Annotated in this window: 110 protein-coding genes and 1 riboswitch (1 of these 111 only partly in view); of the genes, 71 read left to right on the top strand and 39 right to left on the bottom strand. The window is 53.8% G+C overall.

Annotated elements, in window-relative coordinates:
• Positions 1-1,093, bottom strand: the 5' portion of a protein-coding gene (locus MKY96_RS14660) for a peptidylprolyl isomerase (RefSeq protein WP_340941279.1). It extends 86 nt beyond the left edge of the window; 1,093 of the gene's 1,179 nt are visible here — the first part of the coding sequence; it begins with the start codon at positions 1,091-1,093; its stop codon lies off the left edge, out of view.
• 254 nt (positions 1,094-1,347) lie between these two features.
• Complete coding sequence (locus tag MKY96_RS14655; RefSeq protein ID WP_173126417.1) at positions 1,348-1,683, bottom strand: LytTR family transcriptional regulator DNA-binding domain-containing protein; 336 nt, start codon at positions 1,681-1,683, stop codon at positions 1,348-1,350.
• Between the two features lie 184 nt (positions 1,684-1,867).
• On the opposite strand from MKY96_RS14655, the gene MKY96_RS14650 reads away from it, so the two are divergent.
• Positions 1,868-2,974 carry a lactonase family protein gene (locus tag MKY96_RS14650; RefSeq protein WP_340941278.1) on the top strand — a complete coding sequence of 369 codons (1,107 nt, stop codon included), beginning with the start codon at positions 1,868-1,870 and terminating at the stop codon, positions 2,972-2,974.
• Between the two features lie 137 nt (positions 2,975-3,111).
• Here the strand turns inward: MKY96_RS14650 and hfq are convergent, their stop codons facing one another.
• Positions 3,112-3,333 (bottom strand): RNA chaperone Hfq, encoded by a 222-nt coding sequence (gene hfq, locus MKY96_RS14645; RefSeq protein WP_173126423.1) that lies wholly within the window; start codon positions 3,331-3,333, stop codon positions 3,112-3,114.
• A gap of 112 nt (positions 3,334-3,445) precedes the next feature.
• On the opposite strand from hfq, the gene MKY96_RS14640 reads away from it, so the two are divergent.
• A complete protein-coding gene (locus MKY96_RS14640; protein ID WP_340941276.1) occupies positions 3,446-4,117 on the top strand; it encodes a phosphatase PAP2 family protein in 672 nt (223 codons plus the stop codon).
• A gap of 91 nt (positions 4,118-4,208) precedes the next feature.
• Here the strand turns inward: MKY96_RS14640 and MKY96_RS14635 are convergent, their stop codons facing one another.
• A complete protein-coding gene (locus tag MKY96_RS14635; RefSeq protein ID WP_340941274.1) occupies positions 4,209-4,709 on the bottom strand; it encodes a hypothetical protein in 501 nt (166 codons plus the stop codon).
• A 193-nt stretch (positions 4,710-4,902) separates the two neighbouring features.
• On the opposite strand from MKY96_RS14635, the gene MKY96_RS14630 reads away from it, so the two are divergent.
• Together MKY96_RS14630 and helD are read left to right on the top strand one after the other, a co-directional pair.
• On the top strand, positions 4,903-5,958 hold the full coding sequence (locus MKY96_RS14630; RefSeq protein ID WP_340941273.1) for an FUSC family protein: 1,056 nt from the start codon (positions 4,903-4,905) through the stop codon (positions 5,956-5,958).
• A gap of 85 nt (positions 5,959-6,043) precedes the next feature.
• Positions 6,044-8,401 (top strand): RNA polymerase recycling motor HelD, encoded by a 2,358-nt coding sequence (gene helD / locus MKY96_RS14625; protein WP_340941272.1) that lies wholly within the window; start codon positions 6,044-6,046, stop codon positions 8,399-8,401.
• 352 nt (positions 8,402-8,753) lie between these two features.
• Here helD and MKY96_RS14620 read toward each other — a convergent pair whose 3' ends face one another.
• From MKY96_RS14620 to fsa, 3 genes are all read right to left on the bottom strand, one after another.
• On the bottom strand, positions 8,754-9,950 hold the full coding sequence (locus MKY96_RS14620) for an MFS transporter (protein ID WP_340941271.1): 1,197 nt from the start codon (positions 9,948-9,950) through the stop codon (positions 8,754-8,756).
• Positions 9,951-9,962: 12 nt separating this feature from the next.
• Positions 9,963-10,406 carry a MarR family winged helix-turn-helix transcriptional regulator gene (locus MKY96_RS14615; RefSeq protein WP_340941270.1) on the bottom strand — a complete coding sequence of 148 codons (444 nt, stop codon included), beginning with the start codon at positions 10,404-10,406 and terminating at the stop codon, positions 9,963-9,965.
• A 154-nt stretch (positions 10,407-10,560) separates the two neighbouring features.
• Entirely contained in the window at positions 10,561-11,208 is a 648-nt protein-coding gene (gene fsa, locus MKY96_RS14610) for a fructose-6-phosphate aldolase (protein ID WP_036694437.1), read from the bottom strand.
• Between the two features lie 230 nt (positions 11,209-11,438).
• On the opposite strand from fsa, the gene MKY96_RS14605 reads away from it, so the two are divergent.
• Together MKY96_RS14605 and MKY96_RS14600 are read left to right on the top strand one after the other, a co-directional pair.
• On the top strand, positions 11,439-11,906 hold the full coding sequence (locus tag MKY96_RS14605) for a hypothetical protein (protein WP_340941269.1): 468 nt from the start codon (positions 11,439-11,441) through the stop codon (positions 11,904-11,906).
• Positions 11,890-12,444 (top strand): macro domain-containing protein, encoded by a 555-nt coding sequence (locus MKY96_RS14600; RefSeq protein ID WP_340941268.1) that lies wholly within the window; start codon positions 11,890-11,892, stop codon positions 12,442-12,444. Before MKY96_RS14605 ends, MKY96_RS14600 begins: the two co-directional genes overlap by 17 nt.
• A gap of 34 nt (positions 12,445-12,478) precedes the next feature.
• Here the strand turns inward: MKY96_RS14600 and MKY96_RS14595 are convergent, their stop codons facing one another.
• Positions 12,479-12,676, bottom strand: coding sequence for a hypothetical protein (locus tag MKY96_RS14595; protein ID WP_340941266.1), 198 nt, complete (start codon positions 12,674-12,676; stop codon positions 12,479-12,481).
• A gap of 125 nt (positions 12,677-12,801) precedes the next feature.
• Between MKY96_RS14595 and rpiA the strand changes: the two genes are divergently transcribed.
• From rpiA to MKY96_RS14565, 6 genes are all read left to right on the top strand, one after another.
• Entirely contained in the window at positions 12,802-13,482 is a 681-nt protein-coding gene (rpiA, locus tag MKY96_RS14590) for a ribose-5-phosphate isomerase RpiA (RefSeq protein ID WP_340944572.1), read from the top strand.
• A complete protein-coding gene (locus MKY96_RS14585) occupies positions 13,451-13,957 on the top strand; it encodes a VanZ family protein (protein ID WP_340941264.1) in 507 nt (168 codons plus the stop codon). The genes rpiA and MKY96_RS14585 overlap by 32 nt, the downstream gene beginning before the upstream one ends.
• Before the next feature lie 60 nt (positions 13,958-14,017).
• Positions 14,018-14,458, top strand: coding sequence for a GNAT family N-acetyltransferase (locus MKY96_RS14580; protein ID WP_340941262.1), 441 nt, complete (start codon positions 14,018-14,020; stop codon positions 14,456-14,458).
• Between the two features lie 222 nt (positions 14,459-14,680).
• Positions 14,681-15,133 carry a MarR family winged helix-turn-helix transcriptional regulator gene (locus MKY96_RS14575; RefSeq protein WP_340941260.1) on the top strand — a complete coding sequence of 151 codons (453 nt, stop codon included), beginning with the start codon at positions 14,681-14,683 and terminating at the stop codon, positions 15,131-15,133.
• The gene (locus MKY96_RS14570) at positions 15,130-18,288 is read left to right on the top strand and encodes an MMPL family transporter (protein ID WP_340941258.1); all 3,159 of its coding nucleotides are present in this window, start codon (positions 15,130-15,132) and stop codon (positions 18,286-18,288) included. Before MKY96_RS14575 ends, MKY96_RS14570 begins: the two co-directional genes overlap by 4 nt.
• 181 nt (positions 18,289-18,469) lie before the next feature.
• Positions 18,470-18,739 (top strand): hypothetical protein, encoded by a 270-nt coding sequence (locus MKY96_RS14565; RefSeq protein ID WP_340941257.1) that lies wholly within the window; start codon positions 18,470-18,472, stop codon positions 18,737-18,739.
• A 65-nt stretch (positions 18,740-18,804) separates the two neighbouring features.
• On the opposite strand, the gene MKY96_RS14560 is transcribed toward MKY96_RS14565, so the two are convergent.
• A complete protein-coding gene (locus tag MKY96_RS14560; RefSeq protein WP_340941256.1) occupies positions 18,805-19,476 on the bottom strand; it encodes a tetratricopeptide repeat protein in 672 nt (223 codons plus the stop codon).
• A gap of 291 nt (positions 19,477-19,767) precedes the next feature.
• On the opposite strand from MKY96_RS14560, the gene MKY96_RS14555 reads away from it, so the two are divergent.
• The 5 genes from MKY96_RS14555 to MKY96_RS14535 all read left to right on the top strand — a co-directional run bounded on the left by MKY96_RS14555 (position 19,768) and on the right by MKY96_RS14535 (position 22,912).
• Positions 19,768-20,769 (top strand): aldo/keto reductase, encoded by a 1,002-nt coding sequence (locus MKY96_RS14555; protein ID WP_340941255.1) that lies wholly within the window; start codon positions 19,768-19,770, stop codon positions 20,767-20,769.
• Positions 20,770-20,795: 26 nt separating this feature from the next.
• Complete coding sequence (locus MKY96_RS14550; RefSeq protein WP_340941253.1) at positions 20,796-21,158, top strand: hypothetical protein; 363 nt, start codon at positions 20,796-20,798, stop codon at positions 21,156-21,158.
• A gap of 75 nt (positions 21,159-21,233) precedes the next feature.
• The gene (locus tag MKY96_RS14545) at positions 21,234-21,872 is read left to right on the top strand and encodes an Hsp33 family molecular chaperone HslO (RefSeq protein ID WP_340941251.1); all 639 of its coding nucleotides are present in this window, start codon (positions 21,234-21,236) and stop codon (positions 21,870-21,872) included.
• Positions 21,873-21,883: 11 nt separating this feature from the next.
• Complete coding sequence (locus MKY96_RS14540) at positions 21,884-22,564, top strand: MerR family transcriptional regulator (protein ID WP_340941250.1); 681 nt, start codon at positions 21,884-21,886, stop codon at positions 22,562-22,564.
• Positions 22,565-22,753: 189 nt separating this feature from the next.
• Positions 22,754-22,912 carry a hypothetical protein gene (locus MKY96_RS14535; protein WP_340941248.1) on the top strand — a complete coding sequence of 53 codons (159 nt, stop codon included), beginning with the start codon at positions 22,754-22,756 and terminating at the stop codon, positions 22,910-22,912.
• Between the two features lie 151 nt (positions 22,913-23,063).
• Here MKY96_RS14535 and MKY96_RS14530 read toward each other — a convergent pair whose 3' ends face one another.
• The 3 genes from MKY96_RS14530 to MKY96_RS14520 form a co-directional block, all read right to left on the bottom strand.
• A complete protein-coding gene (locus MKY96_RS14530; RefSeq protein ID WP_340941247.1) occupies positions 23,064-23,369 on the bottom strand; it encodes an HNH endonuclease in 306 nt (101 codons plus the stop codon).
• A 3-nt stretch (positions 23,370-23,372) separates the two neighbouring features.
• A complete protein-coding gene (locus MKY96_RS14525) occupies positions 23,373-23,585 on the bottom strand; it encodes a hypothetical protein (protein WP_209873220.1) in 213 nt (70 codons plus the stop codon).
• Between the two features lie 88 nt (positions 23,586-23,673).
• Positions 23,674-24,075, bottom strand: coding sequence for a hypothetical protein (locus tag MKY96_RS14520; RefSeq protein WP_340941245.1), 402 nt, complete (start codon positions 24,073-24,075; stop codon positions 23,674-23,676).
• 184 nt (positions 24,076-24,259) lie between these two features.
• Between MKY96_RS14520 and MKY96_RS14515 the strand changes: the two genes are divergently transcribed.
• The 19 genes from MKY96_RS14515 (at position 24,260) to MKY96_RS14425 (ending at position 49,159) form a co-directional block, all read left to right on the top strand.
• Positions 24,260-25,612, top strand: coding sequence for an ABC transporter substrate-binding protein (locus MKY96_RS14515; protein ID WP_340941244.1), 1,353 nt, complete (start codon positions 24,260-24,262; stop codon positions 25,610-25,612).
• Positions 25,613-25,711: 99 nt separating this feature from the next.
• Positions 25,712-26,665 carry a carbohydrate ABC transporter permease gene (locus MKY96_RS14510; RefSeq protein WP_340941242.1) on the top strand — a complete coding sequence of 318 codons (954 nt, stop codon included), beginning with the start codon at positions 25,712-25,714 and terminating at the stop codon, positions 26,663-26,665.
• Positions 26,662-27,525: a carbohydrate ABC transporter permease gene (locus MKY96_RS14505; RefSeq protein WP_340941240.1), complete on the top strand. Its 864-nt coding sequence runs from the start codon at positions 26,662-26,664 to the stop codon at positions 27,523-27,525. Before MKY96_RS14510 ends, MKY96_RS14505 begins: the two co-directional genes overlap by 4 nt.
• A 186-nt stretch (positions 27,526-27,711) precedes the next feature.
• The gene (locus MKY96_RS14500) at positions 27,712-29,439 is read left to right on the top strand and encodes a cache domain-containing sensor histidine kinase (RefSeq protein WP_340941239.1); all 1,728 of its coding nucleotides are present in this window, start codon (positions 27,712-27,714) and stop codon (positions 29,437-29,439) included.
• Positions 29,440-29,453: 14 nt separating this feature from the next.
• Positions 29,454-30,821 (top strand): ABC transporter substrate-binding protein, encoded by a 1,368-nt coding sequence (locus tag MKY96_RS14495; protein ID WP_340941237.1) that lies wholly within the window; start codon positions 29,454-29,456, stop codon positions 30,819-30,821.
• A 17-nt stretch (positions 30,822-30,838) separates the two neighbouring features.
• Positions 30,839-32,434 carry a response regulator gene (locus tag MKY96_RS14490; protein ID WP_340941236.1) on the top strand — a complete coding sequence of 532 codons (1,596 nt, stop codon included), beginning with the start codon at positions 30,839-30,841 and terminating at the stop codon, positions 32,432-32,434.
• A gap of 511 nt (positions 32,435-32,945) precedes the next feature.
• Entirely contained in the window at positions 32,946-34,157 is a 1,212-nt protein-coding gene (locus MKY96_RS14485; protein WP_340941235.1) for an MFS transporter, read from the top strand.
• Between the two features lie 116 nt (positions 34,158-34,273).
• Positions 34,274-35,341, top strand: a complete 1,068-nt coding sequence (locus MKY96_RS14480) for a fatty acid desaturase (RefSeq protein ID WP_340944570.1) — start codon at positions 34,274-34,276, stop codon at positions 35,339-35,341.
• Positions 35,342-35,508: 167 nt separating this feature from the next.
• On the top strand, positions 35,509-36,648 hold the full coding sequence (locus MKY96_RS14475; RefSeq protein ID WP_340753984.1) for a sensor histidine kinase: 1,140 nt from the start codon (positions 35,509-35,511) through the stop codon (positions 36,646-36,648).
• On the top strand, positions 36,645-37,247 hold the full coding sequence (locus tag MKY96_RS14470; RefSeq protein WP_340941233.1) for a response regulator transcription factor: 603 nt from the start codon (positions 36,645-36,647) through the stop codon (positions 37,245-37,247). Before MKY96_RS14475 ends, MKY96_RS14470 begins: the two co-directional genes overlap by 4 nt.
• 401 nt (positions 37,248-37,648) lie before the next feature.
• Positions 37,649-39,094, top strand: coding sequence for an SWIM zinc finger family protein (locus tag MKY96_RS14465; protein ID WP_340941232.1), 1,446 nt, complete (start codon positions 37,649-37,651; stop codon positions 39,092-39,094).
• 49 nt (positions 39,095-39,143) lie between these two features.
• Positions 39,144-41,000: a HEAT repeat domain-containing protein gene (locus tag MKY96_RS14460; RefSeq protein WP_340941231.1), complete on the top strand. Its 1,857-nt coding sequence runs from the start codon at positions 39,144-39,146 to the stop codon at positions 40,998-41,000.
• An 83-nt stretch (positions 41,001-41,083) separates the two neighbouring features.
• Entirely contained in the window at positions 41,084-42,187 is a 1,104-nt protein-coding gene (locus MKY96_RS14455) for an AAA family ATPase (protein WP_076074576.1), read from the top strand.
• Positions 42,184-44,529, top strand: a complete 2,346-nt coding sequence (locus tag MKY96_RS14450; protein WP_340941230.1) for a DUF5682 family protein — start codon at positions 42,184-42,186, stop codon at positions 44,527-44,529. Before MKY96_RS14455 ends, MKY96_RS14450 begins: the two co-directional genes overlap by 4 nt.
• Positions 44,530-45,771 carry a VWA domain-containing protein gene (locus MKY96_RS14445; protein ID WP_340941229.1) on the top strand — a complete coding sequence of 414 codons (1,242 nt, stop codon included), beginning with the start codon at positions 44,530-44,532 and terminating at the stop codon, positions 45,769-45,771.
• Positions 45,772-45,894: 123 nt separating this feature from the next.
• Entirely contained in the window at positions 45,895-46,980 is a 1,086-nt protein-coding gene (gene asd / locus MKY96_RS14440) for an aspartate-semialdehyde dehydrogenase (protein ID WP_076074596.1), read from the top strand.
• A gap of 147 nt (positions 46,981-47,127) precedes the next feature.
• On the top strand, positions 47,128-47,313 hold the full coding sequence (locus tag MKY96_RS14435; protein ID WP_036729188.1) for a DUF3934 family protein: 186 nt from the start codon (positions 47,128-47,130) through the stop codon (positions 47,311-47,313).
• Between the two features lie 116 nt (positions 47,314-47,429).
• A complete protein-coding gene (locus tag MKY96_RS14430) occupies positions 47,430-48,125 on the top strand; it encodes a pseudouridine synthase (RefSeq protein WP_340941228.1) in 696 nt (231 codons plus the stop codon).
• A gap of 95 nt (positions 48,126-48,220) precedes the next feature.
• Positions 48,221-49,159, top strand: coding sequence for a hypothetical protein (locus MKY96_RS14425; protein ID WP_340941227.1), 939 nt, complete (start codon positions 48,221-48,223; stop codon positions 49,157-49,159).
• Positions 49,160-49,352: 193 nt separating this feature from the next.
• Here MKY96_RS14425 and MKY96_RS14420 read toward each other — a convergent pair whose 3' ends face one another.
• Positions 49,353-51,161: an ABC transporter ATP-binding protein gene (locus MKY96_RS14420; RefSeq protein ID WP_340941225.1), complete on the bottom strand. Its 1,809-nt coding sequence runs from the start codon at positions 51,159-51,161 to the stop codon at positions 49,353-49,355.
• 205 nt (positions 51,162-51,366) lie between these two features.
• Here MKY96_RS14420 and MKY96_RS14415 point away from each other — a divergent pair, with 205 nt between their 5' ends.
• Both MKY96_RS14415 and MKY96_RS14410 read left to right on the top strand, forming a co-directional pair.
• Positions 51,367-51,927, top strand: coding sequence for a GNAT family N-acetyltransferase (locus tag MKY96_RS14415; RefSeq protein WP_340941224.1), 561 nt, complete (start codon positions 51,367-51,369; stop codon positions 51,925-51,927).
• Positions 51,887-52,129 (top strand): hypothetical protein, encoded by a 243-nt coding sequence (locus MKY96_RS14410; protein ID WP_340941223.1) that lies wholly within the window; start codon positions 51,887-51,889, stop codon positions 52,127-52,129. The genes MKY96_RS14415 and MKY96_RS14410 overlap by 41 nt, the downstream gene beginning before the upstream one ends.
• A 115-nt stretch (positions 52,130-52,244) precedes the next feature.
• Here MKY96_RS14410 and thiE read toward each other — a convergent pair whose 3' ends face one another.
• From thiE to MKY96_RS14375, 7 genes are all read right to left on the bottom strand, one after another.
• Positions 52,245-52,910, bottom strand: a complete 666-nt coding sequence (gene thiE, locus MKY96_RS14405; protein WP_340941222.1) for a thiamine phosphate synthase — start codon at positions 52,908-52,910, stop codon at positions 52,245-52,247.
• A complete protein-coding gene (thiD, locus tag MKY96_RS14400) occupies positions 52,907-53,734 on the bottom strand; it encodes a bifunctional hydroxymethylpyrimidine kinase/phosphomethylpyrimidine kinase (RefSeq protein ID WP_340941221.1) in 828 nt (275 codons plus the stop codon). The genes thiE and thiD overlap by 4 nt, the downstream gene beginning before the upstream one ends.
• A 26-nt stretch (positions 53,735-53,760) precedes the next feature.
• Positions 53,761-54,582, bottom strand: coding sequence for a hydroxyethylthiazole kinase (gene thiM, locus MKY96_RS14395; RefSeq protein WP_340941220.1), 822 nt, complete (start codon positions 54,580-54,582; stop codon positions 53,761-53,763).
• Between the two features lie 3 nt (positions 54,583-54,585).
• On the bottom strand, positions 54,586-55,665 hold the full coding sequence (locus tag MKY96_RS14390) for an ABC transporter substrate-binding protein (RefSeq protein WP_340941218.1): 1,080 nt from the start codon (positions 55,663-55,665) through the stop codon (positions 54,586-54,588).
• Positions 55,662-56,438: an ABC transporter permease gene (locus tag MKY96_RS14385; protein WP_340941217.1), complete on the bottom strand. Its 777-nt coding sequence runs from the start codon at positions 56,436-56,438 to the stop codon at positions 55,662-55,664. The genes MKY96_RS14390 and MKY96_RS14385 overlap by 4 nt, the downstream gene beginning before the upstream one ends.
• Positions 56,419-57,189: an ABC transporter ATP-binding protein gene (locus MKY96_RS14380; RefSeq protein WP_076074925.1), complete on the bottom strand. Its 771-nt coding sequence runs from the start codon at positions 57,187-57,189 to the stop codon at positions 56,419-56,421. Before MKY96_RS14380 ends, MKY96_RS14385 begins: the two co-directional genes overlap by 20 nt.
• A 130-nt stretch (positions 57,190-57,319) precedes the next feature.
• Positions 57,320-57,422: riboswitch (TPP riboswitch) on the bottom strand.
• A gap of 67 nt (positions 57,423-57,489) precedes the next feature.
• Positions 57,490-58,146, bottom strand: a complete 657-nt coding sequence (locus MKY96_RS14375) for a TetR/AcrR family transcriptional regulator (protein ID WP_340941215.1) — start codon at positions 58,144-58,146, stop codon at positions 57,490-57,492.
• Between the two features lie 150 nt (positions 58,147-58,296).
• On the opposite strand from MKY96_RS14375, the gene MKY96_RS14370 reads away from it, so the two are divergent.
• The 4 genes from MKY96_RS14370 to MKY96_RS14355 all read left to right on the top strand — a co-directional run bounded on the left by MKY96_RS14370 (position 58,297) and on the right by MKY96_RS14355 (position 62,376).
• Positions 58,297-59,817, top strand: a complete 1,521-nt coding sequence (locus MKY96_RS14370) for a DHA2 family efflux MFS transporter permease subunit (protein WP_340941214.1) — start codon at positions 58,297-58,299, stop codon at positions 59,815-59,817.
• A gap of 268 nt (positions 59,818-60,085) precedes the next feature.
• The gene (locus MKY96_RS14365; protein WP_340941212.1) at positions 60,086-60,940 is read left to right on the top strand and encodes an amino acid ABC transporter substrate-binding protein; all 855 of its coding nucleotides are present in this window, start codon (positions 60,086-60,088) and stop codon (positions 60,938-60,940) included.
• On the top strand, positions 60,940-61,608 hold the full coding sequence (locus MKY96_RS14360; protein ID WP_340941211.1) for an amino acid ABC transporter permease: 669 nt from the start codon (positions 60,940-60,942) through the stop codon (positions 61,606-61,608). Before MKY96_RS14365 ends, MKY96_RS14360 begins: the two co-directional genes overlap by 1 nt.
• Positions 61,609-61,626: 18 nt before the next feature.
• Entirely contained in the window at positions 61,627-62,376 is a 750-nt protein-coding gene (locus MKY96_RS14355) for an amino acid ABC transporter ATP-binding protein (protein WP_340941210.1), read from the top strand.
• A 450-nt stretch (positions 62,377-62,826) separates the two neighbouring features.
• Here the strand turns inward: MKY96_RS14355 and MKY96_RS14350 are convergent, their stop codons facing one another.
• Positions 62,827-63,501 (bottom strand): S-layer homology domain-containing protein, encoded by a 675-nt coding sequence (locus MKY96_RS14350; protein WP_340941209.1) that lies wholly within the window; start codon positions 63,499-63,501, stop codon positions 62,827-62,829.
• Positions 63,502-63,615: 114 nt separating this feature from the next.
• A complete protein-coding gene (locus MKY96_RS14345) occupies positions 63,616-64,191 on the bottom strand; it encodes a hypothetical protein (protein WP_340941207.1) in 576 nt (191 codons plus the stop codon).
• A 296-nt stretch (positions 64,192-64,487) separates the two neighbouring features.
• Between MKY96_RS14345 and fur the strand changes: the two genes are divergently transcribed.
• Complete coding sequence (fur, locus tag MKY96_RS14340; protein ID WP_445671440.1) at positions 64,488-64,952, top strand: ferric iron uptake transcriptional regulator; 465 nt, start codon at positions 64,488-64,490, stop codon at positions 64,950-64,952.
• A gap of 94 nt (positions 64,953-65,046) precedes the next feature.
• On the opposite strand, the gene MKY96_RS14335 is transcribed toward fur, so the two are convergent.
• Positions 65,047-65,727: a TIGR00266 family protein gene (locus MKY96_RS14335; RefSeq protein ID WP_036729143.1), complete on the bottom strand. Its 681-nt coding sequence runs from the start codon at positions 65,725-65,727 to the stop codon at positions 65,047-65,049.
• 231 nt (positions 65,728-65,958) lie between these two features.
• Between MKY96_RS14335 and MKY96_RS14330 the strand changes: the two genes are divergently transcribed.
• Positions 65,959-66,174, top strand: a complete 216-nt coding sequence (locus MKY96_RS14330) for a hypothetical protein (protein ID WP_340941204.1) — start codon at positions 65,959-65,961, stop codon at positions 66,172-66,174.
• 3 nt (positions 66,175-66,177) lie between these two features.
• Here MKY96_RS14330 and MKY96_RS14325 read toward each other — a convergent pair whose 3' ends face one another.
• On the bottom strand, positions 66,178-66,996 hold the full coding sequence (locus MKY96_RS14325) for a helix-turn-helix domain-containing protein (protein ID WP_340941202.1): 819 nt from the start codon (positions 66,994-66,996) through the stop codon (positions 66,178-66,180).
• Between the two features lie 312 nt (positions 66,997-67,308).
• On the opposite strand from MKY96_RS14325, the gene MKY96_RS14320 reads away from it, so the two are divergent.
• The 5 genes from MKY96_RS14320 to MKY96_RS14300 are packed head-to-tail and all read left to right on the top strand — an operon-like array spanning position 67,309 to position 72,270.
• The gene (locus tag MKY96_RS14320; RefSeq protein WP_340941200.1) at positions 67,309-68,076 is read left to right on the top strand and encodes a sugar phosphate isomerase/epimerase family protein; all 768 of its coding nucleotides are present in this window, start codon (positions 67,309-67,311) and stop codon (positions 68,074-68,076) included.
• Positions 68,069-69,166, top strand: a complete 1,098-nt coding sequence (locus tag MKY96_RS14315) for a Gfo/Idh/MocA family protein (RefSeq protein ID WP_036729132.1) — start codon at positions 68,069-68,071, stop codon at positions 69,164-69,166. Before MKY96_RS14320 ends, MKY96_RS14315 begins: the two co-directional genes overlap by 8 nt.
• Positions 69,167-69,214: 48 nt before the next feature.
• Positions 69,215-70,285 carry a Gfo/Idh/MocA family protein gene (locus tag MKY96_RS14310; protein WP_340941198.1) on the top strand — a complete coding sequence of 357 codons (1,071 nt, stop codon included), beginning with the start codon at positions 69,215-69,217 and terminating at the stop codon, positions 70,283-70,285.
• 41 nt (positions 70,286-70,326) lie between these two features.
• The gene (locus tag MKY96_RS14305; RefSeq protein ID WP_340941196.1) at positions 70,327-71,295 is read left to right on the top strand and encodes a sugar phosphate isomerase/epimerase family protein; all 969 of its coding nucleotides are present in this window, start codon (positions 70,327-70,329) and stop codon (positions 71,293-71,295) included.
• Between the two features lie 27 nt (positions 71,296-71,322).
• On the top strand, positions 71,323-72,270 hold the full coding sequence (locus tag MKY96_RS14300; RefSeq protein ID WP_340941194.1) for a phosphotransferase family protein: 948 nt from the start codon (positions 71,323-71,325) through the stop codon (positions 72,268-72,270).
• Positions 72,271-72,319: 49 nt separating this feature from the next.
• Here the strand turns inward: MKY96_RS14300 and fabV are convergent, their stop codons facing one another.
• On the bottom strand, positions 72,320-73,516 hold the full coding sequence (fabV, locus tag MKY96_RS14295) for an enoyl-ACP reductase FabV (protein ID WP_340941193.1): 1,197 nt from the start codon (positions 73,514-73,516) through the stop codon (positions 72,320-72,322).
• A 312-nt stretch (positions 73,517-73,828) separates the two neighbouring features.
• Here fabV and MKY96_RS14290 point away from each other — a divergent pair, with 312 nt between their 5' ends.
• Positions 73,829-74,899, top strand: coding sequence for an ABC transporter ATP-binding protein (locus tag MKY96_RS14290; protein WP_036729120.1), 1,071 nt, complete (start codon positions 73,829-73,831; stop codon positions 74,897-74,899).
• A gap of 168 nt (positions 74,900-75,067) precedes the next feature.
• On the top strand, positions 75,068-76,501 hold the full coding sequence (locus MKY96_RS14285) for a glycoside hydrolase family 43 protein (protein WP_340941190.1): 1,434 nt from the start codon (positions 75,068-75,070) through the stop codon (positions 76,499-76,501).
• Positions 76,502-76,636: 135 nt separating this feature from the next.
• Here MKY96_RS14285 and fabF read toward each other — a convergent pair whose 3' ends face one another.
• Positions 76,637-77,875: a beta-ketoacyl-ACP synthase II gene (gene fabF / locus MKY96_RS14280; RefSeq protein WP_340941189.1), complete on the bottom strand. Its 1,239-nt coding sequence runs from the start codon at positions 77,873-77,875 to the stop codon at positions 76,637-76,639.
• A 132-nt stretch (positions 77,876-78,007) separates the two neighbouring features.
• Here fabF and MKY96_RS14275 point away from each other — a divergent pair, with 132 nt between their 5' ends.
• Complete coding sequence (locus tag MKY96_RS14275; RefSeq protein ID WP_340941188.1) at positions 78,008-78,850, top strand: helix-turn-helix transcriptional regulator; 843 nt, start codon at positions 78,008-78,010, stop codon at positions 78,848-78,850.
• 128 nt (positions 78,851-78,978) lie between these two features.
• Positions 78,979-80,085: a citrate synthase/methylcitrate synthase gene (locus tag MKY96_RS14270; protein WP_340941187.1), complete on the top strand. Its 1,107-nt coding sequence runs from the start codon at positions 78,979-78,981 to the stop codon at positions 80,083-80,085.
• Positions 80,086-80,199: 114 nt separating this feature from the next.
• On the opposite strand, the gene MKY96_RS14265 is transcribed toward MKY96_RS14270, so the two are convergent.
• Positions 80,200-80,487, bottom strand: a complete 288-nt coding sequence (locus tag MKY96_RS14265; protein ID WP_036694360.1) for a hypothetical protein — start codon at positions 80,485-80,487, stop codon at positions 80,200-80,202.
• 175 nt (positions 80,488-80,662) lie between these two features.
• On the opposite strand from MKY96_RS14265, the gene MKY96_RS14260 reads away from it, so the two are divergent.
• A complete protein-coding gene (locus tag MKY96_RS14260; protein ID WP_340944566.1) occupies positions 80,663-81,430 on the top strand; it encodes an exodeoxyribonuclease III in 768 nt (255 codons plus the stop codon).
• A 98-nt stretch (positions 81,431-81,528) separates the two neighbouring features.
• Here the strand turns inward: MKY96_RS14260 and MKY96_RS14255 are convergent, their stop codons facing one another.
• Both MKY96_RS14255 and MKY96_RS14250 read right to left on the bottom strand, forming a co-directional pair.
• Positions 81,529-83,034 (bottom strand): amidase family protein, encoded by a 1,506-nt coding sequence (locus MKY96_RS14255; protein WP_340941186.1) that lies wholly within the window; start codon positions 83,032-83,034, stop codon positions 81,529-81,531.
• Between the two features lie 15 nt (positions 83,035-83,049).
• On the bottom strand, positions 83,050-84,195 hold the full coding sequence (locus MKY96_RS14250; RefSeq protein ID WP_340941185.1) for a VanZ family protein: 1,146 nt from the start codon (positions 84,193-84,195) through the stop codon (positions 83,050-83,052).
• A gap of 132 nt (positions 84,196-84,327) precedes the next feature.
• On the opposite strand from MKY96_RS14250, the gene MKY96_RS14245 reads away from it, so the two are divergent.
• The 4 genes from MKY96_RS14245 to MKY96_RS14230 all read left to right on the top strand — a co-directional run bounded on the left by MKY96_RS14245 (position 84,328) and on the right by MKY96_RS14230 (position 88,134).
• Entirely contained in the window at positions 84,328-84,675 is a 348-nt protein-coding gene (locus MKY96_RS14245; RefSeq protein ID WP_340941184.1) for a hypothetical protein, read from the top strand.
• Positions 84,676-84,809: 134 nt separating this feature from the next.
• Complete coding sequence (locus MKY96_RS14240; protein ID WP_340941183.1) at positions 84,810-86,042, top strand: aminopeptidase; 1,233 nt, start codon at positions 84,810-84,812, stop codon at positions 86,040-86,042.
• A gap of 441 nt (positions 86,043-86,483) precedes the next feature.
• Complete coding sequence (locus tag MKY96_RS14235; RefSeq protein WP_340941182.1) at positions 86,484-87,020, top strand: sigma-70 family RNA polymerase sigma factor; 537 nt, start codon at positions 86,484-86,486, stop codon at positions 87,018-87,020.
• Positions 87,010-88,134, top strand: coding sequence for a DUF4179 domain-containing protein (locus MKY96_RS14230; protein WP_340941181.1), 1,125 nt, complete (start codon positions 87,010-87,012; stop codon positions 88,132-88,134). The genes MKY96_RS14235 and MKY96_RS14230 overlap by 11 nt, the downstream gene beginning before the upstream one ends.
• A 76-nt stretch (positions 88,135-88,210) precedes the next feature.
• Here MKY96_RS14230 and MKY96_RS14225 read toward each other — a convergent pair whose 3' ends face one another.
• Positions 88,211-89,512: a DUF5050 domain-containing protein gene (locus tag MKY96_RS14225; protein ID WP_340941180.1), complete on the bottom strand. Its 1,302-nt coding sequence runs from the start codon at positions 89,510-89,512 to the stop codon at positions 88,211-88,213.
• Between the two features lie 160 nt (positions 89,513-89,672).
• On the bottom strand, positions 89,673-90,521 hold the full coding sequence (locus tag MKY96_RS14220) for an ornithine carbamoyltransferase (RefSeq protein ID WP_340941179.1): 849 nt from the start codon (positions 90,519-90,521) through the stop codon (positions 89,673-89,675).
• Between the two features lie 230 nt (positions 90,522-90,751).
• Between MKY96_RS14220 and MKY96_RS14215 the strand changes: the two genes are divergently transcribed.
• Complete coding sequence (locus MKY96_RS14215) at positions 90,752-91,675, top strand: helix-turn-helix transcriptional regulator (RefSeq protein WP_340941178.1); 924 nt, start codon at positions 90,752-90,754, stop codon at positions 91,673-91,675.
• Positions 91,676-91,763: 88 nt separating this feature from the next.
• Here MKY96_RS14215 and MKY96_RS14210 read toward each other — a convergent pair whose 3' ends face one another.
• Genes MKY96_RS14210 through MKY96_RS14200 form a run of 3 tightly spaced genes read right to left on the bottom strand, consistent with a single transcriptional unit; the run spans position 91,764 to position 95,341 of the window.
• Positions 91,764-92,903: a toxic anion resistance protein gene (locus MKY96_RS14210; protein ID WP_340941177.1), complete on the bottom strand. Its 1,140-nt coding sequence runs from the start codon at positions 92,901-92,903 to the stop codon at positions 91,764-91,766.
• A 26-nt stretch (positions 92,904-92,929) separates the two neighbouring features.
• Positions 92,930-94,615 (bottom strand): vWA domain-containing protein, encoded by a 1,686-nt coding sequence (locus MKY96_RS14205; RefSeq protein ID WP_340941175.1) that lies wholly within the window; start codon positions 94,613-94,615, stop codon positions 92,930-92,932.
• Positions 94,616-94,633: 18 nt separating this feature from the next.
• A complete protein-coding gene (locus MKY96_RS14200; RefSeq protein ID WP_340941174.1) occupies positions 94,634-95,341 on the bottom strand; it encodes a hypothetical protein in 708 nt (235 codons plus the stop codon).
• A gap of 609 nt (positions 95,342-95,950) precedes the next feature.
• Here MKY96_RS14200 and MKY96_RS14195 point away from each other — a divergent pair.
• The 5 genes from MKY96_RS14195 to MKY96_RS14175 all read left to right on the top strand — a co-directional run bounded on the left by MKY96_RS14195 (position 95,951) and on the right by MKY96_RS14175 (position 101,981).
• Entirely contained in the window at positions 95,951-96,913 is a 963-nt protein-coding gene (locus MKY96_RS14195; RefSeq protein ID WP_340944564.1) for a DMT family transporter, read from the top strand.
• A 287-nt stretch (positions 96,914-97,200) separates the two neighbouring features.
• Positions 97,201-98,037: a BglG family transcription antiterminator LicT gene (gene licT, locus MKY96_RS14190; RefSeq protein ID WP_340941173.1), complete on the top strand. Its 837-nt coding sequence runs from the start codon at positions 97,201-97,203 to the stop codon at positions 98,035-98,037.
• Between the two features lie 109 nt (positions 98,038-98,146).
• Positions 98,147-100,045: a beta-glucoside-specific PTS transporter subunit IIABC gene (locus MKY96_RS14185; protein WP_340941172.1), complete on the top strand. Its 1,899-nt coding sequence runs from the start codon at positions 98,147-98,149 to the stop codon at positions 100,043-100,045.
• A 34-nt stretch (positions 100,046-100,079) separates the two neighbouring features.
• Positions 100,080-101,555: a 6-phospho-beta-glucosidase gene (locus MKY96_RS14180; protein ID WP_340941171.1), complete on the top strand. Its 1,476-nt coding sequence runs from the start codon at positions 100,080-100,082 to the stop codon at positions 101,553-101,555.
• Positions 101,556-101,657: 102 nt separating this feature from the next.
• Positions 101,658-101,981, top strand: coding sequence for a hypothetical protein (locus tag MKY96_RS14175; RefSeq protein ID WP_076077639.1), 324 nt, complete (start codon positions 101,658-101,660; stop codon positions 101,979-101,981).
• 68 nt (positions 101,982-102,049) lie between these two features.
• Here the strand turns inward: MKY96_RS14175 and MKY96_RS14170 are convergent, their stop codons facing one another.
• Genes MKY96_RS14170 through MKY96_RS14160 form a run of 3 tightly spaced genes read right to left on the bottom strand, consistent with a single transcriptional unit; the run spans position 102,050 to position 103,529 of the window.
• On the bottom strand, positions 102,050-102,808 hold the full coding sequence (locus MKY96_RS14170) for a class I SAM-dependent methyltransferase (protein ID WP_445671484.1): 759 nt from the start codon (positions 102,806-102,808) through the stop codon (positions 102,050-102,052).
• Positions 102,786-103,175, bottom strand: coding sequence for a cupin domain-containing protein (locus MKY96_RS14165; RefSeq protein ID WP_340941168.1), 390 nt, complete (start codon positions 103,173-103,175; stop codon positions 102,786-102,788). The genes MKY96_RS14170 and MKY96_RS14165 overlap by 23 nt, the downstream gene beginning before the upstream one ends.
• Positions 103,176-103,190: 15 nt before the next feature.
• Complete coding sequence (locus MKY96_RS14160; protein ID WP_340941167.1) at positions 103,191-103,529, bottom strand: cupin domain-containing protein; 339 nt, start codon at positions 103,527-103,529, stop codon at positions 103,191-103,193.
• 147 nt (positions 103,530-103,676) lie between these two features.
• On the opposite strand from MKY96_RS14160, the gene MKY96_RS14155 reads away from it, so the two are divergent.
• The 3 genes from MKY96_RS14155 (at position 103,677) to MKY96_RS14145 (ending at position 106,558) form a co-directional block, all read left to right on the top strand.
• Complete coding sequence (locus MKY96_RS14155; protein WP_340941166.1) at positions 103,677-104,348, top strand: Crp/Fnr family transcriptional regulator; 672 nt, start codon at positions 103,677-103,679, stop codon at positions 104,346-104,348.
• A gap of 106 nt (positions 104,349-104,454) precedes the next feature.
• Positions 104,455-104,754: an iron-sulfur cluster assembly accessory protein gene (locus tag MKY96_RS14150; protein WP_340941165.1), complete on the top strand. Its 300-nt coding sequence runs from the start codon at positions 104,455-104,457 to the stop codon at positions 104,752-104,754.
• A 214-nt stretch (positions 104,755-104,968) separates the two neighbouring features.
• On the top strand, positions 104,969-106,558 hold the full coding sequence (locus MKY96_RS14145; RefSeq protein WP_340941164.1) for an ABC transporter substrate-binding protein: 1,590 nt from the start codon (positions 104,969-104,971) through the stop codon (positions 106,556-106,558).
• Between the two features lie 108 nt (positions 106,559-106,666).
• Here the strand turns inward: MKY96_RS14145 and MKY96_RS14140 are convergent, their stop codons facing one another.
• Positions 106,667-108,019: an FAD-binding oxidoreductase gene (locus MKY96_RS14140; RefSeq protein WP_340941163.1), complete on the bottom strand. Its 1,353-nt coding sequence runs from the start codon at positions 108,017-108,019 to the stop codon at positions 106,667-106,669.
• Between the two features lie 115 nt (positions 108,020-108,134).
• Between MKY96_RS14140 and MKY96_RS14135 the strand changes: the two genes are divergently transcribed.
• Positions 108,135-110,210, top strand: a complete 2,076-nt coding sequence (locus MKY96_RS14135; protein WP_340941162.1) for an AraC family transcriptional regulator — start codon at positions 108,135-108,137, stop codon at positions 110,208-110,210.
• A 196-nt stretch (positions 110,211-110,406) separates the two neighbouring features.
• On the top strand, positions 110,407-111,390 hold the full coding sequence (locus tag MKY96_RS14130; RefSeq protein WP_076077646.1) for a diaminopimelate dehydrogenase: 984 nt from the start codon (positions 110,407-110,409) through the stop codon (positions 111,388-111,390).
• Between the two features lie 601 nt (positions 111,391-111,991).
• On the opposite strand, the gene gdhA is transcribed toward MKY96_RS14130, so the two are convergent.
• Entirely contained in the window at positions 111,992-113,386 is a 1,395-nt protein-coding gene (gdhA, locus tag MKY96_RS14125) for an NADP-specific glutamate dehydrogenase (RefSeq protein WP_445671439.1), read from the bottom strand.
• A gap of 257 nt (positions 113,387-113,643) precedes the next feature.
• Here gdhA and MKY96_RS14120 point away from each other — a divergent pair, with 257 nt between their 5' ends.
• Positions 113,644-114,306 (top strand): DUF2625 family protein, encoded by a 663-nt coding sequence (locus MKY96_RS14120; protein WP_340941160.1) that lies wholly within the window; start codon positions 113,644-113,646, stop codon positions 114,304-114,306.
• Complete coding sequence (locus MKY96_RS14115; protein ID WP_340941158.1) at positions 114,303-115,151, top strand: metallophosphoesterase family protein; 849 nt, start codon at positions 114,303-114,305, stop codon at positions 115,149-115,151. The genes MKY96_RS14120 and MKY96_RS14115 overlap by 4 nt, the downstream gene beginning before the upstream one ends.
• Positions 115,152-115,343 lie beyond the last annotated feature (192 nt).

The raw sequence follows: 115,343 nt of genomic DNA, 5'->3' as shown, positions 1-115,343 counted from the left end.
TATTCGTGATCTTGGCATTTTTGTTCAGATCAGCGAGCCATGTAGCGGACATCTCGGATACCTTCTGTGACATCAGTGTCTTCTTGATTTCGTCTTTCTTCTCGGCCAGTGTATATTCTTTGGCTTCCTTGCGGTCAGTCACCTTGATGATGTGGTAGCCGTAATCGGATTTCACAGCGCCGCTGGTTTCGCCAACCTTCAGCTTGAAGGCGGCATCGGAGAACTCAGCAACCATGTCGCCGCGTTTGAAGAAGTCCAGATCGCCGCCTTTGTCCTTGGAGCCGGTGTCAGCGGATTTTTCTTTAGCCAGTGCGGCGAAGTCCCCGCCGTCTTTGAGCTGCTTAACGATGGCATCCGCTTCTTCCTTGGTCTTCACCAGGATGTGGGAAGCACGAACTTCTTCCTCCTGATTGTATTTCGCTTTGTTTTCTTCGAAATATTTGGAGATTTCATCATCGGTAACCGTTACCTTTGGTTCTACCAGCTTGCGGATTTCAACCTGGAGCGGCATTTGCTTCTTCAGGTCTTCAATGGTCATCGAGCTCTGCTGCAGAGCGTTATTCAGAGCTTCCTCGCCGCCGAACTGGGTTTTGAGGTTCTCGATCTCTTCATTGATGTCTGCATCGGTAACCTTAATGTTGGCTTTCTTGGCTTCCTGGCCCACCAGTGTGGTGGTAATCAGGTTTTGCAGGGTGGATTCCCCGCCGGCTTCAACCAATTTATCATACAGCTGCGCTTTGGTGATGTCTGTTCCGTTCACGGAAGCAACGGCAACTTTGCTGTCATCTTTCTTGAAAGGCTGTACAATCAGCACTACGATTAGCGCTGCTGCCAGTACGAGCGATGCAATCATCCAGCCTTTGCCGCCGCCGGATGGAGCAGGTGAGGAAGGAGGAGTACCGCCGCCGCCGACTTTGTTCATCACGGGAACGCTTTCTTCAACTCTTGGAGCTGTTCGTACAGGTTCCTGCGGTACAGGGGCTGTTCCGGCAGGTTCAATAACTTCTTCCGGAGTACTCACAGAAGCGTCGTTCTCTTCCGGCGTAATGCCGTTTTCTAGCTTTTCATTTTCATTGAAATCTTTTTTGTCCATTATAATTAATGACTCCCTTCAATATAGGTGGTGCCTGTCTTTCTACAACTTTACCAGAAAACAGAATTCCAAACCTTAAGAAAGTATAAAAAAGCACAATTACTTTTTAAGATTCCATTAAGAAACAGGTAAAACACAGGAAAAACCGGAGCAGCACGGGTGTCCCCATATGCGCTCCGGCCTGATGAGAGAGACTGTAATGATTCGCATAGAATAGTACCAAGGTGCAAGTTGTGTGCGGATAACGCTCCGGCTTAAGAGCTCAGTCCCTTAAGCAAATGGCGGATGTTCTCCTGCTTGCGTCTTGGAACACGTACAGACTTGGCATAGAGGCCCATTTCACCGAAGTAGATGCAGTCGTCCTCAATGGAACTGATCTTGTTCAGGTTCACGTAGCAGCCACCGTACACATGATAATAGCTGTTGCTCGACAATAAGCGGTTCAGTTGCTCGGCAGTCATTCTCTTTTTAATATTGTAGTTTCTGCCGTGAAAAATGACCAGGTCATGGTCCCCGACCTTAAAGAACAGAATGTCTGTCTCCACCTCGAAGTCCTCGTATACATTTCTGGCTTCCAGCAGGCTGCTCATTCGTGTTCCCCCTTTATCTTGATTAATAACATTAATGTTAGCGCTTTCATTATATCATACTCTGAACGGCTTGAGAAGTCTTATTTTTGAAATGTTTTTTGTCATTTTTTCCGTTGCATTTGTCAACCCTCACGAAAAATTGTAAATTATATAGATGGCTGTTTAACTTGAGGAGGAATTCTAGATGAACGAGAAGACGAAGCTGCTGTTATTTACCGGTTCCTATGCCACCGCAGAAGAGAGCGGAATCCAGGTGTTTGCCTTTGACGGTGAAGCCGGAGGCACACTGGAGCGGCTGGATACCGCAGAAGGCCTGACGAATCCAACGTTCGTGAATGTGGACCCTTCCGGCCGGAAGCTGTATGCCATAGGGGAGAAGCCGAACGGTACGGGGGGCAAGGAAGGGGAGGTTATAACCTTCGCTATCGATCCTGAGACAGGCAAGCTGAGCGAATTGCAGCGGATTCAGACTATGCCTTCGGAAGGCAAAGGCCAGAGCACGACCTGTAACATTAACCGGGATGTGAGGAATGAACATCTGGTCGTATGCAGCTATCACGGGGGATCGGTCGGACTGCTTAAGCTGGACCAGGACGGACTGCCTGTAGCATTGACGGATATCGCTCAGCATAAGGGACATGGTGGGACTCCGGGCCAGGACCGTCCCCATCCGCATTCTGCCATCTTCAGCCCTGATGGACGCTACCTGTTCGTCTCGGATCTGGGACTGGATCTGATCCGCAGCTACCGGATAGATGCAGAGGCGGGAACGCTGGAAGCGATTGGAGACACCCCGCTGCATGCAGGGGCAGGACCGCGGCATTTCGTGTTCCATCCAGACGGGAAGTCCGCTTATGTCATTAATGAGCTGGACAGCACGGTGACATCCTTCCTGTATGATGCTGCTGCAGGAACCCTGAAGACGGCTGCTACCGTATCCACACTGCCAGATGGATATGGGGCCGGCCAGAACAGCTGTGCAGAGATCACCTTCTCCAAGGATGGCAAATATCTGTACGGCTCGAACCGCGGGCATGACAGCATCGTTCAGTACGCTGTAAATCCGCAGACGGCCGGGCTGACCCTGGTAGAGCATGTATCCACCAGAGGCGGACATCCCCGTCACTTCACGGTTACACCGGATGGTGCCTATCTGATTGTTGCCAACCGGGACGGCAATAATCTGGTTGTCTTCTCCCTGGACGAAGGCAGCGGCCGCCTGAGCTTCACCGGCAATACCGCTGAGCTGTCGAAGCCGGTGTGCGTAATGCCGGCGGTCTTCCCCGCGTAGGACAGGCTGCCTGCCCCTGCTGGACCTGAGGAGACAACGGCAAAAGGAACACCGGGTTGCTGCTCCGGTGTTCCTTTTGAGTTCGTAGACAGTTCATTGGTAAGAGCTTAGGTTAGAATGTGCGCCGTGCAGACAGCTTATTTGAGCGAGACGGGCTTCAGCGGCACCACTGTGGAGACGGCCGATTTGAAGAGTACGTTCTGTCTTCCGTCACCCTGACCCTGCAAGGTGATCGTATAAGCGTCGTAAGAGGTTATCAGTCCCTGCATTTTGACTCCGTTAGTTGTGAAGATCGTCACCGGCATCTTGGTTGAGATGCACTGGTTCAACAAACGTTCCTGCAATTTTAGACTTTCCACTTGGCAGCACTCCATCTTTAATTAAAATAATTTCTCCAGGCCATTATAACACGGGACAGACCATCCCAGGAAATGTGTTCATAAGGCCTGACAAATAGACAAGGGGGTAGTTATGCTATATTATCATTACTGGTCCCGCGGATTCCGGGGTTTTATATGGTTTTTGCTGGCTTTTATCCTGATCGCATTAATGGTTAAGCTGGACTTCGCCAAGGGCTTCGACCATGCGGTGATCCGGTTCGTGCAATCGATGGAATCTCCGCCGCTGACTGCGCTGGCCAAAGGCTTATCCCTGGTCGGCTCCTCGAAGCTGGCGGTCGGGATCTCCGTACTGACCATGCTCATCTTGTTCTTCGCGCTGAAGCACCGGCTGGAGCTTGCCTTGTTCCTGTGGGTGGGCCTTGGCTCCCAGCTGCTGAACACGCTCTTGAAGCTGTGGTTCCACCGGGAACGTCCCACCATTCACAGGCTGATTGAGCAGGCTGGGTATAGCTTCCCCAGCGGACATTCAATGGCAGCCTTCTCGTTATACGGGGTCATTGCCTACCTGCTGTGGCGGCATATGCACAGCCGGAGCGAGCGGTTCCTGCTGATTCTGTTCACTGTGCTGATGACCGGGGGGATCGGCTGGAGCCGGATTTATCTGGGGGTGCATTATCCGAGTGATGTGATCGGCGGCTATGCCGCGAGCGGAGCCTGGCTGATGCTGTCGGCAGCCTGCTTCGAGGCTTACCGGAATTACAAGGCGAATCCGCACCACATAAAGAATGCCCGGAAGAAATAACTCCGGGCATTTCCGCGCCTGTCCTTTTACATATTGCGTACATCTGTAAGGAGGACTGGCTTGTCCTCCTCAAGGCCGGATGCCTTACCGCTCAGGGGGCCTTCGTTGCAGCAGGCGGCGGTGACGGCTTGCCCTGGTGAAGCTGGGCTGCGCGGCTGAGGCTGCGCTTAATCAGCGTCGGCAGGCCCGGCTTCAGCTTCGCCGCGTCTTCCTTCGTCAGCTTCCCATCCTTGACGAATCCATCCAGCTTCAGGCTGGCGGCATCGCTCAGCTTCTGGACATACTGGTCTTCGCTCCAGCCCTTCTTCTCCTGGGCCAGACCCGCCAGGGTCTTACCCGATTTCAGGCTGGCAATCAGCTCCTCGCGGCCCATTCCGAGCAGCTCAGCCGTTTCGCTGATAATGAAATGGCCTCCGGCCCTGAGATTCCGGTCCCCGCTGCGGTGAGGGGGATGCTCTCTGCCGGTATGCGGTGAGGCCGGGGGAGGGGTAGCTGTGCCTTTGGGAAGCTGCTCGCCGAAGGCGGCGGCTGGAGACAGGGCAAGCATCATGGCTGCTGCCCATGCGGTTAGGGTTCGGGTCGTTCTTTTCATGGATACACCTCTTCTGTTGGTTGTAGTTACTACCCGGTATAACAGTATTCCCTGAAAGCTGAAAGAATCCTGAAGCCCGGCTTAAGACATACTAAAATTCGCCAGCGCAGTTCATGGGTAATAACAAGATATACATAAAGGATGAACATCCGCAGTAATTATGATAAGCTTCAAGCTCTTGGGAGGGATGGACTTGGCTTTCGGTGCCCGCATACTCAAAACAGGAATGGCCGTAACGCTTGCCCTTTATCTGTCCGTTCTATTCAACTTCGCCTCTCCTGTCGGTGCGGCTATTGCGGCTATCTTTGCTATGCAGCCCTCCATATACAGATCATGGCGGTATTTCCTCGATCAGATCCAGACCAGCACGATGGGGGCGGTGATTGCGCTGCTTGGCGGAATGCTGCTCTCCAATGAACCGATTGCGGTTGGACTGGTATGCATCCTGGTGATTATGATCAGCATGAAAATGAACCGCGCCGACACCATCGGCCTGACGCTGGTCACCGTCATCTCCGTCATGGAGGCTTCCGGCCAGTGGCAGTTCGCGTTAACCCGGTTCCTGCTGACCCTGACCGGGATTCTGTCGGCTTTTATTATCAATATCTCTGTATTCCCGCCGCAGCCGCGCAAGCAGTACATCCAGCAGATCGAGAATGTGTTCACCAGTCTGTCGCTGCTGTTGCGGACGGCGGTGTCGCATGAGATGAAGGAAAGTGTATTCCGGGATGAGAAGAACGGCCTGGAGGGCGCGATTAAAGCGCTGGCAGACAAATACGCGTTGTTCGAGGAGGAGCAGAAGCAGCTCCGCAGGGCTAAATACAGTCAGACGAGACAGATGGTAGTCTACAAAAACCTGCTGAATTCCCTGCAAAAGGGCTATCAGGTGCTTGAGGCGATTGACCGGCATTATTTCCAGGCCGACCGGACGGAGCAAACGGATGAGCTGTTCGACCGCCATCTGGAGCAGCTGATTAAGTATCATGAGTACATTCTGCTGAAATTCGAGGATAAGCTGAAGCCGGGAGCCAATGACTCCGAGCCGCTGGCGGAGGACAATGACCGCTTCCTGAAGTCCGCTATTAACGGGTATGATCCGCAGAAATCCGGGCAGCTTCGGCTGTCGGTGGTGGCTGCGGCCATCTATGACTACGGCTATCAGCTGGAGCGTCTGGATAAGGTGGCTGACCAGATCCACCGGATGAACGCAGACGACAAGGAAAGTGCAGTGCTGAGCGAGAAAATCTAGAGCGTAATGAATATAGCAAAAACTTGTAAAAGGACTACAGAGTTGGTAACATTGTTAGTCAACCTTCCGAAGGGGATGAAATGAATTGGATAAACTTGATCACGAGTGGCAAAAGGAGCAGGAGCGAGTCAACGGCATTACCAAGCTGCTGTCTACCCATATCCGGCTGCTGTCAGAGGAGCTGGGACTCCACCGCACGGATGTCGTGGATATGCGCAAAGACTTCTGGGAAGAGGTCACAGTGAACTTCAGCAGCCCCGACGATCTGGGGGAGACTTCAACCAGTCTGCGGCAGCAGGCACAGATTCTGAACGAACGCGAACGCCATCATCTGCAATCCAGCAAGTCGCTCAAAAAATATAAAAAGCTGGTAGTCTCGCCCTATTTTGGCCGGATTGATTTCTCGGAGGCGGGGGATGCTGCGGCTGACACTATCTATCTGGGCATCGGTTCGCTGATGGAGGATAACGGGACCTTCCTGATCTATGATTGGCGTGCGCCCATCTCCAGCCTGTATTATGACGGGGCGCCGGGACCTGCATCCTATGAGACGCCGGGCGGACAGATTACGGGTACCATGGAGCTTAAGCGCCAATTCGTGATTGATAACGGTGAGATTGAAGTCATGTTCGACACGGGGGTCACCATCGGCGATGAATTGCTTCAGCAGGTACTGAGCCACAGCGCCGATGACCGGATGAAATCTATTGTAGCCACCATCCAAAAGGAGCAGAATGCGGTCATCCGCAATGACCGGAGCCGGATGCTGGTTGTGCAGGGAGCCGCCGGGAGCGGCAAGACGTCAGCGGCGCTCCAGCGGGTAGCCTATCTGCTCTACAAGTATCGTGAGGTGCTTCAGGCAGACCAGATGCTGCTCTTCTCGCCCAACCCTTTGTTCAACAGCTATGTATCTACTGTGCTGCCTGAGCTGGGGGAAGAGAACATGCAGCAGACCACCTTCCAGATGTACCTGGAGCACCGGCTGGGCCAGGAATTTCAGCTGGAGGATGTATTCAGCCAGACGGAGAGTCTGCTGAATGCCCCGGACGGGGAGGACGCTTATATCCGCCGGGAAGGTATTACTTATAAATCGTCAGTAGCCTTCCTTAGCGCCATCCGGCAATATGTGAATCTGCTGGAGCATGAAGGCATGCTGTTCAAGCCGCTGATGTTCCAGGGGAAGGCGGTTGTCTCTAAGGAAGAGATGGAGCGCCAGTTCTACAGCTATGACCCGGGCATCAAGCTGGCGAACCGGATTGAGCTGATGACGGGCTGGCTGCTCAAAAAAATTGCGGCGTTCGGCGTTGAAGAGCGGAGTGCGGCATGGGTAGACGAGCAGATTGAGCTGATGGACAACAGCGATTATCAGCGGGCCTACAACCAGATGCGCCGTAAGGGCGGAGGGCATAACGACAGCTTCGATGATTATGATGCGGAGCGGATCCTGCTTGCCCGCTACGTGGTCAGCCAGCGCCTCAAGCCGCTGCGCGGCTGGACCAAGCGCGGACGCTTCGTGGATGTGAAGGCTCTGTACAGCCGCTTGTTCGAGGGTCGTGAGCTGATAGAGAGCCTGGATACCCGCCAGCCGCTGCCTGAAGCATGGGATGAGATCTGCGCGCAGACGCTGGCTGCAATTAGGGGCAACGAGCTGGCCTATGAAGATGCGACGCCGTTCCTGTATTTGAAGGAGCTTAGCCAGGGCTTCCGGACGAACACGCTGATCCGTCATGTTATTGTGGATGAGGTGCAGGATTACTCGCCGTTCCAGCTCGAATTCATGCGCCGCCTGTTTCCCCGGGCCAAAATGACCGTGCTGGGCGACCTGAATCAGGCCATCTATGCCCAAGGCGAGGTGCTGGGAGATCTGGCCGGACTGGTGAGCATCTACGGCGAAGAGAACACCGAGGTGATCTCGTTGACCCGCAGCTACCGGTCTACGTATGAGATTGTTGAATTCACGCGGGCGATGATTCCCGGCGGCGAGAAGATCGTACCCTTTAACCGCCGGGGGGAGGAGCCGCTCCTGACGCTGGTGGACAGTGAAGACGATCTGCTCTCCTCAGTGGAGCAGGATGTGCTTAAGCTACATGCGGAGGGTTATCATTATGTGGCCGTAATCTGCAAGACAGCAGAAGAGAGCGCACAGGTACACCGTGAATTGGAGAAGCGGCTGCCGGTGCGGCTGGTCACGAAGGAAACGCCTAATTTTCAAAAAGGGACGCTGGTGCTTCCGGCTTACCTCGCCAAGGGCGTCGAGTTCGATGCTGTAATTATCTATGACGGTTCCGCTGAGAAATACGGGCGTGAACATGAACGTAAGCTGTTCTATACCGCTTGTACCCGGGCGATGCATCTGCTTCATATCTACAGTCTGGGACAGCCAAGCCCGTTCCTGCCTGCTGCTGTGCGTGAAACGGTTACGGCTGGTACGCAGGAGAAGTGAGTAAATATAAAACCGCCTGCGCGTGTGACGCGAGGCGGTTTTGTCTTTTTATTAGGGAACCATAGTTTCCTGCTGCTGTGGACAGGTGTGGGTTGGATCAAATGTATGTCAAAAACAGCATACATTCGGTGCGTAAGCAGGCACACGGCTTGAATGTATGTCAAAAACAGTATACATTCGGTGCGTAAGCAGGCACAGGGCTTGAATGTATGTCAAAAACAGTATACATTCGGTGTGTAAGCAGGCAGAGGGCCTGAATGTATGTCAAAAACAGCATACGTTGTGCCCGCGCGAAGGTAATCTTCTTCATCCTGTTAGGGTGGTGATATCTCCACTTCACGTAAACGTAAAGCTAGCCCTGTAGGGCAGCTTTACGCTTACTGTTCTGCCGGGTCACGAGTACCAGAAGATAGACAACGAGCAGCAGCGCAGGTGCCAATATCGAGTACCGGTACATCACGGCATAGCTGGTGAACATGGCGACAGCGCCAAGCAGCATGGAGCCGATGGCGACACCGAGATCCAGGGAGTTCAGGAACATTCCGTTGGCTAACCCGCGCTGGCGCGGCTCGACAGACTGGATCATCCAGGTCTGGAGTGCAGGCTGCATGGAGCCGAAGCCGAAGCCGTAGCATAGAGCGGCCGGAAACAAGCCCGCCGTTGTGGAGGCGAAGGAGAGCAGCAGCAGACCGGCGACAATGAACAGGCTTCCCGGGATGAGTAAGGCAGCCGCGCCAAAGCGATCGTAGATTCTGCCGGAGAGCGGCCGGATCACGACAATGGCTACGGCATTGAACAGGAAGAAGTAAGCGATATGCTGGAGGTGCTTCTCTTGCCCGTAGAGCGCCAGGAAGCCGAGCAGCCCGCCGTAAGAGATGGATAAGAGAAAGTTAAGCAGACAGGGAAGCAGCAGCCTGCGGTAAGGATTGCTTCCGGCAGCTGCAGCCGGAACTGCGGCCGGCTCCAGATGTCCGCCAGGCAGTGATTTCGCCAGGCGGAAGCCCATCGGTAGGATCAGAGCAAGCACGACAGCTGTCCCCAGGAGCAGGGACCCGAAGCCTGGTCCTTGCAGAAGGCTGAGTCCGATTAGCGGGCCAGCCGACATGGCAAGGCTGGTGGATAATCCGAAATAGCCCATGCCCTCACCCATGCGGCGGATAGGGATGACATCAGAGGCCATGGTCGGGAACGCCGTGCTGGCCATGCCGAAGCCTACGCCGAACAGCATGCGGAACAGCAGCAGGGTGAAGATGCTGCCTGCGAAATAATAGCCCGCCACCGCAGAGAGGGAAACAGCAAGGCCGAGGAAGATCAGCAGGTTGCGCCCGCCCTTCTCCAGGGCCCTGGCAGAGAAGAGGCGGGAGGCAATCGCGCTGAAGGCGAACAGGCTGGTGACAAGGCTAACCTGCACGGGTGAAGCATGCAAGGCACTTTCCGCATAAGCCGGGAGGGTAGATAAGGTCATCTGCAGTCCTATGAACAGCAGAAGATTGCAAAGGGTGAGTGTGATGAAGGATGTTGTCCATAGACGTTCAGATGATTGATTCAAGTGTTTTGACTCCTATTCCTGATGTAGATTTCCGGTGTTGTGATAGATTTGCTCCAGCATACTGCGGAGGTCTTCAAGCTGCTGCGGCTCGAGCCCGGCTACAGCCATATCTATAGTCTGCTGCTCCAGTGCTATAGTGTTCTCTATTAACGCCCGCCCCTCTCCGGTGGCATAGAGCTGGAACGCCCTGCGGTCCCCGGGGTTGGCCGTTTTGGTAATGAAGCCTTTCTTGAGCAGGAGCTCCACGATCCGGGCGGTAGTCGGCTGGTCTTTGGCAGAGGCAACGGCAACCTCCTTCTGGTTGACTCCGCTGCGGTCACAGATCATCAGCAGGGTGGACCATTGCTCGGGTGTGATGTCATAAGGCTTCAGCGCCCGGGCGAAGCTCACGGAGATTCTCCGGTGGGTCGAGCCCAGCAGGAACCCGAGGAATTGCTGGGGAGAGGAAAGAGTCATAAATGAGCTGCTCCTTTGTAATTACTTGTTACAACAAGTATAAGCATAACAAGTAAATGAGTCAAGGATGAATGGGTCCTTCCAATCTGACAACACCAAAAAAGCCCCGCTCCGCATGATGCGGAAGGGGGCTTGAACAGTAAGCTATGTTGTTTTAAACCTGTGGAACCTTCTCCCAGTCCTTCAGGAAGCGTTCGATACCATTGTCGGTCAGCGGGTGCTTCCAGAGCGATGGCAGGAGTGAGCCCGGGATGGTAGCGATATGAGCACCGGCAATGGCCGCTTGCTCCACATGGGCGATGTTGCGGATACTGGCTGCGATGATCTCGGATTTCAGGTCGTAGTTGGTCAGGATCGTCTTCAGATCCTTGATCAGCTTCATGCCATCCACACCGATATCATCCAGACGTCCGACGAACGGACTGATATAAGTAGCTCCTGCCTTGGCGGCCATGAGGCCTTGAGCAGCGGAGAATACGAGGGTTACGTTGGTTTTGATGCCTTTTTTGGTCAGTTCATAACAAGCTTCCAGACCATCTTCGGTCATAGGCAGCTTGATGACCACGTTCGGAGCCCATTCTGCGATCTCGTAAGCTTCCTTAAGCATCTCTTCAGCCGTAAGGCCGATAACCTCAGCGCTTACAGGACCAGGGACAATAGCTACGATCTCCTTGATTACATCCTTAAACAATCTGCCTTCCTTGGCGATCAGCGACGGGTTCGTCGTTACGCCATCCACTAATCCGAGGCGGGTAATACGTTTGATTTCCTCAATATTTCCGGTATCCAAGAAAAATTTCATTTCCAGGTATCCTCCCTTGATTTCGTATGGATTTGACAAAACAGCAGGCTCCACTTCATTATGAGACATGCCACGTGAAGTTTCAACTGTTAATTTGAATCTCTCAAAATAACTTTATGGAATCGGCGCAAAAAATGGTTTTTACGCGGGTAGGACCATTCACGGCTACTTCTGTCCATGATACTATAGAAGCGGTATTGTTTATTACATGCGATGGGCTGGTGACAGGGATGTATACTTTAATTGCGGGAGTGGTGCTGTTTCTGCTGGTCACAGCCGGAATTATTGCATATCAGAACAGCAGAATTCTTGCGGAGCAAGAGACGGATGCTTCCAGAGCGCATACCGGCAATCTGATGTACTCGGTATATAATCAGAGGTTCTCTGCGGGCGAGGAGCTGCCGGAGGCGGTGCCGTTGTTCCAATTCACGGTGGTTGAGCCCGGGGAAGAGGACCTGCCGGAGGCAGAGGCGGGAACAACCCGTGCCCTGTGCAGGGTTGCCGCTGGTACGGGTGAGCTGGTGTTATCTGATGCGCAGAATTATATGCTGGGCATTCTCCGCCAGGCCGCAGTGCAGGGGGGCCGGCTTACGTATGTTTCTTTTTTGGGGAAGGCTGCCCGCAGGGGTGAAAAGGAACTGATTCAGGCGCTGGAGACTGCGGCGAAGGAGGAGACCAGCTATGCAGATCAACGTTAATGATGTAGTTCTGTCGGTGCATGAAGGCGACATTACCTCCTGGCAGGGCGAGATGATCGTCAATGCCTCGAACTCCGGTCTGTATGGAGGCGGGGGAGTGGACGGGGCTATACACCGGGCCGGGGGCCCGGAAATTGCAGAGGAATGTGCGGTAATCCGCCGGAAGCAGGGCGGTATTCTTCCCGGCGAAGCAGCGCTCACCAGTGCGGGACGGCTTGCTTTTCGCGGAGTGATACATACGGTGGGGCCGATCTGGAAGGGCGGTACGGCTGGTGAAGCGGCTGTGTTGGCGAGATGCTATAAGAGCAGCCTTGATCTGGCTTGCGCCCATGGGGTGAAGAGCCTCGCTTTTCCGAATATCAGCACGGGTGTTTACAGCTTCCCGAAGGAGCTGGCCTGCAAGACGGCGCTGGAATCAGTCATTGGGTATGTCCGCGCGAAGAGCCCGGCAGAGCTCCCGCTGCGGCAGATTGATTTCGTCTGCTTCGAGCATGAGAATGCCGGGCTGTACGGGGCCATGCTCGGGAATTATAGCTGAACGGTAAAAGCCTGTCGGGGCAGAAGCCCGGAACTCAGGCGTGATACTTGCCTACGGGTGCGTTCAGCACCCATTCCAGCATTAGAATCAGATCTTCCAGCCTGTTCAGCTGGGCGTCTAGCGCGGCCCTCTGCGGGTCACCGGGGGGCAGGGGAGCCAGCCGCGACTCGAGGGATCTGCGCTGGAGCGTCATTTCGTTGATTTTGGATTGGATTTGGTTCTCGGTTCTCATGCCGATGCCTCCTGATGGATTATTAGTTTCAGGCTGATTAGTAAGGATAAGAATTCCTTGTGGACAGGCACAGCCGATTCCACTTCGTTCATTATAACGGATAACATGGAGGGAATAAAATGAGTATCAATGTGAAGCAGCTGGCAGCAGAGAAGGCAGTCGAATATGTGCAGGATGGTATGAAGGTGGGCCTGGGAACAGGCTCCACTGCTTACTGGGCCATCCGCAAGCTGGGGGAACGGGTAAGCGAGGGCTTGCAGATTACAGCCGTTGCTACTTCACAGGCGTCTGAGGATCAGGCCCGTGAGCTGGGCATCCCGCTGGTAGCGTTCAGTGATGTGGACAGCCTCGACCTGACGATTGACGGGGCGGATGAGCTGGACGGGGCGCTGCAGCTGATTAAGGGCGGGGGCGGTGCGCTTTTGCGGGAAAAGATTGTCGCTATGGGCAGCGCCCGCATGATCGTTGTAGCCGATGAGAGCAAGGCGGTGACCACGCTCGGGAAGTTCCCGTTGCCGGTGGAGATTGTACCGTTCGCCTGGGAGTGGACGGTTGCCGCTCTCGCTAAGCTGGGCTGCACAACGGAGCTGCGGCGCAGCGGAGAAGACCTGTACAAGACGGATAACGGCAATTATATTGCGGACTGCCGGTTTGAAGCTATTGAATCGGCGGCAGAGCTGGCGCTTGCCCTCCAGCGTATTCCGGGAGTTGTCGAGCACGGCCTCTTCATCGGAATTGCAGATCTGGCGATTATCGGCAAGAGTGACGGCACGATTGAGATTATTGAAGGTGGCCAGGATCGCTAAGCCGCGTACAAGCCGCCGGAAGGGGAAGGCCGCTACAGTCAAGCAGGCGCTTCCACCCGGACGCCGGTTCCTGGCCTGGCTGCTGCTGATTGCCTATAGCGGAATGCTGCTGTACTGGATGTTCATCGGGTTCGGACGGACGGTTCAGCTGGACGGGCCGCTCCGTTACAATCTTGAACCGCTGCGGACAGTGCGTTTATACTTTGACATGACCAATGGATTATCGTATGCTAACAGGCTGGTGAACCTTCTGGGGAATGTGGCGGTATTTGCGCCTTTTGGCATTCTGCTTCCGCTGGTGGTGACCGGCTACCGTTCTTTTATCCGCCTGACGCTTCTGTCTGCACTGGGCATTATGGTGCTGGAGCTGCTGCAGATGCTGCTGCATGTCGGGAGTCTGGATATCGATGATCTGCTGCTTAACCTGCTGGGTGTGTGGACAGGGTATGCACTGCTGCGGCTGGTGCGGGGATAGCGGAGGCACCCGGGTCAGGTATAATTTCGGGTCAGGTATACTTTTAGGAGGATGAGACATATGTTGATTGATTTGAAGCCGCTTGTCGGCACACCGCAGGTGAATGAGCTGCTGGCTTATGCGGTTATAGATGACCCGGATGCGCTGGTCCGCACTTCGGAGGAATACAGTAAGCTTGCGGCCATGCAGCTGTGCGGCTGGGAGGAGGACGGGCTGCTGGTCGGACTGACCGGCTACGAAGAGACCGAAGACGGCTCGCTCGACATCCGCCATATCGCAGTGCTCCCGGAGAACCGGGGCAAAGGGTATGCGCGCGGCATGATCCTTGAGCTCGTCACCTCCCGTCAGCCGCGTTACCTGGTAGCGGAGACCGAGGACGAGATTGCCGCTGACTTTTACCGCAGTCTGGGCTTCATGGTGTACAGCCTGGGCGAGAACGCTGCCGGCATCGAAATGTTCCGCTGTGTCTATGAGGTGGAAGAGACGGAGGACGAGGAGTAAGCGGCCCGGACGGTATCGGGAGATGCAATAGGTGAAATTCACAATAACCACTCAGCACTTTGCGTGCAGGGTGGTTTTTTGCGTCCATGAGGCGTATTTAATCCCCCTGATGAATATCAATGTAAAATTCATGAAACCAGTTGACTTTTAACGCAAAGGACAATATAGTTTTACTGTGAAACAGTTCGACACGTGAACTAATATGGAAAGGCGGAAGCAGCATTGAAGAAAGACGCAGAAGAATGGATCAACCGCTACGTAGATGCTTATATGGTCGTTACGAGGCAGATCAATGCGCGGCTCCGGGATATTTTTGGCGAAGGTCTGACAACGGACCAATTCCTGATTCTCAGGCTGATCAGCGGACAGGAGAGGTGTACCTCCACGTATCTGGCTGAAGCAGTCGCCGTAGGCAAAAGCTCGATTACTGCCATCATCAACCGGCTGGATGAAGCCGGGATGATTCAGCGGACCCGGGACGAGAATGACCGCAGGCAGGTGTATTTGACCATGACGGAGTACGGACAGAGCGTCTACAAGACCTCTGAGAAGCAGATGCAGCAGGTGATCTCCCCATACTTGTTCCACTTTGAGGATGATAACATAGAGCTGTTTATTACGATGTTTGAGAAGCTGGCATTTCTGATGCAGGATACAGGGGGGAGAAGCAATTGAGAACGATTTTGAAGGCAAGATGGGCGGTTATCGCAGTGTGGCTGGCTGTGGCGGTTGTGCTATTCCTCACGGCTCCCGGGATGCCCGATCTGGTGCGCGAGAAGGGTCAGATCGCTGTTCCGGCTGGCTACACCTCATCGCGGGCTGCGGAGATTATGAAGGAGGTCGCTGCGGCCAAAGACGGGGAAACGGTACATCAGGTTGCACTGGTGTTCCATAAGCCGGAGGGGCTGACGACCGCAGACACCGAGAGTATTAAGCAGGGTGTGGAGCAGCTGGCCGGGAACAAGGATTCCCTGAAGCTCAGCGCGATTACAGATCCGTTCTCACAGCCTGAGCTGAAGGATACGCTGATTGCGGAGGACGGCAAGACGATTATGGTCGCATTGTCGGTGCAAGGCGGAGAGGAGGCAGTCAAGGAACTCCCGGCTAAGTCTGCTGAGCTGCTGGGCAACGTTACGGCGGAGCATTATATGACCAGCGAAGGACTGATCACGGAGGATACGATTGCCAGCTCGGAAGCCGGTCTGAAAAAGTCGGAATACATCACGGTCGTGTTTATTCTGCTGATTCTGTTCGTGGTGTTCCGTTCATTCGTGGCTCCGTTCGTGCCGCTGTTGACGGTGGGGCTGAGTTATATCGTGTCCCAGTCGGTTGTCGCGTTCCTGGTGGACCGCTTTGACTTTCCGCTCTCGACGTTCACACAGATCTTCATGGTCGCTGTCATGTTCGGTATCGGGACCGATTACTGTATCCTGCTGATCAGCCGGTTCAAGGAGGAGCTTGCCCAGTCGGAGGATACGCAAAGCGCCATTATCGCCACTTACCGGAAGGCTGGCGGAACGGTGTTCTATTCAGGGCTGGCGGTCTTTGTCGGCTTCGTGGCGATCGGCTTGTCCAAGTTCATGCTCTACCGTTCGGCGGTAGCGGTGGCTGTCGGCATAGCGGTGATGCTGCTTGCACTTGTGACCGTTGTGCCGTTCTTCATGGCGGTGCTGGGTCCTAAGATGTTCTGGCCCTCCCGCGGCAAGCTGGAGCATAGTGAGAGCCGGATCTGGGGAGCGGCCGGTTCGTTCTCGCTGAAGAGACCCTGGGCCGCGCTGCTGATCGTGGCTGCGGTTGTGGCACCGTTCCTGCTCACCTACAGCGGGAAGCTGAGCTTCAACAGCATGGATGAGATCGGGCCTAACTACGCCTCGGTCAAAGGGTTCAATATTATATCGGAGAGCTTCGGACCGGGTGAATCCATGCCGGGCAAGATTGTCATCAAGAATGACGACCGGATGGACACTGCTGAGTACATGGGCCTTGCAGAGAAGATCAGCCGCGAGCTGGAAAAGGTCGATGGCGTTAAGGCTGTGCGCAGCATGTCCCGGCCTACCGGGGAGCAGATTAATGACTTCCTGATTCCTACTCAGGTGGCTACGCTGGCGGACGGTCTGGATCAGAGTAGTGAAGGGTTAACCAAGATCCAGAGCGGGCTGAGCGAAGCGAGCAAGCAGCTGAAGGATAATGGGCCTAAGCTTGCCGAGGCCGCCTCGGGCAGCGCGAAGCTGACAGAAGGAACGGCTGAGCTGAAAAAAGGCATTGACGCGCTGGGCGATGGCCTAACGCGGATCGAGGAGGGTATCCGCAGCGGCGGGGCCGGAGCGGGAGAGATCAAAGCCGGCCTGGCGCAGGCGGCAGACAGTGCGAAGCAACTGGCACAGGCCAATGCCGCGCTGCTCGAAGGGTACAAGAAGATTGGCGGCGGCCTGACAGCGTTGAACGGAGGTCTTACTGGTCTGCAGACACAGCTTCAAGGCGTGGCAGATGCGCTTAACGGTCTGGGAGCTTCCTTCACCGGACTGGAAGCCGCCTATCCAGAGCTGCTCCAGGATGTGAATTACCAGACGATCAAAGGTACAGTTACGCAGAGCGGTACGGGAGCTGCGGGACTTGCCGGAGGATTGGGCCAGATCTCGGCCCAGCTGAGCGGAGCGGCGGCCGGATTGACCGAGGCCAACGCCGGGTATTCCAAAGCGGCAGCGGGGCAGGCTGCGCTGGCGAAAGGGCTGGATCAGCTGGTAGCCGGTATCGGCAAGCTGCAGTCCGGGCTGAAGCAGGCGGCTGACGGCCAAGGGCAGATTGTCGGCAAGCTTCCGGAGATCACCACCGGGCTTACACAGCTGCAAGGCGGGCAGAAACAGCTTGCTGACGGGTTCGGCGAGCTTACGGGCCAGCTTGGACAGCTGACGGACGGACTGACGCAAAGTGCGGACGGTCTGGGACAAATCACCGGAGGCTTAAGCTCGGCGCAGGATTATCTCAAGCAGATTCAGGATGCCAAGGATGATGAGCTGAGCGGGTTCCTGGTTCCGGCAGAGGCGCTTGAGGCCAAGGGCATGCAGCAGGTATTCGATACCTATCTGTCCGGGGACCGCAAGGTTATGACCCTGGATGTGGTCTTCGCCGGGAATCCATACAGCGCGAAGGCTATTGACAGCGTCGGACAGATCCAGGAAGCGGTGGACCGTGCCGTGGCCGGCACCAAGCTTGCGAATGCGGAGACAGCCATGAGCGGCGTGACCAGCACCTACAATGATTTGCAGACCATCTCCAATGAAGATTACACGCGTACAGTAATTCTGATGCTTAGCGGTATTTTCATCATTCTGGTGGTGCTGTTCCGCTCGATGATTATGCCGCTGTATATTATTGCCTCATTGTTAATCACTTACTTTACGGCACTGGGCATCACGGAAGCGATCTTCGTGCATCTGCTGAACTACTCGGGAATTACCTGGACGACGCCGTTCTTCAGCTTCGTGATGCTGATTGCCCTCGGGGTGGATTACAGTATCTTCCTGATGGACCGCTTCAATGAGAACAAAACCTGGGATGTGCGGGAAGCCATACTGCACGCCATGCGCAATATGGGGACCGTGATTCTCTCGGCTGTAGTGATTCTGGGCGGTACCTTCGCCTCGATGTACCCTTCCGGGGTACTGTCGATGATGCAGATTGCGACGGTTGTATTGTCCGGTCTGGCACTGTATGCACTGGTATTCCTGCCGTTCTTCGTGCCGGTCATGGTGCGGATGTTCGGCCGGGCTAACTGGTGGCCGTTCCGTCCGGCGGCCGGGGAGGATCACCCGAAATCACTGGATATGTAATGTTCAGTATTACATGATGGTTCACAATGATGGAATTCAATACAAGAGCAGGCTTTCGCTACTAAGCGGAGCCTGTTTTTGCTGTTAAGGAAATTATGATTTGTGTCTGCCACTGGACAGGGTTGTTTACGAAAGAGGAAGCTGAAATGTATGCGGAAAACTGAATACAACGGGTAGTCACGTGGGCAACTTCAAAATGTCGGTCTATCTTCCCGGGTTTGCCGATCCGTTCATTTTTGAGTTCCCCGTAACCCGCCAAGTATTGGAGGGCGTCGTTCTTACACCGGATATCCTGAAAACTCATGATCACATTAATCTGATGATTAAACGGCTGGAGGTAAGCACTACTTCAACTTTGCTGGTGGCAGAATTACAAGGAGAAGCCGGGGAGGGCGAAGGCAATTTCTTATACAAGAGTTTTAATTATGAACCGTTTGAGACGAGCATATAAAAGCCTCCGGTCAGCAAAGGTTAATTTGCACCGGAGGCTATTTGCTTAGGAAGACCGGGATGAATTTACTTCAGCTTCGCAAAATAACTGCGCAGCGCCCAGCCGCGTTCCTGGCGTTTCTTGTATTTGGGCAAGGAACGGTAGACCGCTAGCGATTCCTCAAAAGCGCGCTTGGCATCGTCTGTCCGGCCCAGCGCCTTATACATCGACCCGGCCAGATAATAAGCCTCGCTGGAGGAGGTCTGGATCTCCTGGAATTGGCTCACATAATGGAGCGCCTTGTCCTGGTCGATATGCCGGAAGGTCTCGGCCAGACGCAGGTAAGGCTGCCCGTATTGCGCCCGGCGGTTGATGTCCAGCCCCTTGAGCATCTGGGCTTCGCCTTCGGCAAGCTGGCCCAGCTTCAGGTTCGCATAGCCGAGCTCCACCCAGTATTCAGCCGAGGTCTCATAACGGTCAGCGATGGCGGTCAGCAGCTCCTTGGCCTCGCTGTAGCGCTTGCGTTCAATCAGCAGCCGGGCCAGATCGAATTTGGCGGTGACATCGTTCGGGTTCTGGGCAATGGCCGTCCGCAGCCTGGACATCTGGCGGCTGCGGCGGAAAGGCTTGGAGAAGCTGGGCAGGATGCCGACATAACGGCGGTCCACGAAATAGAGAACAACCAGCAGGATAATCAGGGCCAGAAAGGGATTACCGAGCAGGCGATACAGCAGCAGGAAACCTAGAATTTTAATCATGAATATGAATTCCCTCCGTTACGTGTGTGGTTCGATGGCGCTTCCTGCAAGTTGGATATGAATAGGCAGGGTAATTATACCATATCATCCTTTTTTGAAGCCACGATAAAAGAGGATGGGGCCGTTCCTCAGTTTCAGGTGATCCATAAACCCCCCGCTCCTGCCTGCACTGCTGTCATTGACAGCCTGCTGCGGAAGTCATAAGCTTTGTGTACAGTCAGATTGTCTCATCGCTATATTGGCTCTTATATAACAGTGTATTCAACTAACACTTGGAAAGAAGGATGAACCGTGGAGACATTGGCAAGCAAGGTCCAGCTGCGTCCTCTGGGACGCTCTGAGTTATCGGTATCGCCGCTTGGCCTGGGCTGCTGGCAGTTCAGCCGGGGCAAAGGATTCGTAGGCCGTTACTGGAGTAATATCACAGACGCGGATATTCTGGATATCGTACGGGTCAGCCTGGAAGGCGGCATGAACTGGGTGGATACGGCAGAAATCTATGGCGGGGGCAAGTCGGAGGAGGCGCTCGCTCAAGTGCTGGATCAGCTTCAGCAGGAAGGCAGCCCGTATGCGGCTCCGCTGATTGCGACCAAATGGTGGCCTATGCTGCGGACGGCAGGCTCCATCACCTCTACTATCGACCAGCGCATCGCTTGCCTTGGCGGCAGAGGCATTGATCTGTACCAGATCCACCAGCCTTTCTCCTTATCGTCTATTGCCAGTGAGATGAAGGCGATGGCAGGACTGGTGAAGGCCGGCAAAATCCGTTATGTCGGAGTGAGCAATTATTCCGCCAAGCAAATGACAGAAGCACACCGGCTGCTAAAGACCTACGGTCTGTCGCTCGTATCCAATCAGGTCAAATACAATTTGCTGCACCGCAGCATCGATCAGAACGGCATCATGGCTGCGGCCAAGGAGCTGGGAATCTCGATCATCGCCTATTCCCCGCTCCAGCAGGGTATCCTGACCGGCCGTTTCCATAATGATCCTTCGCAGGTGGCTGCCGTCTCGCGTTCCCGGCGGATGATGTCCGGCCTGGACGACAAGAGCCTGGCCCGCAGCAAGCCGCTGATCACCTCCCTGACCGCACTGGCTGACAAATACGGGTGCACACCGGGACAGATTGCACTGAATTGGCTGATTTATTATCATGGTGACACCGTAGTTGCAATTCCCGGCGCGTCCAAGGTCCGTCATGCCCGGGAGAATGTCAGTGCCATGACCTTCCAGCTGGAGACGGAGGAGCTGGAGCTGCTGAACGAGGCCTCCTGGGCTGCCTTGAAGAAGTAACCCAATAAGTCTGGTGGTGAACACAAATGAATGAGAAGCATTGGCTCGTGGTACAGTATCCCTTGAAGAGCGCAAAGGGAAGCAAGCGTGATGAATGGCTTAGAGACAAAGTAACCGAATACCTGAATCTGTTCCTGGCGGATGCCGAACTTGGTTATGTAGATGGTTTTGAGCTGGGGAAGGGCGTAGCCGACCCGGCAAAATATGTGCTTAACCTCTTCTGTGTAGTGACGGATGAAGCACGCGGAATTGCTCTGGTCAAAAGAGTGCTCAAAGAGCACAGGCTTGACTATACCCGCATCAGCATCGCCACAATGCCCTTTGATGGCGGAGGAACCTATACACTGAAGTATGCCGCCAAGAAAGGTGTGACTGATTTTTCGTTATAAGTCATTCTTAATATCAATCAGGGGTTGTGTATCACGTAACGTGATACAGTACGATTGGTGTAAGAGGTGATAGAAATGAACAATATTGTAAGAATGCTGTCCGTGAACCAAGATTTCAGAATGGCAGTTGCGGATACCCGTCAGATAGCTGTAAAAGCATTAAATGCGTTTACCGGCACAACCGGAATGCGCAGCCTTTTGCAGGAGACCATAACGAATTGTGCATTATTATCTTCCATCAATGATGCCCCTTCTAAAATAAGTTTTTCTTTCCGCCTTTCTCAAGGCCTCTCAATTTTTTGCCAAATCTCTGATGCGAAGTTTACTATGGAGTATAGTGCTAAAATTAATGAATTTGACGGGACAGCCGCTGATCTGTTTGACGATAAATCTGTGGTCTCGGTAACGACAGGGAATTGGGAGACAGGGATACACACTAGTACAGTTGAAGCGTATATGGATAGCGTTGTTATGCTGTTTTCTCACTTTACAGTACAGAGCGAGCAGCTTCCAAGTCATATTATACTCGGTGAGGACAATGCTTCCAGGGGGATTTTGATGCAGCCCTTACCCTTCGCAGATAACCAATTGATGGGAAAGGCTGCTTATGAACTGGTATATCAAGCTAAGGAATGGGGACAACTGCCTTGGGGGCAGGTTCCCGGGAGGTTGTCCTGTTTAGCAAAGGTGATCTCAGAAAATACGATAGAGTAGAGTGTATGACTATGGAAAAATACATTAAAACCAAAGAATTTGCAGAGCTGACTGGGGTTAGTGTGCGTACCTTGCAGTATTATGATGACATAAAGGTTCTCACTCCGGCCTATGTCAATGAGCAGGGGCACCGCTTTTATGACTCAGATTCCTTCTCCAGCATGTTTGTTATTCTTTCACTTAAAAATATGGGGATGACGCTCAGCGATATTCAGCAATATCTTAACAATGACAGCTTTGACGTCAGGCTCTTTATCCGTGAGGAAAAAGACAGGATTCAGACAGTGTTATCGGATCTGCAGCTTCGATTCATGCGTCTGTCCGTTCTCGAGGAGAAGGTTAGTGAGGGACAGGACGTAACCCCTTATATTCTTCCGCTTTTTTCACAGCTGCCGGCTACAGGCGATTCTCCAAAAGGCAAACCGGCTTCCTTTAACCTCAAGCATTGGAATACCTTCATCAAGGAATTGAATTTCTGTGCTGAACACCGCTTGTCTGCAAAAGATGATAGAGCGGAAAAATGTGTTCAATACTGGAAAAAGAATGTTCTTGAGGCAAATCAGGTACCGGAGGATACGGTAAAGAAATCAGAGGCATATTATCAGCAGAATCCGGCGAACACTTTCGGGATCACGCAGGAAAATTACCGCTATTTAGTCCAGTTGATTGATGAGTATGATACCGGCTTGTAAGCCGTAACAAAGAGCATCGATTCTCCATGAGGGGAACCGCTTGCTCTTTTTAATTGGATAAATGTATAGCATCCTCACCTAAAATTCAGATAAAACTGTTTAGGATTGGAAAGAGCGGTTTATATAAGGGATAAGATGCTTCGCACTCACGCAAATAAGGTGAAGATTATGGAAGGAGGTTGAACTTCAATGAGTATGAGCGTACATAACCTTATGGCTTTTAATCATCAGTTTTTTAGACCTCAGCCTGTTCTCGACCCCAAAGTGCAGAGACAGGAAGATAAGGTCAAGAGCTTTCAGGAAGTCCTGAACGAGAAGCTGAACAGCTATGGCGACATGAAGAAATAAGTAAGCAATAGAACCGCAGAACTATTTTATGCAGAAGACATCGCAGCAAATCATAGAGTATTCAGCAAAAGCAGCAAAAAGGTGCCTCCCGGAACTCGGAAGGCACCTTTTTGCTGCGCACTGGATATGAGCGCACCTGCCATCCGGCAGATTAACGTTTGCTTCGAACGCGCTTTGATTTGTGCAGCTTCGGTTCCGAGCCTGGCGCCTGCCGCATGATCCATTTCAGATAAGCGGCAATCTGCGGGTCGCTGCGCAGGCTATCCAGTGTCGTAAGGCCAAGAACAACGAGATCGCTGTTGGTATACAGGGCATGAATCTGCCGGTGGCAAGCCTTGCACAGAAGGGCCGTCGGGAGCAGGCTGCCGCCTTTCTCGCGGGGAATCAGATGATGAACGGTAGTTGCAAGAGGAGAACGGCCGCACAGCTCACAAGTGTCCAAGGCCCGGGCAGTCATATCTTAAGGCCGGACTTCGAAGAATTCACAGCGGCTGCGCGAGTAATAAGTCAGATCACTGACCCGCGACTGGATCACAACATCCGAATCCGTGAACCGCACTATCGTAGCGCCGGAATTCACCAGATGGTCATCCTGGAAGACGCGGACGGGCAGCTTGCGGTCAATCGCTTCCTGCAGATCCTGGTCAGTGAGTAGTGGTCGGTTGATGGGCATGGAATAAATCTCCTTTAGATAGGGATAACTTCAGTTGCAGCAAATACGATCAGTATACCCGTCTGCCTGCCGGAAATCCACTTAACACTTACTTGGTCAGCTCCTTCACTTTATAAGTACAGGAGGACGGAGTGCCTTGAATATCGTACTGAAGGGTAAGAACCTCATCCTTCCTTTCGGCCTCGACGGAGAAAGCAGGAGCTTCCGGGTTGGTCAGCTGCACCTCAAGGGACTGATTTTTGCCGGTTGAATAATTTCCATAAGACATCTGTACAACGTTCCCGCTAGTCTCTTCTATAGAGACGGCGCCTCCAGAAGTAGCAGGGTTCGCAACAAAACGGACTGTCGTATAACAGCCTGTGTCTCCGGAAGACAAGGCCCACCTGCCTTCGATGTCTGCTGCGGTGCCTGAGCGCTTCGTGTACCCGTACCAGCCCAGCGCGGCAATCAGCACAATAAGCACGGGAACTATGATTATTAATTTCTTCATCGCTGAAGCTCCTTTCCTGGTAACTAATACATTATTTACCCGCAGGGAATGGAAGGTAAGCTACTGCACGGGGGATAATCAGAATAATTTCCACCATAAATCGGCAATATGCCTCCTCAAAAAAAACCGTGGCCTACGGTACACTAAATCTTGTAAAAGAAACCTTTGAGAGGGGTACAGAGGAATGAAAAAAACAAAGAACCTGGCGCTCGCGCTGGTCTCCATCATGCTCATGAGCTCACTTGCGGCATGCGGAGGAAATAACAACGGCGGCAACAAGTCTGCGGAAGGAAATACGGGTAACAACGCGTCAAGCACAGCAGCACCCGCAGCTGAAGGAGACAAGGCAGAGAAGGTCGAGCTGTCATTCTGGACGCTGGGCAACGTGAACTATGAAGAGCTGGCGGCTGCCTACACCAAGGAACACCCTAACGTAACCATTAAAATTCAGAATACCGGTGACCAGACGGCTCACCACAACAATCTGACCACAGCACTCTCGGCGGGTTCAGGCGCACCTGACATTTTCCAGCTTGAGATCGGTTTCATGGAACGCTTCCTGGGAGCCCAGGACAAATTCTACAACCTGAATGACCTCGGAGCCAAAGACATCCAGGCCAACTATCTCGACTGGAAATGGAAGCAGGCTTCCTCCATCGACGGCAGCTTCCAGCTTGGACTTCCGACGGATATCGGCCCGACAGTAGTCTACTACCGTACTGACCTGGCTGAAGCCGCCGGCCTGCCGGCCGATCCTGAGGGCTTCGGCGCAGCCATCGATACATGGGACAAATTCGCTACTGTAGCGAAAGCGTTCAAAGACAAGACCGGAAAGTATTTCTCCGACTTGACCGACCTGACGTACAATGCGCTTCGTGACCAGTCGGCGGACGAGATCTATTTCAGCAAAGCAGACGGCAGCTTCATCGGCGATACCAATCCGCAGGTGAAGAAAGCATATGATTTTACCGTTAAAGGCATTCAAGAAGGCTGGATCAGCAATGTCATGCTCTGGTCGCCTGAATGGGGCCAAGGCATGAACGATGGTTCGTTCGCTGTCGTGATGGGTCCGGCCTGGATGGCCGGCAATATCAAGAGCAATGCTCCGGACTCCTCCGGCAAATGGAAAATTGCCCAGCTTCCTGAGGGCGCCGGTAACTGGGGCGGTTCGTTCATCACGCTGCCGAAGGAAGGCAAGCATTCCAAGGAAGCCTATGATTTCATCCAGTGGCTCGTGAACAAGGATAACCAGCTGGAATCCTTCAAGACCAAAGGCCTGATGCCTTCTATCCCTGCACTGTACGAAGATCCTGCGTTCGTCGATTTCAAGGATGACTTCTTCGGCGGACAGCAGACGGCAGTGGAATTCGGCAAAGCGGCTAACCGCGTGAAGCCGGTATACTACGGACCGCTGCATGACCAGACCGATACCTTCTTCAAGAATGCGCTGAAGAACGTGCTGGAGAAGAAAGCCGATCCGGCCAAAGAGTGGGACGATGCTGTCAAACAGTCAAAAACGCTTGCAGAACGCGGCTAACCTGTAATATGCGGGGAACAGACTTCCCCAAATGTCCGGATTCACGGAGTAATCACTCTGTGAATCCGGATTTAGATATGAATTCTCTGGAGGTGTGACATGGCTGAGCCCGTAATTACGAGTCCGCATGCCGAGAGCAAACGACCTTTCTTCACTGAACAAAGACGGAGCCGCATCACTGCGTATACTTTCATTTCACCGTTCTTTATTCTGTTCTCGATATTCGGACTATATCCAATCTTCTTCACATTCTATTTATCGTTCTTCAAGTGGGACGCCTTGGGTCCAATGAAATATGTGGGCTTCAAAAACTTCGAGCTGATCACCACGGACCCGACGTTCTGGATCTCTTTCAGCAACACGCTGATTATGGGGCTTATGGGTACTGTGCCGCAGGTTATGCTGGCGCTGCTTCTGGCGGTGCTGCTGCATTCGGGGATGACCCGGTTCAAGAAGACCTTCCGCATCCTCTATTTCATGCCGAATATCACTTCGATCGTGGCGGTTACGCTGGTATTCAGCACGCTGTTCGGCAATAACGGGATGATCAACTGGCTGCTTAACGGAATCGGGGTAGAGAGCATGGCCTTCAATTCCGGCTGGTGGGGGGTCAAAATTGCCATCTCCACGATGGTCATGTGGCGCTGGACGGGCTACAATGCGATCCTGTTCCTCTCGGGCCTGCAGAGTATTCCGATGGATCTGTACGAATCTGCCAAAATCGACGGGGCCAACCGCAGACAGCAGCTTTTCTTCATTACACTGCCCCTACTTAAGCCGTTCATTATCTTCGTATCCCTGCAATCCACCATTGGTGCGCTGCAGCTCTTCACAGAGCCTTATGTCTTCCTCGGCCAATCCGGCACCGGATCTACCCGGCAGGAAGGGATTACGATGGTTACTTATTTGTACAGTGAGGCCTTCCGCAACGGCTTCTTCGGCACAGCGGCGGCTACAGCGGTTCTGCTGTTCCTCGTTACGATTCTGTTCTCTGTCCTCAATATGCTGATCTCCAGAGGCGGCGGCAGACAGACTGGAGGGAAAAAAGCGTGAGCACACTGCGTATGTTCAGAAAAAAACCGGATGATCTCGGCTTCTTCGGCAAGCTGGGCTTTTATCTTCTGCTGATTCTCGGAGCACTGGTCTCCATCTTCCCGTTCTATTGGATGTTTGTGGTCGGGACCAATGACAAGGGAGCCGTATTCCACGTACCGCCGCTGTTGACCATCGGAGACCAGTTCTTCGAGAACTTCAAGCGGGTGCTGGACAAATCGGACTTCTTCCAGGCGCTCGGCAACTCGCTGTTCGTCTCGTCCATGGTGACGATCTCGGTCGTGTTCTTCTGTACGCTGGCCGGGTATGCTTTTGCCAAATATGAATTCCCCGGTAAAAACGTGCTGTTCGTATTCGTTATTGCCACCCTGATCGTTCCCCAGCAGCTCGGCGTACTGCCAACCTATGTCATTATGGCCAAGCTTCACTGGATCGACAGCTTCAAGGCGCTGATTGTTCCGGCTATGGTCAATGCCTTCGGTATCTTCTGGATGCGGCAGTACATCTCCTCGGCCGTGCCTACCGAGCTGATTGAAGCCGGACGTATTGACGGGGGAGGCCACTTCCGGATTTTCTGGAGGATTGCCGTTCCGGTCATTACACCCGCGATGGCTACCCTGGGTATTCTGAATTTCATGACGGTATGGAATGACTTCTTCTGGCCGCTGGTGGTCTTGAAGAACAAGGAGCATTTCACGATTCAGATTGCATTGCAGCAGCTGTTCACTACACGTGACGGGCTTGATTACGGGATGATTATGTCCGCTACCTTCACGGCCACGCTGCCGCTGCTGGTTGTCTTCCTGCTGTTCAGCCGCTGGGTCATTGCCGGACTGACTTCAGGTGCCATCAAGAGTTAACTCTCTGTCTATTTGGTAAGTAAAAGGATTTACAGAATGCCGTGAAGAATAATAATCAAGTGGAAACGGCTTTGCCGTCCTTTGTAAGGACGGTACCGTTTCAGCGAGAAATAGAAGGATAAGTAATCGTGTGAAACCTATGAATTCTTCTATTTGGACAGAGACCGCAGGAGGAAGGGACCCGTCATGAAGCTCCGCCGCAAAATCTTGTTCGCTATTATTCTTCTAGTATTCATTCCCGTGATTGTCATGGGGATTGTGACGTATGTGAATTATTCGAATGCTATGGAGAAGAAATCAAGTAATTTCTACTGGATCTCCCTGCTGGAGACGGACCGCAAGCTGAAGTTCGCCCTCAGTGAGATTTCATCGATCACCAATTCAGCGATCACGCAGCCTGCGATTCAGCAGTCGCTGAAGCAGCAGAATTTCGTCCTCACCTATGACCGCAAGCAGGAAATCAACAACCTGCTGATTAATCATCCGATGATCACCTCGTTCAGCCTGTACGGGAAAGACCGGCTGTTGTATCAATACAATGCGCCGATGTCTTTTGCAGATATGCACAAGCAGGTCTGGTTCGGAGCCATGGAAGGTGCCGAAGGGCGTCCTATATGGTCCGGTCCCGGAGAGAACGGCTCGGCCAGCGGCGATAAGCCGGTGCTGGTCCATGCCAGAGTGATTAAGGACTATTATTCGCTGGAGGATATCGGCTATCTGGTTGTATATGTGAAGCCGGATCTGCTTGATCAGATTTTTTGGGAGGCTGCGACCCTGAAGAAAGGGGATATCCTGCTGGTCAACAAGCAGGGCAATATCGTCTTTAACAAGTCCGGGGAGCATATCGGGGAACGGACGGATTTTCCTTTTTTGCAGGAGAATTATAACCAGGAGCAGGACTATTACATTGACAATTATCAGGGGGAGCGGTCACTGATCACTTTCCTGCCTTCACATAACGCGGACTGGTATCTGGCGGCCATTACGCCGATGAACCTGATCTCCTCCGAATCGGTCTCCATCCGCAATATTGCGATTATTCTCGGGATGGTGTCGCTGCTGTCGGCCTTCCTGTTCGACCGTTATTTCATCCGCAGGCTTGTCCGCAGCATTAACAGTGCCGTGAACGGCATGAAGCGGGTCAAGCAGGGGATCTTCACCCCGATTCCGGTACCGCTGCGGGCCAATGATGAGAGCGATTCCCTGATTGACGGCTTCAACCGGATGAGCTCGCAGATCAATGAGCTGATTGACCAGGTCCAGACCGAGCAGGGACGCAAGAAGGAAGCGGAGATGCAAGCGCTGATGGCCCAGATCAACCCGCATTTCATCTATAATTCACTGGAATCGATCAACTCCATGGCGGTGCTGGCAGGCAACCGGGATATCAGCAAAATGGTCATCTCGCTCGGCAGGCTGCTGCGGATCAGCATCAGTCAGAATCAGGAGCTGATCCCGCTGCAGATGGAGTTCGAGCATGTCCGCCATTACCTGGATATCCAGAAGTTCCGGTTCGAGGACAAATTCTCCTATGAGCTGGACTTGCCTGAGCCGCTGAAATACGTGATGACCCAGAAGCTGATTGTTCAGCCGATTGTGGAGAATGCTTTGTATCATGCCATTGAGCAGATGGAGGAGCACGGGACCATTACAGTCACCGCTCAGGAGAACGGCAAGGATATTATCATTATTGTGCAGGATAACGGGCCGGGCTTCGATCTTGAGGTGCTGATGAGCCAGTGGAACAAGGAACGGAGCAATCTCAAGAAATACAGCGACAGCGGGGTTGGGCTGAAAAATGTGCATGAGCGCCTGAACATCCGGTTCGGCAATCCCTATGGTATTCTGGTCTGTTCTTCACCGGGCTTCGGATCAGCCATCTGCATCCGGATTCCGAGGATACAGCCGACATGAGGGGGAGAAGCCAAATGAAGGATCAGCGGCATGTGCTTAGATGGTTGACCAACTGGGGATGGATTCTCCTCTATATTGTGCTGATGTCAGGCGCCGTATGGTTCATTATGCAGGAGGACCGGGAGCAGATCGAGGATACCTCGCCTGAGAAGATCACACTGACCTTCCGGCATTTCTGGATTAAGGAGCATGACCGGCCGCTGCTGGCGATCTTCGAGGAGGTTGTGCGCAGCTACCAGGAGAGCCATCCGAATGTGAAGGTGAACTTCGAGGGGCTGGACCAGAATATCCACCGGGAGCAGAAGCTGAAGAGTGAGATGGTAACCGGCACACCGCCCGATATGTTCGTTCTGTTCGGCGGAGCGGAGATCGAGCCCTACGTGCGTTCAGCCCGGCTGATGGATCTGACCGATTTCACTGCCCAGAACGGTCTCAGCAACCAGTTCAAGGATCTGCATCTCTGGACGTTCAACAAGCATATCTACGGACTGCCGATCGAGGGCAATGCGGAACCGCTCTATTACAATAAAAAAATCTTCACCAAGCTGGGCATTAACACTCCGGCTACGTTGGCCGAGCTGGATACGGTGATGGCGAAGCTGAAGGCAGCTGGGTATATCCCGTTTGCGCTGGGGAACGAAGACCGCTGGCCTGCGGGGATATTCGCCCATTATCTGATGGACCGCTACGCGGGTCCGGAGTTGATTCAGAAGCTGGTTACTGGCGAGGATAGGTCGAGCTTCCAGAACAGCGGCTACCTGGAAGCGTTCCGGCACCTGAACAGATGGGTGAAGGCAGGCTATTTCAGTGAGGACTCTAATGATACCTCCACCGAGGGGGCGGTCCGTCTGTTCACTGAGGGCAGGGCAGCCATGTACCTGAACGGCAACTGGGATATCAATTTATTCTCGGGGGACAATGCCCCGGACGATTTCCAGAGCCGGGTTGGAGTCATTCCCTTCCCTTCGCTGGAGGCCGGCACAGAGCCGTCTATCGCCGGAGGGTATACGATTGGCATCGGTCTGTCTTCGAGCCTCACCGGAGCGAAGCGGACAGCGGCCCTGGAATTGATGAAGGGCTTCTATACGAAAGAGATTCAGACGCGGATTGTCTATGAGGGACTCCGAATTCCGTCGATGCGGATTGCATTTGACCCGGAGAAGACCGGACCGGTCTTCGCCCAGGTGATGGATATGATGGAGGAGAATGAGCAGAGCTTCGTCCCGTATGACAATCTGTTATCGCCTGAAGTGAAGAAGACCTTCCTCAGTGTCATCGAGGAGATGATTGACGGAGGGCTGCAGGCGGAGCAGGCCCTGCAGCAGCTGCAGGATGCGTCCAAGCAGTATTGGAATCTGATCCGGAGTTCTTCGGGTCAATAAGCCTGGGGGTGTAAGTGATGAAGGAGCAGCAGGAGAAATATAAGGTACTGCTCGTAGATGATGAGCCTATTATACTGCGCAGCCTGAAGGTTGCGATTCCATGGGATGAACTGGGCCTGAGCATTGTGGGGGAAGCGAAGAACGGGGAGGCTGCCTTGCAGCAGATTCAGCAGACCGCACCACACATCATTATCAGCGACATCCGCATGCCGGTGATTGACGGGATCACGCTGATGAAGGAGGTGCTGCCGCGCAGCGCCAAGCTGATCTTCATCTTCATCAGCGGCTACGGGGAATTCGAATATGCCAGGGAGGCCCTGCGACTGGGGGCCTTTGATTACTTGCTGAAGCCGATTGACCATGACGAGCTGGTGGAGATGCTTAAGCGGGCCAGGGAGCGCCTGGACCGCCAGAAGGAGAACGAGCAGCTTATGCTCTCGGTGCAGACCCTGTCGCTGCTGGCCCGCGAGCGCATGCTGGCCGAATTCACGCTGGGCAATCCGCGGCCGCTGCAGCACCTTGCGTGGCTGGAGAACAGCGAGCTGGAGGGAGAATACTTCATGGCTGTGGTCCGTCTGGACGACTACGCCGCCTTGACGGCGAAATGGAGCGCCGAGGAGAAGCGTCTGTGGCTGTTTGCTGTGCGCAATATCCTGGAGGAGTGGTCGCTTACGAACGGGGCATTGTCCATCTTTCCCTTCTATAACGGGGAATGGATTCTGCTCTTCCCGGCAAGTCTGAATGATGGCAAGCGGGAACTCGGGGAGCAGCTTATAGCCGGAATCAAGCGCTATTCCAAGCTGAATTGCTCTGTCGGCATCAGTAGAAGCACCAGCGGGATTGATCAGCTTAGCACGGTATACCCGTTAGCCTCCCAGGCGCTATACCAGCGCTTCTATTCCGGCCAGGCCGGTGTCTTCCTTGAAGAAGAGACAGCAGCGGCAGGCAACCGCGAGGTGCAGTATCCGAAGGAGCTGGAGCTGTCGCTGATTGAGAGCATCCGTACTCTGAATATGGAGCGGATGCTGACTCTTTTTGACGAGATGTCCGTATTCATTGAAGCCCAGAGCTTGCCCCAGCCGCTGGCGGAACGCCTGATGATTGAGATGAGTGTGGTGCTATACCGGCAATTCGAACATCTGAATACACATAATGACTGGTCCATTGAAGGGCTGTTCAGCAAGCTGAACGGACTGGGCACGTTGCCGGACATGATGAATGTCCTGAAGACCACCTTCCGCGACTGGCTGGAGCAGAGTCATAAGACCGCAGCCCGGGAGGACGGCCGGAGCATCATTGAGAAGGTCCAGCGGTACATTGAATCCAATTACCATAAGGATCTCAGCATCGAGGAGGTATCCGAGGTGGCCGATCTCAGCATCAGCCATTTCTGCACCCTGTTCAAGCAAATCTCCGGCTACACGTTCCTCGAATTCGTCACCCACTGCCGGATAGAGAACGCCAAATACATTCTGCGCAGCAGCAATGTGAAAGTGTATCAGGTCGCACCGCTGGTCGGCTATCAGGACCCGAGATACTTCACCCAGGTATTCAAAAAAGCGACCGGCAAGACGCCCACAGAGTACCGTGAGGAGCATGTGAAGCAGGCCTAGCCCGGGCGAGTAATATGCAATTGAATAGGACGGAACCTTAAAAAAGAAACAAAAAAAATCGCTCGTTTTGGTAAATGGAGGTACCACCCAACCATCCCCAAAGGAGCGATTTCTTTGTATATTCACGGATTAACTTTGTCCTCCAAATGGAACTTGAGGAGGATATTCCAGCCCCCCCTGAGAGTCACCCACCTGAACGCCATCCTGCCTGAATACCAACCGCCTACCTAACTATCGGCCATCCGCCAGTTCTCCGACTCGCTATGCACCTAGTTATCTCTACGCCATCAATCCAGCCTTAACGAACCTGAAAGACGTTATTTCCAGGAAAACGCGCCAAACGCCTCTTATAAACCATCCCGTCATAACCATCCATCCTCATTTATGTTTTTATAGATAAAATAAAATATATCTATTTATAACTAGACAAAATAAATAAAAGTCTATATATTAATATACAGATTAGACGTTTGTCTATTTAGAATATATTCAAATGATGGAGGATGTTAACGTGTTAAGTAACAAGTATGTACGGACGATTATGCTGTCAAATGTGCTATTGCAGCTCGGGGTATGGGTGCGGAATTTTGCGATTCTGCTGTATGTGACGGAGATTACGCAGAATGATCCTTATTATGTCTCGCTCATTTCGGTGGCTGAATACGGCCCGCTGTTTCTGTTCGCCATCATCGGGGGAACCTTCGCAGACCGCTGGCGTCCCAAACGGACCATGATCGTAAGCGATCTGTTGTCCGCGTGCTCAATCTTTGTTGTACTGCTGGTGGTTATGTCAGGCTCATGGCGTGCCCTGTTGTTTGCAACAATGGTGTCGGCCGTCCTGTCCCAGTTCTCGCAGCCTTCAGCGATGAAGCTGCTTAAGCAGCATGTGCCTGAAGAGCAGCTGCAGAGGGTTATGGCCATGTTTCAGTCGCTTACAGCATTCTTCATGGTCATTGGTCCGGTGATCGGCACCTTCATCTATAGTCATTACGGCATTGAGGCCTCACTTGCTGTGATGGGCGGAATGTTCATCGGCTCGGCGCTCATTCTGGTCAAGCTGCCCGCTGACCGGATGGAGGAGACCGGACAGGTCCGCAGCGGGTTCCTGACAGAGATGATATCCGGACTGAATTATGTGCGTGCAAGCCGGGTACTGAAGAACCTTGGAGTAACGTTTGCCTTCGCCGGGCTTGCCGCCGGACTGGTTCAGCCGCTGGGTGTCTTCATCATTATGGAGAATCTGGGCAGAGACAAAGGCTTCCTGCAGTGGGTGATGATGGCGAATGGAGCGGCGATGCTGCTGGGCGGAATGTTTATTATGAGTAAAGGCAAAACTATGAAGCCGCAGACAATGTTATCCCTAGGCCTGCTGATCAGTGCGGCTGGAACGGTAGGAGTAGGCTGGTCGCATCACACAGCGCTCACGCTGGTGCTCCAGACGGTTAGCGGATTCTTTTACCCTTGTATTCATATCGGTATCAATACACTGCTGATCCGTCATACGGAGACTGCTTATATGGGCAGGGTGGGCGGCATTATGGGGCCGATGTTCATGGGCTTCATGGTGATTGGAATGTCTGTAGCCGGCTATGCTAAAGGAATGCTCTCTCTGTCCGCAGTCTTCACGGGGAGCGGCGTGCTGTTCCTGATTGCGGTGCTGATTCTGCTGCCGCTGCTCAGAACGAAAGAGGCGGGCAGACAAGCACTCCAGAGCCGACTATGACATTTGTCATACATCAGAGTTGATATTTATGACTTACGGGGATGACACTTCTTTCTTTATACTGGAAATATAAGAAGTATCCTTGAATGGATGCATCCGAGGAGGAACCGATCCCGATGACCAACAACCAGATACCCCAGCTCTCTACATTGAAGAAAAGCGTAGCCCCTTACGAGAAAACAGACCTCAGCACGAGTATAAAACAGCTCATTAATACGCTTGGTCCGCTAGTGTTATTATGGACCGCCGCTTACTTCAGCTTATCCGTGTCCTACTGGCTGACGCTGCTGTTCGCTATTCCGGCTGCCGGCTTTGTCATCCGCACCTTTATTATTTTTCATGACTGCTGTCACGGGTCGTTCTTCAAGAACCGCAAGGTCAATGATATTGTCGGCACCATCACCGGTGTGCTTACCCTGGTCCCTTACCGCCAGTGGAAGCACAGTCATTCGATTCATCATGCCGGAAGCAGCAATCTCGACAAAAGAGGCATCGGGGATATCTGGATCATGACGGTGGATGAATATGCGGCTGCCAAGCCGCTTCAGCGGCTCTATTACCGGATCTACCGCAACCCGCTGGTAATGTTCGTCATCGGACCGATTGCCGTATTCCTCATCCAGTACCGGTTCAATGCCAAAGGGGCAAGACGCAAGGAGCGCATGAATACCTACCTGACCAATGTGTCCATTGTGGCTCTATATACTGGAATTATTCTGCTCATTGGCTGGCAGGCGTTCCTGTTGGTACAGCTTCCAATAGTGTTCGTGTCCGGGTTCCTCGGCATCTGGCTGTTCTATGTACAGCACCAGTTCGAACATACTTACTTCGAGCATGATGAAGAGTGGAGCTACGTGAACGCCGCTGTAGAAGGAAGCTCTTACTATAAGCTGCCGAAGCTACTGCAATGGATTACCGGCAATATCGGATTTCACCATGTGCATCACTTGAGTCCAAAGGTGCCGAATTATAATCTGGAATTGGCTCACAATGCCAGCCCGCCTTTGCAAAAGGCAACCACCATTACACTCAGCACCAGTCTCGAAGCGCTGAAATACCGTCTTTGGGATGAAGAGCATAAGGTCTTCGTCAGCTTCAAGCAGTTGAAGCAGCGGTTGCGCAAGAGTGAGCCTGCCGTGAAAGAGGGGCTGAAGGTAATCAAACCGGGGTTCCAGAGCGAATAGAAGCGGTAACTTGATAATATGCAGAAAGACAGATCCGGGGAGCAGGATGCCGGGTCTGGTCTTTCTTTTTTAGAATACACACAGGTTGTATCGAAGGAAGTTGCCGGTCGGAGGCTGGTTTATGTTAAAATGGGGGTATAAACTTGCTGGCAAAAAGGATGGCTAACATGCAGAAGTGGCATCATATTTTTCATAAAAGTACGGGACTGAGCCCTTATGTATGGGTTGTTTTTTACATTCTTCCGTTCTATTTCATCTTCCGATCCTCCTCGGCGGACCGCTGGGTGTATGGCATTCTGATGATTATGGTCTTCTTCGCCTGCTACGTGCTGTCGTTTAAGGCCAGGGGCTGGGTAGTCTATTTCTGGACCAGTGTGCAGATGATAGTTTCTGTTACGATGACGCTGCTGTTCGGATACATGTACTTTGCGCTGTTTCTGGCTTTTTTTATCGGGAATATTCAGAAAAGAGCGGCCTTCTTCACCCTCTATCCGATCCATCTGCTGACGACGATTGTAGCCATTAACTATGAGCTGATTATGCGCAATCCCGTATTCCTCTCGCAGCTGCCGTTCGTGCTGGTCAGTATCATTGCTGTGGTGCTGCTTCCGGTCACAACCTATAACCGCAACAGGCAGGATAAGCTGGAGGAACAGCTGGAGGATGCCAACAAACGGATCTCCGAGCTGGGTATTATGGAAGAGCGTCAGCGGATCTCCCGGGATCTGCATGATACGCTGGGACAACGCCTGTCACTGATCGGACTGAAGAGTGACCTGGCCGGCAAGCTGATCAGCAAGAATCCGGCACAGGCCATGATCGAAATTAACGATGTCCGCGTAACCGCCCGCAGCGCGCTTAAGGAAGTCCGGGAGATGATCACACAGATGCGGGGCATCCGGGTTGAAGATGAGCTGGTGCGCATCCGGCAATTCCTCCAGGCGGCGGAGATCGGTTATATGCTGGAGGGTGACCCCGTTCTGACCAATACCTCACTGATTACCGAGAATGTGCTGAGCATGTGCATGAAGGAGGCCGTAACCAACGTGGTGAAGCATAGCGGCGCCTCGCTCTGCCTGATCCAGATTGAGCCTTCCCGGACAGACCTGGTGATTAAGGTGAAGGATAACGGCACGGGGATTGAGGGGACCAGGCTGTATCATAAGGGGCATGGCCTGCAGGGGATGCGGGAGCGGCTGGAGTTCGTGAACGGTTCGATGGAAGTGATCCAGGATGAAGGAACTACGCTAGTGATTAAGGTGCCGAATGCGTCGCAGCAGCCGGACATGGAGGTGAACGCGCAATGATATCAATCGTGATAGCCGAAGACCAGCGGATGCTGCTGGGAGCACTGTCGGCGCTGCTGGACCTGGAGGAAGACATGAGGGTGGTCGGCAAGGCGAGCAACGGGGAAGAGGCTGTGAAGCTGGTGAAGCAGCTGCAGCCGGATATCTGTATTATGGATATTGAGATGCCGGCTATGACGGGCCTGGAAGCGGCAGAAGCCCTGAAGGGGGCAGGCTGCAAAATCATGATTCTGACCACGTTTGCCCGGGCAGGGTACTTCGAGCGTGCGGTCAAGGCCGGAGTGGATGCCTATCTGCTTAAGGACAGTCCCAGCGAGGAGCTGGCGCTGTCGATCCGCAGTGTCATGGACGGCAAACGGATGTATGCGCCGGAGCTGATGGATGAAGCCTACAGCAAGGAAGCGAATCCGCTGACCGAGCGGGAGAAGGAAGTGCTGGGGCTGATTGCCGACGGCAAGAATACGAAGGAGATCGCCAGCCAGCTCTACATCACCACCGGAACGGTCCGCAACTATATCTCGGTCATTCTGGACAAGCTGGATGTGGGCAACCGGATCGAGGCGATTACACGGTTTAAGGAGAAGGGCTGGTTCAAATAAATAAAATATCCCTTCGGGGAAGCAGGAACGGCAGCTGTCTTTTAGGAGGGCTGGCCGTTTTTTTGACAGATAAGAATTTATATGTTTTGGGGTCCCCGCAAAGTACCTGAGTCATCACCTACGCTAAAGCCCCACTTTGTGGGGTTATTTTGTTCGACTATAGAGTGTACATAAACCGCTTAGAACGGAGCTTGACTAGAAGCGAATCTAGGACCTATCACCCATTTTTTATCTGAAAGCGGTTACTCTATTGGATCGGACGCTAAGATTTGCTAAAATAAATGCAAACATATGATCCTATTTGTAGTCGTTTCATGTGAAGTTGGGTAATAAATACTTGTGCCCCGTATGCACGTTTATTCATTCTGCTTACATCCTAATTCAGCCGGGAGGAATCTAATTTGCCAGAGCTAACATCCACGTACGTCGATTCACTTGCACCCAATGCTGCTGCGATCAAGAACGGCCAGGGGCTGGTCCGCAAAAAGAGCTTTGTGGAGCTCCATCAGTCGGAGAACGGAGAGCTATTATTCGGAAAATGTGCCGGAAGCGGCAAAACGCCCTATGAGTGCTCAGTGGACTTCATCGTACCAGACAGCCCGGTCTTCCGCTGCAGCTGCCCCAGCCGCCAATTCCCCTGCAAGCACGCACTAGGTCTGCTGTATGCCTATACCGAGGGCCAGACGTTCACACCTGCTCCGGTTCCCGAAGACATCGCATCGAAGCGCGAGAAGGCGGAGAAGCGGGAAGAGAACAAGGTGAAGCAGGCGGCTGAAGGAGCAGACCCCAAGCCGAAGAAGGTTAACAAATCCGCCCTGAAGAAAAAAATCAACGCGCAGCTCGAAGGGCTTGATCTGCTGGAAAAGCTGGTGCTCTCCTTCGTACGCAGCGGCCTGTCCACGATTGACAAGTCTGCGGCCAAGACGCTTCAGGGGCATGTGAAGCAGCTCGGGAACTATTATTTGTCCGGTGCCCAGATTGAGCTGCGCCGCTTCGCGAATCTGATGTTCAGCGGCAAGGATCAGGAGCAGAACTATACATATGCGGTGGAGCAGCTGACACGGCTACACGCATTTATCAAGAAGGGCCGGACGTATCTGCTGGCCCGGAGCGAGGACCCGGAGCTGGCGCTCGATCACGAATCCACCATTGATGAATGGCTGGGCCATGCCTGGCAGCTTAGCGAGCTGAAGGAATACGGGCTGGTGAAAGAGGGGGCAGAGCTGCTGCAGTTATCCTTCTACAGCTACAACGATGCGGCCCGCCAGGAGTTCGTAGACCTTGGCTTTTGGCTGGATCTCTCTGCGGAAGGCGGGGAGATCCGCCGGACCTTTAACTACCGCCCTTACAAGGCGGCGAAGCTGATGCGCGAGGAAGACAGCTTCTTCGACATTGCCGTGGTTCCACAGCTGTACACCTATCCCGGGGATATGAATGCCCGGATTAGATACGAGTCCATGTCTTCAAGACCGGTGCAAGGTACGGATCTTGAGCGGGCGGCCGCCAAGGCTCACCGTTCATATTCGGAGGTCTTCAAGAAGGTGAAGAACCAGATCAAGAACCCGCTGAGCGACAAGCAGCCGGTCATGCTGCTGCATGCCGCAGCTCTGGGCGTTACAGAGAACGGCCAGTATGTTATGACGGACGGGGAAGGAACAAGGCTGCTCCTGGAGGATCTTCCGTCAGTCGCGCAAGGCACGGTAGAGCTGCTGCCGTTCCTTCCGGCCGGCGCCCGCGAGGACTGTACCGTTCTGGTCATGTTCGAGCATGACCTGGACCAGGGACGTTTGCGTGCCCAGCCGCTGTGTGTCATTAAGGGCGAAGAGATCATTCGTCTGCTGTACTAGAGTAATTCAACATTATCCACAAACCTTTATTCATATGGGAGGACAATCCATGAGCACAGCGTTATTGCAGGAGCTGCATCAGGAATACAGAAGACTGTATATTGCCGGAAGTGAGCTGGCGGCCGGAGATTTCCGCCTGAAGCGGCTGCTTCCGCAATTTCAGCAGCTAGGCGAGCGGTCACCGGTCTTTAAGAAGCTAGGCGAGGGAATGACGGCACTGATTGAACCGGGGAGCCCGGACGGTCCTGCCCCGGGCATTCAATTGCAGGAGAATACCCTGCTGCTGGAGTCTGTTCTGTACACTCAGGGAACGACAACCGTGGATGGAACTCCCGGACCCTTGCCGGTTCGAAAGTTCACCCTGCAGACGAAACAGACTTACCGGAAGCTTGCGCCTGTGCTGGAAGCACTCACCACTACCGGAAGCGGCAGATATGAGATTGTAGTGGATGCGTATAAGGATGGGGTCTTCCAGGACCTGCGATTGCTGCCGCTGGCGGTCTCTGCGCTGAACGACCCGTATTCGGAGCTGGCGGAATATGCGATGAATCATATTCTCCCGTCCTACGGGCCGGTCATTGCCAGCCACCTGCTGGAGAGTCTTAATCTCTCAGGGGGAAGAAGTGAGGTCCGCAAACTGGAGGTAATCTGGAAGGTCGGTGCAGACGAATACCTGGATAAGATCTTCCACGCTGCCGAGAGTGGAAGCGAGGAGGTCCGCGCTGCAGCCATCAGATGCCTGGGCGGTTATGAACAATTCACGTCCAACCTGCTGGAGTGGTCCACGGACAAGAAGAAAGCCATCCGCGAAGCGGCCTATGCGGCGCTGGCGGCAGGCGGTACGTTACAGGGAGGGGAACGGCTGGTTGAGGCATTCATCCAGAAGAAGGACCGCGAGATTCTGGGCAGAGTGCTGGCGGACGGGCATTCCGCAGAGGTGAGTGCCCGTCTGGCGGCATTATTCATGGAAGAGCTGCAGGCAGCCCCGCAGAAAAATGACGGCGTGAAGCTGACAGACAAGATATGGAATGAGCTTCTTCCCTTCCTTACCGCTCTTCGCCGGGTACGGAGTCCGCAGCTGGATGAAATCTACAGCTATATCCTTCAAGAGTATCCCCGGTTCTCGTCACTGGGCTGGATTCCGCTTTTGGACCACGCAGCCTTGTATAAAGAGAAAACTCCAGACGGTGCTGCTCTGGCAGAGCTTGCAGAGCTGGAGAAGCGGAGCGTGCGTTTCCTGCCGCATTATTTCCATGCCGCCCAGCTGTCTATAAGTCCGAAGGAGCTATTCGACCGGTTCGCCGGCGGAACCTTCTTGGATAAACTCAAAGCACTTGTGGGTAAGGAGGCCAAGGATGCGGCTCAGCGCTCCCAGCTGCTAATTAATACCATTGAGGATCAGGTTGTGGATATCCGCCGGAGGAATTATGAAGTAGAGTGGGATGCAGCGGGAATCAGACAGCCTTACAGCAGGGAGATGCTTCCGGCTCAGGAGATTGCCGCAGCTTGGGACCCCCGCTGGCTGGACTGGTTCATCCAGCACAATGCTGTGAATCTGGCCAGTGCCTTTGCCCAGCCGGGTCACAAGGGTGTGCGGAACTTTCTGGTTGATAAGCTGCAGGACCTGTCCAAACGCCGTGCCAGTGATTTCATTCCCAACATCTTCAAGGGACTGGAAAGGGCCGGGATGCCTGAGCCGGAGCGTCTGGAACTGTTGATGAGTGCCCTGGAGACTAAGAGTCCTCATAACCCGTATACCTTCGAATTGTATGTATTTAAAATGATGGAGCGCTTCCCTGCCAGCTATGCCAGCCGTGTGGAAGCGGTTATTCCCAACTATAGATATGAATGCAAGCAGCAGCTGGAATATGTGCTGGACAGCCTGCGGAGTGCCAAGAATACCTGACCCTTATAACAGCTACCCTGTTCCTCGAAGCCATACATTCTTAACTTTAGCTTTTCACAAAACAGTTGCAAGGAGAGGTGTACATGTCAACAGAACAAGATCAGCTTCAGGATTACATGCGTCTGCCTGCCGAAATCCTTTATCAGGATGAGCTGGAGGCTCTGCGCAAGGAGGACACCGGGCGTATTCCAGCCGGATGGCAGATGTCCCCGCGTTCAGTTCTCACGTTCATTACTGGCGGCAAGGCGGGCAAGACCGTGATTACGCCCAAATATATCGGGAACACCCGGCTGATCGAGATGGCGGTTGCCACACTGGTCACCGACCGGGCACTGCTGCTGATCGGAGAGCCGGGCACGGCGAAATCCTGGCTGTCCGAGAATCTGGCGGCGGCAATCTATGGCAACTCAGGCATGGTTGTTCAGGGGACAGCGGGAACCAGCGAAGAGCATGTACGCTATTCCTGGAACTATGCCATGCTCCTGGCGAACGGACCAACGCCGGAGGCGCTGGTCAAGAGCCCGATTATGCGGGCGATGGAGGACGGCGGCATTGCCCGGTTCGAGGAAATCTCCCGCTGTGCCTCCGAGGTACAGGACGCGCTGATCTCGATTCTGTCGGAGAAGACGATCTCCGTGCCGGAGCTGGGCAAGGAGACCAGTGCCCGCAAGGGCTTCTCAATTATTGCCACTGCAAATACCCGGGACCGCGGAGTCAATGAGATGTCGGCTGCCCTGAAGCGGCGCTTCAATATCATTGTGCTGCCAGCGCCATCGGACCTGGAGACGGAGCTGTCCATTGTGAAGAAGCGTGTCGGCGAGATTGCCTCCTCCTATGAGCTGCAGGCTGCTGTTCCGGCGGATGAAGCGCTGCTGAAGGTGGTCACCATCTTCCGCGAGCTGCGCAGCGGCATGACTCTCGACAAGAAGGAGAAGGTGAAGACTCCAGCCGGTGTAATCTCTACGGCAGAAGCCATCTCGCTGCTGACGAACAGCATGGCTCTGGCGGCAAGCTTCGGTAGCGGAGAGCTGACCGACGAGGATCTGGCAGCGGGACTCCAAGGGGCGATCGTCAAGGATGACGACAAGGATAAGCTGGTGTGGAAGGAATATCTGGATAATGTAATGAAGAAAAAAGGAGCGGACTGGCGCGGACTCTATCAAGCCTGCAAGGAGATGAACGAGTGAGCAGGGCAGCGGTTGCCGGCGTTCATGTCTTCGGAGTCCGGCATCTGTCTCCGGGCGGTGCCAGGCATGTCCTGGAATACTTGAACGAGCTGCAGCCGACCGCCGTGCTGATTGAGGGGCCGAGTGATGCAAGCGGAGAGATCCGTCATTTAACCCATGCGGTAACGAAGCCGCCGGTAGCTATTCTGGCCTTCACCGAGGATCTGCCTGTACGGACGGTACTCTGGCCGTTCGCTGTGTATTCCCCGGAATATCAGGGGATGAAATGGGCGCAGGAGCATGGAGCACAGGCAGAGTTCATCGACCTGCCTTCCTCTGTAACGCTGGGGCTGCAGGATGCGTTGCGGCAGGATGCCGGCGGACGCCCGGAGCTTGCGCCTGTGGCTGAAGAACAGGGGGAGCCGGAGGAAGATGAAGTCAGTGAGCCGGAGTCCGTATACAGCCGGATTGCCCGGCTTGCCGGTGAGCATGACTATGATATGTACTGGGAGCGTAATTACGAGCATAACGCCAGCAGCGGCGCATACCGCGCCGCGATACTGGCCTTCTCTGCCCAGATGCGGGAGCTGTCGGAGTCCACGGAGCGTGCAGAGCAGCCGCGGGAATATGCTTATAACGCGTTGCGTGAATCTTATATGAGGCGGAGAATTAAGCTCAAGATTGAAGAAGGGCATCTGCCGGAGAAGATTGTTGTGATCTGCGGTGCATACCACGCAGCCGCACTGGCTGATCTCACGGAGGGGATGAGCGATACGGAGCTGGCGTCATTGCCTGTACGCTCTACCAAGCTGACGCTGATGCCGTATTCCTACTATAAGCTCTCCACCATGTCGGGTTACGGTGCGGGCAACGCGGCTCCGCACTACTTCCAGATGATGTGGGAGCTGATGGCCTCGGGCCGCGCTGAGGAGCTGCCCCATCTCTATCTCTCCTCTGTGGCCCGGATGGTGCGCAGAGCAGGGACACACCGCTCCACGGCCGAAGTCATTGAAGCGGTGCGGCTGGCAGAGTCGCTGGCGGCGCTGCACGGCGGAAGCGCACCTACGCTGCGCGATCTGCGCGATGCCGCACAGACCTTGCTCGGCCACGGTGATCTGGCCGTTATCGCTGATTCGCTGGCCCGGGTGGATGTCGGTACGAATATCGGAAGGCTGGCCGATGGCGTCAGCCAGACGCCGATTCAGGATGACCTGAACCGGCTGCTGAAGCGCTACAAGCTGGAGAAGTACAGATCGACTGTAGCCAGTGACCTGACGCTGGATCTGCGCGAGAACCGTCGGGTGTCAAGCAGTGAAGCGGCTTATCTCGATCTGCACCGTTCGGTGCTGTTCCACCGGCTGGAGCTGCTCGGCATCCACTTCGCCCGGAATGTGCCGAGCGGCCAGTCCGGGGCGACCTGGGCGGAGCACTGGATACTCCAGTGGGCGCCGGAGGTAGAGATTGAGATCGTGGAGTCTACACTGCTGGGCGAGACCATTGAGGTGGCGGCAGCCTACGTGCTGCGCGAGAAGCTGCTGGAATGCAGCTCTATCGCTGAGGCCTCTGCGCTGATTGTCACCGCCTGCGAGTGTGCCATGACCACGCAGATGGAGGAGAGCAGCCGCGTGCTGCAGCGCCTTGCGGTGGATAGCCGCGATGTTGTCTCGATTGCCACAGCGGCCAGAGAGCTGGCCAAGATCATTGGTTATGGCGACATCCGCAAGGTGGATACGGCCCCGTTCGTACCGCTGCTGGAGGAGCTGTTCCGCCGGGGCTGCCTGTTCCTGCTCGATGCCAGCGGCTGCAATGATGAAGCGGCGGCGCTGATGATAAGTGCAATGAATGACCTGAACAACATCTCGCAGGAGCATAGCGAGATTGCGGATACAGCGCTGTGGCTGCAGGAGCTGCTGCAGCTGGCGCAGCGGGATGACCGCAACCCGCGGCTGTCTGGCTTCGCCTGCGCGATCCTGATGGAGCGCGGAGCCATCCCTGCCGGGGAGGTAGCGGCGGAGGTGTCGCGCCGCTTGTCTCCGGGGATACCGGCGGATCTTGGGGCAGGCTGGTTCGAAGGGTTGTCCATGCGTAACCGCTATGGTCTGCTGTCGCGAATGAGCCTGTGGGAGCAGCTAAATGACTATATCAACGCCTTGGAGGATGAGGAATTCAAGCGTGCGCTGGTCTTCCTGCGCCGGGCGTTCAGTACCTTCTCCCCGCGTGAGAAGACGATGATCGCTGAGCTGCTGGGTGAGCTGTGGGGCGTGAACACAGAGCAGGCCGCCGAGATTCTGACAGGAGAACTGAAGGAGGAGGAAGCCAAAATGCTGGATGATCTGAATGATTTTGACTTCGGGGATCTGTAGATGGGTGAAGAAGAGTTGAAGGAAGAGCTGAAGGAGGATAACCAGAACGGTGCCCTTACACGCTGGCGGCTGATTCTGGGGCAGGAAGCTGAAGAGGCCTTGCCCGGCTACGGCCAAGGCAGCGGCCGGACGCTAAGTGAGGAAGAGCTGATTATGGATGCGGCACTGGCGGCTATCTATAACGAGACAGGCGCAGGTCAGGCAGGCGGGAGTGCCGGTGCCGGATCGAAGGGCAGAGGTGCAGGCTCGGGACATGCTGCGGTTAACCTGTCCAAGTGGCTCGGAGATGTGCGTAATTTCTTCCCGGAGGATGTGGTCTCGGTCATTCAGACCGATGCGATGGAGCGCAAGGGCTGGAAGCAGCTGCTCTTCGAGCCGGAGCTGCTGGCGGCAGTGAAGCCGGATATCCAGCTGGTGGGTACGCTGCTGGCACTCAAGGGCAAAATCCCGGAGAAAACCAAAGAAACCGCAAGGATGCTGGTCCGGGCGCTTGTGGATGAGCTGGTCAAGCTGCTGGAGACCGATATCCGCCGTGCCGTTACTGGAGCACTTAACAAGCGGCAGCATTCTCCGTTGCCTTCACTCAGCGGACTGGACTGGAAGCGGACGATCGAGCGCAATCTGAAGCACTATGATGCGGAGCGGCGGATGATTATCCCCGAGCGCTTCTTCTATTTCGACCGGGCCCGCCGCAGCAAGGAATGGACGGTCATTGTGGATATTGACCAGAGCGGCTCGATGGCCAGCTCTGTGATCTGGGCGTCGGTGATCGGCTCGATCTTCGCCAGTATCCCGGCGCTGAACACGCGTGTCGTTGCTTTTGACACCGAGGTGGTAGACTTGACGGAGCAATGTGCGAATGATCCTGTTGACATGCTCTTCGGCATCCAGCTCGGGGGCGGCACGGATATTCATAAGTCGGTGAAGTATTGCGAGCAGTTCATCGAGGAGCCGAAGAAGACGCTGTTCATTATCGTATCGGATCTGTACGAGAACGGCAATCAGGCCGGTCTGGTCCGGCGGATGCGCGAGCTGCGGGAATCCGGGGTGCGGACGATGACGCTGCTGGCCCTCTCTGATGAGGGGAAGCCTTCCTATGACGAACGGCTTGCCGCTCAGCTCGCCCGTGATGGAACTCCTTGCTTCGCCTGTACTCCGGCACTGCTGCCTGTCCTGGTGGAAGGGGCGCTGAAGGGCCAGGAGCTGGGTGAATTGGCGAAGCGGCTCGGGATGACGCGGTAATTTTATTAGAAGAGGAAACACTTACTTTATAATCACATATTGTGTAACATGCCGCTATCATTTATAATCGGTTATTAAAAAGCGCCTTTCGCTAGGCGCTGCTTGAAAGGAAATGAATTTCTTATGTCGAGGAAGCTCAGAGCGGGTATTGTTGGCGGTACCGGTATGGTCGGCCAGCGTTTCATTGCACTTTTGGAGAATCATCCATGGTTTCAGGTAACGGCGATTGCGGCGAGCGCGAATTCAGCCGGCAAGTCCTATGAGGAGTCTGTTCAAGGCAGATGGAAGCTCTCCACCCCTATGCCCGAAGCAGTCAAAGGCATTATGGTTCAAGACGCCTCCAAGGTGGAGGAAGTGGCTGCGGATGTGGATCTGATCTTCTGCGCTGTAGATATGAAGAAAGAAGAGATCAAGGCGCTGGAAGAAGCTTATGCGCGTACCGGAACTCCGGTGATCTCCAACAACTCGGCACACCGCTGGACACCTGATGTTCCGATGGTGATTCCCGAGATCAACCCGGAGCATCTGGAGGTAATCGCCCAGCAGCGCAAACGTCTGGGGACTGAGACCGGCTTCATCGCCGTGAAACCGAACTGTTCCATTCAGAGCTATATGCCTACTCTGAATGCACTTCATGAGTTCAAGCCTTCTAAGGTGGTTGTAACCACTTATCAGGCGATTTCAGGTGCAGGCAAGACCTTCGCGGACTGGCCGGATATGGTGGATAACGTGATTCCTTTCATCGGCGGGGAAGAAGAGAAGAGCGAGCAGGAGCCGCTGCGGATCTGGGGTAAGGTAACCAGTGAAGGGATCGTACCAAGCGAGCAGCCGGTAATCACCACACAGTGTATCCGTGTACCTGTTGCTGACGGCCATATGGCGGCTGTCTTTGCCTCCTTTGAGCAAAAGCCTTCCCGCGAGGAGATTCTGGAACGCTGGAACAGCTTCCAGGGGCGTCCGCAGCAGCTCGGTCTGCCGAGTGCACCTAAGCAGTTCATCACGTATTTTGAGGAAGAGAACCGTCCGCAGACCCGTCTGGACCGCGACATTGAGAACGGCATGGGCATCTCTGCAGGACGCCTGCGCGAGGATTCACTGTACGATTACAAATTCGTCAGCCTGTCCCACAATACGGTGAGAGGCGCTGCCGGCGGTGCAGTACTGATCGCCGAATTGCTTAAGGCCGAAGGATATATTCAGCCCAAATAAGCAATTCTATGTACTTGGATGGATACCCGTTATGCAGCCTGCCGGAGGCTCTCCGCGCAGGCTGTTTGCAGTTGGACCTGACAATCTGCCCGAAATAATGGTAAGATAGAGTAATGTACGACGAAAACTGAATATTGACGGAGTGATATTGTGGCAAAAAGTAAAGGCGGCGGCACAGGCAGAGGAACAGGCAGCAAGGGCTGGACCCGCTGGAATAAGACAGCAAAACCCGTGAAGCCGGCCCGAAGCGGCCCTCCCGGAAGCCCAGGTGCCAAAGGAGCCAAACCGGCTAAGAGCAGCAGCGGCAGCAACAAAACCGGAGGCGCTAAATAAGCGGACATCTGCCCATTGATAATTACCAAATATAAGGGTTATAGGTTGGAGGCAACATCTGATGGGTATGTGAATCAGGTGTTCTTTCATATGTAGGACCTGAAAGCGGGTACTTCATGAGAATTAACAAATACATCAGTGAGACCGGCGTCTATCCGCGCAGAGAGACAAACCGGCTGATTGCCGCCGGCAGGATCACAATTAACGGGAAGGTCTGTACGCCTGGAGCAAGCGTGGAGCCTGGAGATACGGTAGCTGTAGACGGAATTACTGTGACTCCAGACCGGGAGGAGCGGGTCTATCTGGCGCTGAACAAGCCGGTAGGCATTACCTGCACAGCCGCCCGGCATGTGGAAGGGAATATCGTAGATTATATCAACTATCCTTCCCGGATTTTTGCCGTCGGCAGGTTGGACAAGCACTCGGAAGGGCTGATTCTGCTGACCAATGACGGGTCGATTGTCAACCGGATGATGCGCTGCGAGCATAGTCATGAGAAGGAGTACCGGGTGAGCGTGGATAAGCCGGTCACGGAAGACTTTTTGGCGGAGATGTCAGCGGGTGTAGATATTCTGGAGACCCGGACCAAGCCATGCCTTACCCGGCAGATCTCGGATCAGGAGTTCATGATTATTCTGACCCAAGGGCTGAATCTGCAGATCCGCCGGATGTGCAAGGCGCTGGGCTACCGTGTGCTCCGCCTGGAGCGGATACGGATTATGCATATCACGCTCAGCGGTCTTCCGCAAGGGCAGTGGAGACGGCTGACGGAGGAAGAGCTCGCAGAGCTTCATGCCAGACTGGAAGGTTAGCCGCAACTCACATGCCAGTACAGGCTTCCGAAGCAGGCTCCCGGACGGGTATACAGGTAGTTATGCTACCACGACACGACATTTAGGAGGATTACATGCGGATTATAAGCTTATTGATAGCCTTAGCGATCATAGCAGGTTGCTCAAGAACAGGGGATGGCGGATCAGCAGCTCCGTCTGCAGCGCCAGCCGCTTCCCCGGCAGCGGATCTTTCAGCAGCACCTGGAGGGCATCAGGAGGAAGACGCGGCTGCCGCTGCGCTCGCGGAAGTGTCCCCTGAGATTTCAGATGAGTATTCGGGATTCGTACATATGGATGCGGTTCAGTTGAACGGGCAGATTTTTCAGGTGTATTACTGGAATAAGGGAGAGTTCAGCTATACACAGTTCGCCATCGTTAAGGAGGGCAAAATGGTCTTTGACAGCAAGAAGGCCGGGCTTACCCTGGAAGGCGGCGACATTTGGAATGAGGAGGAGCAGCTCTGGGCTGAAGCGGTGGTACAGAACAACCGGAATACCTTCTTGTTCAGTCTGATGGATAACCGTCCGTCGTACGCGTCTATTGTGGTAGAGGAGATTGACGGAACGATGCAGGTAACCGTTAACGATCTGTTCAGCGTGAATTATGAGGATGTGGATCAGGACGGGAGCGAGGATCTGCTGGCCAGTCCTTATCCGGGCCAATCCCCCCTGGGTCCGGCGCTGATGGGCATTTACCAGCTGGAAGGGACGAATTATGTGCCGGATAAGCTGCTTACCAAGCGATATGCGGACGATCAGCTTCAGCTCAGTGAGCAGGAGTATAAAAACAATCCGTCCGAGCAGACATTAGAGCAGCTGCTGAACGCCTACCTGATTCTCGGGAAGCGTAGTATCGCACTGACACGGTTCGAAGAGTTCCATGAGTGGGCCGGACAGCTTGCCGGTGACGGCGGCTATGTGGACGAATATCAACGGCTGCTGCGCAGCACGGAGACGGCAGAACAAATCAGCGGCTGGATGGACAAGCTGAAGCCGCTGCGTACTACGAGGTAAGCCGCACTGATCGCGGACAAGAAGAAAAGAGATTCCCGGGGCAGGTGATGCTGCTCCGGGAATCTCTTTTTCAAAATATAAGAATTTATATGTTTCACACGATAATTTATCCTTCTATTTCTCGCCGAAACGGTACCGTCCTTTAAAAGGACGGCAAAGCCGTTTCCACTTGCGTGTGACTGAACCTGTTGGCTTATGAATCTTCCCGCTGAAACTGCTTGTTGTACAAATCCCGGTATACCCCATTCTCTGCCAGCAGGGAAGCGTGCTGCCCCGACTCCACAATCCTGCCGTCCTGAACAACCAGAATATTGTCGGCTGCCATGATGGTAGAGAGGCGGTGGGCGATGACCATGCTGGTCTTGCCCCGCAGCAATTCATGCATGGCTTGCTGGATGTAATATTCCGATACCGTGTCCAGCGACGAGGTGGCCTCGTCCATAATGATGATGGGCGGATTCTTGAGCAGAACGCGCGCGATGGACATCCGCTGCTTTTCACCGCCGGACAGCTTGATTCCCCGGTTGCCGACAACCGTGTTGTAGCCCTCAGGCAGCTTCAGAATGAAATCATGAATATAAGCAGCTTCGCAGGCGGCCGTCAGCTCGGCTTCCGTGGCTTCAGCGTTGGCATAGAGCAGATTCTCGCGGATCGTTCCGTTGAACAAGTAGGTGTCCTGAGTGACGAGGCCAATCTGGGAGCGAAGCGAATGCAGCGTGAACTCGCGGATGTCCTTGCCGCCGATACGGATCACGCCTGAATCCAGCTCATAGAGCCGGGGAATCAGGTTGGTAATGGTGGTTTTGCCTGCTCCGCTGGGTCCGACCAGGGCAGTCAGTGATCCGGCGGCTGCCGTGAAGGAGATCCCGCTGAGAGCGGGCTTGTCCGGGGCGTAGGCGAAATTCACCTGCTCGAAGACGATGTCTTGTCCCTCAACCCGGCTTGGAAGAGCCAGCTTAGCATCCACAATCAGCGGGTCCATATCAAAATAGTCAAAAATCCGTTCAAACAGCGCCACCGAACGGTTCACATCCACATAGAGATTGGTCATCTGCATAACCGGAAGATACAATCTGCTCAGCAGTGCCACGAAGGTGATAATTGCTCCAATGCTCAGCTCTCCCTGAATGAATAAATAACCCCCGTACAGATAAATCAGCATCGGCCCGATACTGGTGAAGGTGGTAAGGACCAGCATAAACCAGCGGCCGGCCATCGATTCGCGGATCTGCAGCCGTGTCGCCTGGGCGTTTACGGTCTGGAAGCTTGCCAGCGCGGTATCCTCTCTGGTGAACAGCTTCATAAGCATGTACCCGCTGAGGCTGAGCGTCTCTTCAATGATCTGATTCTGCTCCGAGATCTTCTCCTGCGTCTCTTTGGCCAGCTTCCAGCGGACATTGCCCATTTTGCGGGTCGGCACGATGAATAAGGGAATGACCAGAATGCCTAGCAGCGCAAGCTTCCAGTTCATGATGAACAGGGTTACCGCCGTGGAGATCAGAATGAACAGATTACTGGCACAATTGACGATGGTGCTGTTGAACACGCCCTGAATTCCGGCAATGTCACTGGTCATCCGGGTGATGACCTCGCCTTGCTTGACGCCTGAGTAGAACTGCAGCGGCATGCTCTGCAGATGGCGGTACATCTGGTTTTTCATATCATGGACAATATTCTGGGAGATAAAAGAGTTCAAATAATTCTGCAGCACGCCGAGCAGTCCTGACACAACCGTTGTAGCCAGCGAGGCGGCAACCAGCAGGAAGAGCAGCTGCAGATTCTTGTCCGGGAGCGCCCGGTCAATGATCTGCTGAATCAGGATGGGAGGGAGCAGCCCCAGCACTGCGGAGATGCACAGCACGGTCATCACCAGCAGCGTCTGCTTCCAGTATGGGACGAAGTATTTGACGATGCGTAATAGCAGCGCCTTGGATATATCCGGCTTCGCCTCCTCCTCATCGAACTTTAATTTGCCAGGCCCGAAGCCTCCTCCGGGTCCCATGGCTCTGAAGCCTCTTGACAATGGGGTCACCAGCTTTGCTTGAATTTTTAGGATGCAATATATGTAAAAATAATCCGGTGCAGGGTCTGACATGGGCATTATACGCCTGGATTATACGGATGTAAATGCTAAACTGGATAAGCCGGAATGAACCGGAGAAAGAGGTTGCAGCATTAGACTTAGGTTCGGGAGGAGAGGAAGCAGAATGATTATTGTTGCACAGGGATATGAAAATAAAGGGCTCCGCTACACGGTGAGATCCGCCTCACCGCAAGATGCCCTGCAGTTGTCCGAACTGAGGCTGAAGATCGACGGGGAGACGGAGAATTTAGACCGGGTTCAGGGGGAAGCATTCATCGGCCCGGAGGGCTTCCGGTCGCTTATAGCGGTCGATACGGCCAGCGGCACGAACCTGTTCCTGGTTGCCGAGGTTCAGGACAGGCTGGCGGGCTTCGCCAGATGTGAAGGAAGTCCGCTGCGGAGGCTGGCTCATCAGGCCGAGTTCGGAGTCGGGGTGCTGCAGGAGTTCTGGGGATACGGAATCGGCCGGAGCCTGCTGGAGCAGTCTATCGGCTGGGCGGATACCATCAGTCTGGAGAAGCTGAGCCTGAAGGTTCTGGAGAGGAATGACAAGGCGATCCGGCTGTATGAGAGCCTTGGCTTCGAGGTCGAGGGTGTCCTGCGCCGAGATAAGCGGCTGGCCGACGGACAATTCTATTCTACTATTGTTATGGGCAGATTACGCGGGGACAGAGGGGGAGCGTAAGCCGAATGTAGTCGAAAAACCGATCATAATTGGACTGGATGCGCCGCGTAGGCCGAATGTAATCGAAAAACCGATCATAATTGGACTGGATGCGCCGCGTAGGCCGAATGTAATCGGAAAACCGATCATAATTGGACTGGATGCGCCACGTAGGCGAAATCTAATCGGAAAACCGATCATAATGTGCGTGCACCCTGGTTAACGCTATATGTCGCCACAAAGCAGACGGATGCAAAAGTGAGGTACTCCTATGCGTGGCATGAGGCACCCGCATTGTTCCACCAACACCGTTCCACCCGCACGTGCCTGGTTTGAAATTATGAAGAAGGAGCAGTGACGAGCTGCGCGAATCTCCGCGTGGTCTCGCGTATATCCTCAGCTCCGGCAATGGCTGAGATGATGGAGAGACCATCCGCACCCGCCCGGATTACCGGCGGGGCATTGTCCAGGGAGATGCCGCCGATTCCCACCACAGGAATGCTCAGGCCGCTTCGTCTTAGCTCTTCAATGACAGTAGTTCCCCGGACGGCCTGGGCATCATCCTTGGACGAAGTAGGATAGACAGGACCGACTCCGAGATAATCGGCGCCGTCCGCGATAGCCTGCCGGGCTTCCGTCAGATTATGAGCGGAGACTCCGATGATCTTATGCTCACCGAGCTGCTCCCGAATCAGCCGGGCAGGCAGGTCATCCTGGCCGACATGGATGCCATCGGCGTCCAATGCTGCGGCAAGCTCCAGATCATCGTTCACGATGAACGGGATGTTATAGGCCCGGCATATCTGCCGGAGCTGTTGCCCCAGACGTAGCAGTGCGGCGCCTTTGAGCGCAGCGGGACCTTTTTCCCGGAACTGGAACAGAGTGATGCCCCCAGCGGCAGCAGCGGCTAAAGTGTCCTCCGGTGATTGGCGGCAGTTTACACTGCCCATAATGAAGTACAGCTTCAGCAATCTGCGCATATCCTCGTTGTGTATCCGTGTCATAGCAGTATCCCCCTAGTTCTCATCCGGTTCCCATAAGCAAAATGATTCGTCGGCCCCTGCCCGGCCCCAATGTTCAGACTATCCTCAATCGCCGCTTGAATGAAGGCCTTGGCGGTAAGGACGGCTTCAGGCATGGAATGGCCCAGCGCAAGACCTGCCGTAACCGCAGCCGAGAAGGTGCAGCCAGTCCCGTGAGTATGCTTCGTCGCTATGCGCGGGCTGGACATATACTGGAATTCCCGTCCGTCATAGAGCAGATCCACGGCCTCATCTCCTGAAGAGTCATGTCCGCCTTTCAAGATAATATATTCGGGTCCCATCTGATGAAGCAGTCTTGCCGCCTGTTCCCGGTCTTCCCGGCCCTGAATCTTCATACCTGTCAGCATTTCTGCTTCAGGAAGATTGGGGGTGATGGCCAGCGAGAGCGGAAGCAGGCTTGTAATCAGCGCCTGTACTGCCTCCTGGAGCAGCAGCTGTGAGCCGCCCTTGGCGACCATGACCGGATCGATCACCAGCTTGTGCTGCCAGCCGTACTGCTGCACTTTACCGGCAACAACGCGGATGATGTCACTGCTGAACAGCATTCCTGTCTTAATGGCATCCGGCTCCAAATCGCTGCCAATCGAATCCAGCTGGGCGGCAACGGTCTCCGGCTCCATCGGAAAGACACCCTGGACACCTAGTGTATTCTGGGCGGTGAGTGCAGTAAGTGCAGACATGCCGTACACTCCCAGCTCCTGAAACGTCTTCAAATCCGCCTGAATCCCGGCCCCGCCGCCGCTGTCGGAGCCGGCAATGGTCAACGCTTTGCGTATGATAGTCATCTTGTTCTCTCCTTTGGCTGTACGGTCTAGGCTTCGGCGAGCAGCTTCAGCCGTGAGCGGCTGCTGTATTGCTCCGGGGTCACCAGCGACAATTGATTCAGGAACAAGGTCTGGAAGCTGCCGGGACCTTGGGCTTCAGCCGCTTCAGCGGCAAGCTCTGCTGCCACGCCATAGAAGGAAAGAGCCTCGGCAGCCGCCTCAAGTACCTCCCCGCCGCTTACGGCAAGAAATGCACCCACCACAGCACTGAGCAGGCAGCCGGTTCCGGTCACCCGGGTCAGGATGGAGTGCCCGTTGCTGGCGATATAAGTGCGCTTGCCGTCTGTGATAATGTCTTCCTTGCCGGTGATAATCACGACACAGTTCAGCTTCTGCGCCGCCTTATTGGCCAGAGCGACTACATCGCCTTCGCCTGCTCCGGCATCCACGCCTTTGCTGGCCCAGCTCTCCCCGGCCACATTGGCAACCTCGGCCACATTGCCGCGCAGGGCAGTAAGCTGAAGCTCACGGAGCAGCCCCGCCGTAACGTCCGTGCGGTAGGCGGTAGCTCCAGCTCCAACGGGATCAAGCACGAGCGGCACCTGGTGGCGGTTCGCAGCCTTCCCTGCCTCGATCATGGAAGCGATGGCGGATTCATTCAACGTGCCAATGTTCAGCACCACTGCCCCGGACATGGCGGCGACATCTGCTACTTCTTCGATGGCATCGGCCATGAACGGCGAGGCTCCTAGAGCCAGCAGCCCGTTCGCTGTGAAGTTAGCGACTACGATATTCGTGATATTATGCACCAGCGGGTTCGCTTGGCGTACTTTGGACAGATAAGACATATGAATTCCTCCTGTAGGCATAATTTAAAAATTAATAAAAGCATTCTTAACATCCACTTCTGCAGCCAGCAGACCGTTCTCGCTCAGCCACTGGTTCACCTTCTCCCATGAAGCGCTGTCCTGATAGCCGAAGGGCTGGGAACCGGCATCCATCAGCGGCAGCAGGATCTCCAGACTGCGCTGTTCAATGGCTTCATCCAGCGGTGCGGTATCCTCCTGATGGGCAAGCAGCAGCTTCAGCGCTTCATCCGGGTGACCGGCAGTATACTGCTGGCCTTTTCTGATGGCATCCACGAATTTCTGATAAAAGCCCTGTGAATCCTGCAGTCCCTGCTCACTGGCGACCAGCACCAGCTCATAATAATCCGGGACCCCGTAATCCACGGGATTGAAGGAGCGGACCGGATGGCCTTCCTGCTCCAGAATCAGCTGCTCATGGTTGATGAACCCGCCCATAATGCCATCCACCCGTCCGGTGGAGAGAGCAGGGATCAGCTCATAGCCGACATCCACCAGCTTGAGGGAGGAAGGGTCCCCGCCGTCGCTTTTGACCATCGTGTTCAGCATGGCTTCATACAACGGGACGGAGGAATATCCGGCTTGCTTGCCGGACAGCTCTCCGGGGCGGGTAATGCCGCTGTCTGCGGCTACCATGAGATGATTCAGCGGATGACGCACCAGCGCGGCAATCGACTTGACTGGAATCTGCTCACCCCGTGCCATCAGCACCTGGGGCTGATAACTGAGTGCCAGATCCACCTTCCCCGCAGCAACAAGCTTCAGCGCATCATTGGTATCGGCCGGCATCTCAATCTCAACCTCCAGACCTTCCTCAGCGAAATAGCCTTCAGCCTCTGCCGCATACAAAAAAGAGTGAACAGCATTGGGATACCAGTCGAGCATAATCGTCAGCTTATGGGCCCCGCCTTTAGCCCCGGCCTCAGAGGTAGAGGGTGCAGCAGCCGGGGGGCCAGAGGCCGCCGGACTGTCCGTATTGGCGCAGCCTGCCAGGACAGGCAGCATACAGAGCAGCAGAGCAGACAGCAGCATGGCTGGCCTTGAAATCGCATGGTGCAGATAACGGGTATAGCGGATAGTAGTCATGAATAACGTCCTCTTTTCTTCAGAATAATCTTCTCCAGCGCGGCGACTGCCAGAAACAGCAGGATACCGAGCAGGGATAATAAGACAACGGCGGCGAACATCTTGGCGCTCTGCAGATTCCCGGCCATTCTGCGGCTGAAATAGCCCAGCCCCTGGCTGCCCCCAAGCCATTCCCCAATAGTTGCACCGATCACACAGTACACAGCCGACAGCTTCAGCCCGGAGAAAAAAGAGGGTAAAGCCAGCGGAACGCCCACCTTCCCGAGAATCTGCCAGCGGTTCGCGCCATATGTCAGCAGCAGCTCCCGGTAGGCGTCCGTGTTCTTGGACAACCCGTCATAGGTGCCGATGACCACCGGGAAGAAAGCGGTCAGGAAGACAACGGCGACCTTGCTCCACAGGGTGTAGCCGAACCACATGATGAACAGGGGAGAGAGGGCGATCAGCGGAACCGTCTGGCTGATAATCAGCAGCGGGTACAGCGCCTTGGCCAGCGGACGGAACAGGTGCATGGCGATTCCCAGCAGGCTGCCGCAGACCACGGATAGTGCGAAGCCTGTGAGCACTTCAAGCAGTGTGGCGGGCAGATGTACCCCGAACAATAGATGGCGGTCTTCCATCAATGCCATCCACACCGCAGACGGAGCCGGAAGGATGAAGGGAGGAACCAGGCCCAGCCGGGCTACAGTCTCCCAGACTGCAAGCGTCAGCAGGGCGAGCAGGGCAGCCGGACCGTAATGCTGGAGCAATCTTCTAGGAGCGGCGGTTCTCATATAGCTTCAGCTCCAATTCCTGGCGCAGGGCGGCGAACTGCGGCTCATAATTCAGACTGTGATGACGCGGGCGGGGGAGACCGGCTGGGAATTCCTGCATCCCGCTGCCGCCACTGCCCGTCATTAGATAGATTCTGTCACTGAGCAGAAGCGCCTCCTCCAGATCATGGGTGATGAACAGCACCGTCTTGTCCAGCTCTGCCCATAACTCCAACAGCCAGCGCTGCAGTGAGCGCTTGGTAATGGCATCGAGCGCCCCGAACGGCTCATCGAGCAGCAGCAGATCATTCCCCGCCGCCACGGTGCGGAGGACCGCCACGCGCTGGCGCATCCCGCCGGACAGCTCCTGGGGATAAGCCCCTTCGGTTCCCTCAAGGCCGAAGCGTTGCAGCAGGGTACGGATCTCGGCCACGGCGGCCGCTTTGGGACGGCTGCGCTTGAGTTCCCAAGGCAGCAGACAATTGTCCAGCACGGTGCGCCAAGGCAGGAGGAGATCCTGCTGCGGCATGTAGGCCACACTGCCCAGCCTCTTCGCTGCTGCAGCGGACTCGGCTCCGTTCAGCGTAATCCTGCCTTTGTCCGGCTCCAGCAGGCCGGCGATGATTTTGAACAAGGTGCTTTTGCCGCATCCGCTTCCGCCTACGACAGAAATGAATTCGCCGCGCTGCACATTCATGGATAGCCCTGAGAAGACTGGGGTACGGGACGAGCCCGTCCCGAAAGCATAGGATAGATTGCTAATGTTGATCATAAGACTATGTACGAAGCCTCCCCGGATTGATATAGATACTGCGGTGAGCACAAAAAAGCCCCATTCATTCCCGGAGGAATGAATGGGGCGGAAGGTACAGTCAGCTGCGGCCCTGTGACGGGAACCACTGATACATTCTGCTCCACTTCCCTCCGCTGGTATGATCCAGATCAGGTTCAAAGGGTCCGGAGCTTAAGCTCCGTCTCAGTCGGCCGACTCCCCTAGTGAATAATGTTGCTATTGAATTCGTAATTGCTACTTAATATACCACAAATTCCTGTCTTGTAAAGATCAGGCGGGTCAGCGCTTCGCCAGACCGGTCACGAACAAGGTGACGATGCCCCGGGAGATGTCCAGCTTGGAGGAATGGTGCCGCTTCTGCTCATACAGGTACAGATCGGGGCTGAGGACAGAGATTAAGGCTGTGGCCGCAAAGGCCGGATCAATGTCAATCAGCTCACCGCCCGCCGCAGCGCGCTGCAGCAGCTCTGTCATCATCACCCCCAGCCGCTGAAAAAAAGGATGCTCAAACTGGGTCAGCTGCTTCTTGCCGGTGAACTCGGCTTTGATCATATTCAGCAGCTCGGCATACTGCTCAATGAAATCGGCAATCTGCTCAATGCTGCTCTGCAGCTGAGCGAGAGCCGGAGCTTCACCGGCACTGGCAGCCACCTGCTGCTCCAGCCCGGACAGGAATTGATCTGCGCTGCCCTTCAGCAGTGCAGAACAGATCTCACCCTTGTCCATGAAGCGGCGGTACAGGGAGCCTTGTCCTATGCCTGCCCGCTTGGCAATGCTGTACATGCTGACCGCCTCAAGACCGCTCTCGGTGAACAACTGGCGGGCAGCTTCAAGAATCCGCTGTACATAAGGATCGGCGGACTCGGGCGGGGCGGATTCTATGGCTTGCGGAGCTGAGCGCGGGAGCTGCGCAGCATCGGTGTCTGGCTTTTTCATGAGAACCCCTTTCAGAAAAGAATTGACACAACGGACAATTGTCCGTAGACTATGAATTGCGCTTACGGACAGTTGTCCGTTCACTCATTATATAGAACAATCTGCCCGCAGGTCAATCTAGAACGCGGACAGCTCAGGAGGAGAAGAGACATGGATCAGACCTTGAAGCAGGAAGCCGATTTCCGGCTGTCCGGCATTCTGGTTCCGCTGCTGGCCATCATTGCAGGAGTATTTATGGTTGTACTGGACAGTACGGCGATGAACGTAGCCTTGTCCAGGCTGGTGGTGGATTTCAAGACGGATCTGCATACGCTGCAGTGGGTAGTTACCGGATATATGCTGGCCCAGGCTTCCGTTATTCCGCTGTCCGGCTGGCTGTCTGACCGGTTCGGGGCCAAGACGGTCTTCCTGACGGCGGTAGTTGTGTTCACGATAGGCTCGATTCTGTGCGCTACACCAAGCAGCGCCGAGTGGCTGATTGTTTTCCGGGTTATTCAGGGACTGGGCGGCGGCTGTGTGCTCCCTGTCGGAATGGCCTATGTATACAGACTGGCTCCCAAAAGTAAGGTCGGCGTAGTCATGGGCATTATGGGCATTCCCGTCCTGTTCGCTCCGGCTATTGGTCCGGTATTGTCGGGCTGGCTGGTTGAATACCATTCCTGGCGCTGGATCTTCCTTATTAATATTCCGATTGGCATCATCGCTGTGCTGATCGGACTGCGCAAGCTGCCGAGTGCGGCGAAGAACAGCGTGCCCGGCATGGATAAGCTAGGTATGGTTCTTGGACCGCTGGCCTTTGCTTCGCTAACCTACGGGGTCAGCCAGGGCGCGCAGAGCTGGACCTCTGAGAAGACGCTGATCGGGCTGCTGCTGGGCGCTGTGGCACTAATCGCTTTTGTCATCGCCGAGCTGCGCTCCAAGACACCACTGCTGGAGCTGCGGATTCTGAAATCCGTAGATTTCACGACAGGAATCATCGTGCAGTGGATTGCCCAGTTCGGCTTATACGGCGCGTTATTCCTGCTCCCGCAATTTCTGCAGCAGGCCCGCGGCTTCGGCGCATTTGATACCGGTCTGACGCTGCTGCCGCAAGCGATCGCTTCCGGGCTGATGATGCCGATTGCCGGGATACTGTTCGACCGGATCGGTGTGCGCTGGCTCGTGGTCTGCGGTCTCAGTCTGGTCTCCGGCGCGCTATTCCAGTATTCCCATGTGGATCTTACCACGCAGAGCCGCGATCTGATCCTTCCGCTGATCATGTGCGGGGCCGGAATGGGACTGATGATGATGCCGATGAACACGCATCTGCTCAACAAGGCGCCAAGCCATCTGGTGAACCGGGTAACCTCGCTGACAAACTCGATGCAGCAGGTGATTACCTCGCTGGCCGTCTCGACTCTGGTTACGATTCTGACGGCAAGAACAACGGCACGCGGTACCGAGATGCAGGAGGCAGCGGCGGCTGCCGGTAAAAGCACCGCAGGCGCTTCACAGGAAGCACTCCTGCTGGCCAAGCAGACCGTGTTGTCGCAGGGCTTCGCGGACACGTTCCACATTATGATGTTTGTCGCGCTTGGCGGTGCGGTCCTTGGACTGCTGCTGCGACGGGGCCGCCATTCCGGGACTGAACGTTCTAAGGAACAGGCAACGCCGGAAATCATGCACGTATAGTAATGCACCATATAGAAGCAGAGCTTGTAACATCCATATAGCAGCGATTCTCCTTTTGCCGGAGGGTCGCTTTTTGTTATTTTCTCTTCTGAATATTCTGATGCAGGAGCCGAAATTGGGGCAAGCTAAGCTATGGAAAATCAATACTATACAAATCCGATGAATATAATCGGAAAAAATCATTGACGCAGGTAACGCCTCAGTGTTACTATTCTTTTTGCCGGTAATTACGGTATCTAAAGAGAAGATATGAGAGGGGATTCATCGAATGAAAAAACTAAGTCTGACTATTATGCTGCTCCTGACCATGGTCACGGCTGCGGCTTGCGGAAACAACAATACGGACAAGACAGCAACGGGCGGCAATACCGGGAATGAACCCACAGCAGCGGCTACAGAGGGTACAGCTTCCGGGGAGCAGAACAGCCTGGAGGCCGTCAAAGCCAGCGGCAAGCTGCGCATCGGAACCGAAGGAACCTACGCACCGTTCACCTTCCATGATGCGGACGGCAAGCTGACAGGTTTCGATGTTGAGATTGCTGAGGAAGTGACCAAGCGTTTAGGTGTGAAGCCGGAGTTCATTGAGACGCAATGGGACGGGATTTTTGCCGGGATGGATGCGAAGCGCTTCGATGTGATCTTCAATGAAGTCTCCATCACTGATGAACGTAAAGTGAAATATGATTTCTCCGATCCGTATATTGTCTCCAAGGCGGTGCTGATCGTACCGGAGGATAATCAGGATATTAAGACGTTCGCTGATCTCAAGGGTAAAAAAGCCGGCCAGTCCCTGACCAGCAACCTCGGCAAAATCGCCACAGACAACGGTGCCGAGATCGTATCCACCGAAGGCTTCAACCAGGCGATTGATCTGCTGACCTCCGGCCGGATCGATGCTACCGTGAATGACGGATTGTCCTTCCTCGACCTGAAGAAGCAGAAGCCGGATATCAAGATCAAGAAGGTGGATGAGATTGCCGAAGGCTCGCATAGTGCCGCAGTCTTCCTGAAAGGGAATGACGAGCTGGTGCAGGCTGTGAACGAAGCGCTGACCGCTATGAAGAGCGACGGAACCTACCTTAAGATCTCCGAGAAGTACTTCGGCACTGACGTATCGAAATGATGGATGACCGCCAAATACAAATATTTCTCGATTCATTGCTGCCCCTGTTCAAAGCCGGGGTGGCTTTTACCCTTCCGCTTGCGGTGGTATCCTTTATTCTGGGGCTGCTGCTGGCGGTGATTACTGCGCTTGCCCGGCTGTCCTCCTGGAGACTTCCGAGGCTGATCGCCAGATTTTATGTCTGGGTGATCCGGGGAACGCCGCTGCTGGTGCAGCTGTTTATTATTTTCTATGGACTGCCCGCCGCCGGGATTGTGCTTGATCCGTTCATCGCCGCTGTCATCGGGTTCACGCTCAGTGTCGGGGCCTACTCCTCCGAGATTGTCCGGGCTGCCATCCTGTCTATCCACAAGGGCCAGTGGGAAGCCGCGTTCTCTGTGGGGATGAGCCGGAAGCAGGCTCTGCGCCGGGTGATATTGCCTCAAGCTGCCCGCGTGTCGGTTCCGCCGTTATCGAATTCTTTTATTAGCCTGGTTAAGGATACTTCGCTTGCGGCCAGTATTACTTATGTAGAGATCTTCAGAAAAGCCCAGCAGATTGTGGCGACATCCTATGAACCCCTGCTGCTGTATTGCGAAGCGGCGTTGTTCTATCTGCTGTTCTGCTCCGTATTGTCGGCGCTGCAGAATTACTTGGAGAAGCGGCTGGACCGGTATTCGGCCAGTTAAGGTGAAGGAGGCACACGCATGATTGAAATACGCGATTTACATAAGTCCTTCGGGCCGCTTGCGGTGCTGAAAGGTGTGGATCTCGCCGTTGAACACGGCCAGGTCATGGTCATTATCGGACCTTCCGGCTCCGGCAAAACCACGCTGCTGCGCTGCTTCAACCTGCTGGAGACCCCCGACAAGGGCAGTCTTACACTGAACACGATTAAGCTGGATTTCACCCCGGGTGCCAAAATTCCACAGCGTACCGTACTCTCCCTGCGCCAGCAGACAGGAATGGTGTTCCAGTCTTATAATCTGTTCCCGCATATGACGGCGATCGGCAATGTCATGGAGGGACAGATCACGGTGCAAAAGCGTTCCAAGGAGGAAGCGCGCAGCAAGGCGCTGGCACTCTTGGACAAGGTGGGTCTGGCAGACAAGGCAGATGCGTATCCGCATCAGCTGTCCGGCGGCCAGCAGCAGCGTGTAGCGATAGCCCGCGCCATGGCGGCCTCGCCGGAGGTGCTGCTGTTCGATGAGCCGACCTCGGCGCTTGACCCTGAGCTGGTCGGCGAGGTGCTGAAGGTCATCAAGCAGCTGGCCCGGGAAGGAATGACGATGGTTATCGTCACCCATGAGATGAAATTCGCGGCCGATGTGGCCGACCGGATCATTCTAATGGACAACGGAGTCATCCTGGAGCAGGGAACCCCCCGGGAGGTACTGGAGCAGACGAAGAACCCGCGCGCCTTGCAATTCCTGAACCGGCTCAGCGGGGAAGAGTGATTGCGGGACGGAGTATATTAAGGCAGACCGGGAGGAGAGTCCTGGTCTGCCTTTTTATTGTTTTGTAGTGTAACCAATTGTATGTGAAAAACAGTATACATTGTGTTTACGCGAAGATGAGGTGGTAGGCAAACGTAAACGAAGAAGTGCACTTGAATCCGTGTTTGTAACTCCCCCTCTTAAACAGCGGAGCAGGCGGAATGATTGTGGAGAAGCGGAGCGGTCGCCTTTGTATCCGGATTTTCACCGATTAGGGGAATGAAAAAAATCTGGATACAAGAGCGATTGGAACAACATTCCGTTTGTGGAGCGTGCTCCAAAGCGTCGCCGTAATTTATACCTATGTATTTCCTGTAAATAAAACAAGGCTGCCCCTAGCCGTAACGGCTTCCGGGACAGCCTTTGATCTATCATACGCGGGGGAACGGTATGAACTAACCTAACTTTCCTTTACTTCTGTGTGCCGCCATCGCTAACGGACTTCAAGTAGTCCAGCGTGTTGTACAGCATAACAGCTGCTTCAGCACGGGTGATAGTGCTCTTCGGATTGAACTTGCCGCTGGCATCAAGGGCAGTGATCTTGTATTTCAGCGCCCGCTGAATGCTGCCCTGATAGGAAGGGTCCAGCGCGTCTGCATCTGCAAGCTCAGCCGGAACGAGATTGATCATCGGCAGGTTACCGGCCTTTTCCACGGCTTGAACCAGCATACTGGTATACAGCTCTTTGGTAATCGGCTTGGCCGGATCGATATTGGCCGGGATACTCACACCATTATAATGGGCATTGATGAAGGCTTCTGCGTACCAGGCATTGTCTTTTACTTTGGAGAACAGCGCACTTGCCTGGGGAGCCTTATTGAAATCAATTGCCGCCAGGCTAAGCTGGAGACCGCCGGAGATAAATTGTATCCCTTGCGCTGTAGTTACTGTGGATGCCGGCAGAAATTGGGTGTCGGAGATTCCTTTGATCAGGCCCTGCTCCTTCAGAGAGTTGATCTTATCCTTACCTGTCACCTGGCTGATATCCTTGAAGCTGCTGCCGGCTGCAAAAATTTGTCCGCCAAGAGAGAAGGAAAGGAGGGTTACTGCTGTAATAGCTGCGATCGTGTTTTTTTTCATACTCATCTGAATTCCACCTCTATTATAGGGTTGGGCCGTTTGGCCTGTATCAACTCCTCTAACGTAATGAGATCAGAAAAGGTTGCAAGCGAATGAATCCCGTTCTACAGGCCCAGTCAGCTACATCATTTCCTGAAACAGCAGATTGCGGTAGGGGTACCGGCTGAATCTGGTCTTGAACAGCAGGGCTATTCCGCTTTCTTCAATCGTTACGGATTTCAGTGACGTTGTTCTTACCAGACTGCGGACCATCGCCCTTACCGCCCGGTTGTCCTTACGCCGGATGGCGGCAGCCATGGCTTCCGCGAAGCTCCGGTTAACCGCAAGCTCGCGGTACAACGGGATGATGGAACGCGCTATGCAGCGGTGGGCGTCTGTATTGAAGGTGAACTGAACGGTTCCCGGCGGAATCGTCGTTCCATTGGTATAGAAGGCAATCGGCAGCGGAAAGGGAAAAGAGATAAAATAACCGATTCCGTTCGTTCCGTAATTCTCCGCGTCGGCAAGTGCGGGGATACTGTGGAGCAAGCTGCCCATCAGGTCCAGGTCGGCAGTGACAACCGCGGTTGTCCATTGCCTGGCATAACTGCGGTTTCCGGCAATTTTCCGGTAGAACGGCAGCATGGCCGCAGCTACGCTGCGCAGTACACGGGCTGTTACCAGCCGCTGCGTCTGCTTAGGTTGTACTTTCGCCATCCGGATCATCCTCACTTTGCACAGATTCTTTCCAAGTATAAGCATGTATCGGTTACATTTGATCTTGATATAGAGTATGGGGATTACGCACACTTCGGAATGGGCAACTCCGGTTTCGGCAGAAATATTATCTATACGTGGAGCGGCAGAGGGGGGCTATTGCGGGCAAGTGATGTTATACTGGTGTCAGGACTTTTCTTTGACGGGCAAGTTTGTTATGCTTATATCGTAACGATTACTAATTATTCTGCGGGAATTGTTCTGCTTCCGGAAAGGTGGGAACCCGGGTGAACCGAGTGTCAAATATCAGTCAGCAGTTTGCGGCTCATAATTATAAGCTTACACCACAGCGTGAAGCGATAGTGAGAGTGCTGCTGGATAATGAGAAGGATCATCTAAGCGTGGAAGAGGTATATATGCTGGTCAAGCGCAGTTACCCGCATTTGGGGCTGGCGACTGTCTACCGTACCTTGGAGCTGCTGTGTGAACTTCATATTGTGCAAAAAATGAATTTCGGCGACGGCGTCGCCCGTTATGATCTGCGCGACGACGATCATGTGCATATGCATCATCACCTGATCTGCAATGTATGCGGTAAGCTGGAAGAGATCAAGGATGATTGGCTGGTGGAGCTGGAGGCGCGGGTAGCCCGTGAATATGGCTTCAGTGTGACCGATCACCGTCTCGATTTCAAAGGCACCTATAATAGCTGTCAAAAGAACGGCTGCAAGGGCGACAAGGACTGCCGCGCCGTCTCATAAGCACATCTGCAACGCACAGAAGGCGCAGGGCTGAAGTTCAGCCTGCGCCTTCTTGCAAATATTAAGAAGTTACGGAATCTGCGAAATGCCGCTGCTAGGAGCGGTTTGGAACGAAGGATTTGATCCAGGTTCCGAAGCTGCCGGGATTGCGGGTCTGAACCAGGATCACCCCTTCGCCGCGGAACCGGCAGACCAGGGCCTCGCCGCTGGTTAAGCTGTTCAGCCAGCCGGAGGCTGCTTTTTCCACCTTGTAATCCATATAGTCCGGCCAAGCTACAAGGTGTCCGTTATCGATGATCATCTCTTCGCCCGGTCCGAGGTTAATGGCGTGAATCGCTCCGAAGGAGGAGAGGAAGACGGTGCCCCTGCCGCTGATTTCCAGAATGAAGAATCCTTCGCCGGAGAATAGGCCGCGGGTCAGATTCTGCATTTTGGTATTGACCTGAATGCCTTGGGTTCCCGCCAGGAAGCCGTCCTTCTGTACGATCAGCTTGTACGACCCGTCCAGCTCAATGGCCTGTACATCCCCGATAGAACCGGGTGAGAGCAGCACCTCACTCTGTCCGCGCGTGGCGGTCAGCTCCTGGAAGAAGAATTTCTCCCCGCTCAGCATGCGGCCCAGGCCGCGCATAATTCCGCCGTCCACGGTGCCCCGCAGCTCCACATTCGGTGACATGGCGACCATCGCACCCATCTCCGCCTTAACGCTCTCGCCCGGCTCCAGCAGGACCTTAAGCATGGCGAAGGCGCCGTCATACAGCACATCATATTTCATATCCCGTTCCTCCTCATTCTTGCGATTATTGGTTATGCCACAGGTATGTATCTTGCTCTTCAAGGATACTGTACCAGGTAGTCCAACTGCAAGCCGGGCACAGCCAGGGCTGGAGTACAGTACCAAATGAATATAGTGAACAGTACCGGGCAGCGGTCAGGATAGTGTGTTAAAATGAAGTGGACAGTGCAGCCGTACTGAATATACGAATGACAAGGAGTGTCGCCGCTTATGGCACGGACAAGAACGCAGAAGGCGCTGCTTAAGGCAGAGCGCTCAGGCACATGGTGTGCAGAAAGAAACCGCAGACTCAATCAGGATTACGGGGCCATCTCCCAGCATGTCCGAGTTACACCCGGCAAACGGGAGCAATTGAATAAGGTCAAACACAAGGAGCGGATCTTCCATGATGGCGCTCCTTTTGCATGCCTGGGGGCAGCGGGGTAATACTTATACCTGTGCCCTGCTGTGAATACGGTATTCCTTGGGCGACATGCCGAACCGGCTGCGGAAGATCCGGTGGAAATAGGTATAGTTCGCAAATCCGCAGGTCTCGGAGACATGCTCCAGCGGCATGGGGCTGAACGTAATCTTTTCCCGGGCCATATCCAGCCGTACATCATTTACATATTTGACAATCGTGGTGCCGAACGCTTCCTTGAACAGATGAACCGCACGGGAGACCGAGATATCCACATGTGCGGCCACATCCTCCAGCCGGAAGCTGTAAGAGGCATGTTCTTCCACGTACTGCTTCATCCGGTAAGCCAGATAAGCCTTCGGTGAGATCGCGGGCTGATCAATCATCAGCCGGTCAATCTCCATACATAGAATCTGCAGATAACAAGCAGAGATATCCGGTGAGGAGTCCGATAAGCGGCGCTGCTCCAGCACAAGCTGGCGGAAGAGGCCGAGAATATGATCGCTCATCGGCAGGCGGAGTACCGCCGGACGCTGCTTGCGTCTCCACCACTCTTCAATCCATGGGCCGCTGCAAAAGATATGATAGTCACCGCTCTCGATCCTCGGCTTGCCGACGGGATAGACTTCCTTGTCGATACTCAAGTAGTAGGGGTCATTCGGTGCGAACAGCATGAGATCGCCGCTCTCAACGGTCGTAATGGCTCCGTTCTCCCTGGTGCGGCTGCGCCCTTCAGTCTGGAGCCGCAGCAGATAATACTGTACACCCTCGCTGCGTGACATATGAAATGGTTTGCGGTGGAAGGAGAATCCGGCGGATAGAATGTGGCAAGCGGCAGATGTTGTCATGTGTCCCTCCTAGTCTAATAAATGATAAGCAGATTGTTCATGTTTTAATCATATTATTCATTTTATTATATACGCTTTCATATTACCATGTAGCTAAGCAAAAAACATACAAATGATGTGGAGAAGGCCGTATTGCGGCGCTAATCGCTACATTTACAAACTCTGGAAGCAGTGGATGAAACCAAGAGAACGCTGCGTTCTCCAATGTTTACAGCCCGTTTGTTCAGGTGATGCGCTTCAGGGAAGGTAACCGGGAGTGCGGCGGCAGCAAGAACAGGATAACTCCGGATCATATAAGGAGTGGGAATAACAATGCTTAAGGTTGGATTGCAGCTGTACACGCTTAGAGAAGAACTGGAACAGGATTTCGAGGGAACTATACGTAAGGTAGCCGAGCTGGGCTACAGCGGTGTGGAGTTCTTCCACTATTTCGGCCGTACGGCTGAACAGGTGAAGGCGCTGCTTGAAGAGACAGGACTTGTTGCTGTCGGAGCCCACCGTCCGTACGATGCGATGCTGAATGATACGGAGCAGGAGATCACCTTCAATCTGGAGATCGGCAACCGCAATCTGATCGTGCCTTATCTGACAGAAGAACAACGGAACTGGCCGGAGGTAGCCGCGGGTCTGCGGACCATCGGCGAGAAATGCAAGGCTGCCGGTGCTGTTCTGTCTTATCATAATCATGATTTTGAATTCACGGAGAAGGTTGACGGCCAGCCAGCCTTTGATTATCTGTTCGAAGCGGTGCCTGCTGAGCAGCTTCAAGTGGAGATGGATACATGCTGGGTGTATTACGGCGGATATGATCCGGCAGAATATATCCGTAAGTATGCAGGACGCCTGCCGATCATCCACCTCAAGGATCTGAAGAAGAAAGAAGACGGCTCACCGGAGACTGTAGTACTCGGCGAAGGTGAAGTGGATCTGGCTGCGATCATTGAAGCAGCCGCTAGCGCTGGTGTGGAATGGGCAGTGGTGGAGCAGGACTTCTGCAGCCGCTCGCCGCTTGGTAGTGTCGCTGACAGCTTGAACTGGATCAAAACATACGAGAATCAAGGAGGAAGTATTCATGTCTAACAAACTCAAGATTGCTATTATCGGTTGCGGTGGTATCGCAAACGGCAAACATATGCCAAGCCTTGCCCGTCAGGAGGATGCCGAAATGGTGGCATTCTGTGATATCGTGGAAGAACGTGCCCAGGAGGCTGCCAAGACCTACGGCTCGGAAGGCGCTGCTGTATTTACCGATTTCCGTGAGCTGCTGGCAACGGGCGGGTTCGATATCGTGCATGTCTGCACGCCGAATGACAGCCACTCCGAGATTACGGTTGCCGCACTGGAAGCCGGCAATCATGTGCTGTGTGAGAAGCCGATGGCCAAGACCACTGCACAGGCTAAGGAAATGCTGGATGCCGCCAAGCGTACAGGAAAGAAATTGTCCATTGCTTATCAGAACCGTTTCCGCGCAGACAGCGAATATCTGAAGGGGCTGTGTGAAGAAGGGGAACTCGGCGATATCTATTACGGTAAGGCTATTGCGCTTCGCCGCCGCGCTGTTCCAACCTGGGGCGTGTTCCTGGATGAAGAGAAGCAGGGCGGAGGACCGCTGATCGATATCGGTACCCATGCGCTGGATCTGACACTCTGGCTGATGAATAACTACAAGCCGCGTATGGTTGTAGGCTCTACCTTCCATAAGCTGGGCCAGAAGAAGAATGCCGCGAATGCCTTCGGTCCGTGGGACCCTGAGCAATTCAAGGTAGAAGATTCCGCCTTCGGCTTCATTACAATGGAGAACGGTGCTACAATTGTACTTGAATCCAGCTGGGCGCTGAACGTATCTGAATTCGGCGAAGCCAAGACGATGCTTGCGGGAACGGAAGGCGGAGCGGATATGAAGGACGGGCTGCGTCTGAACGGCGAACGTGCCGGCCGCCTGTATGAGACCAAGGTGGACCTGTCCTCCGGCGGTGTCGCCTTCTACAGCGGAGCTGCGGAGAATGAAGCAGACCGTGAAGCCCGTCTGTGGCTGGAAGCCGTAAGAGAAGACAAGGACCCTGTGGTTCTGCCGGAGCAGGCCTTCGTAGTTACCCAGATTCTTGAAGCAGTGTATGAATCAGCACGTACCGGACGCGCCGTATATTTTGATGGAAGTTCTGACAACTAAGAGCCTCTTCCGGTTCACGCGACTATTAGACAAACAGGAGTGGAATCCATGAGTTCAATCAAACATACTGTAGCCATCGTTGGTTACGGCGGAATGGGAAGCTACCATACCCAATTAATCAAAGAGAGTGACCGGGTGGTAGTGACCGGTGCCTTCGATCTGCTGGCAGAGCGGCGCGCCTTGGCTGAGGAAGCAGGCTACACCGCGTATTCCAGCTATGAAGAATTGCTGGCAGATCCGGCTGTGGACATTGTTCTGATCGCTACACCGAATGATGTGCACAAGGACATCGCCCTTCAGGCTTTTCAGATGGGCAAGCATGTAGTCTGTGAGAAGCCGGTTGCCATGTCCTCGGCTGAATTCATCGAGATGCAGGCTGCTGCGGAGGCGGCCGGACGGGTGCTGATGGTGCACCAGAACAGACGCTGGGATGAAGATTTCCGCGTAATCAGGGAGATGTATGAGCAGGGGACGATTGGATCACTCTTTCAGATTGAATCCCGGGTGCACGGTGCCAACGGAATTCCCGGCGACTGGCGTCATGTGAAGGAGCAAGGCGGCGGGATGCTGCTGGACTGGGGCGTGCATCTGCTGGATCAGCTGTTGTTCATGATTGACAGCAAGGTGAGCAGTGTCAGCAGCAGTCTGAGCTTTGTCCTCGGCAATAATGTAGATGACGGATTCGATGCGGTGCTGCAGTTCGAGAACGGCATCAGAGCCATCGTCGAGGTAGGAACAACCAATTTCATCACGATGCCAAGATGGTATGTGAAGGGCACCGGGGGAACCGCTATTATTGAAGACTGGTCGCTGAGAGGCAGAATTGTAGCCCCCAACCACGAATCGGAAAAGATTGAACCCACGCCGATCCGCGCAGGTGTAGGCTTGACTAAGACGATGGCCCCGCCTTCAGAAGGCTCGACCGTCCTTGAAGATCTGCCTGCGGCATTAGAGATGACCTCCAGCTTCTATGATAATCTGGCCGCTGTTATCGAAGGCACGGCGGAACCGGTTGTCAAGAATGCCGAGGTGCTTCGTGTACTGAAGCTCATTGAGGCAATCTTTGAAGCGGCAGAGCGTAATGAGACTATTAAGAATTTCGATAACTACGGAGCTTAATCTAGGCTTCAATACGACCCTAAGAGAGGTGGAATCTGCAAATGAAACTTGGAGTATTTATGGTGTTGTTCGGCGGCCGCAAGCTGGAGGATGCACTGGATTATGTGGTCTCCAAAGGACTGAAGGCCGTTGAGATCGGTACCGGAGGGTATCCGGGGAACAGCCATTGCAATCCCAAGGAGCTGCTGGAGAATGAAACGGCCCTTCAGGAATTCAAGCAGCAAATCGAATCCCGCGGCTTGATCATCAGCGCGCTAAGCTGCCACGGCAACCCGCTGCATCCGCAGAAGGAGCTGGCAGACAAGGATCACGAAGTATTTGTAGACACCGTGAAGCTTGCACAGAAGCTGGGCGTCAAGGTTGTGAATACCTTCTCCGGCTGTCCGGGCGATCATGAAGGCGCGAAATATCCGAACTGGCCGGTTGCCCCATGGCCGAATGATTACCAGGAGATTCTGGCCTGGCAGTGGGAGAACAAGGTCATTCCTTATTGGACAGAGCAGGCGGCCTTCGCCACTGCACATGATGTGAAGATTGGTCTTGAGCTGCACGGAGGCTTCTCGGTACACACTCCGGCTACCCTGCTGAGATTAAGAGAAGCTGCCGGAGAGGCCATCGGGGCGAACCTTGACCCGAGCCATATGTGGTGGCAGGGAATCGATCCGGTACAGGCCATTCATATTCTCGGCCGTGAAGGCGCGATCCATCACTTCCATGCGAAGGATACCGTTATTGATCCGGTGAACGTCAACAAGCATGGCCTGACGGACATGCAGTCCTATACGAATATGCTGGACCGCGCCTGGCAGTTCCGTTCCGTAGGCTACGGACACGATGTTAAGGTCTGGGCAGACATGATGAGTGCACTGCGTCTGGTAGGCTACGACTTTGTAGTCAGCATCGAGCATGAAGACGGCCTGATGTCCATTGAAGAAGGCTTCTCCAAAGCGGTAGACAATCTCAAGCAGGTGCTGATCGAAGAGCCGCTGTCTGAGATGTGGTGGGTCTAACCGGTGGAGAGCTTCACTAAAGTCCAATTGAACGACTGGCAGCTCAGTCTCCTGACTGCCGCTGCCTTTGGTACAGATGTGCAGATCGCCGGCAGCAGGGAGCTGACCGCCGGATTCTTCAATACGGCTTATGACCTGGAGCTTAGCGACGGCCGCTCCGTCATTCTTAAGGTGGCTCCGGACCCGGAGACAGAGACTCTTAGCTACGAGAAGGATATTATGCGTGCTGAGGTGGAGGCTCTCCGGCTGGTACGTGCTGCAGGCGGTGTGCCTGTGCCTGAAGTGTACAGCTATGACGATAGTCTGCAGTTGGTTCCGTGTCCGTATTTTTTCATGGAGAAGATTGAAGGGCAGCCGTATAACGAGGTGAAGGAGAGTCTCACCGAGGAACAGCGGTATTCCATTGAATACGAGCTGGGTCAGTATCAGCGCAGAATCAATGCGATAGAAGGGACAGCCTTCGGGCTGTTCGGCAAAGAGTCTGACGGGAGTGGACGGTCCTGGAGAGAGACCTTCCGGTCTATGCTGCTGAATCTGCTTCAGGATGCGGTCAGACTGGAGGCACGGCTACCGGCTAGTCAGCAGGAAATAGAGCAGGTGCTGGAGCTGTATCTGCCGGCCCTGGATGAAGTAACACAGCCCCGGCTGGTGCACTGGGATCTGTGGGGCGGCAACCTTTTTGTACAGGATGGGGTAATCGTATCGATTATTGACTGGGAGCGGGCGATGTGGGGCGATGTGCTGCTGGAGTATTATTTCCGGCATTTCGAGAGCTCGGCAGCGTTCTATGAAGGGTATGGGTCGGCTTTTACCAGCCGGAATGAAGGGCTGCGGAAGCAGCTATATGACCTGTATCTTGACCTTATCATGCTTATAGAATGTTATTCGCGCCAGTACAAGGATGAGAATCATGTGAACTGGGCGCATGACAATCTTGCTGAATCCTGGACACGGTTCACAGCGTTGGTACTATAGCATACTTATGAGGCCGGGTCTCTTACTGAGATCCGGCCTTAAGCCCTGTTTATCCTTCGTAACTGTTGCGGATGGCAACAACCGGGCTGATATCAGCTTCATAGTCAACGCCGCCGGATTCGAAGCCGAACAGCTGGAAGAACTCGCGTCTGTAAGCGGCCAGATCGGAATATTCATAGACGTTCTCCGTGCTTAGCATAGGCCAGATCCGTTCCACTTCCGTCTGCACAGCGTGGCTCATCTCATGGTCATCTATCCGTATGCGCCCTTGTGCATCTACAGGAGTCCCTTCAGGGTTGTACAGGAAATCGGTATACAGCCGGTAAGCTTGCTCAATACAGCCTTCGTGCACTCCCTGTTCCTTCATGACCTTGTAGAGGACTGAAATGTATAGCGGGACTACAGGAATCGCCGAGCTGGATTGGGTCACCAGACCCTTACTGACTGCAACATAGGCGCGGCCGCCGGTTCGAGATAATTCTGCATTCAGCTGTAAGGCTGTAGCTTCCAGATGGTCTTTAGCCCGGCCGATGGTGCCGTCGCGGTAGACAGCCTGTGTTAGCTCTGGACCTACATAGGAGAAGGCAAGCGTAACCGCATCCGCCGCCAGAACGCCGGAATCCCGGAGCGCTTCAATCCATAGCTGCCAGTCCTCTCCGCCCATCACATGAACGGTAGCATCGATTTCAGCTTCGGTGGCCGGTTCAATCTGTACGGTGCTTAGTTCTCCGGTATGGAAATTGACGGTTGTATTGGTATAAGGGCTGCCGATGGGCTTCAACACAGATTGATGAATTTCTCCGGTCTGCGGGTCTGTTCTGCGCGCCGAGGCTACGCTGTAGATGACAAGATCAACCTGTCCAAGCTCGCGGCGGATCAACGCTATGGTCCGTTCTTTGGTCTCAGCGCTAAAAGCGTCCCCGCACACGCTATAGGAGTGCAGACCCGCTGTGTAGGCCATCTCCTCAAACGCTGCGGAATTATACCAGCCTGCGGAAGCAGTCCGGGTCTCGCTGGCTGTACTCGGCCTATAGACACCTACAGTGGCTGCTCCGGCACCAAAGGCTGCTGCAATTCTAGCGCCAAGCCCATAACCGGTTGAAGCGCCGATAACGAGCACATTGCGGGGACCGGCAAACCTTCCTTGATTCTTTACATAAGATACTTGCTCTTGTACCTGGTGTGCACAGCCTGCCGGGTGGGCAGTGGTGCAGATGAACCCGCGGGTTCTTGGTTTTATGATCATTTGAGTAGTTACCTCGCTCTCATCAGTGGTTGCAGGGATTGCAGAAATAAACATACCAGATGACGACATTCTTTGGCAAAGGGAGGGATGTGGGAATGATGCGCGTAACTGCCGGGAATTTTGCTATGGATGTGCTCTTCGTGTATTCTCATAGTAGGGGGAAGCTTGGCCCCGAATCATGATTGTTGACGGTGGCGTTTTCAGAAAAATCTTGACGTAAGCCCCCTAAGATAGATAAAATAATAGTATTGCGTGTTTTTTCGATATTAAGAATAAAGATCATACTTGAAAAGAAACAGAGAGGGTGACAGGATGGAGCGCCTTTTAGAGGTAAAAGACCTGGCTATATCATTCAGAACACGCGGAGGAGAAGTTCAAGCAATCCGTGGTGTCAGCTTTCATGTAAATAAAGGGGAGACACTGGCGATTGTTGGCGAATCCGGTTCCGGTAAGAGCGTAACCTCGCAAGCCGTCATGAAGCTGGTTCCTCAGCCTGCGGGCGAATATAAGCGTGGACAGATTCTGTTCGATGGACAAGATCTGATCGGCAAGAGTGAGAAGCAGATGCAAAAAATCCGCGGCAAAGAAATCGGAATGATCTTCCAAGATCCGATGACTTCACTCAACCCGATGATGAAGGTTGGCCGGCAGATTACGGAAGTGCTGTTCAAGCATGAGAATATCACGAAGGAAGCTGCTTACAAACGTGGTGTTGAATTGCTCAATCTGGTAGGTATTCCGTCACCGGAGCGCCGTTTCCAGCAGTATCCGCATGAATTCAGCGGCGGGATGCGCCAACGTGTTGTAATCGCTATGGCACTGGCTGCTAACCCTAAGCTCCTGATTGCCGATGAGCCGACAACCGCTCTTGACGTAACGATTCAGGCACAGATCCTTGATCTGATGAAGGACCTGCAAAAGAAGATTGATACTGCGATCATTTTCATCACCCATGACCTTGGGGTTGTGGCAAGAATGGCTGACCGTGTAGCTGTAATGTATGCCGGACAGATCGTTGAAATGGGTACCGCAGAAGAGATCTTCTACGATCCAAGACATCCGTACACTTGGGGCCTGCTGGCTTCCATGCCAAGTCTGGAGAGCAAAGGCTCGATGCTTACAGCGATCCCGGGCACACCTCCTGACTTGATTAAGCCGCCTAAGGGGGATGCTTTCGCCCTGCGCAGCACGTATGCAATGGCGATTGACATGGAGAAGGAACCGCCAATGTACAAGGTATCGGACTCCCATCTTGTGAAGTCCTGGCTGATGCATCCGATGGCACCAGCGGTGGAGCCGCCGGATGTCGTGAAGAAGCAGCGCCGCGTGTTGAGCAATGCCTATCCAGAGCCGGTACTTGTCGGCAACAGCAGCGAGTACTAAGTTTGATTAGATCAGCGTCAGGCCTTCAGGGGCCTGGCGTTTTTTGTTTTATGGGATGTTATATTTCATATAAACATAAAACAAAACTAACTAATATAAATAAAAGTATTGACTTAATCTCATTTGCGCAGCAAAATGTAAGGGTATACATAGGGAGGTTATGATGAGATGAGAAAAAGATCCTTAACGGCGTTGATATCCTTATCCCTGCTGTCGGCATGCGGCGGAGGGAATCCGGAAGGACCGCCGAAGTTCGGGAATGTATCTGTACACGATCCCTCTGTGATTAAGGTGGAGGATACGTATTACGTGTTCGGTTCGCATCTGGCCTCGGCCAAATCCAAGGATCTGATGGCGTGGACGCAGATTTCTTCCGGTGTGACGGACGATAATGTGCTGATACCGAATGTAACGGAGGAGCTTAGCGAGACGCTTAGTTGGGCCCAGTCGGATACGCTGTGGGCACCGGATGTCATTCAGCTGGCAGACGGCAAGTTCTACATGTATTACGATGCCTGTAAGGGAGATTCCCCGCTGTCTGCGCTAGGTATTGCCGTAGCCGATAAGATTGAAGGTCCGTACAAGAATAAAGGTATTATTCTGAAGTCGGGAATGTCCGGCATCGGGGATGATGGAGAGGTGTATGATGCCACGGAGAAGCCTAATGTGGTGGACCCGGATGTGTTTTGGGATAAAGACGGCAAGCTGTGGATGGTTTACGGCTCCTACTCGGGCGGCATCTTCATCCTGGAGCTGGACCCGGCTACGGGCTTCCCGCTAGAGGGCCAGGGCTACGGCAAGAAGCTGCTCGGAGGGAATCATGCGCGGATTGAAGGGCCGTATATGCTGTACAGCCCGGAGACCGATTATTACTATCTGTTCCTCTCCTACGGAGGGCTTGATGCGAATGGCGGCTATAATATCCGTGTAGCGCGTTCCAAACATCCGGCTGGCCCGTTCGAGGACTCGGAAGGCAAGGCTATGCTGGATGCGCAGGGGACGTCTGGAGTGCTGTTCGATGATCCGGCCTACGCACCTTATGGTGTTAAGCTGATGGGGAATCATGAATTTGTGAATACCGATGAAGAAGCGGCCGGAGCGGGTACAGGCTATGTCTCCCCTGGACATAATTCGGCGTACTACGATGAGACAAGCGGGCAGTATTATCTGATCTTCCATACCCGGTTCCCGGGTCTTGGGGAGCAGCATGAGGTTCGGGTTCATCAGATGTTCATGAATGAAGCAGGCTGGCCAGTGGTCGCACCCCACCGTTACGGAGGGGAGAAGATCGGCAAGTACACAGCCAAGGATGTGGCGGGTGCTTACATGCTGGTGAACCACGGCAAGGAGATTACGGCTGAGCTGGCGGAGTCGCAGTTGGTGGAGTTGAACGCAGACGGCACGATAAGCGGAGCAGCAACAGGTACATGGACCTTGAGCAATGACCATATGGCGAAGCTGACGATAGAGGGTGCGGAGTACAGCGGGGTGTTCCTGCGGGAATGGAATGAAGCGGCCTCAAGCGAGGTAATGACCTTCACGGCACTTTCAGCGGAAGGCATTGCAGTCTGGGGAAGCCATGTGTCACCGGAAAGAAAGTAAGCTGATCCCGTGAATCCCTTATCGCGGCATGTCCATAACAATAACAAATAGCGGATCTCCGTATACCGGGGATTCGCTATTTGCTGTTCACGGGCCTTTCACGGAAAAGCGGGCTGCTACGGGAATGAGCCTGGTTTATGCTTCATACTTGCGCAGAACAATTACAGCGTTGTGGCCGCCGAAGCCAAAGGAGTTGGAGATCCCGATCTTCAGCTCCGCTTGGCGGGCTATGTTAGGGACATAATCCAGGTCGCAGTGCTCGTCCGGCTGCTCCAGATTAATCGTCGGCGGGATGAGCCCTTCTTGCAGGCTCAGCAGCAGGGCAATAGCTTCCAGACCACCGGCTGCGCCGAGGGCATGTCCGGTCATCGATTTGTTCGCCGTGACCGGAATCCGGTAGGCCTGCTCTCCGAACAGCTTCTTAATAGCCAGAGTCTCCGAACGGTCTCCGACGATTGTGCTGGTCGCGTGCGCGCTGATGACATCTACTTCCCCAGGTGTAATTCCGGCCTCGCTGAGTGCCAGCTTCATTGCCTGATAAGCTCCTATCCCCTCAGGATGGGTGGCTACCATATGATAAGCGTCCGAGCTGGCGCCATATCCGGTGACCTCGCCATAGATGACGGCATCTCTGCGCAGGGCATGGGAGAGGGATTCGAGGATCACAATAGCTCCGCCCTCCGCAATGACAAATCCGTCCCTGTTCCGGTCAAAAGGCCGGCTGGCCCCCTGCGGCTCCCCATTCCGGGTAGACAAGGCTGTCGCATTCCCGAAGCTGGCCAGGGCAATCTCGGTCACCGCCGCTTCTGCCCCTCCGGCGATGATTACATCGGCCCCGCCGTAACGGATCAGGCGGAAGGCTTCGCCAATGGCCGTGTTCCCGATGGAACAGGCAGTCACCGGCGAGAGTGTCGGCCCCTGCGCCCCCAGCTTGATGCTGATCATCGCAGCCGCCATATTGGAGATCAGCATCGGGATCAGGGTAGGGCTTACCCGCTCCGGCCCCCGGGAACGCAGCAGCTCGCCCTGGTCCATCAATGTCTGGATACCGCCTACGCCGGAGCCAACATAGACACCCAGCCGTTCCCGGTCCAGCTCCTCCAGACGAAGACCGGAATGCGTCCAGGCCTCCTCTGCGGCAGCAAGCGCGAACTGGCTGAACCGGTCCATCCGCCGGGCCTCTTTGCGGCCGAATCTGGCATCCGGGTCGAAGGCCTGTACCGAGCCGGCAATCTTGGTTTTGAAATGGGTGGTATCAAAAGAATCAATCGGCGTAATCCCCGATTCTCCTCCCGTAAGGCGGCTCCAGAACTGGTCCACGGTATTGCCTAGCGGGGAGATGACACCCATTCCTGTAATCACGACACGTTCCATTTGCTATTCCTCCTGTTAGTCTGAATAAGCTTATTTTTTCATGTTGCTTATCCTATTACAAGTTGTAGTTTATACTAGTATAATTACTACTACACTAACAGGCAGACGAACTGTAAGGCAGGAGGAAGCATGATGTCCAATCAGAACAGGCTTCAAGCATTATCGGAATTCCTGAAAGCAAGACGCGCGGCCATCACCCCGGCAGCGGCGGGGCTCCCGGAGGGTACCCGCAGGCGGACGCCCGGGCTCCGGCGCGAGGAAGTGGCGCAGCTCTCCGGAGTTAGCAGCACCTGGTATACCTGGCTGGAGCAGGGGCGGGATATTAAAGTATCTCCATCCGTTCTTGATTGTATTGCCGCAGCACTGCAGCTGACGAAGGATGAGCGGAGTTATTTGTTCGCTCTGGCGCTGGAGAACGGGCCGGGAGTCACGGACTATACCCAAGAGGAGCATTCGGTGATTCATCCGTCTCTGCAGAAGATATTGCAGGAGCTGAAGACCTGCCCGACCATCATCTCGGACCGGCACTGCGGCATTGTGGGCTGGAATGAGGCAGCGGCGCATGTATTTCTTGATTTCGCCAAGCTGGCTCCGCAGCAGCGCAATATGATCTCACTGCTGTTCGAGCGCAAGGAGTTCAGGCGGCTGGCGGTGAACTGGGAGCAGTTCGTGCGGGGATACTTATCGATCTTCCGCGCCTACTATGGGCAATACCTGGAGGACCGCTGGTATGATGAATTCATTGCGGAGATGAAGGAGGGGCATCCGGAATTCAATCATTTATGGGAAGAGAGCCGGGTCAGCTCCGCGCCGGATGTTGTACTGGAATTCCGGCATGCCAAAGCCGGCAAAATGCTGTTCCATCTAACCTCCCTGCAAGTACAAGGTACAGCGGATCTGCGCTGTAGCATCTACACGCCAGCCGGTGACTCTGGCACAGAAGCCAAGCTGAAGCAGCTCATGGAACCTAAGTAATACAGGTGATAGATTTTTCTTATGGATTCATAAAAAACTATAAATATGCAATATAGATTTTGCAGTTTATACTCCTAATATGATGAATTTCTTCCTGCGGGAAGGACCGGAAAAGGGGTAAAGGTATAATGGCTAAAGTAACGGGATTAGAAGGCGTAGTTGCCGGAGAGACAGCAATCGGATTGGTAGATGGGGAGAAAGGCTATCTGGTGTACCGCGGATATTGGGCCAAGGAGCTTGCGGTGAGCAAAAGCTATGAGGAAGTTGCCTATTTGCTCTGGAACGGACATCTGCCTGATGCGGAGGAACTGGCGCAGCTCAAGGCGCAAATGGCAGCGGAGAGAGTGATTCCTGAATATCTCTGCAAGATGCTTGACCTGTATCCCGCTTCTGTACCGCTAATGCTGGTATTGCAAAGTGCAGTGGCTGCACTTGGGGATGAGGAGAACGCTACCTGGCCGCCCACGCTTAAGCAGGCAGTGCGGCTGACGGCAATGCTTCCGGCGATCATTGCTTACAGGTACCGCAGCCTTCAAGGCTTGGCGCCGCTGAAATCGCTTCCTGAGCTTGGCCATGCCGCGAATTATCTGTATCTGCTCACAGGCAAGCTGCCGGAGGAGGCTCATGTGCAGGCGCTCAGCGCCTATATGATCCTTTGTATGGAGCATGGCATGAATGCCTCGACTTTTGCCGGGCGGGTGGTGCTGTCCACGGAATCGGATATCTGTGCGGCTGTAGCCGGTTCGATCGGGGCCATGAAGGGTCCGCTGCATGGCGGCGCCCCGTATGAAGTGATATCGATGCTGGAGGAGATCGGGACGAAGGAACGCGCGGAGCCTTGGCTGAGACGGAAGCTTGAGGCCGGGGAGAAGCTGATGGGCTTCGGGCACCGGATCTACAAGACCAAGGACCCGCGGGCTGAAGCCTTGCAGATTGCGACACTTACGATGATCGGCAAGGATGCTTCCTTTGATCTTGCGCTTCATGTGGAGGCTACAGCGGTAGCGCTTCTGGAGGAATATAAGCCGGGCCGCCGCCTGTTCACCAATGTTGAGTTCTATGCTGCGGCTATTCTGAAGGCGCTGCAGCTGGCGCCGGAGATCTTCACGCCTACGTTCACAGCGGGAAGAATTGTCGGCTGGACGGCCCATCTCTTGGAGCAGTCAGCCCATAACCGGATTTTCCGGCCACAATCTACTTATATCGGATCGATGCCTGAATCAGAGACAGTCTGATAGCAGCAGCTTCTCTATTGAACATGCAAAAGCACCCCCGGCCGTCTGCCAGCCGGAGATGCTTAACAAGGGAATGTTAATGAGAGAGTATGAGGGGGATACTCTTACATTAGATTAGAAATCAGAGGTTGCCACTTCGATTGTGCCGAAGACTGCACCGGCAGCTGTGCTGAGAAGTCCAGCGACAAGCAGTGCATGAACAGATAGAGTGAGACTGTTGAATGCAGGGATCAGATAAGTGACCACTGGAGCGTTGACGCGGTAAATAACGAGATCCACGGGGAACCCGGAATTGTTGTTTACCGTCACAGCTGCGTTGATGCCACCTGCCAGATTTTCATAGTAAGATTTACCTACAGATGCCGGCAGGTTGAAGAATTGTTGCGGTAATAAGATAGCCATTGTAATGTCCTCCTTTTCCTTGTGATAGGATAGTATATTCGGCAAAACTATGATTGCTGTAACGTGTGCCATGGGAGATTCACACATTTCAATAGGATGCCGGCAGATTCATATACAACCCGGATCTATGGTAGACTAGATGTAATCTAGTGACAGGTAAGGGGAAATGACAACGATGAAGCTGGTGTCCTGGAATGTGAATGGTCTGAGAGCTTGTGTGAATAAAGGGTTTAACGAGTATTTCCGGGAGGTTGACGCAGATATCTTCTGTGTGCAGGAGACGAAGCTCCAGGAGGGGCAGATTGTTCTGGACCACGGGGAGGAATATGCAGGATACTGGAATTATGCGCTCAAAAAAGGATATTCGGGTACGGCTGTATTCACTAGAATCAAGCCGCTATCCGTACGATATGGACTGGAGCAGGAGACGGAGGACGAGGGGCGGATCATCACCCTGGAATTCCCGGATTTCTATCTGGTGAATGTGTATACCCCGAATGCCAAGCGAGATTTGACGAGGCTGGACTACCGTATGGAGTGGGAGGACCGGTTCCGTGCCTATTTGCTGAAGCTGGATGAGCATAAACCGGTTGTGGTCTGCGGGGATCTGAATGTGGCGCATCAGGAGATTGACCTGAAGAATGCGAGATCGAACCGGGGGAATTCAGGCTTCACCGACGAAGAACGCGGCAAAATGACCACGCTGCTCGCGGCCGGCTTCGTGGATACCTTCAGATTCTTCTACCCCGAGCTTGAAGGTGCCTACAGCTGGTGGTCCTACATGCCTAAGGTTAGAGAGAAGAATGTGGGCTGGCGGATCGATTATTTTCTTGCTTCAGAGCGCTTGACCCCGCGTCTACTGGATGCCGGAATTGAATGTAATGTCCTTGGCAGCGATCATTGCCCGGTGGTCCTCCATCTGGCGGATGCGGCGGAAGCATAGACAGAGAGTATATCTATGATATAAAAAGAGGCGGTATCCCGGAGTTCGGGATACCGCCTCTTGTAGCTGTGTCAGCGGCTGAGCGGCGGCTTGCCCGGTTATTCTGACGAGCTGCCTGGCTCCAGCACCGGCGGCCGCCGGTGCTTCGTGGCCTGTTCGTAACTATAAGCAATGCCTAACAGCATAGCTTCACTATGGGCTGAGGCACAAAAGGTGATACCCTGCGGTCCCTTGGTAAGATAACCGCCTGGTGCAACAATACCCGAGTAGGTGTAGCCGGCAGGAACTGTAATCAGCGGATAACCAGCTCTCGCCGCTACTTCACATCCGTGATCTCCAGGGAACAGGAGCGCATCCAGACCGTAATGCTCCAGGGCATAATCGATTCCCTGCTTACCGGCCAGTGAACGGGAAGAATGCAGCTGCTCCAGATATTCCTGCTCTGTAATATCATCCCCGGAGGTGTTCAGCCATTCCAGTGTTCCCTGGCCATATTTCAGCGCCTGTTCGCTATGCTGCTGGTTGAAATCAAGCAGCTGCTGCAGAGATTGCACAGGAGCCGACTCCGACAGGCTTCCCAGATAGCGGTTCAAGCCGTGCTTGAACTCGTATTGTAGAATCGTAGGGTTCCATTCAGCATTCTGACAGGGAAGCTCCACGGGTTCAATGATTTCTGCCCCCAGCTCCCGCAGTACCGCTATGGCTGATTCCATCATATCCAGAGCTTCATGATCCAGATTACTATAATAGAATCGTGGAATTCCGATCCGCTTGCCTGCCAGTGCATGAAGCTCCAGACCTGCCGAATAATCCAGTACAGCAGAGGAAGAAGAGTCAGCGTTCCCGGCTAATACATTGAGCAGGAGTGCAGCGTCCTTGACCGTTCTGGCCATCGGACCGGCGCTGTCCTGGCTGCCGATTCCCGGTATAATGCCCTTGTTGCTGACCAGTCCCCAGGTAGGCTTAAGGCCGACCAGGGAGTTATGGGCTGCCGGGCTGATGATGGAGCCGGAGGTTTCTGTACCCACAGCGACAGTGACAAGGTTAGCAGCGACAGCAGCCGCACTTCCCGAGCTGGAGCCGCCAATGAACAGCTCCCCGGGACTGTAGGGATTAAGTACCAGCCCGCCGCGTGCGCTGTATCCGGCCCACATCGTAGGTGACATGAAATTGGCCCACTCGGTCATATTGGCTTTGCCCAGAATCACTGCTCCGGCTGTCCTTAACCGTGTGACGACCTCAGCGTCTTCATTAGCTATGCAATCTGCAAGCGCCAAGGCTCCTGCACTGGTGTGCAGCTTATCTGCTGTGCCGATGTTATCTTTGACCAAGACCGGAATACCGTGCAGTGGTCCCCGGCTGCCTTGATCTCTTCGTTCCTGGTCGAGCCTCGCGGCAATCGCAAGAGCTTCTGGATTCAACTCCAATACGGAGCGGAGCAGGCCGTCCAACCGGTGGATCCTTTCCAAATACCAGCTTACCAGTACCTCGGAGGTTAGGCTCCCTTGTGCCATTTTCTCCTGAATGCTGGTGATGTCTGCTTCTATTAACCACTCTTGATCATTTAGAGCAGGGGATATACGGGAGAAGTTGTTATTACTCATAAGGATGTTGTACCTCTATTCATTGTTTGTCGTGTTGTCCACGGTCTCGCTGGCCGCTGCCTGATGACGCTTCGGCCAGCTGATTACATTGCGGGTTCTGCTAAGCTCCTCGTAGATGAGCGGGCGGTCACGTTTGATCAGCCGCAGCACCAAATGAATGAAGAAGGCTACATCTGCCGCCAGGATGACCAATTTCACTACGGCAGCCAATGCTGTGCCGATGCTCAGGAAGATCGCAGAGTCAGGCGTCAGGGAATTCACTCCCCCGAGGACGCCATAGAGTAATCCATACCGAACCCATACCCTCCAGGGTCTGGCCGGACCGCCGTCTTCACTCCTTAGCCGGATACGCACCACCCATTTGCCGAAGGTGCGTCCGCCTGTGAACAGAGGAATGCTCAGGAAATAGACCATACTAACTGCCCACAGCGAAATATGCAGTGAGAGCAGATTGAGGAGAATGGTCACCGCGAGCAGCAGGATGGAATCCAGCAGGAAAGCAAGGGCGCGGCGGGTGTAGGTCACTTTTTTGGCAGAAAGGTCCTCTTGGCTGTCAAGCTTCTCAATCCTCGGCAGCAGGCCGGAGATCCATAGGGAGAGCTTGAATCCAATCATGCCGCCCAGCGTATTCGTGATCATGTCATCGACATCGAAGATCCGGTAGGGATGGTCGAAAAACCCGTAAATGCCGGTAATCTGCGTAATTTCGAACAACAGAGACAGCGCAAAGGACAGCACAATGCACACCACCCAGCGCGTGCGGAAGTAGTAGCCCAGGAACATACCGAAGGGCACCGTCAGCAGTACATTGAAGGCCGCCAGCAGAAAATCCGGTCCGGTCAGCACATTAAGGTAGCTGGAAGGGTCACTGCGCGTAATTGGCGTATTGTGCAGAATATCCTGGATGAACTGCAGCGGTACAAGCTGAATCATGCTCCCGGAGGGGGCTGCATTATGCCTGGAGTCAGGCAGGGGCAGAAGGACAAGGAAGAATGCGTTAAGCAGGTACAGCAGCAGCAGATACAGCACCAGGGCCCGGATTTTATTGATATAGCCGTGCCGGCGGTATTGCACAATTAGAAACGGCAAGGTGAAGAACAGTGCCGCAACCGGAAAAGCCATGAATGCATAGGAAATCGGAAATAGATAAGTCTGAAACATGGGTTCACCTGCTGTCTAGTTTTTGTCACAACGACTTCATTATAGAATTAAACATAAACCGTCTCAACAGAATTAATCATTCTAACCGTTCTTTCCTGCATAGACATGTTAGGAGAGGAGCGTGAGGACTATATGGAAAAGAAGGTTCAACAGTATTACAAGCTCAAGGCGAAGCAGAAGGAGCTGGAAAAGGACCTGGCTGGACTCCGGCAGGAGATCCTTGCCCATATTAATGAAGCGGGGCAGACTGAGGCGGTGTTCGGCAGCTACAAGGTGAAGCTGGTCACTCAGAACCGCAAGGAATATGACGATGACAAGCTCTATCAAACCTTATCCGACCCCGAACTGTGGCGGCTGCTCTCCCGGGCAGATCCGGCCAAGGTGGCCAGCCTGACGAAGCTGAAAGTGATTTCGGAAGAGAAAATCGCCCATACGTACGATGTGAAGACCATTCAGCTGCTGCAGGTGGATAAGCAGTAGAGGAAGCGCTGCCGGAAGCGGAGGTGTTACGTCATGCTCAGCTTCCGGTTGTACATAGAGCATAGATTACGTGCCATCTTCACGGTCTTCCGCTATAATTATACAGAGACAGTGAAGATATGGAGGAAGAGGAAATGAAGGATTTTGAGCAGATGCTGGAGAAATACGCAGAGCTGGTAGTGAAGGTCGGTGTGAATGTGCAGCCCGGACAAGTGCTGATGGTTCACGCCCCGCTGGAGACAGCGGAGCTTACCCGGCTGATTGTAGGCAAGGCCTATGACGCAGGAGCGAAATACGTGCTTGTAGACTGGGATGATGAAACGGTCACACGCATCCGTTACGAGAAGGCTCCTGAGGAATCATTCGGGTATTATCCGCAGTGGCATGCCGATATGCTGGAGGGATTCGCTGAAGAAGGCGGGGCTATATTACATATAAAGGTGCCGGACCCGGAATTATTCCGCGGGATCGATTCGGCCAAGGTATCCACTGCCGTTAAGGCGGCTGCGGTTGCGCGCAAGAAATACCAGGCCTACACCCGCAACAGCAGAATCAGCTGGTCGCTGATCAAGGCACCGACACGTGCCTGGGCGGACAAGGTGTTCGCAGATCTGCCGGAGGAAGAACGGATCGATGCGATGTGGGAAGCGGTGTTCCAGATGAACCGTGTGAACAGCGAAGACCCGGTAGCCGCCTGGCGCAGTCATATCGGCGAGCTGAAGCAGAGCCAGGACCGCATGAATGCCAAGCGCTATAAAAGCCTGCATTACCGCGCTCCGGGCACGGATCTGCGTGTCGAGCTGCCGGAAGGTCATCTGTGGCGTGGCGGCGGCGGGGAGAACGCGCGTGGCGTTTATTTTGTAGCCAATATGCCTACAGAAGAGATCTACACGATGCCTCATCGCACCGGCGTGAATGGTACCGTCAAGAGTACGCTTCCGCTGAACCTGAACGGGCGGCTCGTCGACGGAATTACCGTTACTTTCACAGACGGCAAAGTCACGGCCTATGACGCTGAATCCGGCCGCGAGCACCTGACTTCCCTGCTGGATACGGATGAAGGAGCCTCCTACTTGGGAGAAGTGGCACTGGTGCCGTATGATTCGCCGATCTCCCGGCTGAACAGAGTGTTCTATAACACCGGGATTGACGAGAATGCTTCCTGCCATTTCGCGCTGGGCAGCGCCTATCCGGTGAATATTGAAGGAGGCACCTCCATGACCAGCGAGGAGCTGCTGGCCAGAGGGGCTAACGTCAGCCTCACGCATGTCGATTTCATGGTCGGCTCCGATGCGCTTGATATTGACGGAGAACTGGCTGACGGCACGATTGAGCCGGTGTTCCGTAAGGGGAATTGGGTGCTTTAAGTGCGTCCTATACGGAACTAATTCATCCTAACGGATGAATTGGATTACCTTCGCACCAGTACAATGTATACTGTTTTCCGCATACATTTGGGCCATACGCCCGCGCGCAGCACAATGTATGCTGTTATCCACATACATTCGGTCCATATGCCTGCTTGCGAACACATTGTATACTGTTTTTCACATACATTCAGGCCGAGTGCCTGCTTGGGAGCACAACGTATGCTGTTTTTCACATACATTTGGTCCAATACGCCTTCTCCACAGCAGCAGGAAACTATAGTTTCCTATATAACAAGAAAAGCCGCAATATTCCCGGCAGCGGGGATTGCGGCTTTTCTGTTGTTGAAGGCGGGTTATAAAATATTTGCCGCAGACTAAAACTGTTTGCATAACCTCTCCGTCTAATTCATGTAAAAGTGATGGAGAGGAGAGGGAGAGATGACGATGTCCGGGGCAGAGATGAAGCGGGTAACTGCCGCCGTGCCGCTCGAGGAGACGGATTGGGTCAAAGCGGTGATGGAGCACAGCGACCAGTTATATTCTATTGCCTACAGTTATCTGGGCAATCGCCATGACGCACTGGAAGCGCTCCAGGAGACCACCTGCCGGGCCTGGTTGAAGCGGCGAACCCTGAAGGAACCCAGCGCGTTCAAAACCTGGCTGATCCGAATATTAATCTATGTCTGCATAGACGAGCAGCGCAGAAGAAAAAGGGCGGTCCCTACAGCCGCAGAGAATATGCAGGAGGGGGTCACCCAGAATAGTACGGATGCCATGGAAATGCAGTGGGCGCTCTCGCAGGTGAAGGTGAAATACCGCCATGTGCTGCTGCTCAAATATTATAATGATCTGACCCTGGCCGAGATTGCAGTCCTGCTGGGCAAGCCGGAAGGAACCGTCAAAACCTGGCAGCACAAAGGCCTGAAGCAGCTGAGGGAAATTATGAAGAACCGGGGTGAATGGAATGAACAGTAGCAGAGAAGAGCAGGCGATGTTGACCGATGCGATGCGTATGCGTGAGGAGGTACGGGTGGACTGCGGGGGCAATGAGGTCAGAGGGGCGGTTCAGGCAGGGATCGAGCGCGGACGCCGGAGAAGCTGGCAAGGCAGACTCACCAAAGGCTCCTTCCTCGGATTAGCCGCAGCCGCGGTTGCCGCAATAATCCTGTTCCTCATTCCGGTCATTCATGATACAGCACCGCAACCTGCCGGAGAAGTGAATTGGGGCGGGCTGGAAATGTTCAAGCGGCTCCATGAATTCGATTTAGAAGCGCCTACACTGGATACGGCCATCCGGCACGGCTATATTCAGGAAATTAATCAAAGCGCAGCCAGCGGGGATTACCGGATTACCTTGAATGCGGTAACGGCGGATGAGAACAAAATCATCTTTTTGTATACAGCTAATGTCGCGGAAGGACAGGAGATCTATGGTATTAGCAGTGCGAGAATCAAGAATCCGGCAACCGGCTATGATCTTGAGAACGGGGGCGGGATCGGCGCCCATGCTAAAAACAATGGACACGATGATAAGCGTATTTTCTACGGGCGAGGCGCAGTCTATCTGGACCGGAGCAAGCCGTTCCCGGAGCAGCTGGAAGCAGACTTCCAAATAGCCTCTATGGACAAGGGGAAAATGAAAGATCTGGCGAAAGGTGTAAATGTAGCTGATGTGCATTATTCCCCGCGACTCAAGATCAGCTTCAAGCTGGACCCGAAATTCAAACTGCAGCAGACGGTCATTGTCCAGCCGGGGGAGGATTTCATGCTGGAGGGCGTTCAGGTGATGCTGGAGCAGGTTGAACTCTCCCCCTTGATGATCCGCACTGTAGTCAAAATTAAAAATGAGTCTGAGGTTACATGGGAGAACAGGCAAAAGATATTTGGCGCCGCATACGGGGAAAAAATTCAATCGATAACGAAGTACGGGGACAGCGAGATCGGGTCGTCGCTCGGCTCTGGCACCCATGAAGGCTTTGTACAGAATTTCGGCAGCAATCTGCTGGATAAGCCGAAGTCAATCCATTTGATGATGAAGACAGGTACAGGCAAGAATACCAGGGAGATTAACTTGCCGATTCTGCCGTGAATCCCTTTATCTATTCCCATCTCTAAAAAAAAACCGAAACTTCCGATATCGGAAATTCCGGCTTATTCTCAATATATTACTTCGCGGAGACCAGTGCTAAGTAGCTAACCGGACCAGTGGACAGCTTGATTTTGGTTTTGCCGTCATTGCTGTACCGGTACAGACAATCGTTATCCAGACCATTGATGTAATACAAGCCGGGAATATTGTCTGTAATTACAGAGTAATCAGACTCAACGCCCGTCATTTTGGTCAAGGATGAATCGGCATTCAGGACGTAAGCATCGGCTGCGGTGAACAATACGGTGGTTAGCGCCGTTCCATTCTTAACCGTTCTGATATCTTGAACATTCGTCAGCGGCAGCGCCTTGGAGGAGGTGATTTTGCCGTTGGCCAGCGTGCTGATGTAGGCTTTGCCTTTGGAATCTGCATAGACCAGCTTATTCGCGGCAATCTCGCTGATGCTGATCACGCTGTTCTGGCTGAGCTGCAGGATTTTCCCGTTCTTATCGATCAGGAAGCCCTTGCCGGTGTTATAGTCCAGCTCATCGCCGGTGGCGTCGACTTTAATGCCTTTGTTGAATAGAAAATAATGGTCGGACCAGGTACCGGCAATAGCGGCGTTGGATTGAAGCGGATTATTGGCATTGGCTGCTTTGGGAGATCCACCGGTAAGGGGGAGGGTATAGAGCACCATGGAGTTCAGAGAATACTCGGTTTCGGCAGGTTTGTTGTCAATCATAAGGTTAATACTTGTAGCGTATGGATGATAAAATTTGCTCTTCTGAATAGCTCCGCTGGCAATCCACTGAATGACCCCGCTCCCGTCGCGGGACCTCGAAGCAACCCAGGTTGTGTTGTTCTTCAGCGCATTGTAGTAGATCCGCCCGCTCAAGACGTCGAAGGTCCGGAAATTCACATCGGCATTGTCTGCTATCAGTGTAAGCTGTGAATCATCGTCAGCGTCGGCCAAGGTGCGGTAGATGTGGCCTGTATCATCCAGGAAGTACAGATAAGGACCATCGAACAGGTAATAGAGGATATTCCGGTCCCCGAGGAAGTTAGTAATTAAAGCATCAGGATCGCTGAGGGACAGACGCTGTATCCCCATAGCGCCATCATAGTAAAAATACAGATATTTCCCGGTCGAGTCTAATCCGTTGCCGTCATAGTTCTCTGCGATCTTCTGTGTCTCACTTCCATCTGTCGTTACACGGTATAGAACATCGTTAGAGACATAATACACATATGATTTCGTAGAAGCAGCCGCTGCCGCCGTGTGTGACGGTCTGCCTCCCCCAACTGTACCGAGTGACGCCAGTAGCAGTACAAGCAGAAGGACACCTGTTTTTCTGGATAGTAAGTGTAAAGCCTTCATAGTCATTCTCCCCTTCAGCCAATGTGGTGAACATACGAACAAATCCTGTTCTAATAAGATATCGGAGAAACCCGCCGTTTCGAATATACAGCTTAAGCCCTAAAAGGCTTGCATGAAAGAGAAAATAAACCGTTGCGCTGGGACTCGTGGTCCGGTAGCATCAATGGGATAAGCAATAGATCAGGATGGCCTGCTGAAGATAGATCAGGCTTTTCTTGAACCCGAATCCGGCAAAATATGGCGAAGCAATCACCTCTTCACTGACCTCCTCATTGCGGAAGAAGGGAGGACAGGGGTTCAGCAGCGCTCCGGGTCTTGTCTGCTTCATCCGGTCCAGTGTAATTTGATAGGCGCTGATATACTCCGGCGTGAGGAAATCCTTGGGCAATGAATCGGTAAGAATCACATCGCTCTCCGCTAACACGCTGTCCAGGCTCGTATGAAAGGTATAGCCCGGGTGACTGCCGCTGGCCATCTCATGACCTGGCGTGCAGACATGATGGAAGGATAGATTCAGGGCTTGCGCCGCCTCCAGCCAAGTTCTTGATATATTGCCGGGCGGTCCAACGAAGGTGTAGGTCAACTCCCGGTAGTTGTCCCGGAGGGTGCGCAGAGCATACAGGTCAGCCATAATCTCGCAGGGATGATTATGTGCGGTCATTGCATTAATAACGGGAACAGAGGCGTGTGAAGACAGCTCCTCCAGTTTGCACAGATCCGGGATTCTGGCAATGATGCCATCCCCCCAGTTCTCCAGGTAGCGGACGATATCGCCCGGCGCTTCTTTCTTGTCAAGCGTCTCCGGCGGAAAGGTAATGCAGGCCCCGCCCAGATCACTGATGCCTTTCTCGAAGCTGACCCTTGTACGCAGACTGGTCTGCGGGAAGAAGAGAATCATGGTTTTGTCTGCGAGCAGCGGTTCTGATTTTCGCAGACGAAGCCGGTCGGTTAATTCAAAGATATCCAGAATCTGCTCTGAAGTAAGCTGGTTGATATTCAAAAAATGCATCGGTGTATCCCCCGGTAGATGAGAAATCAGCAATAATTGCCGGTTGAATAAATATACAATAATCAGGAATAATATACAACCCATTTAATGTTAAAGAGTACATTCTACCGGCAGTTGAATTCAGAGGGGATGCGGCTGTTCAACCAGCGATTGATAGGAATATGTATACTGAAATGCTATGCTGTTTTCAACAGTGCGCACTGTACATTTTATGATCTTGGAGGGATAGCATGCTCGACTTGCGTAGAATTGGGGCTTATATATCGCGGCTTCGCAAAGACCAGGACTGGACCCAGCTGGAGCTTGCCGATCAACTGAATGTTAGTCATCAGGCGGTATCGAAATGGGAGCGGGGCGACTCGCTGCCGGATATTGGAACACTTCCGCAGGTTGCTAGGTTATTCGGCAGAACGGTAGACGATATTCTGAATGCAGGAGACCACGCAGACAGCCGGGAGCACCCGCACATAGGCTTGATTGTTGAGAAGTTCGCAGAGAACAGGCCGGGCCAGGTGGCAGAGCTGGTCAATACCGGTAAGCTGGAGATGGAAGAGCTTGTTGAAGTAGCACCTTTTGTAAAAGCAAGTGCCCTTAATAAGGTTACAGAGGGCATAGACAGCAGCGTCCTTAGGTTAGATGTAATTATGCGGCTGGCCCCGTTCCTGGGAAGGGGGACATTGGATGAACTGGTTCGTCTGACTGAAAAGAAAGAAATGGCTTGGAATGTCATTTCCGGACTTGCCCCGTTTGTTAGCAGCAGCACCTTAAGCCAGCTGGTTGATCAAGCAGCAGACGGTTCCAGAGAGGTGAACAATCTTGTGGGCATCGCCCCGTTTCTGGAACGGGAACAGCTGGACCGGTTGGTGAAGCAAGCCAGAGGGGACAGCCCCAGCTGGAATTCCATTCAAGGACTGGCCCCCTTTGTTAGCAGGGAGACGTTAGGTCTTCTAGTGGACCGGGTGGCAGAAGGTACTGTCGATGGAAACGGGCTCATAGGCCTCGCTCCTTTTCTGGACAGGGGGAAGCTTGAGAAGCTGCTTAGTGAAGTCGAAGCGGATCAGCTCAGCCCGGATCTGTTGGCAAGCCTGGCCCCGTTCATCGATCAAGGGACGTTGAGCAGAATGGTGACAGGCTTACTGAATACAGGGAAGTAGGCAGCAAAAGGAAAATAGACAGCAAAAAAACAGAGCACCGGCGAATCTTCCACCGTGCTCTGTTTTGCGTTAAATATGGGTAGCGTTGCTACAGCCCGAGCGTATTCCCCTTTTCCAGCCGCTGAATCTGCTGTTCCCCGTTATCTGCCAGCTCCCGGAACTGGGTAATCGTCTCCCGCATCTTGGGGAGCGCCTCCTGCTTGTAGGTGCTGATCGAATCCAGGGCAGAGAGGACGTCGGTGAAGGCCTGCTTCAGCGTATCGACCGAAATACTGGTTTCGAGCGATTGCTTGTGAATGGCTGCACCCTGCTCCTTAAGCATTCTGGAGGTGCCGCTGATCAGATTGTCGGTGGTCTGGTTCAGCAGCTCGATTTTTTGGAGCACGATCTTCTGGTTATACAAGGCGCTGGCTACTGTAACCGAAATTTTGAGCGCAGATACCGTAACATTCCTCGCTCTGTCGACTCCACGGATCAGTTCCTTGTTGTTGCGGATGACAACCTCGATGGCCATAATGCCCTGCTGATTGACCACGAGCATCTGCTGCAGATCCATCACCCGCTGGCGCAGCGGGAACAGGACCTCCTCCGTAATGAACCGCACCTTATCCTCATCTTCACTGCGCTGCTTGGCAGCTTCAATCTGCTTCTCAATCTCCTCATCCATCAGGATGCCGAGCTGAATCTCCTTCTTAAGCCGCTTGGTCAGCTCCCGCAGGGTCTGCTGTTCAATCTCAAGGGTTGTGTTGTCATTCTTCAGCACGGCTTTGCCTTTATCCAGGGATAGAATAATATCTGAGATGACGGCATCGGCCTTTTGATATTTGGCGAAATAATTACGCAGGGGGTGGAAAAACTTGCCGAGGAACCCGCTTTTGGCGAAATCGACCGCGCTGGGGTCCAGATCCTTGAGCTGCTGATGCAGCTCGGTTAATCCCTTGGCGACCTGGCCGCCTTCATCCCCAGTCTTGGACAGATTGCCCACCGATACCTGAAGCAGGGAGTTCTTCTCCGACGAGGAGCGCATGGTGCCCATCCCGAAGCTGTCAATCGACTGCAGCACGGCCTTGCGTTTCTCGAGAGACTCGAAGTCCAGCTCCAGGATACTGGAGACATTATTAATCGCCTGCTCCTTAAGCCGGGTGACTTCCTCCGGCTCCGGCTGGACCTGCTCCTCGATGACCGATTTCAGCTTCTCGGGGCTGGGAATTTCCATGGTGAATGACATATGAACCCTCCTTCAGAATATAAAGTCTACATTTGCACGTTGAGCAGGTTTCCGATTTTGTAAACTACATCCTCTGTGTCAGCGTTGATATTGGCCGCCTCGTTGATGCTGGAAATGCTCTCCAGTGCCTTGATATTGGCATTATACCCGATGGTGTATACCGGAATTTTGTAAGTCTCGATCAGGCCCCGGATATCATCCAGGGAATGGCCTTCGTTGGTCTCCCCGTCGCTAAGCACGAAGATCAGGGGCTTCATATCCGGGTTCACGGCCAGCTCATCCTTCAGCATCTTCATCGCAACCACCAACCCGTCGAAGGTAGCCGTGCCGCCCACAGGCTGAAGGCTGTTAATCGCTCCTACGAACATGGACTGCTGATTGGTGTCATATTTGCCGATGGGCAGATTGATGGTCACATCACTGGAATAGGAGACAAAGCCGATGCTGTTATCCTTGCCGAGGAATTTCTGGCCCTTCAGCAGAGACTCCTTGAGACGGTTCAGCGGCTCGCCGGCCATGCTGCCTGAGACATCGGCTACGAACACTGCCGCAATCGGTTTGCTGCCGTTCTTTTTCTCCTTCCAGAGCTTCTGGGCTGAGGAGAGAATGGCACCGTCAACCGGTGCCAGCTCGGAGACGTAGTCCGCCTGGCCGTTGAAGCCCTTGTCCGCAGCCGTCTTCTGGTACTTATCCTGCTGGACGAATTCGCCGAACTTCTTGATGATCGCCAGCTTCTCCGGCGGCAGCTGCCCGAGTGCATACAGCGGGCTGTCATGTCTTACCCCGAACGGGGTGAATACATAGCCGCTGGTCAGATCCTTCGCATTGACGAAGGTCTGATACTCAAGGACGAAGGCATCCAGCATGCCGGATTTCGCCGCTTCCCGCATTTGCAGGGTGGTGGAGGCGATGAAGGGCACGTTGGCCTGGAACTTCTCGAAGCCTTGAACCGCCTTATCTTCCAGCAGATCCGTACTGTCGAACGTACTCAGTGCGGTGACCAGGAAATTCAGCCCCGTGGAGCTGGCAAAAGGATCGGTGTACCCCATCGCCAGCTCATTAGCCGCAATGGCATCAGTAATCGTCTTCACGTTGATTGAGCCGTATTTATCGACCAGCTGATCGTATTTCTGCTTGCTCATTACCACTCCGGCTACGTTGCCGGTCAGGCGCTTCGTAACCAATTCGGCCTGCACGCCGCTGGCTTTGACCATCTCGCCCCATAGCTCATTAGAGGGGGTGAAGGCGTCAGGCACATATTTGCCGGAGCGGATATAATCGGCGGCCGTTCCTGAAGCGATATTGCGGATGGCGACAGAGACCGGCTTGCCGTCAACCACGGGATTGGAAGCGTTGAAATCAGCGGCGACCTCATTCAGCCAGCCGTCATTGCCTGTTCCTGACTTCTCCGTGGAGGAGAAAATCTCGACGAAGCTGTCCGTGGTGCTCTCTACGGAGATGGGGAACTTGGAGATATCGGGCAATGAATCGCCGATGGATGCCGGATCAAGATCGATCTGCCCTTTTACAGGCTCAGCACTGGTCACGTTGATATCCTTATAGATGCGGTTTAGTCTTTTGTCGGCGTCTTCGGCAGAGATTTCTGTCTTGGATTTGCCCAGATTGGACGTTAAGGTAATACCGAAATAGACAAGTGCGAAGACGGATGCGGCGATAATGCCGAGTATGAACAGTGTTTTGCCTTTCCTCATAGGTTCATCTCCCTTTCCTTACTGATAGAGTTTCGTCTGCCCGATCAGGGCGGTCAATTCCTGCATGCACGGCATGTCTTCCACATTGCTATAATCTGCGCTGCCCAGCTCGGTAATCTCCAGCAGCAGCTGATCCAGCTTCAGCAGAATTTCCTCATTGGCCCCGAGGCTGCCTTTGACATAGGAGAGATATTCGTTGTATAACGCGGTTTTCTTCTGAATCAGGGAGCTGGAAAACCGGGTTGAAGCGTTACCGGCACTGAATCTGGCGAACTCCGCAGCATCGAATACACTGAGCTTGCCCAGCAGCCCCCGGATATTCAGGTAGAAGAGCTTCTCAACCTCCATAATGACGGAATGAAACTTGCGGAAGCTAAGTTCAGCCGGATCGAACCTGCGGCTCAGCACCTGGAGCAGGGCGGACTTCTTCTTCTCAATCCGCTCGATCTGATCCAGGGCGAGGGAGATATCGTCCTTCAGCACCTTCACATTCCGGTGGCGGCTCAGGCCGGCAATGTAGTCCTCCCGCGTCTCTAATTGCACGCTGGCGGGCGTGGCAGCCGGAGGTCTGAAGAGCAAGGTGTAACTCCCGTATAGGACGACCAGCAGACTGATGATTAGCAGGGTTACTGCCGATGCCGTTTCCAGCGGACTTCCGCCGATCTCGATACCGAGCAGGCCGGGAGACAGAACGATGACATTTAAGATGACAACTCCGGCAATCATGCCGAGGAGCTTAACGGGCCCGGATCTGTTCAGGATCTACACCTCCTCCATAGAAGTATATTTGGGGATAGCAGCTTGAATCACATGAATTGGGTTGGAATGAAGGCTATTACAGACTGCTACGTATCGAAACTTGTCAATGTTTCAAATTTTTACGATCGCGCCGGATTGAGGACGGGTCTTCACCATATGTAAGGCTCCTTTCGAATGATCTGCTGAATTGAGTTATATTTTATCATAATTTGGGAGAGCAGGTTCTGCCTTTGTTATTGTTCATGGCTAGAGAATTGATTAAACAGAGGTCTATGTCCCCTGAATTTCAAATTTAAAAGAATTAAGGCTTGACGCCAGCTTACTTGGCGTGTAACATATGAAGAGTCGTCAACCCGGCACTTAACTCATAACTCTATATTGTTCTCGTATAACCCCGCAGCTATTTAGCTTTCACAGGGCGGGGGTTTCTACAGGAAGCCTACTCTTCCTAACTACGATGATAAGGACCATGAACCAGTGGTCCCTGTCCCGGAGTTAGGATTTTTTGCATGTTGCGGCTGTAATGCAAGTTCAGACGAAACAGAAGATTCAGGAGGCCTAACAGACATGAAAGATATGAAATACTTAATCTCCGTACTTGTAGGCGCTATGAGCTACGGCATTTTATCAACGATTGTTGTATTGGCCTACGGGCAGGGTTACAAGCTGGGAGAGGTGGTCGGCACCCAGCTCTTAACCGGCTGTATTCTCGCCTGGCTGCTTGCGTTATATACCAAGCTCAGAGCGAACCGCAAACAACGCGGCACAGCGAACCTTACGGCACCCGCCAAGGCGGTTGCCACCCGGCTGACCTGGAAGCACAGAGTGCTGCTGATGCTGGCCGGTGCGCCAACCGTGGTTACCGGTCTGCTGTATTACCAGTCGCTCCGGTATATTCCGGCTTCGCTGGCGATTATCCTGCTGTTCCAGTTCACCTGGATCAGTGTGCTGATTCAGGCGGTCAGCAAACGTCAACGCCCTGACAAAATCACGGTGCTGACGCTGATCCTGCTGTTCGGCGGAACCCTGCTGGCTGCAGGTATTCTGAATCAGGGAGCTGCCGAGTTTAACCTGCTGGGGCTGATGCTCGGACTACTATCGGCAGTCAGCTACTCCATGTTCATTATCTTCAGCGGCAAAGCCGTTCCATCGGCCCATCCGGCCTACCGGAGTGCCTGGATGGTCACTGGCGGCCTGGTGCTGCTGTGTATCCTGTTCCCGCCGACCTTCCTGTTTAACGGCATGCTATGGGGACCGCTGCTGCTGTTCGGCTTCCTGCTGGGCTTGTTCGGCGCCTTTATCCCGCCGCTGCTGTTCGCTATCGGGGTTCCGCATATCGGCGGCGGTATGGCCGGTATTCTGGGAGCCGTCGAACTGCCTGTGGCTGTCTTAATGTCCTCGTTCGTATTGCAAGAGCATGTAAGTCTTCTGCAATGGACCGGAGTGGTGCTGGTGCTGCTGGGTGTCGTATTGCCGGAGCTGTATAAGCTGCGGTGGGGAAATGGAAATACCCAGGCTGTGAGTTCGTCATCGGTCTGAGTTCAGGCGGAGAGAAGAGGAGTGTTCCCTGCGAATAGGGGGCACTCCTCTTTGCAGGTTGATAGTTTATGAAAGCGTAAACATTTTTGTTGCCAAAAGTATAATTCAGTGCTATTCTGAATTTGGGATTGTTACTGCAAAGGCAAAACCCAAAACATGGTCACGTGTTTTGGGTTTTGCCTTTCTTTATGTTAAGGGCCCTGCGGGACGCCGTAAGGATTCCTTGACCCGGCTAACATCCTGTAAGCAGTGCCAAATGAAATTCGGGGTAAAGGAGGGCAGCTTGGTTGATTATCGAGAAGATTTTCAATAACAATGCCATTATTGCCAAGGATTCAGGTAAGGATGAATTGGTTGTTATGGGACGCGGCATCGGCTTCAAGAAGAGCCCGGGTGATCCGGTGGATGTCTCTCTGATCGAGAAGACATTTGTACTGAAGCGAAATGACGCGTCCGAGAAATTCAAGGCCTTAATGGCGGATGCCCCCGCCGAATATGTAGCCTTAAGCTATGACATTATCGAGTATGCGAAGCAGACGCTGAAAGCCCGCCTGAGCGATTATATCTATGTGACTCTGACGGATCATTTGACTCATGCGCTGAGGCTTCATGAGCAGGGCATCCATAATGACAATCCGCTTCTCTGGGAGATTCAGCGCTGTTATCCGAGGGAGTATGCCATCGGACATCATGCTATGGGGATGATTGAGCAGGATACGCGTATCCGCCTGCCGGAGGATGAAGCCGGGAACATTGCACTTCATCTGATTAATGCGCAAATGAACAGCTCGGGCAACAAGATTGCAGATCTTACCAGGCAGACCCAGCAGATTGATGACATCCTCAATATTGTTAAGTATTCCTATAACAACGAAATTGATGAGCATACCGTCAGCTACGAACGCTTCATCACCCACCTGCGGTATTTCTTCCAGCGTTCGCGCAAGCAGGAGTCTGAGGAGTCCGTGGACGATTTTTTGCTCAAGCAGGTGAGGATGAAATACAGGAAGGCGCATAACTGTGTGCTCAAAATCGAGAAGTATCTGGACCTGAAGCTCCTGGATGAAGAAATTCTGTATCTGACGATTCACATTCAGCGGGTAACGCAAAGACAAACTGAATAAAACCACTTGGATTGTTACTGGTCATGCAGGCGAAACCAAATCAGGCAGGAAGCTGCCGGGATGGTTTCGCCTTTTGCTTATCATTCATCAGGAAACGGGAGGATGTACTATGAAATATGAGGCACTAGCCAAGGATATTATCAAGCATGTCGGCGGCAAGGAGAATATCAACGGACTCAGCCACTGCGTGACCCGTCTGCGCTTCAAGCTGAAGAATGAGGCGGTGGCGAATACAGATGTGCTGAAAAACATGGATGGAATTGTAACGGTCATTCAGAGCGGCGGCCAGTATCAGGTCGTGATCGGCAATCATGTGTCCGAGGTCTATGCCCAGGTGATGACAGCGGGCGGATTGCAGGAAGGCGGATCAGAGACAGCCTCCGGCGAGAAAATGGGTCTGTTCAACAGCTTCATCGACATGATCTCCGGCGTATTCTCGCCGACCCTTGGCGTACTGGCTGCGACCGGGATGATCAAGGGCTTCACCGCCCTGTTTCTAACTGTGGGACTCCTTACCAAGGAGTCGGGGACCTACCAGATTCTGAATGCGCTCGGGGATTGCCTGTTCTATTTCTTCCCGATCTTCCTGGGGTATACCTCGGCTAAGAAATTCGGATCCAACATCTTTATCGGGATGGCGATAGGCGCTACGCTGGTGTACCCGTCCTTCGGCACGATCACGGCGGCGGGCGAACCGCTGTACACGCTTTTTAGCGGAACAATCTTTGAATCGCCTGTGTACATTACCTTCCTGGGGATTCCGGTCATCCTGATGTCCTATACCTCCAGCGTTATTCCGATCATCATCTCGACTTATATTGGCTCCAAGCTGGAAGCCTTCTTCCGAAAAGTGACGCCGAGCGTGGTACGTACCTTCCTCGTCCCGTTCTTCACCCTGCTGGTCACCGTTCCGCTGGCGCTGATTGCCATCGGACCGGTCTCCACCTGGGCCGGACAGCTGCTGGGGCAGGGAACCTTGTTCCTCTACAACCTCAGTCCGGTTATTGAGGGGCTGCTGGTAGGCGCGTTCTGGCAGGTCTTTGTGATCTTCGGGCTGCACTGGGGTCTGGTACCTATTGCCCTCAATAACATGGCTGTACTGAAATCCGATCCGATTCTGGCGGCTTCCTTCGGCGCTTCGTTTGCCCAGACCGGTGCTGTGCTGGCAATTATGCTGCGCACCAGGAATGCCAAGCTGAAGTCATTGTCGATTCCGGCTATGATCTCAGGGATCTTCGGAGTTACGGAGCCTGCCATTTACGGAATTACGCTGCCGCGCAAGAAGCCGTTCATCTTAAGCTGTGTCGCGGCGGCGGTCGGCGGCGGTATCGTTGGTCTGATGGGCACCAAAGGCTATATTCTCGGCGGTCTGGGGATCTTCGGTATCCCAAGCTACATTAGTCCTGACGGGATGGATAAAGGCTTCTACGGCGCGATTGCCGCCATTGTAATCAGCTTCATTCTCGGGTTCATTCTTGTCTTCTTCTCCGGGTTCAAGGATGAGGAAGCGGCGGAGAGCAAGAGCGGCGGGACTGCCCGGAGCGTTTTGGTGAAGCAGGAGACGGTGGGAAGTCCGCTGAAGGGCCAGATCAGAGCCTTGTCGGAGCTGACGGACGAAGCTTTTTCTACTGGCGCAATGGGCAAAGGGATAGCGATTGAACCGCTGGAAGGCAAGGTGTACTCTCCCGTTGACGGGGTACTGACCACCTTATTCGCCTCCGGCCATGCGATCGGCATCACCAGTGATAACGGGGTCGATATTCTGATTCATGTCGGGAAGGACACGGTCAAATTGAAGGGCAAACACTTCACCCCCCGGGCCAAGCAAGGTGATACCGTCACCAAAGGCCAGCTGCTCATGGAGTTCGACGTTGCCGCGATCAGAGAGGCGGGCTATACGCTGACCACGCCTGTGATCATCTCCAATTCCGGCGAGTATCTCGATGTCATTGAGACGGACCAGAAGAGCATCGATTACCGCGAGAATCTGCTGACCGTCATGATCTAACCGGTATCCTAATCCAATCTCAGGAGGAACGAATATGAATAACAACGTGAATGTAAGTGTGAACAACAGAAGTTTTCCGGCAAATTTCCTGTGGGGCGGGGCAACGGCTGCGAATCAGCTCGAAGGCGGGTTCGATGCGGGTGGCAAGGGGTTAAGCACAGCAGATGTCATGACCGCGGGAACGCATACGGTCTCCCGGAGAATTACTCCGGTGCTGGAAGCCGGGGCTAATTATCCGAGTCATGAAGCGGTTGATTTCTATCAGCGGTACGAGGAGGATATCGCGCTGTTCGCCGAGATGGGCTTCAAGGTGTTCCGCATGTCCATCGCCTGGTCACGGATCTTCCCGAACGGGGATGATGCCGTGCCGAACGAAGAAGGGCTGAAGTTCTATGATCGGGTGTTTGCCGAACTCCACAAGCACGGGATCGAACCGCTGGTGACGATCTCCCATTATGAAGCACCTTACCATCTGGCTGAAGCCTATAACGGGTGGGCGGACCGCAGAACGATCGATTTCTACGTCCGTTACTGTGAGGTGATCTTTAACCGCTACAAGCACAGCGTGAAGTACTGGCTGACCTTCAATGAGATCAACATTCTTACCATGCCCTTCGGGACATTCATGGCCGGGGCGATGAAGCCGGAGGGAAATGCCGAGCTGACGGCATCCGCGCAAACTGACAATGAGCAGCTAAGATACCAGGCGCTTCATCACCAGTTCATCGCCAGTGCCAGAGCCGTGAAGCTGGGACATGAGATTCATAAGGATTTTCAGATCGGCTGTATGATTGCCTACATGTGCTCTTACCCGCTGACCTGTAATCCCGAGGATGTGCTGCTGGCCCAGCAAAAGGATAATCTGAGTAATTTCCTCTGCTCCGATGTTCAGGTGAGAGGTGCTTATCCGGGCTTCGCGCTGCGATACTTCCGGGAGAAGCAGATTGAGCTGCAGATGGAGGCAGGTGACGGGCAGATTCTTAAGGAAGGCTGTGTGGACTTCTACACCTTCAGCTACTATTCGTCCACCTGCGTGAGTGCAGCCCCGGATCAGGAGTCGATTGGCGGCAATATGTCGCTGGGTCTGAAGAACCCGTATCTGCAGGCAAGTGCCTGGGAATGGCAGATTGACCCGCAAGGCCTGCGGTGGTCCTTGAATCATATCTACAACCGTTACGGACTGCCGATGATGGTGGTGGAGAACGGGCTTGGCGCAGTAGATACCGTAGAAGCAGACGGTTCAATCAAGGATAATTACCGGATCGAATACTTGAGGGAGCATGTCCGGGCGATGGGGGAGGCGCTGGCTGACGGTGTGGATTTGATCGGATACACCTCTTGGGGCTGCATCGATCTGGTCAGTGCAGGCACAGGAGAGATGAAGAAGCGCTACGGCTTCATCTATGTGGATAAGGATAACGAAGGCAAGGGTACTCTGGACCGGTCCCGCAAAGACAGCTTTTTCTGGTATCAAAGGGTAATCGCCAGTAACGGAGCTGAGCTGGAGTAATCCGCGCCTGCTGTCAGCTCACTTTTACAAATATCTGTCTGCTGTTTCAGTCCGTCATCCCTACGGTATATGATTATTAATAAACATTAAAGGGGATTTCCTATGATCATAAAAGGGATCGAGAACATGGACGGCGGCAATATAATGAGCCAGATTCAGCAAGGCGGCAAATTCGTGATCTACACCTATTGCTTCTCAGTTGTCCTGATGACGTTCAGACGTAGCTCGGGCATCTATTTCATCAAGGCGGGCGAGGGCTCCGTCAAAAAAGGATTGAAGTACACCCTGCTGACCTTCTTTGTGGGCTGGTGGGGGATTCCCTGGGGACCGATCTATTCCATCGGCGCGTTTATCACTAACTTCAAGGGCGGCAAGGACGTCACGAATGAAGTGTTAGCCGCCCTGTCGAATCAGAACGCTTCATAATAAAAGTACACATAGGAGAAGCTGTCCCGCAAGCCGTGAAATATGGCTGGTTGGGACAGCTTCTTGTGTTAATCATTTTTGCTGCTGCATACTGCGATATAATTCAGGTCCTTGCCTGTGGTGTTGAAGAAGGTATACATTTTCTTAAACTGCGCGCGGTTTTCCTTTTTGAGAGCATTTTTGAAAATACGCAGCGTACCGGCCACCCCTTCATCCCGGATCATCCCCTTAATGCTCATCAGCGACATCGTTCCGGTTGCATGCTCAACCCGTTTGAAGCCGGTCTTGTTGAACAGGCCTTCCCAGTCTGCTACAGGCAGCGGTTCTACGTTCACATGAATGGTTTTCCGCAGCTCTGCCAGCTCCTCCGCCATATTCTCCTTTGCAAAAGTGATATCATGCGTAAGCAGCACACCGCCCGGCTTCAGGACACGGAAGTATTCGGCTACCGCTTTTTGCTTCGCCGCCTGGTTCAGCATCGTCAGCATGGCTTCATTAATGACGACATCGAAGCTGTTATCTTCAAAAGGGAGCTTCATCGCATTCGCTTGTCTAACATTAATATACTCCTCCAGCTTCGCACCTCTGATGTTCTGCTCTGCCTTCGCAAGCGCCCTGGGGTCCATATCGATTCCAGTAATTTGGCATTTGTACTCCCGCGCAAGCTGGATAGAGGTGGTGCACATGTTGCAGGCTACTTCCAGTACCCGGCTGTCCTTATTTAGCTTCGCATGCCGGATCAACCAGTTCGTAGCAGCGACACCGCCGGGCCGCAGCCGCTTTTTACCGAGCTTGGCGAGGAAATTATGACCGACTTCCTTTTTCAACATGTCTCAATCCTTTCTTCTCCGGCTTCACTACGATCAACAGCATTTGGAAGGCTTCTGTTGCATACAACGCGTGGGGAATATTGGCGGGTAAAATAAGGGTCTCCCCTGCCCGTACTGTATAAGGCTTGTCGTCAATCGTAATCCGTGCTTCGCCTGACAGAATATTGACCATGGCATCGCCGGGAGAGGAATGTCCGCCAATCGATGAACCTGTATCTACAGAGATCAGTGTCATGGCAAGGCTTGAGCGCTGAACCAGGGTCAGGCTGGATACCTGCTCCTGCTCTACGGTAATGATTTTGCGCAGATCCATGACTTCCGCTTGCGGGAGTCTTTTAATAAATTGCTTTTGTTCTTGTTCCATATGATTACCTCCAGGTTAAATGCTGATTTGCAGGAATTTGCAGCTGCTCTGTGCATTGAACTCATGCCAGGTGCCGGCCTGCACGATGACTGCTGCTCCGGCGGTTAATGCACAGGACTGGTCAGCGACAAGCATGTGAAGCTCACCCTCCAGAACGTGGATGATCTTGGATCTGGGCGAGGTCTCCGAGCTGATAGATTCGCCGGTGTCCATGCCGTACAGCACCCAGTCCGGGGCTTCGGCAGTGGTGGCAGCACCTTCAGGGAAGTGAAGTGTTCTGCTGGAAATCTGATAGGGCCGGATACTGATCATGTGACTGAAATGAACGACCGTTCCTTCCTTGATTTCACTCATAATGTCCTCCTGTATATTGCTTGATGCTTACCATTTGATATAATGAGAATCAAAGTGAGAATCGTTCTCATTTATTGAATTGTAGCAGAGTTTCTAAGATGACTCTGTTGCCATGGCAACAGGAGGCGGATAAATTTGCAGCAATATATGAACAAAATTCAAAATACAGTCCTGTTCAAAGGATTCCGGGGCAGCGAGGTGCAGCAGGCGCTCGGTTGTCTGCAGGGGTCGATTAAGGATTTCGGCAGGAAGGATTTCATCTTCAAGCAGGAGGAGTACCTGGAGGCGGCGGGCATCATTCTGGAGGGGAATGTCCTGCTCTGCAAGGAGAACAGCTCCGGCACGCGCTTCATCTTCTCAGAGCTTGCGGACGGGGAGATTATCGGGGAAACAGCGCTTCGTCAGGAGCAGGAGCCCAGCGGCTATGAGGCGATAGCCGGGTCGGCATGCCGGATTCTGTTCATCCGAATGAACAACATCATCCGTCCGGGGCACACGACCTGCCATCTTCGCGGCCGGATTATTGAGAATATGCTGGCACTGCTGCTGGAGAATAACCGCTCGATGTATCAGAAGCTTGACCTGGTCTCCCACAAATCGCTACGGGAGCGGATCATTCACTACCTGAGCATTCAGGCCCGCAAAAACAATTCGCCCGCCTTCGAGATCCCGTTCAGCAGAAGTGACCTGGCGGATTATCTGACGGTGGACAGAAGCGCCTTATCCCGGGAGCTGCAGCGGATGGCGCAGGACGGGCTCATCCGGTTCACGCGGAATCAGTTTGAGCTGCTTACGGTAGACTATGAGCTAAGGTGGTGATCTGTGGTATCCTCACTGGAATAACCACTTAATTATTGATAGCACCTTATAATATGTTATAATGAATTTCTGATTTCATACTAAGTAGAATAGAGGTCGCCAAAGGATGAAAGTAAAAATTAACCGCAATGCAGCTAAGGTTCTAAAAGATATGTTGAACAGCCCGGAAGCGGAAGGCAAGAAAATCCGCGTGGTCATCACCCAGAATCACGGAGATCACGGGCACTATGATGTAGCGCTGGATACACCTACTGAGCACGATGAAGTGGTCGCTACAGATAAGGATATCGAGATTCTGCTGGATAAGCGCGAACCGCTGCTAGACGGCGTCTGGATTCAGTATTTCTATGTGCCGCAGGAAGGCTTCTTCATCACCAATCCGTCTACCGGATTCCTGGAGAAATAAGCAGCAGTTAACTATGATCTGTGCTGCCTTAGGGGCGGCACTGTCTGAATCAGCCTCACCCGGCTGGTCAGACGGTGCCGTCTTTTTGTGCTGGGCTAAAAGTCGTTGCAAAAGTATGCATTATCGTTGAATGCCTATATTAGCGGAGCGCGGATTTTTTATTATACTGTTCTTGTAAGCGATTACACACACATATAGCTGGGGGGAAATTCTAGTGAATAAGAAAAAAGCAATGACACTGATGTCCAGTATCCTGATGATCTCTCTGCTTAGCGCGTGCGGAGGCGGTAACGGCAATGCCGGAGGGAACGCAGCGGAGCCGAAGGCCTCAGCCGCAGCAACGGAAGCTGCAGGAACGAATGCCCAGCCAGCCAAGGATGCCGGTGCAGTGGATACATCCCAGCCTGTAACCCTGAAGATGATCTTCGTAGGTCCGAAGCCGGTTGATTACGATCAGGTATTCGGGGAGATCAATAAGAAGCTCAAGGAGAAAATCAACGCCACACTGGAAGCCGAATTCCTGGACTGGTCCGACTGGGCGCAGAAATATCCGCTTAAGCTGGCGGCTAACGAGGACTTCGATCTGATCTATGCCGCCAACTGGGCAGGCTATAACGACCAGGCACTCAAGGGAGGGTTCCTGGAGCTGACGAACGAGCTGCTGGAGAAATATGCTCCGATGACCTGGAAGGCGATGCCTGAGGTAGCCTGGGGTCAGGCGAAGGTGAACGGCAAGCTGTATATGGTGCCTCAGAACCGCGGCGAAACCGTGGAGAAGCTGATTCTGTACCGCGAAGACCTGCGCAAAAAATATAATCTGCCGGAGATCAACAGCCCGGAGGCGTACGCCAACTATCTCAAGACTATATCCGGAAAAGAGAAGGGAGTTACTCCATTCGTACCGGAGACTGGCGACTGGAAGCTGCATAATCTGGACCGGATTCTGCTCAAGCAGCAGAACGAATGGAATCTGTTCGACCTCGATCTGCCGATGGGCTTCAAGCTGGATGATCCGGCCGGTAAAGTGTTCAACTTATATGAGACTCCTGAATTCAAGGAGCTTGTCTACTATTATAAAGATCTGGCCGAGAATAACGCCTGGTCGAAGAGCGCACTGAACAGCAAGCTGGATCATCAGCAGGAATTCAAGGCCGGCAAGGCAGCCTCCATCACCCACAATCTTGGTACGCTTGGCGCCTTGATGACCGATATGCGGGAGAAGAACTCTCCGTATGAGCTGGCTCTGGCCGATATTAACCCGGATAAGAAAAAATCCGTGGCCGTCTCTACGCAGAACGGCGTAGCGATTCACTCCACCTCCAAGCAGCCGGAACGTGCGCTGATGATGATTGATCTGCTCCAAAACGACAAAGAGCTGCATGACTTGATGATGAACGGCATCACGGCTGTACACTATAATCCGGTCGGCGAAGATAAATTCACGAACGCCGAGAAGAATGCCAACTACACCGGCTTCTCGAACTGGGGCTTCAACTCCCCGCTGAACCGGGATAATGCCTCCTTCCCGGATGAAGCGAACGCTCTGACTGACAAATGGGAGAAGGAGGTCTATCACTATCCGCTGGAGACCTTCGTCTTCGACAACAGCAAGGTGAAGACAGAGGTGGCCAATGTCGGCAATGTGATGCTGCAATACGGCATTCCGCTGGAATACGGAACGGTGAAGGATGTAGACGCGGGTCTGGCCAAGCTCCAGCAGCAGGTTAAGGCCGCCGGTATCGATACCATCATCGCAGAGGTGCAGCGTCAGATTGATGAATTCCTGGCGAACTCAGGCCAATAACCTGACAGCTCGGTTATAGCTTATACGAACAATAGGACAGCGGTTCTCCCGTCTTGGGGAACCGCTGTTTCATGTTTTTTAGGCCCGTTCATCTTGCCGGGCCGTCATTCAGCTTGTGGTGCGGGCCGGCGGGATGCTCTGCGGGTTGTTGAACACATTGCCGGGATCATATTTCGCCTTGACTCTGCGTAATCTGGCATAGTTCGTTCCGTAATAGACCGGGCCGGAAGGCTTGATGCCCTGGTCAGGCACGTTGATGTAGCTTCCTACGATGAACGGCTGCAGCTTGCGGCGGGTGTTGCGGACGTAGAATATATTTTTGGCGGCGTCCGATTTCTTGACCCAGGAGCTGTTCCACTCCACATAGAATTTGGCCTTGCGCCAGTAGAAGGCGGTAGATTTAGGAGATTTACGGCTTACCGCCCCACCCCAATTGAGGAAAAAGAACCCGGCGTCCTTCCCCTCCACCTTCTCCAGGAACTCACGCATCGGCTTGAATGCCTGATCCGGGAACGGTTTCCTGCCGAAGCCGCTGGAGAACTGGTTACTGACCCGCTGGGTCTGCACCGGATCGGGAGCGAGCATGAAGCTGACCACCTGCGGATAAGGCAGGGAACGGATTGTTTGGACCGTGGGCGTTCCTACACTTGTAATGGGCTTCAAGAGGCGGACAGCCTCAGCCTTAGATCCGAGGAACAGTCCCAGCATGCTGACATTTCCACCCTTTTTGGGACCGATGGATAATTCGCTGCCCAGTCTCGTATTCACTGCGGGAGCCCAGCGCTGCCAGGTCTTAAGGACCTTCTCGAACTGGCCCCAGGGCCAGGTGATGCGGAATACCGTTGCTGTGGCAGGAGCCGGGCGTACTTTGAATTTGTAACGGGTGTACACGCCGAAGTTGCCTCCGCCGCCGCCACGGGAAGCCCAGAGCAGATCGGCATTCCTTTTCTTATTTGCAATAATGATTCTGCCCTTGGCATCGACCATTTCAAGCTCCACCAGATTATCGCTGACCAGCCCTAGAGTACGCTGAAGCGGGCCGATGCCGCCGCCTAGTGTAATGCCCCCGATTCCAACGGTAGGACTGTCCCCATATGGTGACATATACCCTTTCCGGGCCAGCGTATGGGCGATTCTCCCGACCGTATTTCCGGCTCCGACGACGGCTGTCCCGGTTGTGCGGCTTAGCTTAATGCTGTTCATTTCACTGACATCAATGACGATGCCGCCGTTCACCTGGGACAGATTGACCTCCAGCGCATGTCTGCCGCCTCTGGGACGGATGGGAATCCCACGTTCGTTGGCCCATTTGATAGCATTCACTACATCCTGGGTCTTCTTGGCGAACACGAATACTTTGGGGAATCGGTCGGTATGCGGGTCCCAATTTTTGCGCGCGGCCTCATAACCCGGATCACCTTTGTAGATGACGCGTCCGGTAAGCTTCGTTGCTGAGTTCACTGGTTTCCAGCTCCTTTTGAGCTAATATTGGCATGCATAGATATGACTTTGACTAGGTTAATGTATGCGGGGCTTTAGTCTATGGAGTGGGCTATAATGCGGGCTATTAATGAGAATGGTTATCAATTATAATGTGATTAACCGTCAAAGGATACAGCGGAATAAAGATAAACGGGGAATAGTGATGAAGCTGAACGAACATATACAGTGGTGGAACCATGCATCGGTCAGGATTATGGATATCCGCAGAGGGAGGCTTCCGGCAGGCTCGGCGCTTCCATATTATCAGCTGCCTTCGAGTGCGTTCCTGTATGCTGCTCAGGGACAGGCGCAAGTGCAGCTGGATGAGCTACAGACTACCTTGAGACGTAATCAGCTTGTGCATGGCGGGCGGGGGGCTATTCTTGCGGTGCGTGCAGATGAAGCCTTCGAATACTTCCTGGTGCTGTACAAGGCAGTGCTGATGCTGCCCCAGTCCAACAGAGTGATAAGTCTGCTGGAGCAGGAGAATCCGGCCAGGCTTCAATACAGCTTCAGTCCCGCTTACACGCATCCCCTGCTGGACCGGCTTGAGCGGATGTACATAGAGTGGTTAACCGCAGATCCGCTGCAGCATCTCTATGTGAGATCGCTGTTTCTTCAATTTGTCCATGAAGTGCTGGTTCAGATGAAGCAGCAGGGGCTTGTTCCGGTTCAGCCGGACCTGCTGGCTCAAGCACTGCGGTACATGCGTGAGCATTACAGGGAGCCGATCACGCTGGACACTCTGGCTGAACAGTTTGATTGCAGCGTAAGCTATCTGAGCAAGCTGTTCAAGAGCCGGATGCAGGCAGGGCCTATCCGTGTACTGACACAGATCCGCATGGAGAGAGCTGCGCATGATCTGCTGTATAGCGGATATACCGTGCAGGAGATCGCGGAACGGACAGGCTATCCCGATGCCCATACCTTCAGCCGGAATTTCAAGAAGCAGTATGGCTGCCCGCCGGTACAATTCAGAATGAACATGGACGCGGAGCTGCTTGTACAAGGATCGCCTGTCGTTCATCCGATTACTGCCCTTGTAGCTCATAATTCCAAGTGCTATAGTATCCAAAGTAGTGAGAACTATTATCATTTGCAGCGAAAAGGGGGATTACCAGTGATGCGGGGAACAAAGACGGCATCTATGGCTACAGCGGTTCTATTATTGTGTGTAACCTTGCTGCTAAGCGCATGTTCGGGGTCTGGTGCAGGAACATCGGCGAATAACGGTGCGACAGGTAACAAGGCGCCATCATCCTTGAGTACGGCCATTCCTGGGGGCGAAACGGCGGCTCCGGGCTCCAATACAGGCAATACGGCTGCAGCAACGAAAGTTTATACTGACGGCAAGGGGGAGGTTACCATTCCGGTAAATCCGCAGCGGATTATTGATCTGACAGGCAGCGCCATCGGCAATCTGCTGGTGCTCGGTGTGAAGCCGGTCGCAGCTTCGGATGACTCCTTGAAGAATCCGTTCCATGCGGGTCAGCTGGATGATATCGTTAATATTGGAGCGGAACCGAATGCTGAGGCTATTCTGAAGCTGGACCCGGATCTGATTCTGACTTTTGACTATATCGAAGAAGCCCAGTATGAGCAGCTTGTCCAGATCGCTCCGGTGGTCCGGCTGAAATACGGCGGGGGCACTCCGCAGGATCTGCTTCTGGAATTCGGCAAGATTACCGGCAAAGAGGCGGAGGCACAGCAGTGGATTGACGGGTGGAACGATAGAATTGCTGAAGTGAAGCCGAAGATTACTGAAGTTGTCGGTGACCAGACAGTATCGATTCTCCAGCCTTATGCGAAGGGCATCTATGCCTGGGGCAACAAGGGAGGAAGAGGCGGTGAGATTCTGTACGGGGACCTCGGCCTTAAGGCACCGGAGATTATCCGGACCACTTTGATTGACGGGGAAGGCTTCGGCGGGAACTTGTCGCTTGAGCTGCTGCCGGAGTATGCGGGAGACTATATTTTCACCAGCAACTGGGGCTGGGATGACGGGGATGCGAATGTTGTGTACGGCAGCAAGGTCTGGAAGTCACTCCCGGCTGTGAAGAATAATCGCGTCTATTTCATTGATGAGAAGGGCTCCTATTATAATGACCCGATCTCTCTGGAAGCACAGCTGAAATTCATTGTGGAGAGCTTTCTGGGAACGGGACAATAATCCGGGTGTTGCGCATGAACGCGTAAGTAAGCCGGAATGATAAGGGGATCAATAGGCTCTTTGGAGCATGTTGATCTTTTTTTCGGAGACAGAGCTGCTGTACAACTTAATATTTACATTTCGTGTAATGTATATATACTTAACTTTTGAAGGATTCATATCTCCGGGTTAACCGGCAAGGGAGGATATTACAGACATGACATCAACCATTAGAGTAGGCATCGTCGGATACGGAAATTTGGGTAAAGGGGTACAGCAGGCTATTGAGCAGAACTCCGATATGGAGCTGGTAGCCATATTCACCCGCAGAGATCCGCAGCAGCTGGCAGACATCACAGGAACGCGCACCGAGCACATCTCAGCCGCCGAGCAGTACATAGGCAAGATTGATGTAATGATTCTGTGCGGCGGTTCCGCAACAGATCTGCCGGAGCAGACTCCGCAGCTGGCCCGGTTATTCAATACGGTGGACAGCTTTGACACTCATGCCAAAATCCCTGATTTCTTCGCTGCGGTGGACAAGTCTGCCCGCGAAGGCGGCAGCGTAAGTGTGATCTCCACCGGCTGGGACCCGGGCATGTTCTCCATGAACCGGCTGCTGATGCAGTCCATCCTGCCGGTAGGCGAGGATTATACGTTCTGGGGTACAGGAGTCAGCCAAGGGCATTCGGATGCGATCCGCCGGGTTCCCGGTGTCAAGGCAGGCGTGCAATATACCGTGCCGGTCCAGGAGGTTATTGACAGTATTCGTGGAGGCGAGACCCCGCAGCTGTCCACCCGCGAGAAGCACCGCCGGGAATGCTACGTAGTGGCTGAAGCAGGAGCTGACCGCGATGCCATTACCCGGACGATTGTGGAGATGCCGAACTATTTCGCCGATTACGACACAACGGTTCAATTCATTACGGACGAGGAGCTTGCTGCTGAGCATTCAGGGATGCCGCATGGCGGCTTCGTCATCCGCAGCGGAGTGACCGGAGGCGGAAGCAAGCAGATCGCCGAATTCGGGCTGAAGCTGGACAGCAACCCGGAATTCACCGCCAGCGTCCTGGCTGCCTATGCCCGTGCTGCTGTACGGCTGAAGCAGGAAGGCCAGACAGGAGCTAAGACGGTATTCGACATTCCGCTCGGCCACCTGTCCCCGAGATCGGCTGAGGAACTGCGGCGCGAGCTGCTGTAGGCTACAAGGAGAGGGATAAATCCCATTGATGGGGCCGAAAGTTGGCTGGAGGGCTGAATGAGAGGGATTTATCCCATTGGTGGGGCCGGAAGTTGACTGGATGGCTGAATTAAAGGGATTTATCCCGTTGATGAGGCCGAAAGTTGGCTGGATGGCTGAATTAGAGGGATAAATCCCATTGGTGAGGTCGAGTACGGCTGAGCGAGAGTAATGAAGAGCACAAGTGCACCTGAATTCACCGGAAGTCGGCTATATGAGCGAATGAAGAGCAATAGTGCACCTGAATTCACCGGAAGTCGGCTATATGAGCGAATTAAGAGCACAAGTGCACCTGAATTCACCGGAAGTTAGCTGAATGAGCGAATGAGGAGCACAAGTGCACCTGAATTCACCGGAAGTCGGCTATATGAGCGAATGAGGAGCAATAGTGCTCCTGTTAGTACCTGAATCTGCTATTCGTACGCATACGTCCAACCGGATGCCCTCAGCATAACTACTAGCGAGCACAGGATCACCAACCAATTCCTCAACCTAAAAAAGAGGTGTCCCCAGCCAAATGGCTTAGGGACACCTCTTCTTGTATCATTTAAGTCTATAACAGTTACACAATACCCTGCGCCAGCATGGTATCGGCAACCTTCAGGAACCCGGCGATGTTGGCACCGGCAACCAGGTTACCGGCGACGCCGTAATCCTCTGCTGCCTGAACGGTTCTGCTGTAGATATTTTTCATAATGACTTGCAGCTTCTCGTCCACCTCTTCGAAGGTCCAGGACAGACGCATGCTGTTCTGGCTCATCTCCAGGCCCGAGACCGCTACACCGCCGGCATTGGCTGCCTTGGCTGGAGCAAACAGCACCTGGTTCTCCAGGAACAGCTCCACCGCTTGGAGAGTGGTCGGCATATTGGCGCCTTCGCCAATGGCCTTAACTCCGTTCAGAATTAGAGTCCGGGCGGATTCCAAATCGAGCTCGTTCTGCGTGGCACACGGCAGAGCGATGTCGCAAGGCAGGCTCCAGATTCCGCTACAGCCTTCAACATACTCGGCATGCGGGTGCTCCTTCACATATTCGCTGATGCGCAGGCGATCTGTTTCCTTCAGTCTTTTGACCGTATCCAGATTGATGCCCTGCGGATCATGAATGTAACCGTTCGAATCACTGCAGGCAATCACGTGGGCCCCCAGCTGCTGAGCCTTCTCGATGGCGTAGATGGAGACATTCCCGGAACCGGAGATGACCACCTTGCTGTCCTTGAAGCTTGCTTCGCGTGATGACAGCATCTCTTGCACGAAGTATACACAGCCATAGCCGGTAGCTTCCTTGCGCGCCAGACTGCCGCCATAGAGCAGCCCTTTTCCGGTAAGAACACCGGCAGCATGCCCGCCGTGAATCCGTTTGTATTGGCCGAACATATAGCCGATCTCGCGCGCGCCTACACCGATATCCCCTGCGGGAACATCTGTATCCTGTCCAATGTGGCGGTACAATTCCGTCATGAAGCTCTGGGTGAAGCGCATAACCTCCTGATCCGATTTATCCTTGGGATCGAAGTCGCTGCCGCCCTTGCCGCCGCCCATGGGCAGGCCGGTCAGCGAGTTTTTGAAAATCTGCTCGAAGCCCAGGAACTTGATAATCCCGAGGTAGACCGAAGGATGGAAGCGCAGGCCGCCTTTGTAGGGACCGATGGCACTGTTGAATTGAATGCGGAAGCCGCGGTTAACCTGCGTATTACCGGCATCGTCCACCCAAGGGACGCGGAAGGAGATGCTGCGCTCAGGCTCAACCAGCCGCTCGAGAATCCCGTGCTTCATATACTGGGGGTGGCGGGTCAGAACGGGGGTGATGCTCTCCAGGAATTCCTGGACAGCCTGGTGAAATTCTGGCTCATGCGGGTCGCGCTTCTGGACCTCTGCATAGATCCGCTGCACGTACTGCACAGCCTCATTTGATACTTCTGACGATAGTGTAGGAACGATGGACACTTTGGCAAGCACTCCCTGTCTGATTGTAATTCGGGCTATCCCGTATTTAATTAGAATTTAAAAGAATTCTATAAAACCTTACATCAATTTGCCAATCAATTATTTTTGGCATAGTCATTAAGAAATTCTATGAACCTTACATACTATGCCAGCTATATGCGGCAGAATGTTAATAAACCTCTGGTCAATTCAAGATTGCAGGTCCCCCTGAATAGGGTATATATAAATATTGGAAACAGTATAAAGCATTGAGAGAGAGGCGTAAGCATATGCACTTATTATCTGTAGCAGAATTAGTAGATGTGGAGAACCACGCCTGGGAAGAGATCAGGGAGCTGCTGAGTCAGGGATCGCGCACCTACCGGCTGGAGGCCGCAGAAGCGGAACAGGCGGTACAGACGCTGGTCCGCTTGCAGGTCAGCACGAAATCCTATCTGGGAGCGATAGCCTACGAGACAGGAGGAATTGTGTTCGAGCATGGCTGGATTACGCTGCTTGGCGCGGGAGCCGAAGGCATCTTCGGAAGCCTGACCTCATGGAATGGCCTGTCTACAGCGGACAATATTCCTCCCCTGCCGGGAATGCTGATTGTGGCCTACGATGCGGCAGGCGGCTTCTTCGGCCTTGATACGGGGCGGTTCGGGCAGACAGGTCATATCTATTATTATGCCCCGGATGTCCTGAAGTGGGAGACAACGGAGCTGACCTATTCAGGCTTCATCGGCTGGCTGGCAGAAGGGGATTTGGATCTGTTCTACGAGACCTTCCGCTGGGAGGGCTGGGAAGAGGAGGTCCAGCAGCTTGAGCCGGGCCAGGTCATGGGCTATTACCCGCCGCTGTGGACGAAGGAAGGCAGCGGCCGGCTTAGCAGCAAAGAGCCAGTATCTATTCTGGAGGCCTGGAATTCAGCGGGAAGTGAGGGCACGGAATGAAGAAGAGTAAGGCGGGCAGAGAAAGGCTTAAGGTCGTCACGATTGCCGAAGAACCGCTGGAATGGATTCCATATGTCACTGCAGCACGTGGAAGCCAGGATATTGTATATGAACGGCTACCAATATACCAGGGGGAGATTCTGGGGTTGCCGAAGGAGGTGGAGGCGCTGATTATAGCCTCTGACCTTCAGGGAATGGCTCTTCATGACAACGGCGAATACGGCGGCTCCCTGGTGGGTGAGAAGCTTCCGGAGACGCTGGAGCATCTGCTTCAGCTCCATCTGCCGGACGTCAATCAGGATAAGGTGCTGGTATGTTTATGCGGGGATTTATACGGGGATACTTCCGTAAGAGGTTCGAGCGGCGACCCGCTCCCGGTATGGAGAGCCTTCCGCAGCAGGTTCCAGGCGGTGCTGGGCGTGAACGGCAACCATGATGACCTGTCCCCTGAAGGAGAAGCAGAGCTTGCATCTACAGGGGGAATTCACCTGTTCTCTAAGCCGTCAGTCCTGTTGCACAAGGGATTGATGGTAGCGGGACTAGGAGGAGTTACGGGAAGAGGAGACCGGCCCAACCGCACCCCGGAACCTGAATATTTGGAGACGCTGGGACACCTGCTCCAGCGCGGGCCCCATATTCTGCTGCTGCATCAGGGGCCGGAGGTGCCCGCAGCAGAACTTCATGGACATTCAGCGACCCTCGCACAATTGGAAGCTGGACCGGAGCTTCTGGTCTGCTGCGGACATATTCATTGGCACCAGCCGCTAGCTGAGCTAGGGAACGGTACACAGGTGCTTAACACGGACGGAAGGGTGCTGATCTTCACCGCTGCCAGCCCGGACTGACATGAGCCGCCGCCGGGAACAAATGCTTCTATTTTGTCCAAGTCTTGTCCGTAAACTTTACAAACAGCATCGGAATAGATATAATTTAGGTATAACTTTCAGGGTTTGAAACAACAGAAAGGGGCCTAACGCCATTAGGCTCCTTTTGTATTTCCGGCCCATGTTAACAGGAGGGCGAAAGTCATTCACAAG

It is taken from the genome of Paenibacillus sp. FSL R7-0302, from assembly GCF_038006885.1.
GTDB lineage: Bacteria > Bacillota > Bacilli > Paenibacillales > Paenibacillaceae > Paenibacillus_AQ.
Note: the sequence above shows the minus strand (reverse complement) of the source record. Positions and strands in the feature narration are given on the sequence as shown.

Bases quoted from the DNA above. Each gene is read 5' to 3' on its own strand.
- MKY96_RS14655 (WP_173126417.1), bottom strand. From the start codon at position 1,683: ATGAGCAGCCTGCTGGAAGCCAGAAATGTATACGAGGACTTCGAGGTG.
- MKY96_RS14650 (WP_340941278.1), top strand. From the start codon at position 1,868: ATGAACGAGAAGACGAAGCTGCTGTTATTTACCGGTTCCTATGCCACC.
- MKY96_RS14640 (WP_340941276.1), top strand. From the start codon at position 3,446: ATGCTATATTATCATTACTGGTCCCGCGGATTCCGGGGTTTTATATGG.
- MKY96_RS14635 (WP_340941274.1), bottom strand. From the start codon at position 4,709: ATGAAAAGAACGACCCGAACCCTAACCGCATGGGCAGCAGCCATGATG.
- MKY96_RS14615 (WP_340941270.1), bottom strand. From the start codon at position 10,406: ATGACTCTTTCCTCTCCCCAGCAATTCCTCGGGTTCCTGCTGGGCTCG.
- fsa (WP_036694437.1), bottom strand. From the start codon at position 11,208: ATGAAATTTTTCTTGGATACCGGAAATATTGAGGAAATCAAACGTATT.
- MKY96_RS14605 (WP_340941269.1), top strand. From the start codon at position 11,439: ATGTATACTTTAATTGCGGGAGTGGTGCTGTTTCTGCTGGTCACAGCC.
- MKY96_RS14600 (WP_340941268.1), top strand. From the start codon at position 11,890: ATGCAGATCAACGTTAATGATGTAGTTCTGTCGGTGCATGAAGGCGAC.
- MKY96_RS14595 (WP_340941266.1), bottom strand. From the start codon at position 12,676: ATGAGAACCGAGAACCAAATCCAATCCAAAATCAACGAAATGACGCTC.
- MKY96_RS14580 (WP_340941262.1), top strand. From the start codon at position 14,018: ATGTTGATTGATTTGAAGCCGCTTGTCGGCACACCGCAGGTGAATGAG.
- MKY96_RS14560 (WP_340941256.1), bottom strand. From the start codon at position 19,476: ATGATTAAAATTCTAGGTTTCCTGCTGCTGTATCGCCTGCTCGGTAAT.
- MKY96_RS14550 (WP_340941253.1), top strand. From the start codon at position 20,796: ATGAATGAGAAGCATTGGCTCGTGGTACAGTATCCCTTGAAGAGCGCA.
- MKY96_RS14545 (WP_340941251.1), top strand. From the start codon at position 21,234: ATGAACAATATTGTAAGAATGCTGTCCGTGAACCAAGATTTCAGAATG.
- MKY96_RS14540 (WP_340941250.1), top strand. From the start codon at position 21,884: ATGGAAAAATACATTAAAACCAAAGAATTTGCAGAGCTGACTGGGGTT.
- MKY96_RS14535 (WP_340941248.1), top strand. From the start codon at position 22,754: ATGAGTATGAGCGTACATAACCTTATGGCTTTTAATCATCAGTTTTTT.
- MKY96_RS14530 (WP_340941247.1), bottom strand. From the start codon at position 23,369: ATGACTGCCCGGGCCTTGGACACTTGTGAGCTGTGCGGCCGTTCTCCT.
- MKY96_RS14525 (WP_209873220.1), bottom strand. From the start codon at position 23,585: ATGCCCATCAACCGACCACTACTCACTGACCAGGATCTGCAGGAAGCG.
- MKY96_RS14520 (WP_340941245.1), bottom strand. From the start codon at position 24,075: ATGAAGAAATTAATAATCATAGTTCCCGTGCTTATTGTGCTGATTGCC.
- MKY96_RS14515 (WP_340941244.1), top strand. From the start codon at position 24,260: ATGAAAAAAACAAAGAACCTGGCGCTCGCGCTGGTCTCCATCATGCTC.
- MKY96_RS14510 (WP_340941242.1), top strand. From the start codon at position 25,712: ATGGCTGAGCCCGTAATTACGAGTCCGCATGCCGAGAGCAAACGACCT.
- MKY96_RS14500 (WP_340941239.1), top strand. From the start codon at position 27,712: ATGAAGCTCCGCCGCAAAATCTTGTTCGCTATTATTCTTCTAGTATTC.
- MKY96_RS14495 (WP_340941237.1), top strand. From the start codon at position 29,454: ATGAAGGATCAGCGGCATGTGCTTAGATGGTTGACCAACTGGGGATGG.
- MKY96_RS14490 (WP_340941236.1), top strand. From the start codon at position 30,839: ATGAAGGAGCAGCAGGAGAAATATAAGGTACTGCTCGTAGATGATGAG.
- MKY96_RS14480 (WP_340944570.1), top strand. From the start codon at position 34,274: ATGACCAACAACCAGATACCCCAGCTCTCTACATTGAAGAAAAGCGTA.
- MKY96_RS14475 (WP_340753984.1), top strand. From the start codon at position 35,509: ATGCAGAAGTGGCATCATATTTTTCATAAAAGTACGGGACTGAGCCCT.
- MKY96_RS14470 (WP_340941233.1), top strand. From the start codon at position 36,645: ATGATATCAATCGTGATAGCCGAAGACCAGCGGATGCTGCTGGGAGCA.
- MKY96_RS14460 (WP_340941231.1), top strand. From the start codon at position 39,144: ATGAGCACAGCGTTATTGCAGGAGCTGCATCAGGAATACAGAAGACTG.
- MKY96_RS14455 (WP_076074576.1), top strand. From the start codon at position 41,084: ATGTCAACAGAACAAGATCAGCTTCAGGATTACATGCGTCTGCCTGCC.
- MKY96_RS14445 (WP_340941229.1), top strand. From the start codon at position 44,530: ATGGGTGAAGAAGAGTTGAAGGAAGAGCTGAAGGAGGATAACCAGAAC.
- asd (WP_076074596.1), top strand. From the start codon at position 45,895: ATGTCGAGGAAGCTCAGAGCGGGTATTGTTGGCGGTACCGGTATGGTC.
- MKY96_RS14430 (WP_340941228.1), top strand. From the start codon at position 47,430: ATGAGAATTAACAAATACATCAGTGAGACCGGCGTCTATCCGCGCAGA.
- MKY96_RS14425 (WP_340941227.1), top strand. From the start codon at position 48,221: ATGCGGATTATAAGCTTATTGATAGCCTTAGCGATCATAGCAGGTTGC.
- MKY96_RS14420 (WP_340941225.1), bottom strand. From the start codon at position 51,161: ATGGGACCCGGAGGAGGCTTCGGGCCTGGCAAATTAAAGTTCGATGAG.
- MKY96_RS14415 (WP_340941224.1), top strand. From the start codon at position 51,367: ATGATTATTGTTGCACAGGGATATGAAAATAAAGGGCTCCGCTACACG.
- thiE (WP_340941222.1), bottom strand. From the start codon at position 52,910: ATGACACGGATACACAACGAGGATATGCGCAGATTGCTGAAGCTGTAC.
- thiD (WP_340941221.1), bottom strand. From the start codon at position 53,734: ATGACTATCATACGCAAAGCGTTGACCATTGCCGGCTCCGACAGCGGC.
- thiM (WP_340941220.1), bottom strand. From the start codon at position 54,582: ATGCCTACAGGAGGAATTCATATGTCTTATCTGTCCAAAGTACGCCAA.
- MKY96_RS14390 (WP_340941218.1), bottom strand. From the start codon at position 55,665: ATGACTACTATCCGCTATACCCGTTATCTGCACCATGCGATTTCAAGG.
- MKY96_RS14385 (WP_340941217.1), bottom strand. From the start codon at position 56,438: ATGAGAACCGCCGCTCCTAGAAGATTGCTCCAGCATTACGGTCCGGCT.
- MKY96_RS14380 (WP_076074925.1), bottom strand. From the start codon at position 57,189: ATGATCAACATTAGCAATCTATCCTATGCTTTCGGGACGGGCTCGTCC.
- MKY96_RS14375 (WP_340941215.1), bottom strand. From the start codon at position 58,146: ATGAAAAAGCCAGACACCGATGCTGCGCAGCTCCCGCGCTCAGCTCCG.
- MKY96_RS14370 (WP_340941214.1), top strand. From the start codon at position 58,297: ATGGATCAGACCTTGAAGCAGGAAGCCGATTTCCGGCTGTCCGGCATT.
- MKY96_RS14365 (WP_340941212.1), top strand. From the start codon at position 60,086: ATGAAAAAACTAAGTCTGACTATTATGCTGCTCCTGACCATGGTCACG.
- MKY96_RS14360 (WP_340941211.1), top strand. From the start codon at position 60,940: ATGGATGACCGCCAAATACAAATATTTCTCGATTCATTGCTGCCCCTG.
- MKY96_RS14355 (WP_340941210.1), top strand. From the start codon at position 61,627: ATGATTGAAATACGCGATTTACATAAGTCCTTCGGGCCGCTTGCGGTG.
- MKY96_RS14350 (WP_340941209.1), bottom strand. From the start codon at position 63,501: ATGAGTATGAAAAAAAACACGATCGCAGCTATTACAGCAGTAACCCTC.
- MKY96_RS14345 (WP_340941207.1), bottom strand. From the start codon at position 64,191: ATGGCGAAAGTACAACCTAAGCAGACGCAGCGGCTGGTAACAGCCCGT.
- MKY96_RS14335 (WP_036729143.1), bottom strand. From the start codon at position 65,727: ATGAAATATGATGTGCTGTATGACGGCGCCTTCGCCATGCTTAAGGTC.
- MKY96_RS14330 (WP_340941204.1), top strand. From the start codon at position 65,959: ATGGCACGGACAAGAACGCAGAAGGCGCTGCTTAAGGCAGAGCGCTCA.
- MKY96_RS14325 (WP_340941202.1), bottom strand. From the start codon at position 66,996: ATGACAACATCTGCCGCTTGCCACATTCTATCCGCCGGATTCTCCTTC.
- MKY96_RS14320 (WP_340941200.1), top strand. From the start codon at position 67,309: ATGCTTAAGGTTGGATTGCAGCTGTACACGCTTAGAGAAGAACTGGAA.
- MKY96_RS14315 (WP_036729132.1), top strand. From the start codon at position 68,069: ATGTCTAACAAACTCAAGATTGCTATTATCGGTTGCGGTGGTATCGCA.
- MKY96_RS14310 (WP_340941198.1), top strand. From the start codon at position 69,215: ATGAGTTCAATCAAACATACTGTAGCCATCGTTGGTTACGGCGGAATG.
- MKY96_RS14305 (WP_340941196.1), top strand. From the start codon at position 70,327: ATGAAACTTGGAGTATTTATGGTGTTGTTCGGCGGCCGCAAGCTGGAG.
- fabV (WP_340941193.1), bottom strand. From the start codon at position 73,516: ATGATCATAAAACCAAGAACCCGCGGGTTCATCTGCACCACTGCCCAC.
- MKY96_RS14290 (WP_036729120.1), top strand. From the start codon at position 73,829: ATGGAGCGCCTTTTAGAGGTAAAAGACCTGGCTATATCATTCAGAACA.
- MKY96_RS14285 (WP_340941190.1), top strand. From the start codon at position 75,068: ATGAGAAAAAGATCCTTAACGGCGTTGATATCCTTATCCCTGCTGTCG.
- fabF (WP_340941189.1), bottom strand. From the start codon at position 77,875: ATGGAACGTGTCGTGATTACAGGAATGGGTGTCATCTCCCCGCTAGGC.
- MKY96_RS14275 (WP_340941188.1), top strand. From the start codon at position 78,008: ATGTCCAATCAGAACAGGCTTCAAGCATTATCGGAATTCCTGAAAGCA.
- MKY96_RS14270 (WP_340941187.1), top strand. From the start codon at position 78,979: ATGGCTAAAGTAACGGGATTAGAAGGCGTAGTTGCCGGAGAGACAGCA.
- MKY96_RS14265 (WP_036694360.1), bottom strand. From the start codon at position 80,487: ATGGCTATCTTATTACCGCAACAATTCTTCAACCTGCCGGCATCTGTA.
- MKY96_RS14260 (WP_340944566.1), top strand. From the start codon at position 80,663: ATGAAGCTGGTGTCCTGGAATGTGAATGGTCTGAGAGCTTGTGTGAAT.
- MKY96_RS14255 (WP_340941186.1), bottom strand. From the start codon at position 83,034: ATGAGTAATAACAACTTCTCCCGTATATCCCCTGCTCTAAATGATCAA.
- MKY96_RS14250 (WP_340941185.1), bottom strand. From the start codon at position 84,195: ATGTTTCAGACTTATCTATTTCCGATTTCCTATGCATTCATGGCTTTT.
- MKY96_RS14245 (WP_340941184.1), top strand. From the start codon at position 84,328: ATGGAAAAGAAGGTTCAACAGTATTACAAGCTCAAGGCGAAGCAGAAG.
- MKY96_RS14240 (WP_340941183.1), top strand. From the start codon at position 84,810: ATGAAGGATTTTGAGCAGATGCTGGAGAAATACGCAGAGCTGGTAGTG.
- MKY96_RS14235 (WP_340941182.1), top strand. From the start codon at position 86,484: ATGACGATGTCCGGGGCAGAGATGAAGCGGGTAACTGCCGCCGTGCCG.
- MKY96_RS14230 (WP_340941181.1), top strand. From the start codon at position 87,010: ATGAACAGTAGCAGAGAAGAGCAGGCGATGTTGACCGATGCGATGCGT.
- MKY96_RS14225 (WP_340941180.1), bottom strand. From the start codon at position 89,512: ATGAAGGCTTTACACTTACTATCCAGAAAAACAGGTGTCCTTCTGCTT.
- MKY96_RS14220 (WP_340941179.1), bottom strand. From the start codon at position 90,521: ATGCATTTTTTGAATATCAACCAGCTTACTTCAGAGCAGATTCTGGAT.
- MKY96_RS14215 (WP_340941178.1), top strand. From the start codon at position 90,752: ATGCTCGACTTGCGTAGAATTGGGGCTTATATATCGCGGCTTCGCAAA.
- MKY96_RS14210 (WP_340941177.1), bottom strand. From the start codon at position 92,903: ATGTCATTCACCATGGAAATTCCCAGCCCCGAGAAGCTGAAATCGGTC.
- MKY96_RS14205 (WP_340941175.1), bottom strand. From the start codon at position 94,615: ATGAGGAAAGGCAAAACACTGTTCATACTCGGCATTATCGCCGCATCC.
- MKY96_RS14200 (WP_340941174.1), bottom strand. From the start codon at position 95,341: ATGATTGCCGGAGTTGTCATCTTAAATGTCATCGTTCTGTCTCCCGGC.
- MKY96_RS14195 (WP_340944564.1), top strand. From the start codon at position 95,951: ATGAAATACTTAATCTCCGTACTTGTAGGCGCTATGAGCTACGGCATT.
- MKY96_RS14185 (WP_340941172.1), top strand. From the start codon at position 98,147: ATGAAATATGAGGCACTAGCCAAGGATATTATCAAGCATGTCGGCGGC.
- MKY96_RS14180 (WP_340941171.1), top strand. From the start codon at position 100,080: ATGAATAACAACGTGAATGTAAGTGTGAACAACAGAAGTTTTCCGGCA.
- MKY96_RS14175 (WP_076077639.1), top strand. From the start codon at position 101,658: ATGATCATAAAAGGGATCGAGAACATGGACGGCGGCAATATAATGAGC.
- MKY96_RS14165 (WP_340941168.1), bottom strand. From the start codon at position 103,175: ATGGAACAAGAACAAAAGCAATTTATTAAAAGACTCCCGCAAGCGGAA.
- MKY96_RS14160 (WP_340941167.1), bottom strand. From the start codon at position 103,529: ATGAGTGAAATCAAGGAAGGAACGGTCGTTCATTTCAGTCACATGATC.
- MKY96_RS14155 (WP_340941166.1), top strand. From the start codon at position 103,677: ATGAACAAAATTCAAAATACAGTCCTGTTCAAAGGATTCCGGGGCAGC.
- MKY96_RS14150 (WP_340941165.1), top strand. From the start codon at position 104,455: ATGAAAGTAAAAATTAACCGCAATGCAGCTAAGGTTCTAAAAGATATG.
- MKY96_RS14135 (WP_340941162.1), top strand. From the start codon at position 108,135: ATGGTTATCAATTATAATGTGATTAACCGTCAAAGGATACAGCGGAAT.
- MKY96_RS14130 (WP_076077646.1), top strand. From the start codon at position 110,407: ATGACATCAACCATTAGAGTAGGCATCGTCGGATACGGAAATTTGGGT.
- MKY96_RS14120 (WP_340941160.1), top strand. From the start codon at position 113,644: ATGCACTTATTATCTGTAGCAGAATTAGTAGATGTGGAGAACCACGCC.
- MKY96_RS14115 (WP_340941158.1), top strand. From the start codon at position 114,303: ATGAAGAAGAGTAAGGCGGGCAGAGAAAGGCTTAAGGTCGTCACGATT.